Source organism: Pseudomonas matsuisoli (assembly GCF_014647635.1).
GTDB classification, from domain to species: Bacteria; Pseudomonadota; Gammaproteobacteria; order Pseudomonadales; family Pseudomonadaceae; genus Pseudomonas_P; species Pseudomonas_P matsuisoli.
Genome location: NZ_BMPO01000008.1, coordinates 171939 through 271481, shown reverse-complemented (window position 1 = coordinate 271481; position 99543 = coordinate 171939). Strand labels below are relative to the sequence as shown.

The following is a 99543-nucleotide window of genomic DNA, read 5'->3' as shown; positions in this document are numbered from 1 at the left end:
GTTTTCGTAGATGAACTCCGCCGGGTACACGTTATTCGCGTGAATCCCGCCAACTTTGGCCGCTGCAAGATAGACCTGATCGATGCGCTGCTCCTCGAAAAAGCGGCGCACGGCCGCTTGATCGAGTAGGTTCAGCGTATCGCGCCCAGCGGTAACGATATCGCGGTGACCGAGCGCTTCCAGCTTGCGCACGATCGCCGATCCGACCATCCCACGATGGCCGGCTACAAAGATACGTTGGTCGAGCGCACTCATGATCAGTTCTCCAGGCTTACCGGAATCTCGTGGCCCAGCTCTTTGAGCAAGGCATGGCGCTTGGCGGTTTTCAGGTCTTCCTGAACCATCTCCGCGCACATTTCCTGAACGGTGATTTCCGGCACCCAGCCCAGCTTTTCCTTGGCTTTGGCAGGATCACCCAGCAAGGTCTCCACTTCGGCCGGACGGAAGTAGCGTGGATCAACGCGAACGATGACGTCACCGACTTTGACGGCGGGGGCGTTGTCGCCCGTAACCGCTTCGACGACCGCTTTCTCGCTTTCGCCCGAGCCTTCGAAGCGCAAAGTGATGCCCAGTTCTTTCGCCGACCAGGTGATGAATTCGCGTACCGAGTACTGCACACCGGTGGCGATGACGAAGTCCTCAGGGGTTTCCTGCTGCATCATCATCCACTGCATGCGCACGTAGTCTTTGGCATGGCCCCAGTCACGCAGCGCGTCCATGTTGCCCATGTACAGGCAAGGTTCCAGGCCTTGGGCGATGTTGGCCAGGCCGCGGGTGATCTTGCGGGTCACGAAGGTTTCACCACGGCGTGGCGACTCGTGGTTGAACAGCACGCCGTTGCACGCGTACATGCCATAGGATTCACGGTAGTTCACCGTGATCCAGTAGGCGTACAGCTTAGCGACGGCATAGGGAGAGCGCGGGTAGAACGGCGTAGTTTCCTTTTGCGGAATCTCTTGCACCAGGCCGTACAGCTCGGAGGTCGAGGCCTGGTAGAAGCGCGTTTTCTTTTCCAGGCCGAGCAGGCGAATGGCCTCGAGGATGCGCAGGGTACCCATGGCATCGACATCGGCGGTGTACTCGGGCGCTTCGAAGCTTACGGCCACGTGCGATTGGGCACCGAGGTTATAGACCTCGTGTGGCTGCACTTCCTGGATGATGCGGGTCAGGTTAGACGAGTCGGAAAGGTCGCCGTAGTGCAGGGCGAAGTTCTGGTTCTCGACGTGCGGGTCCTGATAGATGTGGTCCACACGTTGAGTGTTGAACAGCGAGGCCCGGCGCTTGATGCCATGTACTTCATAGCCCTTCTCGAGCAGCAATTCGGCCAGGTAGGAGCCATCCTGTCCCGTGATCCCGGTGATGAGTGCGCGTTTCTTTTCCATGTCTTTACCTGCGTCCGAAAATATAAAGATGGGTAGCTGTTTTGCCTGGCAGTCGGCACGGTCCGTGCGCCCTCTGAGCCGGGCGGCAAAAGCGTCCGCAGCTCAGACAGCGAAAAGACCATTTGTTTCCTTGGGGTCTTATTTGTTGGAAACGGCCCGTGAATTCCCGCTTTCCAGAGCGGCTGAGTCAGGTCGCTTCGGGGTGTTATTCGAAGGCCCGGCCTTTTTTTGTTTCATGCCTTTGAGCTTGCTTTCCAAGAGGCCTTGAAGGCGTTCTCGGACCGCGAACAGGATGAGCTTGAGCGTCGGAAACTTATAGAAGAACCGATAGAGTTCGTATTCGGACTCAGCCGTCTGCGGCGCGTGGACGGGCTGTCGCACGAGTCCAATGCCTTCGCCCTCTATGTTGTGCGCAATGCTCAACTCCATCGGTTTCATCGAGAGCGCGAAATTCAGCTCGCCACGTGATTGCGTGCGTGTGAGCTGTAGCGCGTTCCCGCATTCCTTCGTGCCGTATAGGTTGACCTCGAAGTCGTAGTTTCTCAGCCGCGGATTCAGCCGCTTCAGGCTTTCGGGCGCCAACTCGAAGTACGCGTCGTAGATCGCTAGGCTGTCATCGAAATTGCCCATCTGGTAGTCGGTGGCCTGCTGGCGAATAGGTACCTGATAGCGCGAAGACGAGATGTTCATGTGTTGCCCCGGATCCCCGAAGTTGGTCGTCAGGGAGGAGTAGGGGTAAGCGAAATAGAGGTCGTGCGTGATCAGATAGGTGGTGTGCAACTTCAGCCAGGACGACTCGGGCCAGGCCCGGATATCCGGGGGGATTCCTTTGACGTTACTGATATCGGTGCCGTGCTCGCTCAACCACTGGCGGAAGCCGCGCCAGTTCTCGCGCGACCATACCTGACCCCAGGACGCCGCGAGCTGCAGGAAATAGGTCTCGGAGTTCCCATTGTCGATCGGCATGAACGGCAGGCTGGCCGTTTGGTTGAACTGCATGCTGTAGAGGCTGATGCCCGCGACCTTGGGGCTGTTTTCATAGGCAGCCAGGGCATGTTTTGCATATTCATAAAAGAAGGGCGACACGAACAAGTCGTCTTCGAGAACGATGACGTCACCGTATTCTTCGGTAAGGTCTCCGCAGCTGAGTACGTGTTGACGAAGCCCGAGCCGGGTTTCTCGGAGAATGACGCGCTTCTCCCCGTGAGGCCAATCGAATGCCTGAGCCACATGGCCCGGCTCAGGATTCCCACTGTTATCGAGGCTGATGACCAGCTGCACCCCGCCTTCTGCCGGGTAGTGCGCCTTGCTGAGCGACTCCAGCAAACGGGTCAGGCTTTTGGGACGGTTGTAGCCGATAACGATAAGGGTTGGGTTCGATCTCATAGGAGTGCCTGTTCTGAAATCCGTGTCTAGAGAGCTAAAGGCATGGTTGACCTAAGCCGTTGTGTGGTGAGTGGCGCGACGCGCTTCGAACAGCACGATAAGAATCATGGCTGTGTATATAAGGATGGTTGCACCGACGAACGACATAACGGTGGACAGCGCTTCGTCCAAAAGAAGGACGCCTACCGCCAGCGAGCCTATCCGCAGTGCGGTGCTGACGATTTCGAATATCAGGAAGCGTCCCTGAAGGTTCAGTACAGGCACCGCCACGGTGCAGGGTCGACTCACCAAGATCATGTACTCGCCGAGCGCAAGCCAGCGGGCAAACTCACCCGCAACATGCCACTCGCTACCAAAAACGAAGGCGAACAACCAAGGACCTGCTGCGAACACCAGGCCAAAGGGCACCAAGCCCACTAGCCCGAGCGCACAGGTGGCTTTCATCAGTAGCCCGGCAATCGGCTCCTTGTTGTGCGCCGCCTTGCTAAGGCGCGGGTAGTAAACATCGGCTACCGACTTGCCAATGAGGTTGGTCGGCATGCTCAACGTTTGCTTGCACAGCGCGAAAAATCCTGCTGCCGCGACCCCGAAATGGGCCGCGAGTACCAGCGTCGGCAAGTTCTGTGACAGTGTGTTGATGAGCAGCTGTGGAAATCGAAAAAGTGGAAAGTCGCTGTGGCGCAGAGCCATCTCGCGCATTGTCGCCGGGGGCTCGGTATCCGCGTGTTCCGCAGGTACCGAAGCGGGCGCTTGTTTGTGGGCCGTCCGTTTGAAACCGACTAACAGCATCAACGCCTGAAGCGCTTGGCTGAAGGCGGTCGTGCAAAGGAGGACGACAACCGTGGGATGAATCAAACCTGCGAGGCATCGGCCGCCATTGAATACGAGCGAATGCAGGATGCCGGTGCTTGCGGTAAGGCGGAAACGTTGTTTTCGGTAAAGCCACTGCTGAATGATCTCCAGCGCAGCGGCGCTGAACATGGTGAAGGGAAGCAACATTAAATACGGCTCGACGGGTTGCATGTCGAGCATGTTCGCCAGTTGCGTTCCCCACACCGCCAGCAATAATGCGGAAATGCCGGCGAAGAGAGCCCCTGTCAGTAGGGAAAGGCGGATCAAGCTGTGCGCATCGACATCCCTGCGTGGCAAGACGATCGCCATTGGATAGGTAAGCGCGGCCACGGGCACCGTCATCATGACGAGGCTGAGGAAAACCCCCAGAACCCCGTATGCTTCCGGCCCGTACAGGCGGGTGATCACTGGCATCAATGCCATGGTCACTGCCTGCGCGCCCGCGGTACCCGTTACCACGGTCAGAATGTTTCGCAGTAGCCGGTTGCGGGAGGCATCTGCCAGCATCCGGCTAAATCGTCCGCGACTTTCCGTAACGTCGGTTACTTCTTCAGCAATCCGCATCTTCTATCCCGGATCAGGCATTGATCGACTTACGGCCCATGCCGTAATAGTCGAAACCGTCACGCTTGATCTGCGTCGGGTCATATTGATTGCGGCCATCGAAGACCAGCGGTTGCTTCAATAGCTTTTTCAGTGCCTTGAAGTCAGGACGACGGAAAGGTTTCCACTCCGTCACCAGCAGCAATGCGTCTGCATCGATGGCCGCTTCATACTGACCTTCGGTGATTTCCAGAACGCCGTCTTTGAAATACGACTCTGGAAATTCACGTGGCGCGGTTTCCGTGGCAACGGGATCGAACGCACGTACCTTGGCGCCCGCTTTGATCAGGCTGTTGATCAACACAACGCTAGGCGCTTCGCGCATGTCGTCGGTACCGGGCTTGAATGCCAGGCCCCAGACACAGAAAGTACGGCCAGCAAGATCACCGTTGAAGTGCGTGGTGATCTTGTCGAACATCGACTGCTTTTGCAGCTCGTTCCGCGCTTCGACCGCTGCCAGCAACTTAGGCTCGAAGTCAGTCTTATGAGCGATATTGATGAGCGCTTTCACGTCTTTCGGGAAGCATGAGCCGCCGTAGCCGCAGCCGGCATAGATGAAGTGGTATCCGATGCGCTGGTCGGAGCCGATCCCCAGACGAACGTTTTCGACGTCGACATCCAGGCGATCGCAGAGGCTGGCGATTTCGTTCATGAACGAGATCTTGGTCGCCAACATGGCGTTTGCGGCGTATTTCGTCATCTCGGCATCGCGGATGCCCATCATCATCATGCGCGGGTGATTGCGAGTGAACGGTGCGTACAGCTCCGTCATCGTCTTGCGAGCCCACTCGCTTTCGGTACCAACAACGATGCGATCAGGGTGCATGAAGTCGTCGACCGCTGCGCCTTCCTTGAGGAATTCAGGGTTCGAAACGACATCGAACTCGATATCGGCACCGCGTTGTTGCAGTTGTTCGTTGATGGTCGCGCGAACCATATCGCCCGTGCCGATCGGTACGGTGGATTTGTTCACCACGATGGTTGGGCGCTCCATCAGGCTGCCGATCTGACGGGCAACTTCCACGACGTAGCGCAGATCGGCAGAGCCGTCCTCGCCCGGAGGCGTGCCTACGGCAATGAACAGTACGTCCGAGTGCTTCATGGCTTCGGCGAGCGACGTGGAGAAATGCAGGCGCTTGGCTTCGAAGTTATCGCTGACGACGGTTTCGAGACCCGGCTCATAGATCGGCAGAATGCCTTTCTTGAGGTTCTCGATCTTTTTGGGATCGACATCGACGCAATAGACGGTGTTGCCCATCTCCGCGATGCATGCGCCGGTGACAAGCCCGACATAGCCGGTTCCGATAACTGTGATGTCCATGAAGAGGTCCTCTCTTGAAGCGTAAGCATTGCGTCGGCTGTCATGAGCGGTCGCTCATGACAGCGGTTGGTAGTGAGCAGGCGTATCCGACCGGTGAGATCAGTAGATGTTTCGCGAAAACAGCGTAAAAGGCGTTTTTATGAGGATTTTTATGTCAAGCCACAGCGACCAGTTGTTGATGTAGGCCAGGTCCTGCTCGACGCGCTGTTCCATCTTTTCCAGCGTTTCGGTCTCGCCACGGTGGCCCGTTACCTGGGCAAGGCCGGTGATGCCAGGCTTGATGCGATGGCGTGCCATGTAGGCCAAAATCTTGTCGCTGTAATAGTCGTTGTGAGTGACGGCATGCGGCCGTGGGCCTACCAGCGACATCTCTCCGCGAAGCACATTGAAAAGCTGCGGCAATTCGTCGATCGACGTGCGACGTATGAAGCGGCCAACAGCCGTAACACGATTGTCATCCCGTGTAGCCTGCTTGACGACACTATCGTCGTGCACGCGCATAGAGCGGAATTTGAAAATCTGGATCACTTCGCCGTTCCAACCATGCCGGGGCTGGCGAAAGAAGACCGGCCCGGGAGAGGACAGCTTCACCGCAATGGCAGTGCCAATAAGCAGCGGGCTCAGCGCAACGATTGCAGCTAATGCAACCGAGCGATCGATCAGGCTTTTGCTGAAGGCGGCTGCCGGGTGCGAGCTCAACGGTGCTTCATTCAGATAGATAGCGGGCAACTGATCGATTTGAGCGATGGACTGGTTAAGCAAAGGCATGCTGCCGAAATCCGGAACCCACACGACATCAACGCTCATGTCGAGCAAACCGAGATACAACTGCTCGATACGCGCCATTTCTTCCAGCGACACAGCGATATAAACGCGGCGGACGCCGTACTGCTCGGTGATGTCCTTCAGGTTGGGCAAATTGCCCAGTACGGGGAAGCGACCATCGCGCGTGTGGTCATCGGGCGCGGAAGGCACCATGCCCATAAGGGGGATACGGTTCGAGCTATGGAGGCGTTCGGCCAGTTCGTAGGCCCGTGGGCTGCTGCCGACGATGATGGCGGTACGTTCCCGGTTGAGGCTGCGAGCGTGCAGCATCGCGAAATACCTGAGTGGGACGAACGCAATGGCTTGTGCAATGAACCCAAGCAGCGCCCATTTCACGATGATTTCGGCTGCGAACAGATTGACGCTTTCGCTGGCGTAAATGATGACGGTAAGACCTGCCAGCAGCGTGACCCAGCCTCCGGCCAGATGCAGCAGTCCCGATAAATAGCTGTAGCGCTTGTGGTAGACCCGCAGAAGCATGTAAGCGGGAACCGAACCTAGCACCGTCAAGGCAACCAGCAGCCGGTATTCGGTCGGCACTTCGCCGAAGCGATCGAAGGCGAGGTAGCAAAGTACGGCACTGACCAGTGTGATGCCGCACAACCATTGGCCCCAGAAAGTCAGGCCATGGCGATTGGCTGCAGGGTTGGTACGCGGAGCAATCATTGAAGCGCCTCCTGGCAAATGTGCTGTCGTGTCTTGATGGATGCGGCAAGGCTCAAGCAGAGCGGAACTGTCTGTCCCGTGCGCTGAGCGACCGCGTAGATGGAGCGTGCAGACACTTTGCTGCTGGCAATCGAACGACCCGCCGCCTTGAGCACCAGTGCACGCTCCGAAACCGTTAGTTGGGGCCAGGCGCGCAAGCCCATCTGCGCCAGTTCTCGATCGACTTCCTGGTAGCCACCGCCGGTTTGGTCGGCACGAAGCAGCGCATTGCTGAACTCATCGTCTACCTCTTCCAGCTGCAATTTCGCGTAGACCATACGTACCCATGTCCAGGGCCAACTAGGCCTTGCCTCCAGTGATTCGCTAAAAGACAGACGGGCAGCGGCCATATCGTCATGGCCGGGCGCCGCGCCCTTGTCCCAGGCATAAACTCGACCAAGGCGATCGAGATATTCCCCGTTGGCAACCGGGAATGATTCGGTTGCCTCGAGCGCGGCTTCTTTGGCTTTTGTTCGCGCGCTTGCTGAAGGAGCTTCCTTCAGCGTTTCCCAGTACTGCAAATACCGCTCTGCGCGGTAACTGGCGATCCCTGCCTCAAGCATCGTGAAAGAGAACCAGGCGGTGACGAGTGCCACCAGAAGACCTGTCGTTCCTGCTAGCCAATATCTGGCGGGTAGCGAGCTCGACACGTCTGAGGTCCGTGTTCCGCTGACACTGTTCTCCATGACTGGTTCCCGCTGTTCGTCCATGTCGTGTGTTTTTTGAGTGATGCTTCCGACTAATCGAGCGTCTAGAGCAGGCGATCCAAGAGTCTCCTGAACAAATGACCACTTTTCGAGGCCATCGCCGATACCGACGAACGGGTATGCTCGTCACGTCGTTCAAAAAGGCAGGTAAGCGAAAATCTTGAATTGCTAGGGCATTGAGTCTGCGTATCTGGGGCTAGTGCGCCTTGGAACCCGCTCTGCAGAATCAGGTTCGCCTGCCGTGCGGGCAGGCGAACCATAGCGAGGCTCTTAGGCCTTGGCCTCGCTGTAGCCGTGGTGGTCGTAGTAGCCGACGTACTTGCCGTATTTGGCGGCTTTCTTGATGTCCACCTGATTCAGAATCACGCCGGTGATCGAGGCGTTGTTCTGCAGCAACTGACCAATGCTCCGCTGTACCAGCGGGATAGACGTCGCTTCCGACTTCACGACGAAGACCACGGAGTCTGCGACGGTCGAGAGCAGCACGGAGTCGCTGACTGCCTGGCTTGGTGGGGAGTCGATGATGATGCGCTCGTAATGCCCCTTGGCCATTTCCAGGAACTTGGCGAAGCGTGGTGACGCCAGCAGCTCCAGTGGGTTTGGCGGAACGACCCCAGCCGGCAAGATATCGATGTTGCCAACGGTTCGGATGCAATCGTCGGCCTTCGCTGTCCCTGCCATCAGATTCGCCAGACCCGGCGTACCTGCTGGGAAATCGAAGTTCTTGGCAATGGTCGGGCGACGCATGTCCGCGTCGATCAGCAGCACCTTGTGCAGCTGGCCCATAGCGAACGCGAGGTTGGCTGCAACCGAGCTCTTGCCTTCACCAGGAACAGAAGAGGTTACGACGATGACCTGCTTCGGACTGTTCATGTCGGCAAGGGTAATGCTGGTACGAATGGTCCGGACCGCCTCGCAGAAGCGTTTGTCTTCGCCTTTCTCAAACAGATGCTGAACCTGCTTGGCCTGCTTCCGGCTGACCAGCGGCAGGATGCCCAACACTGGAAGATTAAGCTTGGACTCGATGTCGTCGGTGCTCTTGAACGTGTTGTTCAGAACGTCCAGTGCCAATGCGGCAATCACACCGATGATCAAGGACAGCGCGAACGCGACGGCAATGATCAGCTGCTTGTTCGGCGCGCTTGGCTTCGAAGGCGGAATGGCCTTGTCGACGATGCGTGCGTTGGTGGTGTTCATGTCTGCGGTCGCTGCGGTTTCACGCAGGCGGGTCATGAAGGTGTCGTAGAGCTGACGGTTGCTGTCCACGTCACGCTGCAGTTCGCGAAGCTTGAACTCTTTGCGCGAGATGTCTTGGATTTGGTCCTTGTTCTTGTTGAACGAGGCACGCAGCGACTGCTCGTTGGCTTGCGCCAGCTGATAGTTACGCTCGATACCGGCAACCACTTGCTCGACCTGCGCCTTGAGGCTGGCCGTTGCAGCATTCAACTCGGTACGCGCCGCGACCATCGCAGGGTGGCGATCACCGTAACGACGAGACGCTTCGTCTACCTGGGCACGGGCACGTGCTTGCTCGGCTTTGAACTGTTGAATCAGCGGGTGACCCAGGACCGCCGGAATGCTCGCAAGGCGCTCCCAGCCGCCGCCTTCCATGCGACGTACTTGGTCGTACTGGCTTTGGGCTTCAGCGCGCTGGCGGGCGGCGTCGATCATCCGATCACCGGTCAGCGACAGCTCGTTAGCGCTAATGGTCGAAACGCCACCGACGTCCACCAGGCCTTCTGCTTCGCGATAGGCTTGCAGGCGATCTTCGGAGGTTTGCAGTTCGCTTCTGAGTTCGGTGAGACGGCTGTTCATCCAGTTCGAGGAGGACATGGACATTTCCATCTGCGACTCGAGCTGGCTGTCGATGTAATTCTGGGCCAAGGCATTGGCTGCGGCGGCGGCGCTCAGGCTGTCGCCCATCTCGACGGTGATGTAGACCAGTTGACCCTTGCCCTCGACGTACGCGGAGGTGCGCAGCATCAGTGCATTGACGACCTGGTCGAATATCTCGGCTTCGGTGGCAGGCTTGTCACCGCTGAACTCGTCGTCCGAGCTGAACAGGTTCTGGGCCCATTTGAGCATGCCGGAGAAGTTGATCAGTGGAGCGGGTTGCTGGCGCGGGTCGAGATCAGGGTGCTCGGTCAGATTCAGTTCGCGTACGACGCGCTCTGCCACGCCGCGGCTTTGAATGAGCCCAAGCTGGGTTTGCAGGTATTCGCTGATCTGGCCGCTGCTGTCATAGGTCGGCTGGAAATTGATGACCTGGCTGTTCTTGTTCTCGATGATTATCGAGCTTGTGCCTTTGTACGTCGGAGCCATGCTCATGACGACGAGGCTGGCCAATAGCGTGATGATGGCCACGAGTGACAAGATGCTGAACTTGCGTGACCAGATTGCCCGCCAGATACGCTTTAAATCAATGTAGTCGCTATCGTCTTCGGACGATTGCACCTGCCAGGGCAGGTCAGTGCGCACGGGGCTGTTCATCAAAAGAATCCCTGCTCGATGGTGATCGTGTCGCCAGGATGAACTTGGCTGCTAAGCGTGGCCTTCTCGATCTTTCGATCGGAATCCGAGCCACGGATGATGCTGATTCGTTTGGTGGACGCTCGCTCTGTCAGGCCGCCTGCCAACGCAATGGCACGATCCAGGGTGAGGCCAGGCTGGTAGGGGTAACCGCCGGGCGTTTTGACTTCACCGCTGATATAGAACTCGCGATACGTGATGACGCTCACCGAAACGCGCGGGTCTACCAGGTAGCCCTTCTGCAATTCTTCGCTGATCAGGCGCTGGATCTGCCCTGGCGTCTTGCCGCTGGCGTCAATTTCGCCAATGAAGGGGTAGGTGAATGTGCCTGCATCGTTCAGGCGGATTTCCTCGAAGCTCAGGTCCGGTTCCCCGAACACATTGATCTTCAGGATATCGCCGGAGCTGAGCTTGTATTGCGCATTCGCATGGCTTAAGCCCGCGGCGCACAACATGAACAAGAGCGATATAGCTCGTATGACAGTCTTCATAGACATGGAAACATTCCCTCCTTGACGGGTATTTCTCACTGGAGCCGGCGATATTTACGGCGAGGATAGAAGGACCGTGGATACGGTCCTTCGTTCCCGCCGGGTGTCAGAGACTGAGCTCGAGGCCCAGCAGGTAGATGTTGCGTGTGTAGTCGCGTCTTGCGTCGTTGGAATCGTTATCCAGGCGGCGGTAGCCAAGCGAGACGTCGACCCAGCGAACCGGGGAATAAATAACGCCCGCGCCGTAGCCAGTTAGATCATCGTTACGCCCGCTGCTTTTGTATTCCCGGTCTGCAAGACGGTACTCGAGTTCGGTGCGGATGAACGGCGACCACTCGTGCTTCCAGCCCAGTGATGTGGTCTGGTTGCGAACAGTGCTAGCGCCATCGTCGCCTTCGTCAAATGCCCGACGGCTTGCAAGCGTGAACGTGGAGTAAGTGCGAGGGCTATAGGAAACGCTCGCTTCCCACATCGGAGTGGTGTAGTCGCTGCGAGTGCTGTCTTCGAAGTTCTTTCGTTGGGCGCCTAGGCGGATGTTGCCCTTGGTCTTTGCTGTCGCATCCCAAGTCGCACCACCCAGCAACGCATAGTTCGTACTACTGCGCCGAGAGGTATCGTTCACATAGTCGTAGTCAGTGACACGGCCCTCGAGCAGCGTCTTGGTACGAGCGCCAAGCGCGTGGTACCAGACGGTATTCAACTGAACACTGTCGAACTCGCGGTCGTCATTGAGCCCGCCGCCGTTGAAGTAGCGACGCGCTTCATAGTTCGCGCCGACTTCGATCTGATTGCGTGCCTCGCGCGCGCCAAACGTGTAGGTGGCACCCGCGATCGAACGGCTGAACTTGTCGTTCTCGTCATCGGAAACGACGTACTCGGTGCTGTTATCGCCGTCGACTGGGTTGTCGTTCTCCCAATAGAAAACATCAGCGACCTCTTCGACGCGATGGTATTGGAGGTTCCATGCCAGGCGGTGGCGAGAGGTGAACTCCATGATGCTGCGAAACACCAAATGGTGATCGGTATTCGTGGCTTCGGAATCCGAATGGTAGATATCACTGTTGAAGCTATATTCGAGCTGGTAGGCGCTGTTTCGGTCTTCTGCGCTGAGCAAGAACGTCGGGTTGATGCTCGTAATCCAAGAAGACGTCTTTTCTTCGTCCCGTAAGGCACGAATGTTGTCGTCATACGACTCGCTGACCGCCAACGTTGGGGTGAACTCGAATCCCCAGATGTTCATGCTACGGGGTTCGTCGATAGCCCAGGCATTTGCCGATACGGCGCCGGCGACCGAGAGGGCGAGAAATTTAGGTAACTTCATTATTGGAGTCCGTTCTGCTGAGTTGGAGGTGTGGCTGGCGAGCGGCCTAGCTTGCGCTGGCTGTCGCACGAATTGCCGAGCCGCCACCCGATCCGCCCGCTGGCAGGTTTAACCCCTGGCCACGCTCGAATTGGGACTGCGACGCACCCGCGGCGGTCGGAAGATCTTCGGTCAATGCCGCAACGACCAGCTCGACCTGATCCGGCGCTTGGCTGGCTATGACCTCGATAATTTCGTTTAGTTGATCTGGCGCCGCCGCAAATGCCGCTTTTGCGATGACAACTGCCTGATCTGGATACTGCGACACAGCAGCGCCAACGATGTCGGCGGCGGAATGACCGCAGGTAACAATCCAATTAGTCACGGCTTTGCCGAGTACTTCGTCGTTTGCATTGATTGGCACATAGGCCTGTGCAGTGGATTCGCACTGCGTCGACGACTTCGTTTGAGCGAATGATGGAGCGGATACCAATGCCATGGTTATTGCGATGGCTACTGCGGTCTTGCGCATGATCAACGTCCTATGGTTTGCACTGTCGAAGATGAATTCCATATTCGCCATCTTCCACGCGGCTCCAGTGGGAGCGCATGTACGACAGCAGGGTCGGGCAAAGGTGCCGCAGGCGCGTCACCGTTCGGCGCCAGTTCTTCACTTAAGGTCGGCGTTAAAGAGAGCTCTGAAGTTGGCTGGGCCGGGGATGAGGCGTTCGTTCGCTCGGCGAGGGCGCATTCATGACGATGCGCGGGACCGTTTGGCCAGGTGTATCGTGCCGGAGCTCCATTCTTTTCCAGCCATAAACAGGGCGGCCTGGCGCGGCTCGGGCCAGGGCGGCGCCGACGGCCATGTGGACACTATGGAACGAAGCGTATTTTCTGGGAGAAGACGTCGTGAGATGGGCGGCGTAAGGCGATTGGCGCGTAGCAGAGCGGGTAGGCCAAATCGATAAACGATGAGGGTCGCGATCCTTTGTCATTTGATACATGCGCACTCCTTGCGGTATCCCACCAATACAGCGGTCTAATGGCACTTCACTGGCTATGTTTGCCTATGCCGTAGTGGACTCGTCAGGCAAAACGAAAGTTCATTGATCTGCAACAAATCCAGCGAACGGAAAAGGCGCGTTTCGGGCCCTTAATGACGTCCTGATGGGAAATCTGTAACACGCTTTCAAGGGGGGCCGAGGCGGTGTTGCCGCCTTAACGCCAGGCGTGTGATCGATTTTGCATCTCCGAAACTATACCCCTGGTCCGATGCATTACCGCTTTCCTTGGGCGCTTATTTGCGACAAAAAGGGCGGCCCATTCCGAATCTGACGAGCGGACGGCACTTTCAACGAAACGGTTGGCGCGCACCTGAGGTCAGAGAGCTAGTGCATCGCAAAACTCGTGGTTTTTAAAATGCCGTGTCACCGTATTGTCACTCCGCCGGTCATGCCGTGGCGGGTGATCAAGTCGCATGATCGATTGATAGCCCCAATTTCTATAATGGTTTTTCAAGGAAGGTTACCATGCAGAAAATCTACGCTGTAGTCCTGACTTATAATCGAAAGGAACTCCTGGAGCGCTGCCTTAGAGCGGTTTACGCTCAAACACGCCCATGCGATGGCGTTATTGTCGTAGATAATGCGAGTACCGATGGTACCGAGCAAATGTTGCAAAGCGCGGCATTTCCTGGGTTGAAATTCTTCGTTCTATCTAAGAATGTTGGCGCCGCGGGTGGCTTCAATGCAGGCTTTCGTTTGGCCTATCAGCAGGGAGCCGACTACGTCTGGATGATGGACGACGATGTTATTCCTGATCCGGATGCGCTCGAGCAGCTGACCAATGCTGAAAGTCTGCTAAATCGCAAAGAGGTAGATCATTCTTTCGTATTGTCCACTGCATTTACGGAAGAGGGCGAAATCACCAACTCTCCAGACTGCGACCATCGTTTGAACAAGATGGGTTACGAGGGTTGGCCGGCACTTGTCGAGCACGGGATGGTGCCTGTTTCGCGGGCGACGTTCGTTTCTATTCTCGTGCCACGGCATGTTCTGCAAGAGCACGGTGTACCCATGGCCGCGATGTACATATGGGGTGAAGATTCCGAGTTCACGACCCGTATCAGTCGCAAGGCACCTGGGTTCCTCGTGGGTTCGAGCAAAGTCCAGCACCTTCGTCAGAAGGGAGGGACGCTGAGTATTCTTACTGAAGAAAACCCTGCTCGTATTCGCTATCACCGTCATTTCATCCGCAATCAGGCCTATATGCTGCGCAAGTATGGCCGTACGCGAAAACTAGTGACGTTCACCTGGCGACAATTGAGGCTCTCCAGCAAGTTGATGGTCGCAGGCGAATTCACTAAGGCATTCGTAGTCATGCAGGGGCTTTTTTCCAGTTTTGGCTTCAACCCTAATATTGAGGCTGCAGATGCACCGCTGGAAACGCTGGGTATAACGGTGAGTTCGCCTTTTATTCCGGCTGTTCCTGAAACGCGTGACTTTGCCCCGCGCGAGATCGAAGTGCCGCAAATGGTCGGCGTGCTTCAAAGTGCTTGAGTCTGTTGCAATGAAATAGATGATGCGTATCCAAAAAAGCCCGGACTATCCGGGCTTTTTTTTGAAAAAAATAAGGTCGTATAAACGTTCGTCAGAATCAATTTTTGAACGAGCCGCTTGAAAAAGGACTAGCCGTTAGAGATGGGCGAAAAGACGAGATAATGTGCAGGAAATGAGTGCTGTCTTTCTTCAAATGCATCTATAGATACAGCGCCCAGGAATGGATTCAAACCCTATTAAATAAATAAGGGACTCACGAAGAAGTCCCTTAGGTGCCGCTACCGTTTATTGATCAGAAAAGGGGTTCGGTTCTTTCCGCAATCAGAGGCCAAGCGGCATCTTTATCTGAAATGGTGGTCACTGGCAGCGGCCACTGGATACCGAGCTTTTCATCGCTGTAGCGCAAGCCGCGTTCTGCAGAAGGCGTGTAAGGCGAGGACACGAGGTAGCTGACTTCGACATCGTCCGTCAGGGTTTGGAACGAATGCGCAAAGCCCGGCGGTACGTATAGCTGGTGCATGTTGCTATCGGTCAGCTCGAATGCCTGATGCTGCAGGTAGGTTGAAGACTCCTCACGAATGTCGACGATGATGTCGATGATCGCGCCGCGTAGGCAGCGGATGAGCTTCGCTTCCGCATAAGGACGCATCTGGTAATGCAGCCCACGCAGAGTGCCCTTGTGTGCAGAGACCGACATGTTCTGCTGAACGAAGGATGTAACCATTCCGTGTTTGGCAAACTCTTCCTGGCACATCGTGCGTGCGAAGAAGCCACGGTCGTCGCCGCGTTTTTCCAGTTCGATCAGCCAGGCATCGTTCAGTTGGGTCTTGTGAAACTTCATTGGAATTCTCCGGAAGGCCCGCTTGGGTTAGCGAGCGAACATGCGTTCTTGTTCAGCGTAGAGTTCATCCACGAGACGACCTGGCGGTATGATCACGTCGTCGAACGTAAGCGGCTTGTCTTTCGGAACGCCGTGCTTGAGCGTGCAGCCAAGTGCCAAGCCAATGGGTAGCAGGTTTTCCTGGCGGACTTCGTCCATGTTTTCGGCCACGCCGTAGACTTCGTACCCACCAAAATCCTCGATGACTTCGCCTTGGGCCAAGTCCTTCTTCGCCACCGCGATCACGCCGACTTTCGGACCGCCATCCGGGGTCAATACCGGATCCTGGAACAGGACCGCGCGAGCAACCGAGTTCGGTACTTCGAAATGGCAGAGGTGATAGGGCGTATAGAAGCAGTAGTACGGACCCTTGCCGAGCTTGTAGAGCTCGAGATAGTGACGCTGGCGTGCGTTCTCGATGGTGCCAAGTACGAATACGCCGGGGCCTGGGCGCGCACCGACCACGTAATCGACGATGCCAGGACCGTTCGGGTCGATGTGTTTTTCGAATGCTTCGACGGTTTGCTCGATAGGCGTAAGCGGAGCGCCGGGATCGCCGCCGGAGAAGTCGGGGCCAATCATGCCGCGACGAGCGACCTGCATGCCCGTACCGTTGGCGACGATGGCCTGCTCGAACGAAATCTTCGTGCCGTCCGCAAAGGACGCCACCATCGCGGGCTTCTGCCCCCATCGCTTGGCAAACGCTTCTTGAGTGGTTGGATTGCGATACGGGTCATGGAGACCTTTAATGTTTCCGCACAGTACGGGACGCACCCCGAGGCCGGCCGCAAAACGGAAAAGGTTCATTTGCACGCCCGGCTGATCTCCGTCGGAGAACGTGTAGATCACGCCTGCGGCATCGGCTTTGGCTTTGAGGATCGGGCCAATGGTGCCATCGAGTTCGGCATTCATCTGCACGACGTGCTTGCCGGTTTCGATCGCCGCAAGAATGGCATGTGCGGCGAACTCGATGGAGCCGGTGACCTCGATGATCGCGTCCAGGCCTTCGGCCTTCGCTAGCGCGACGGCATCTTCCGTTACGGCAGGACGACCGGCGGCAATGGCCGCTTCCAATTCCGCCTGGGTTTCACAGCGTACGGGCTCAATGCCGGCCTGATCGAATACGCCGAAGGCCGGTGCGATGTTTCGGTTGGCAACCGCGCAGAGCGTCATGCCCTTGGTCGCCGTCAGTATTTGTAGCGCGATGCCGCTGGCCTGGAAGCCAGCGCCAATCATGCCTACGCGAATCGGCTTTCCCTCGGCCTCGCGGCGGGCCAGGGCAGTATCGACAATAATCATGAAGCCTCCAAAGGGCCGTGCTATAGACGACCCGACCAATCGCCGTGCGACTTCAAATCGACGGATCTTCGATAAGCGCTAGCGGCCGGGCCGTGCGCTGTCGGATCGTTGGTAATGTGCGCAAAGGCAATGAGCGGTATCAGTGAACGGTGGGACGGGCGCTCGATCGTTCGAACGCCCGCCATCTGCTCGCTGCCGTTATTTTTGCCAGGTCTTCCAAGGAGCAGTGCCTTTCTCCCACAGCCCTTCGAGGACCATTTTGTCGCGGAGAGAGTCCATGCTCTGCCAGTAGCCCTCATGCACATAGCTACCGAGCTTGCCTTGGGCGACCATGCGATCCATCGGTTCGTTTTCCCAAGTGGTCTGGTCGTCGTCGATGACCTCGAACACTTCTGGCTCGCAAACGAAGAATCCGCCATTGATGAGGCCGCCGTCGGTTGCCCCTTTTTCACGGAAGTTTTCGACGTGCCTGGTGTTTTCGCTCAAGCGCAGCGAGCCGTAACGGCCAGGTTGGACAACGGCGGTCAGCGTGCACCAGTTATTGGACGCGCGGTGGCTTTCGATCAGGTGGGGGATGTTCACATCGCTCACGCCGTCACCATAGGTGAGGCAGAACGGTTCGTTGCCGAGGACGTGACGAGCGCGCTTGAGGCGGCCGCCGGTCATGCTGTCTGGGCCCGTGTCCAAAACCGTGACGCGCCAATCTTCGTTCGTGGCTTGCAGCCAGTCGATATGGCCCGTCTTGAGATCGATGGTGTAGTCGGTTTGGGTGCCGCGGTAGTTCAGGAAGTAGTTACGGATGTAATCGACCTTGTAGCCGCCGAGTACGACGAAATCCTTCAACCCGTGGTGGGCGTACATTTTCATGATGTGCCAAAGAATCGGACGCCCGCCTACTTCGACCATCGGCTTCGGGCGAATCGAGGTTTCTTCACTTAGCCGGGTACCAAAGCCACCCGCAAAGATTGCGACTTTCATGATTAACCTTCCTTGTTTCGATTTATGGGGGAGCGAGCGGGGCCGTCAAACGGCGCCCGCCGTTGGATGAATGCGCAGCGTTTACTGCCAGGCCAGCCGTTCGGAAAGGCGACCGTCGGTGATGTGGCCCTGCAGGACATGCAGTCGCATCAGCGGTGAGGTGCGGAATTGCGCATCGGAGAACTTCATGCGCTTGAGCCCGTCGATCAAGCCCTGGATGGAGTCATCCAAGGTCATGATTGGCTGGTGATTTGGGGCGAGTTCTTTGAACAGGTTGAAGTCCACCTGATAGGAGCGGCTGTCCACCGGCGCATCGGTGTTGATGCTAACCGTCGTACCAGGAATCGCAGCGGCCACTGCGTTGGCGAGATCACGAACCTGATGGTTGCGCTCGTTGTTGCCGGTGTTGATACGCAGGTAGCGGCCACCGTTTTCAGCGGGGCGCTGCACCGCCCAGTCGATCGCGCGCGCCATGTCTTTCACGTCGATCAGCGGACGCCAAGGCGAGCCGTCACTGAGGACAGTGATTTTGCCTTCGCTAAGGGCGCAGGCGACGAAGTCGTTCAGTACCAGGTCCAGGCGCAAGCGGTCGGACATGCCGCATGCCGTGGCGAAGCGCAGGCAGGTGATGACCATGTCGCCATCAATATCCGCCAATTGATCTTCCGCACCAATCTTGGATTTGGCATAAGCGGTGATGGGGGCGACGTCATCTTGCTCGGTGCGGGGGCCGCCGAGCGCAACACCGTAGACGCTGCAGCTTGATGCGAAGACGAAGTTCTTCACGCCCGCTGCGGCTGCTGCTTTGGCGATCGAGACGACGGCGTTTTGGTTAATGTCCGCGGTTACGTCCGCGAAGCGGCTACCCATTGGGTCGTTGGAGACGGCCGCCAGTTCGACGACGGCGTCGTAGCCTTGCAGGCGCTCTGCGGTCAGCTCGCGGACGTCACCGTAGAACTGCTCGTCCAGCAGACGCTCGGGAAGCATGCCGGTGCCCGTCAGGCAGTGGCCGAAGTAGGCGTTGTCGAAACCGTGGAGAACGGCATCAGGGTGCTTTTCCGCCAGTTCCTTCACGACGGAAGGACCTACGTAACCCATATTGCCGACGATAAGAATTTTCTTCATTTAGGGCCTCCTTGCCTGCGCCGCTTGCGCAAAATTTGAGGTGGATAATTCCGCCTCAAATGGATAGGTATTGTTACAAGATAGTTCCCGGCGTTTCCGTGATCGGATGCAGGGCAACGCACATAGCCCGACCGCCTTTAGCGAGCCGTGCTGGCTTCGTGATGTGACAGGTAGTTCCCGAATTAGATCGGTACTAGTGCGAAATAATTTTCGGGGCGTGATCTGGTTTGTATGACGCGCAAACGCAGGTGCCTCGGCGTGTAGCGCTTACACCCAGGAAGTCAGCGAATGGAGGGGTACGGGGCGGCGACCGAAGGTAGGAAAAGCCGCAGGTTGCACCCGCTCTATGGAAGCCGAGCGGGGTCAATTCACAGGGCATTGCCGTCAGTGCTTATCCATCCCGAGTTTTTTCTCGAGGTAATGGATATTGATGCCGCCCGCGCAGAAGCCTTTGTCACGCACCAGATCGCGGTGCAGCGGGACATTGGTCTTGATGCCGTCGACGATGATCTCGTCCAGGGCATTGCGCATGCGCGCCAGGGCTTCATCGCGGTCACGTCCGTAGACGATCAGCTTGCCGATCAGCGAGTCGTAATTCGGCGGAACCGAATACCCGCTGTACAGGTGCGAGTCGACGCGAACGCCGTTGCCGCCCGGGGCGTGGAAGTGCTTCACCTTGCCAGGGCTGGGCATGAAGTTATCCGGGTCTTCCGCGTTGATCCGGCACTCCAGCGAGTGGCCCATGACCTTGATGTCTTCCTGCTTCAGCGAGAGCTTGTTGCCCGCGGCGATGCTCAGCATCTCCTTGACGATGTCGACGCCGGTGACCATCTCGGTGACCGGGTGCTCCACCTGAACACGGGTGTTCATCTCGATGAAGTAGAAGCGGCCATCTTCGTAGAGGAACTCGAAGGTGCCGGCGCCACGGTAGCCAATCTCGACGCAGGCATCGACGCAGCGCTTGAGCACTTCGGCGCGGGCCTTTTCATCGATGTGTGGTGCTGGGGCTTCTTCCAGAACCTTCTGGTGACGGCGCTGCAGCGAGCAGTCGCGGTCGTAGAGGTGTACGGCATTGCCCTGGCCGTCGGAGAGCACCTGGACTTCCACGTGACGTGGATTGCCGAGGAATTTCTCCAGATAGACCATCGAGTTGCCAAAGGCCGCGCCTGCTTCGGTGCGGGTCAGCTTGGCAGACTTGATCAGGTCCTCTTCCTTGTGCACCACGCGCATGCCGCGACCACCACCGCCACCGGCGGCCTTGATGATCACTGGGTAGCCGACTTCACGGGCAATGCGCAGGGCTTCAGCCTCGTCTTCAGGCAGCGGACCGTCGGAACCCGGCACAACCGGTACACCGGACTTGATCATCGCGTTCTTGGCCGAGACCTTGTCGCCCATCAGGCGAATGGTGTCGGCTTTCGGGCCGATGAAGGCGAAGCCGGACTTTTCAACCTGCTCGGCGAAATCGGCGTTTTCCGCGAGGAAGCCATAGCCCGGGTGGATCGCCGTGGCGCCGGTGACTTCGGCCGCGGCGATGATTGCCGGAATGTGCAGATAGGATTGGGCAGCGGGCGCAGGCCCGATGCAAACGGTCTCGTCAGCCAGGCCCAGGTGCATCAGCTCCCGGTCGGCTGTGGAATAGACCGCTACCGTCTTGATGCCCAGCTCCTTGCAGGCGCGCAGGATGCGCAGGGCGATCTCGCCACGGTTGGCGATCAGTACTTTTTCCAACATCGGAGAGTCCCCAAGGGGTTAAAGGGTGTTTTCAAGGTTGGTGAGCGCAGCTGTCAGGCAATCCGCGTTCTATGTAGGAGCCAGCCGGGCTGCGATCAGCTTGCTGGCGATGCTTTTGAATAGCTGATCGCCAGCAAGCTGGCTCCTACAGAAAAGCGCTTTATCCGGTCCGAACAATTCAGCGTATGGCGTTAACCAGCGCTTTAAGGACGGTTAAATGCCCTATGACATAGGTCATTGGCGACTGAACAACCATCAAACAATAGTGAACAACGGCTGATCGTATTCCACCGGCTGGCCGTTTTCGACGAGGATGGATTCGATGGTGCCGCTGGCTTCAGCCTCGATATGGTTCATCATCTTCATGGCTTCGACGATGCACAGGATGTCGCCTTTCTTCACGGTGGCGCCCACTTCGACGAAGTTGGGCGACTCTGGTGATTCCGCGCGGTAGAACGTACCGACCATGGGCGACCCGATGGTGCGGCCGTTGCTGCCTGGTATTTGTGCCGCAGCGGGTTCGGTGGCCGGTGCGCTTGCATTCATGGTGGGCAGCTGAGGCGTCGCTGCCGTTGTCATGATCGTCTGCGGACCACGCTTGGTCAGCCGAACGTGGAACTCACCTTCAGTGACTTCCAATTCATCCAGGCCGATACGTTCGACCAGTTCGGCCAGTTTCTCGATGGCAGTGATGTCCATCTGTATTCCTCTTTCGCTATGCAATCGGGGCATCTCAGCTCAGGGCGGTCGCCATTTCATCGACACGCTGGTCGAGCACGAGCATGTGCCCCGGGTAATGGGAAAACACGTAGGGCGCGCCGAGCTCCGGCAGGACGAGTTGCGGTGTCACACCGCAGGCCCAGAACACCGGGACACTGTCTTCGTCCATCGGCGGTACCACGCCGAAATCAGGTTTGGACAAATCGGTGATGCCCAGTTTTGCTGGGTCGCCGATATGCACCGGCGCACCATGACCCGTCGGGTAGCGCGATGTGACTTCCACCGCGAGCGCGACCTTGTCCGTCGGCACCGGGCGCATGCTGACTACCAGTGGGCCCGAAAGCCCGGCAGCATCGCGGCAGCGTCGTGACGTGCGGTACACCGCTGGCGCGGCGCCCGAAACGGGAATGCCTGCACGACGCAGTGGCGCGTCGAAGGTGTGGCTGCAACCCAGCAGAAAGCCGACTGCGTCATCGCGCCAGTGGCGTGTCAGGTCCGTCGGCTCGTCGACGAGGGCGCCATGCGCCCAGACGCGATAGCGCGGCAGCATGGTCCTGAGGTCGATCTGGCCTTCTTTCCCCTCGATGAAGGGGCTGCCGGGCTCGGTGACCGCGATCACCGGGCAGCTCTTCGGGTTCCGTGTGCAGAACAGCAGGAAATCGTACGCATGGGCACGTGGCACGACGGCCAGGTTGGCCTGCTGGTAATCGTCCAGCACACCAGACGTCGGCGTCGTCCATTCGCCTTTTGCGATCAGCTCGCGCAGCTCACGTGGGGTCGAGGGCAAGGGCATGCTCATCGGGCCAGGTTCTCGTGGGCGGTTTCACGCAGGGCCAACAGCGAGAGCAGGGCGCAGAACGCCGCGCCGGCCATGAAGAAGCCTGGCGTCAGGAGGTTGCCAGTCTTGGCAATGATCGACGTGACGATGTAGGGCGTGATGCCGCCGCCGAGGATCGCGCCAATGTTGATGCTGATCGCCATCGCGGTGTAGCGCACGCGAGTCGGGAACTGCTCGGCGTAGGTTGGATAACCCACGGACTGAATGATGGGCATCGGTAGCGTCGCGATGAACATGGCGATTGCGGCGACCCACAGCGAACCCGTGCCCATGACCATCATCATCGGCAGGACCAAGGCGATGTAACCGATGAAGCCGATGGTCAGCACCTTGCGGCGGCCCAGGCGGTCCGACAGGCCGCCCCAGAACGGCATCATCGCTGCCATGCACAGGCTGATACAGGCGATCACCCAGAACACCTTGGACTTGTCGAAGCCCAGATAAGTGGTGAGGTAGATGTTCATGAACACCAGGCCGATCCAGTAGCCCGCATTCTGGCCGAAGGTCAGCAGGATGACGCGGCCAACGGAACCCAGTTGCGTGCTCAGCACTTCCTTGATGGGCGCTTTGGGCGGCTGCTCTTTCTCGAGGAACGCCTTGAATTCCGGCGTTTCCTCGACGTTGTGACGCATCTTGCAGGAGATCAGCACCAGCGGAATGGACAGCAGGAATGGAATGCGCCAGCCCCATTCACGCAGTTGGTCATCCGTCAGCACGCCGGTGGTAATCGCACAGACGATCGCTGCCGTGGCGCCGCCCAGCGCGACGCCGACCGGCGTAAACGCACCGAAGAAGCCACGGCGTCCGGTCGGAGAGGACTCGGCAACGAACGCTGCTGCACCGATGACTTCCGCACCTGCGAAGAAGCCCTGGGTAAGGCGCATTAGAACGAGCAGCATTGGCGCGAGCATGCCGACTTGTGCTGTGGTCGGGAGCAACCCCATTCCGGCGGTCGCTATGCCCATGCCGATAACGGTTGTTAGAAGTACCTTGCGGCGCCCGATCTTGTCACCGAGCCGGCCGAGCAATACGCCGCCCAGCGGCCGGATGAGAAAGGAGCTGCCGAAGACCGCCAGCGCGGCGAGCAGCGAGGCGGTCGGGTTGTCGCCGGGAAAGAACAGCGGACCGATGATCACGGCCATATAGCCGTACACACCGAACTCGTAGTACTCCACCGCCGTGCCGGTGGCGGAGGCGGTGGCGGCGCGTTTGGCGACCGATGACGCTTTTTCCGGAGCAGCCGAAGCCGTTGCCGCATATTCAGGGCTAAGCACGCGAGACATATCTCACCTTTATGTCGATTTATGGAGGCAGTGTTGGCCAGTCGAGCTGGCTGTTTCTTGTCGTCCGTATTGCAGCGGCAATGCCGCGCGAGTCCGGCCCTCTTGTTTTTGGCTTGGTGAATCTCGGCAGTTTTAAAAGGTGTCGGCCCGTTTCCAGCGGGTGTTCGACGAGTTGCTCGGGGTACGACGCAGTGGTTTTTTATGAGGTGGTCTGCGTTATGCGTGGTTGAGTAATGGGGCTTTGACGGTGACGCCTTCTTTTTCCAGGGCCTGGCGAATCGCTTTCGCGAAGGCCGGTGCGCCGGGCTGATCGCCATGGATGCAGACCGTGTCTGGGCGTACGGGCACCCAGGTGCCCCGCTGGCTACGAACCTTGCCCTCGCTCAGCATCGTCAGGATCTGTTCGGTGGCGATTACTGGGTCATCAATCATCGCGCCGGGGGTGCCCCTGCGTGTCAATGTGCCGTCCGCTTGGTAGGAACGGTCCGCGAATACTTCATGGGCGACCTTCAAGCCCAGCGCTTCGCCGGCTCGGGTGAGTTCGCTGTTCGCGAGACCGAAGAGAACCAGCGAGGCGTCGACATCCTTCACCGCCTGGCAAATCGCGTCGGCAAGCGTCGCGTCGACTGCGGCCATGTTGTAGAGCGCGCCGTGGGGTTTGACGTGATTCAGCGAAATCCCCGCAGCGGAGGTGAAGCCCAACAGTGCGCCGATCTGATAGACGACGAACTCGTACGCTTCGTCTGGAGAAAGCTTCATCTCGCGCCGGCCGAAGCCTTGCAGGTCTGGCAGGCCCGGATGGGCGCCGACTTCAACGCCCAGCGCTTTGGCTCTGGCGACCGTCTTGCGCATAGTCGGCGCGTCGCCTGCGTGGAAGCCACAGGCGATGTTCGCCGAGGTAATGTGCGGCAAAATCTCGGCATCACTTCCGACCGAATAGAGGCCGAAGCTCTCACCCAGGTCGCTGTTGAAATCAATGTGGGCCATGAGCGTCCTCCAGCTGGGCGAAGCGCGCGCTATGGGCAAGGCTCAGCGCCTGGGCCTGGTCCAGATCGACCAATGCGAAGTGGATGTCCTCGCCCGGCAGCTTCTGGGCAAGGCGCGGCAGGTCGACGGAAATTACATGGGCGATCTTTGGGTAGCCGCCCGTGGTTTGCCGGTCGGCCATGAGAATGATGGGCTGACCGCTGGGCGGAACCTGAATGGTGCCGAAACCAACAGCCTCGGAGAGCATGTCGGCGGGGGCTTGCAGCATGATTTTCTCGCCGCTCAGCCGATAACCCATGCGCTCCGATTCGTTCTCGATGCGGTAGGGCGTGGATAGGAAATGCGCTTGCGAGGCCGTATCGAACAGCGCCCACTCGCGCCCCGCGACGACCCGGATAGGCGCGTCATCCGCGGCATGTGGAGCTGTATCGCGTGGCAACATCACACGGGGCGGGTTCGCGAAACCGGAGGCAATGCCGATCACGTCATCGCGGCGAATCGGGCGCCCGGCGAAACCACCGTAGGCTCCGCGTGAATAGGTGCTCGCACTGCCCAGCGTGTCATTCAATACGTAACCGCCGCGCACAGCCAGGTAGGCGCGCGCCCCGTTGATCCGTTTGCCGAAGGCGAGCACGGCGCCGGGACGTACGCGGGCGGCCCGCAATGGCCGTAGCGGTTCGCCATCGAGTGTCGCGCCCAGGTCGGCGCCGGCTATTGCGATCACGGCGCCGACCTGGAAAACCAGTTCCGGCCCTTGCAAGGTGATTTCGAGCGTCGCCCGATCCGGCGTGTTGCCGACCAGGGCGTTGGCCAGCCGGTGCGCGTCAGCGTCCATCGCACCGTTCACGGGGACGCCCAGGTGCTGATAGCCGCTTCGTCCCAGGTCTTGGAACGTGCAAGCGAGCCCTGGTTTGAGTACGCGAAGAGTCATGTTGGCTGCCCCGTCAATGCCTGGAATTCATCCGGGGTGATCTCCACGAAGCGCACGCGATCACCCGCCTGCAGCAAGCAAGGAGAAGTGTCGGCCAGATCGAACACGCTCAAGGGCGTGCGGCCAATGAGGTTCCAGCCGCCGGGAAGATCCGTGGGGTAGATCACGCTCTGACGATTCGCCAGGCCGATGCTGCCTTTGGCGACTCGCGTACGCGGTGTGCTGCGGCGCGGGATCGTCAGCGACGAGGCGAATTCGCCGATATAGGCATGACCCGGTGCGAAGCCGAGCATCAGGACATCCACGGGTGAGGCCGTATGCCCAGCGATGACTTCGTTCGGCGTCAGCCCGCAGGCCTGAGCGACCTCGTCGAGATCGGGGCCGAATTCGCCGCCGTAGCAAACCGGGATATCGATCTCCCGCGCGGCGCCGATGGCGGTATCGCTGCTGCTAGTGCGCAGTACCTCGTCCAGTTGGCGGGTCAGGCTGCGATACGGGAGTTCGCCGCTCGTGCTCGGAACAGCGTCTGGCCAGTAGTGGACGCCAACCGAGATCATGCCGGGGACGACATCGGTGATTCCGACAAGCACGCCTTGTGCGCGGCGTGCTTCGATCTGGCGCGCAATCGCGGCGGCGCGGCGATTGGCGTCGAGGCTGAAGGTCTCTGCCACCTGGATGATCAGGCAGGTATCGCCCGAGGGGACGATCCGCCACGCATCTGGGGAAGGGACGTTAACGAGGGATTCAATGGCTAATGGCTGGCCCATGGGCGTCTTCATTGTCTTCGGCAGATGAAATGAAGCGCTCGACGGTCAGGTCCGCCCGGGCGGACGCAGCCACAGATAAAGAAAATCGATCGAAATCAATTTTTCTTCAGAGAGGCTGAAATGCACGGGCCAGACACCGCAAAGCTTTTAACGCCGCCATTTTTCGAGCTGGCGGTCGTGATGAGGGTCTTACTTGGCGAACAGCTGACTCATGTCCTTGAACGCCTTGAACTCCAGTGCGTTGCCGCATGGATCGAACAGGAACATGGTGGCTTGCTCGCCAACCTGGCCCTTGAAGCGAACGTAGGGCTCGATCACGAACTGGGTTTCACGGGCTTTCAGGCGATCCGCCAGCGCTTCCCACTCATCCCAGTGCAGGATGATGCCGAAATGCGGCACCGGCACGTTATGGCCATCGACAGCATTGGTATGTGCGGACTCTTGCGAAGCGGTCTTCGGATGCTCGTGGATCACGAGCTGGTGCCCGTAGAAGTCGAAGTCGACCCAATGATCGGAAGAGCGGCCTTCGGCGAGACCGAACACGTCACCGTAGAAGGTGCGTGCGGCCGGCAAGTCATAAACGGGAATAGCGAGGTGGAAAGGAGAAAGGCTCACGGCGGTCATCCTGCTGGTTCGGTGTTTTTCTGTGGCGATTATTCACCCATGTACATTGTGTGGAAAAGCAAATATGTTTTGTTTCGAGCTCAAATAATTTCGATCAATGACTAGCCATGATCCGTGAACTGAAAACATTCCTCACCGTCGTTCGTTGTGGGACATTCGCCGCCGCTGGCAAGCAAGTTGGCTTGACGCAGTCCGCCGTCAGCGCGCAGATAAAAAACCTGGAAGAATCGCTTGGCATCGTGCTTTTCGATCGCACCGGTCGGACGGCGACACTGAACGCGGCGGGTGTCCGGGCGATTCCGCTGGCAGAGCAGATCATGGCGTTGTTCGCCGCGATGGGAACGCCCGAGCGGCTGGAGGAGTACCGTGGCGAGTTGCGTATCGGCGCGATCGGCTCGGTGCAGACCTGCCTGATGCCGTCGATTCTGCTGCGTTTGCGCCAGCAATCTCCGGGGATTGAACCCAAACTGGTGCCCGGCGTCTCGCTGAACCTGCTCAATCAAGTGGACAGTGGCGAGATCGATCTGGCGATCATCATTCGCCCACCTTTTTCGTTGCCGAAAGAACTCGATGCCGAGCTGGTACGTAGCGAACCCTTCGTGTTGATTGTGCCCAAGGACGCAGCGATCAAAGACCCGCTGAGCATGCTCGCGGAAAACCCCTTTGTCCGTTATGACCGCAGCTCATTCGGCGGGCGGCTGGTCACGCAATTTCTGCGCAAGCATCGGATACAGCCGAATCAGGTGCTCGAACTGGATGAATTAGATGCCATCGTGAAAATGGTCGAAAGCGGCTTGGGTGTGTCGCTCATTCCCCTGGCGGGGCTGTGGGTGGACAACGATCCGGCGGTCACCATTGTTGGGTTGGGCGAGCAGACGTTCCATCGGGAGTTGGTATTGGTGTCGCGTTATGGCTCACGCCAATCGCCACCGCACCGGCTCTTCAGGGATTGCCTGGCAGATGCAATTCCAGCGTGAGCCTTGAGGGTGTTGCGGCCCCTTGAATGTGCAAGGTTTGTTTTTTCCAGTTTGTGGGAGCGCGCCATGCCCGCGATGGGATGGCGGTGACCCTATCGCGGCCCGCTCCCACAGGAGATGGAACCCGATGCGAAGGCCCTGGCTGACCTTTGGGCCAGGGCCTGCTTGTTACCGCTCCCCTTGGGACGGCTCGATCGTGGTTTTTGCCTGGCCGTGGCCGTGGGCCAGGCTTTGGCGGACATCGTGCACTTGCGCTGCCGTTACTGCTGCCGCGTCGTTGGACCAGCCCTGGCGAAGGAACGTGGCCAGTTCGGCAACCTCTTCGTCATTCATGCGGTAGGCAAAGCCGGGCATCGGCAGGACAGCCGGAGCGCGCGCCGTCGAGGGCGTCTGGGCGCCGGCGAGAATCACATGGATCAGCGCCGTGGGATTAGCGGCATTGATCACCGATGCCCCATCCAGTTGTGGGAACACGCGCGGCGCGCCTTTGCCGGAAACGAAGTGGCAGGCGTTGCAGTTGTCCAAGTACAGACGTTCGCCCAGGCTCAGGTCGGTGGCGGCGGTCAATTTGCTCGCCGTCGCTTCGCTGCGCTCGGACCCGCCCTTGGAGGGCTGTTCAGCGGACAGCGACTTCAAGTAGGCCGCCATCGCATGCAGGTCCTCGTCGGACATGTGCGACGTGCTGTTGGCGATCACGTCCGTCATCTCGCCGGCCACCGACGCCTTGGCGTTACGCCCCGTGCCCAGGTAGTCGACGAGCTCGTCTTGCGACCAATGCGCCATGCCGCGAATGGAAGGCACTGCCCAGCCATTGAGCTCGCTACCGGAGAGGTACGCCGCACTGCTTTCGTCCAGCCCTTTCTCCTGCATGGTCAGCGCACGAGGTGTATGGCAGGAGCCACAGTGGCCCAGGCCCTGAACCAGATAAGCGCCGCGCGCGATCTGCTCATGGGACGCCTCGGCCGCGGCGGCCAGCGATTGAGCAGCCGACTCGGGCGATGGCGAGAAGAACGTGCGCCAATAGGCCAGTGGCCAGCGGATCGACAGCGGCCACGGAACGTCGTTGACCTGGTTCGCCTGCTCGATCGGCGCGACACCCTGCATGAAGTACGCGTACAGCGCTTCCATGTCTTCGTCCGTGACGCGGGCGTAGGACGGGAAGGGCATGGCCGGATACAACGCACTGCCATCGTGGTTGATGCCACGGCGGACGGCGCGCTCGAACTCACCATACGTCCAGCCACCGATGCCGGTCTTTTCGTCCGGCGTGATGTTGGTCGAATAGAGGGTGCCGATGGGCGACTCTATACCCAGGCCACCGGCGAAGGGCTTGCCGCCGCGACGGGTATGGCAGGCCACGCAGTCGCCGGCGCGCGCCAGGTATTCACCTTTGCTGACGAGTTCCGGGGTGATGGCTTGCGTCATCTTCGCCTCGGGATCGCCGGAGCGGTTGAGTACCAGGCTGATCGCCCAGGCCAGCAACGCCAAGACGATGCCGATGACAACGACGATGAGCAGAATGGAGCGGGATTTGTTTCTCATCTGCCTGCTCCTTACGCCTGCACCAGCGGGCCGGGGTTCTTGAGGTACTGCTCCTTGATGGCTTGCGCCGAGAACAGCGTGATAGCGCCAATCAGTGCGGTCGGGTTGGCCTGGAAGTTCTGCGGGAACGCGTTGCCACCGGGAACGAAGACGTTGTGCACGTCCCAGCTCTGCAGGTAGCGGTTCAAGGCGCTGGTTTCCGGCGATTCGCCCATGACGGCGCCGCCCACGTTGTGGGTGGACACGTACTTGGTGATGTCCCAGTGCGAGTCCATCGACAGGAAGCTTTCGCTGTAGCTGTCCGGGCTCAGCTCCTGGGCGATGTTGTTCACGATCGTGCGCAGGTATTGCTGCAGCTTCAGCTCGTTTTCCTTCCAATCGAACGTGATGCGCAGCAACGGCTGGCCCCACGGGTCCTTGTAGGTCGGGTCCAGATCCACATAGTGTCCGCGGTAGGACATGCAGCCGGTGGAAATGCTGATCTTCATGGAGTGGCCGTACCAGTCCTGCATGCCTTCCTTCCAGCCCTGGCCCCAGTCCGGTGTGCCCTTGGGCAGCGCGGTGCCGATGGGGGTACCGGTGGCCTGCGAACTGTGGATCTTGGCGCCGCCGATGAAGCCGAGCGAAGGGCCGTCATAGTTGCCGGGCGATACGTCGTTGAACATCTGGCCGGTGGCGCCCGCAGTGGCGAACGGATTGAAATGCTTGTCCTTGAAGAACAGCGTGGTGCCGCCATTGCTGAGGTAGGCGTAATTACGGCCGACGACGCCGGTCTCGGTGATCGGGTCGTACGGTTTGCCGATACCCGACAGCAGCATCAGGCGCACGTTGACGAACTGGAAGCCCGCCAGGACTACGATCTTCGCCGGTTGGAAGACGATGTTGCCGTCAGCATCCGCATAGGTGACGCCTCGGGCGGTCTTGCCATCGGGGTGCAGTTCGACCTTCAACACGTTGGCGTTGACCCGGTAGTCGAAGTTGTCCATGCGTTTCAAGGCGTCCATCACCGCGGTCTGCGGAGAGGCCTTGGAATAGTTCAGGCACGGGTATTTGCTGCAGTAGCCACAGTAATTGCAGGGGGCGATCTGGTTGCCGTAAGGGTTGGTCCAGGCTTGGGATACGTTCGCCGACGGGTTCGGGAACGGGTGATAACCCAACTTACGTGCCGCCTCGGCGAACATGGAGCAGTTGAGCGTGTCCTTCAGCGCCGGAAGCGGGTAGGGATTGGAGCGCGGGCCTTCGAACGGGTCGCCGCCTTCCTGGATTTCGCCGCGAAGGTTGCCCGTGTTGCCGGACAGTCCGCAGATCTTGTCGAACTTGTCCAGGTACGGCTCCATTTCTTCCCAGGTGAAGGGGAAGTCGCCGATCCGCATGTCCTCTTGCAGAATGCCGGGCTTATAGGCCTGGTCCGCGTAGGTCTTGAGCTTGATGTCGGTGGGTGTTGGGCGAATCAGCACGCCAGTCCAGTGCAAACCAGAGCCACCCACGCCGGTACCAGGCACGAACGCGCCCCATTTGCGGGTCGGCAGCGCGGTGCTGTGCATGTTGTGGCGAACGGTCAGCGCGCCATCTTTAGGGGTGACCATGATCTTGTTGCGGACGCCGTAAGCGTACTGATCGGCCGGCTTGGGATAGGCGAAGTCGGCGTTGTTGCGATCTTCCCCACGTTCCAGGGCGCGTACTTTCAAACCGGCTTGCGCCAGCTCGATGCTCATCAACGAGCCCGTCCAGCCCAGGCCGACGACGACGACGTCGACTTCGTCATTGGTAATGTTTGCCATAAGAAACCTTGCCTGCTTTGCGCGTGCGAATGGGGTTCAGCCGCGGTCGCCGTTGAGGCTGACCGGCCCGAGTGGATACTTGACGTTGTGCTGCGCGACCCACTCCAGGTAGCTGGCACGTGCGCCGGGGAAGCCGATGGCGATCCAGGCCTTCATGCCCTTGTTGCCGCCGTAGATGGGGTCGGCGAGGTATCCCTGCTTGGCCAGGGCCAGGGCTTCGTTGAAGAACGCCTTGGCCTTGAGTACCTCTTCACCGAACTCGGCGAAGTTCACTTCGCTCGCTTGCAGCTTCTTCAAGACGTCGTTCTGCGTGGCGGCATCGAGGGCGGCGAACGTGTCGCGGTGCGTCTGTTTGCACCAGGCGTCGACGGCCTTGATGCCGTTGCGATAGATCTCCTGCGGCGTGTAGGGGATCTGGTAGCCCAATTCAGCGGGCGCTTTCAGGTCGAATGGCCCTTCGAGGTAGATCTCGCTGCCCAAATCGCCGGCCAACTGTTGGTCCATGAACACGGGAACGTTGGTTTCCAACGCGCCAGGGCCACGGCCATTAGCTGGGATGAAACGGTCGCAGGCTGCGGTGATGAAGGCCCATTCCGCTGCGCTGAAGAACGTCGGGCTGTAGCCCTCGAGGCTCGGTGCAATCATTTCGGCCGCCGCCGCAGCGGTCAGCCCTTTTATCGTCACGCCCAGCGCAGGCAAGGCGATCAAGGAAGAAAGCAGAAACTTCCTTCGCGATGTTTGTTTGTTCAACAACATGTAGAGGCCACCTATGACTGCTCACAAGGAAACGCCGGATGAGGCAGGACTCACGAGCAGGGAGCCCGGTCTGCGATCCGAATCTCTTGGGAAACGATGGCGGCAGCCGAGCGAGTGCCCCTCATCGAGGGGGGTATGTCGGCGTTCACGTTCTGGCAGGCAGGTGATAGGACACTGGCCAATTGCACCGGCTGTTTTGCATGAAGCACAGGGCGGTTGCTAACTACAGGTCGATCGCTACCACTACGGGTCACATGGGTGGCCCAGAACGCGGCTGGCGGGCCTTCGGGCCGCTCTACTTGTGTTCGTTTGCATCGAGGCGGGCTGTCTAAACCAGGGTTTAGCAGCGCAGATTTCAGGCTGCGATACTTCGGTATCGTCTGTTCATCACGGGTTTTCGATCGTAACAGAATCGGTCTAGGATGTAACAAATGATTTCCTGGAAGCTGTCAACGCGTTACGCTGTCGCACGTTTTCAAGGCCCGCTCGGGTATCCGCAACGGCCTTTTCGAGCATTGATTTCTCATTGAGCATGTTCCGCCGCATCGATCCGGCCAGCGCCGCGACGGGCGAAACATTGCGTCTGATCAAGGGATGTATAATCCAGCGCCTTCCGAATGCGCCCACCTGTCCTGTCGTCCATCGTCCAGAGCCAATTCCGGTAACCATGTCGTGAGTAGTCCGTTTCTCGAAGCCGTAGCAGTGACCTGCGAGCGGGACGGCCGTGTGTTGTTCGAGGATCTGAATCTCTGCGTGGGTGCAGGAGAGATGCTTCAAGTGACCGGCCCGAATGGCAGCGGCAAGACGAGCCTGTTGCGCATTCTGGCGGGATTGATGCCGGCAGCATCGGGTGAGGTGCGCGTAAGGGGCGGTGCTGAAGGGCTACTTTGGATCGGTCACGCAGCGGGCATCAAAGCCTTGCTGACCCCTGAAGAAAACCTTGCCTGGCTATGTGCGTTGCATCGTCCTGCCGACCGCGACTCCGTTTGGCGCGCGCTGGCTGCGGTGGGGTTGCGCGGTTACGAGGACGTGCCCTGCCATACGTTGTCCGCGGGTCAGCAGCGCCGGGTCGCGCTGGCGCGGCTTTATCTGGACGCCCCGGCGCTTTGGATACTGGACGAGCCCTTCACGGCGTTGGACCGGCAAGCCGTGGACGGATTGGAAGCGCATTTGGCCGAGCATTGCCGGCAAAGCGGCGCGGTGGTGCTGACAACCCATCACGCGCTGACCGTTACCCCCGAGCGCTATCAGGATCTACCGCTGGGGACGCCGACGTGATGGGGCGCGTGTTTGTGTCGTTGATCGTTCGTGAGGCGCGACTGTTGTGTCGACGCCCGGCAGAACTGGCTAATCCGCTGGTGTTCTTCGCCATCGTCATTGCGTTGTTTCCCCTGGCGATCGGACCGCAGACGTCACTCCTGCAAAGCCTGTCGCCGGGATTGATCTGGATGGCCGCCTTGTTGGCAGTGCTGTTGTCCCTCGACGACCTGTTTCGCAGTGATTTTGAGGACGGTTCATTGGAGCAATGGGTGCTTTCGTGTCATCCGTTATCGGTGTTGGCGTTGGCCAAGGTCGCCGCACATTGGTTGTTCTCCGGGCTGGCACTGGTCGTGATCGCTCCGGTGCTGGCGTTGATGCTCGGGTTGCCCGGGCGTTGTCTGCCGGTGCTACTCGGATCGTTGCTGCTGGGCACGCCCGTGCTGAGCCTATTGGGCGCGGTTGGTGCTGCGCTCACGGTGGGGCTCAAACGCGGCGGGGTGTTGCTGGCGTTGTTGATCCTGCCGCTGTACATCCCGGTGTTGATTCTGGGCAGTGGCGCCCTGCAAGCGAACCTTCAAGGGTTGCCGGTGGCGGGACACCTCTTATGGCTGGCGAGCCTTGCGGTGCTGGCGGTGACGTTGACGCCCTTTGCCATTGCGGCGGGGCTGCGGATTAGCGTGGGTGAGTGATTGAGCCTCCTGGTGCGCTGAACGGGTTAGCCTTACGGGCGCTCTCGCGAGCGAGCTGATCGCAGCCCGGCTCGCTCCTGCAGCGAGCTCGGACGACTTCGCGTTTTTAGAAAACGGTTTGCAACTGAACGAGTACTGATGAACTGGACATGGTTTCACAAGCTGGGCTCGCCCAAGTGGTTCTACGAGATCAGCGGGCGCCTGTTGCCGGGCTTGAGCATCGCGGCGGCTGTGCTGCTGGTGGTCGGCACGCTGTGGGGGCTGGCATTCGCGCCGCCTGACTACCAGCAGGGCAATAGCTTTCGCATCATCTATATCCACGTGCCCGCCGCATTCCTTGCGCAATCCATCTACGTGATGCTTGCCGCGACCGGCATCGTCGGGCTCGTGTGGAAGATGAAGCTTGCCGACGTCGCACTGCAGCAGGCCGCGCCCATTGGCGCCTGGATGACGGCCATCGCACTGATCACCGGATCGATCTGGGGCCGACCGACCTGGGGCACCTATTGGGTCTGGGATGCGCGCCTGACGTCCATGTTGATCCTGCTGTTCCTCTATTTCGGCGTGATCGCGCTGGGTCAGGCCATCAGCAACCGGGACAGCGCGGCCAAGGCGTGCGCCGTGCTCGCCATCGTGGGCGTCGTGAATATTCCGATCATCAAATACTCGGTGGACTGGTGGAACACGCTGCACCAGCCCGCCACGTTCAGCATCGTCGAAAAGCCCGCCATGCCGGCCGAGATGTGGCTGCCGCTGCTGGTCATGGTGCTTGGCTTCTATTGCTTCTTTGCCGCGGTGTTGTTGGTGCGCATGCGACTGGACGTACTGCATCGCGAGGCACGCAGCAGCTGGGTGAAGGCGCTGGTCGCCGCGCGCGTGGGGGAGGGGCGATGAGCTTCGCGTCGTTCTCGGAATTTCTCGCGATGGGGCCGCACGGCGTTTACGTCTGGTCCGCCTATGGCATCTGTGTGGCAGTGCTGGCGCTGAATGTGGCATTGCCGCTGCGCGCACGGCGTCGGTATTGGCAAGAACAAGCGCGCCGTTTGCGCCGGGAGGAATCACGGTGAACGCCGTTCGTAAGCGGCGTCTGTTCGTCGTACTAGCCATCCTTGCGGGTGTCGGCGTCGCCGTTGCACTGGCGCTCAGCGCCTTGCAGCAGAACATCAACCTCTTCTACACGCCGAGCCAGATCGTCGCGGGCGAGGCGCCCTTGAACGCGCGCATTCGCGCGGGCGGGCTGGTAGAGAAAGGCTCGGTCAAGCGTTCGGCGGACTCGTTGCAGACGGATTTCGTGGTGACCGATGGCGCCGCGGAGGTCACGATTCGCTATCACGGCATCCTGCCGGACCTGTTCCGCGAAGGGCAGGGCATCGTTGCGCTAGGGGCGTTGGATAGCAGCGGCTTGTTGCTGGCGGATGAAGTGCTAGCCAAGCACGATGAAAACTACACGCCACCGGAGGTCAAACAGGCGCTGGAAAAAGGCGAGCGACTCAAGACGGCCGGCAGGGAGCTCGCGCAATGATCCCTGAACTGGGGCATCTGGCGCTGATCCTCGCGCTGTGCCTGGCGCTCGTGCAGGCCAGCATGCCGCTGCTGGGTGCCTGGCGCGGCCAGGTCGACTGGATGAACCTCGCACGTCCAGCAGCCTGGGGGCAATTCGTCTTTCTCTTGTTGGCGTTTGGCTGCCTGACCTACGCGTTCCTCTGCGACGACTTCTCCGTGACGTATGTGGCGGAGAACTCCAACAGTGCGTTGCCCTGGTACTACAAGTTCAGCGCAGTATGGGGCGCGCATGAAGGCTCGCTGTTGCTCTGGGCGCTGATCTTGGGCGGCTGGACGTTCGCCGTCGCGCTTTTCTCCCGGCAGTTGCCGCTGGAGATGCTGGCGCGCGTGCTTGGCGTCATGGGCGTCATCAGCGTGGGGTTTCTGCTCTTTCTGATCGCCACCTCCAACCCGTTCTCGCGCCTGCTACCCAACGCGCCGCTCGATGGCCGCGACCTCAATCCGTTGTTGCAGGATTTCGGCCTGATCGTGCATCCGCCAATGCTGTACATGGGCTACGTCGGGTTTTCGGTCGCGTTCTCCTTCGCCATTGCCGCGTTGCTGGGGGGCAAGTTGGATGCGGCCTGGGCGCGTTGGTCTAGGCCTTGGACGATCGTCGCTTGGGCCTTTCTCGGTGTTGGCATCGCCCTGGGTTCCTGGTGGGCGTACTACGAACTGGGGTGGGGCGGCTGGTGGTTCTGGGACCCGGTCGAGAACGCGTCCTTCATGCCTTGGTTGGTCGGTACCGCACTCATCCACTCACTGGCAGTGACCGAGAAGCGTGGCGTATTCAAGAGCTGGACGGTACTGCTCGCCATCGCAGCGTTTTCGCTGAGCCTGCTGGGCACCTTTCTCGTACGTTCCGGGGTCTTGACCTCAGTGCATGCGTTCGCGACGGACCCCACGCGTGGCGTCTTCATTCTGGCGTTCCTGTTGCTGGTCGTGGGTGGCTCGCTGACGCTGTTCGCCATACGTGCGCCGGTCGTGCGTAGCCAGGTCGGGTTCGGGCTGTGGTCGCGGGAGACGCTGCTCCTGGTCAACAACCTGATCCTGGTGGTCGCCGCGTCGATGATTCTCCTGGGGACGCTGTATCCGCTGGTGCTGGACGCCATGAGCGGCGCCAAGCTTTCGGTAGGGCCGCCGTACTTCAATGCGCTGTTCGTTCCGCTGATGGGTTTGTTGATGGCAATGCTGGCTATCGGCGTCTTGGTGCGCTGGAAGGACACGCCGACGCGCTGGCTCCTCGGGATGCTCACGCCGGTGCTGCTCGCGAGTGTCGCCGTGGCGCTTGTCGCGGGTTGGCTGCTGGGTGATTTCCATTGGGCCGCCTTGAGTGTCTGCCTGTTGGCGGCGTGGGTCGTGCTCGCCGGCGTACGCGATATCGCGGATAAGACGCGGCATAGGGGCTTTTTCACCGGCCTGAGGAGCCTGGGGCGTAGCTACTGGGGCATGCAACTGGCGCATCTGGGGCTGGCGGTTTGTGCGCTTGGCGTGGTCTTGACCAGCCTGGGTGGCATCGAGCGCGACCTGCGGATGGCGCCGGGCGCTGATGTGGAGCTGGGTGGCTATCGATTCGTCTTCGAGGGCGCCGCTCACCATGAAGGGCCGAACTTCGTGTCCGATCGCGGCACGGTAAGGATATTCGAGGCGCAGCGACAGATCGCTGTGCTGCACCCTGAAAAACGCCTGTACACCGTGCAAGGCTCGGTGATGACCGAAGCGGGCATCGACGCCGGGCTGACGCGTGATTTGTTCGTGGCACTTGGCGAGCCCTTGGAGCAAGGCGCCTGGGCCGTGCGCATCCAGATCAAACCCTTCGTGCGCTGGATCTGGCTGGGCGCTTTGATGATGGGGCTGGGCGGTTTCCTGGCGGCTGCGGACAAACGCTACCGCATGAAAATGAAAGCGCGGGTCGTGGGCGCGCTCGTTGGAGAGGAGGCGAGGACATGAGACGGCTGATATTCGCGGTGCCGTTGCTGGTGTTTCTCGGCATTGCCGCCTTTCTCTATCGCGGGCTGTTTCTCGATCCGGCGGAGCTGCCCTCGGCCCTGATTGATAAACCCTTCCCCGCTTTTTCGCTGTCGGGCGTGGCGGACGAACGCCCGATCACGCAGCTCGATCTGCGGGGCAAGCCGTCATTGGTGAACATCTGGGGCACCTGGTGTGTGGCGTGCCGTACCGAGCACCCGGTGCTGAACAAGATCGCGGCCAGCGGTGTAAACATTCACGGGGTGAACTACAAGGATGACATTGCCGCTGCACGCAAATGGCTGAGCGATTTCCACGATCCGTACACGCTCAACATCAGCGATCCACAGGGCACGCTGGGGCTTGATCTCGGCGTCTACGGCGCGCCGGAAACCTTCCTGGTCGATGCGCGCGGCATCATTCGCTACAAGCATGTCGGCATCGTCGACGAGCGCGTGTGGCGCGAGCAGCTTGCCCCGCGTTACCAGCAATTGGTCGACGAGGCGAGCGCACCATGAAGCATCTGTTCAAGGTGCTGGCGCTGCTCTTGTTGCTGTGCGGCGTAGCACACGCGGCCATCGATACCTACACCTTCGCCAGTGATGCGGAGCGCGCCCGCTATCGGCACCTCACCGAAGAGCTGCGCTGCCCCAAGTGCCAGAACCAGAACATTGCCGACTCCAATGCACCCATCGCCAAGGATTTGCGCGCGGAAATCTATCGCATGCTCAGCGCGGGTGAGAGCGACGCGCAAATTGTCGATTACCTCGTCCTGCGCTACGGCGACTTCGTCATGTACAAGCCGCCGCTGACCGGGCGCACGCTGCTGCTCTGGTGCGGACCGGCAGTGCTGCTCGCGGGTGGGTTCGTGGTGCTGGGGATCATCGTGCGGCGCCGGCGTCGGGTTCGGCGCGTCCCCAACGGTCTGACAGCTGACGAGCAGCAGCGATTAGCGCAGTTGCTGGCGCGCACCTCTGCGAAAAGAACACGCAATGATTGAATTTTGGATTTCCGCCGGGTTGTTGTGCCTGATCGCCATGGGCTTCCTGCTGTTGCCTTCGTTACGCCGCAATAGAGCGCGCGCAGAGGAGGACCGCACGGCGGTGAACGTCGCACTCTATGAAGAGCGCGTGCAGGCGCTTGAAGAGCAGCATCAGGCGGGCGTACTCGATGAGCCAGGTTTGCAGACCGCCCAGGACGAAGCCGCCCGTGAGTTGTTGGCGGATACCGACGGCGATGCGGGTCGTCAGCGCGTACGGGGCCGTGTCGTGCCGATGCTCGCGGCAGTGTGCGTGCCGGTCCTCGGGCTGCTGCTGTATGCGAAGTTTGGCGCGATCGGTGCTGTCGAGCAGGCGCGCACGGCGGCCGAAGCGCCGGGAACGATCGAACAGATAACGGCACGTCTGGAGCGCGCGGTTCGCGAGCGTCCGGAATCTTCGCAGGGGTGGTATTTCCTGGGCAGGACGTTGATCGCCGAAGGGCGTGCTGCGGATGCTGCCAAGGCATTCCAGCGCGCTGCCGAGACCGGAGGTCGTGCGCCGGCGGTGCTCGGTCTCTGGGCGCAGGCGCTGTATTTCGCGGGAGATAAACAGTGGTCGCCGCAGCTCGATGCATTGACCGACGAGGCGTTGGCGGCTGACCCCAGCGAAGCGTCCACCCTCGGCTTGCTTGGTATCCATGCCTTCGACGAGCGGCGTTATGCCGACGCGATAGGTTTTTGGGAAAAATTGCTCGCGATCATGCCTGCGGGTGAGCCCTCGCGGCAGGGCATCGAGCGAAGTATCGCCATGGCCAAGGCGCAAATGGATCAGCGGAGCAACGCCCAGGATGCTCCTACGCCAGCGAAGGGCATCCGGCTACGGGTCGCGCTTGCGGATGCGCTACAGCAGCAGGTGCGGCCCAATGATGCTGTCTTCGTGTTCGCTCGAGCAGTGGATGGCCCTCCCATGCCGCTTGCGGTGAAGCGCCTGCGCGTGGCTGATCTGCCGGCCGAGGTAAGCCTGTCCGACACCGACGCAATGATGCCGGAGCTCACCCTATCGGCGTTCGAAAAGGTCGAACTGGTCGCGCGGATTTCGCGCGCCGGCGACGCGCAGCATGGGGAGTGGATTGGGCGCGAACAAGGTGCGCCTAGGGCTGAGCAAGCGCTTCGCGAGGTGGTCATCGACGCTCTGGATAAAGGCGCTTCGGGTAACGAGCGATAGGGAATGTTGGTTTCAACCTCTGCGCCTGTTCGTTGCGGGGTGGAACCTTGATTTACCTCGCCAACTGTACATAAATCGCGGGCATGGCCCGCTCCCACAATGGCGTTTGGATCGTTAGCGCGGACGTAGGATGGAGTCCCGAAGGGCTTCCACCGCTTTCCGTGAGTGCCTCTGGCGCGGCCCTACAAAGGAAATGGACCGTGGTATCGCAAGGCCAATCCACGCTAACGCTTAGATTTCAGCCATTCGGCTTTTAACGTGATCCAGAACAGCTGCAAGCTCGTGAACTGGGTATCCACCGCATGGATATAGTCGTCGAGCTGGTCGATCTCTTCGTGCTGCGCCTGTTCGTCCGCCTCCAGATCGGCAAGTTTGATCTGCAGATCGTCAACCAAGATGCGGAGCTCACGAATACGTGCGCGAGTGTCTGCGCTATGCGGCGTTTTCATGGTTAACGGTCTCCCGATCACATTTGACTGATGGTAATCAGCCCAAGGGGCATCGCGAAGAACACCCCGCCGATGTAGCCAAGCACGTAGAGCTTGCTACGCTCGGCCAGCCGCGCGAGGCTGGTGGCGATCATTGGCGGTATCGGCCGCAGGAAGGGCAACCCGTAGATCAGCACGATGCCCAGCACGTTGAACATCAGATGCACGATGGCGATCTGCATCGCGAGCTCGGCGGTCGGCCCAGTGATGGCCGTCGCGGCAAGCAGCGCGGTGACGCAGGTGCCAATGTTTGTGCCCAGCGTGAAGGGGTAAACCTGCTTTAGCGTGAACGTGCCGCTCCCGGCCAATGGCACGATCAAAGCGGTGGTCGTCGACGATGACTGAACCAGTACCGTGATGAGCATTCCCGAGCCGATGCCCGAAATCGGACCGCGCCCGACGCTCGCATGCAGGATCTCCTTGGCGCGTCCCACCATCACCCGTCGCAACACGCGGCCAATCGCTGTTACCACGAACAAGATGAGTGCCACGCCGATCAGGATCAGCGCGACGCCCGACCACATTTCGCTCGGCAGCCAACTAACGCTGGCCTCCAAAACCGCGCTGGCGGGCGCGAGCAGGGCACTCGTGAAGTTCACGCCTTTCATGTCCAGGCTCGCGTCATGAACCAGCAGGCCGGCGATCGCTTCGGCGATGTGCTGCAGCGGATGGAAAAGCAGTTCAAGAGGCAGCAACAGGGCGACGGCGGTCAGGTTGAACGCATCGTGCACCGTAGCCGCGGAAAACGCCCGACGGAACTCCTCGCCATTACGCAGATGGCCGAGGCTGACGATGGTGCTGGTGAGCGAGGTGCCAATGTTGGCGCCCATCACCAACGGGATGGCGATCTCGATGGGTAGGCCCCCAGCCACCATGCCGACGATGATCGATGTGACGGTGCTCGAACTCTGGATCAGTGCGGTCGCCGTGAGGCCGATCATCAGTCCGATGAAGGGGTTGCTCGCGAACGCGAACAGTGCTTTCGCATTGTCCCCCGCCGCCGCCTTGAATCCATCACCAATGGCACCCACAGCTGCCAGCAACAGATAGATCAAGCCCACGACCATCAGCCAGGATAACCAGGATCGGGTAGCCGGCTCGTGCTGCCCCTTCAGGAGCGGGTGTGTCTCGACGCTCATCGTCATTGCCTTCGTTGCTGGGTTCTTTGCGCCCAGCTTTCAAGCTAAATATGACAGTTAAGTGACAATCCTGGCGTGTTTGGATAGGTGGCGATTCTCATCAAGGCGAGCCGAGCCGGTATGTCCGCCGTGAGAATGAGCTCAATGCCGCGGTGCCAGGCGAATTTCGGGGGTTCATCGACAGAGCTACCCCATATGATTGCTCGTGCAATCGCGCGATTTCCCTTACATCCAGTTTCACTATTTCGCCGTGTCGCGGCGAGCGTACGACGCTCAATCACCGGGTAGTGACCATCCCTTTGCCCAGCGATGGATTGTCGCTTCTGTACCGCCGTCCTGGTCATCGCGCGCACTTCGACACAGCGATCTGCCGATCGTAATTCGACATCTGATACGGCGTGCGCCGACGAGTTGGCCCAAGACGCTTGGAAAAGGCCCAAGAACCCCTGGTCCGCTTCATGCGGGCGTAGCACTGAAATCCGTTAGGGCAGGCCCCCTCGGCTGAAGCACGCAAATCGCTCAGCTTCAATCGACCGGGGCAGATCGGGACTATGTATCGCGACGCTGAACGGTTCAACCTGATAAATCGAAGTCCAAAAAAAAACCCACGTTTTTACGTGGGCTTTTCTTCGTATATGGCGCACTCGGCGGGATTCGAACCCACGACCCCTGCCTTCGGAGGGCAGTACTCTATCCAGCTGAGCTACGAGTGCGTTGCGCGGGGCGCATGATACTCATCTGGCTGGCGGGCGTCCATGCTGGCGGTGCGGGCTGAACAAAATGTTGTGTGCGTCCTCGAATTGGAACGGCGTTCGCGACGGCGGCGCCGATTAGCCGAGTGTGAAATCGAGTGTTTATTTTTTCGAACAACATATTGTGTTGAGAGGGCGCAAGCCCTAGCATTCGTTCGATATTCAGAACGCCTGGCCGTCCGCTATTTTTGTGGTCAGGCGTACCGTTCCGCTCGCTCAGCCGACTGTGAGGGTGGGCCTTCCACAGGCGGAAGGTCATGCCCGCACGCTCATCATGAATATGTCCTGCGCCGCTCGGCGCAGCCGCCAGGAGATCGCCATGCAATTGAAAGACGCTTCGCTTTTCCGCCAACAGGCTTACGTCGATGGAGCCTGGGTCGATGCGGACAACGGTCAGACGATCAAGGTCAACAATCCGGCTACTAATGAAGTGCTCGGCACAGTGCCCAAGATGGGCCGCGCGGAAACCCGTCGTGCTATCGAAGCCGCTGACAAGGCGCTACCCGCCTGGCGTGCGCTGACCGCCAAAGAGCGCGCGGCGAAGCTGCGTCGCTGGTACGAATTGATGTTGGAAAACCAGGAGGACCTGGGTCGCCTGATGACGCTGGAGCAGGGCAAGGCCTTCGCCGAGGCCAAGGGCGAGATCGCTTACGCGGCGTCCTTTTTGGAGTGGTTCGCTGAAGAAGCCAAGCGTGTTTATGGCGACACGATTCCGGGACACCAGGCGGACAAGCGCATCATCGTCATCAAACAGCCGATCGGTGTAACGGCGGCCATCACACCGTGGAACTTCCCTGCGGCGATGATCACCCGTAAAGCCGGTCCAGCACTGGCAGCCGGCTGCACCATGGTGCTCAAGCCCGCTTCGCAAACCCCTTATTCGGCGCTGGCACTGGCTGAGTTGGCCGAGCGTGCTGGCATTCCAAAAGGTGTGTTCAGTGTCATTACGGGTTCTGCCGGCGAAGTGGGCGGCGAACTGACCAGCAACCCGATCGTGCGCAAGCTGTCGTTCACCGGTTCGACGGAGATCGGCCGCCAGTTGATGGCTGAATGCGCGCAGGACATCAAGAAGGTGTCGCTGGAGCTGGGTGGCAATGCCCCGTTCATCGTGTTCGATGACGCGGACTTGGATGCAGCAGTCGATGGCGCCATCGTTTCCAAGTACCGCAACAACGGCCAGACCTGTGTCTGCGCCAACCGCATTTATGTGCAGGACGGTGTCTACGAAGCCTTTACCGAGAAGCTGAAGGCCGCTGTTGCCAAGCTGAAGATCGGTAACGGTCTGGACGACGGTGTGACGACTGGCCCGTTGATCGACGAGAAAGCCGTCGCCAAGGTCAAGGAACACATCGAGGACGCCGTGAGCAAGGGCGCCAAGGTAGCATTCGGTGGTAAGGAGCACGCCCTGGGCGGTACCTTCTTCGAGCCCACGATCCTGACTGACGTGCCGGCCAATGCCCTGGTTTCCAAAGACGAAACCTTCGGCCCGCTGGCGCCGCTGTTCCGCTTCAAGGACGATGCTGAAGTGATCGCGGCGGCCAACGACACCGAGTTCGGCTTGGCATCGTATTTCTACGCCAAGGACCTGAGCCGTGTGTTCCGTGTCGCTGAGGCGCTGGAGTACGGCATGGTCGGCATCAACACCGGTCTGATCTCGAACGAAGTGGCTCCGTTCGGTGGCGTCAAAGCCTCCGGCTTAGGTCGCGAAGGTTCGAAGTACGGCATCGAGGATTACCTGGAAATCAAGTACCTCTGCCTGAGCATTTGAGTCTGCGCCTCACGTTCAGCCGCTAACACTTGCTGAGCGTGAACGTGGACGGGACATATTCCACCGCGCCCGGATGCGCATTGACGGTCGATCATCGTATGCCGTCAGTGCGCTACGGGCGTATTTTCATCCTTGAACAGGGCCGGCGATGAACGGCCGAAGAGGAGCTATGAGCAAGACTAACGAATCCCTGATGCAGCGTCGTATGGCTGCTGTCCCACGCGGTGTCGGCCAGATCCATCCGATCTTTGCCGAGAAGGCCGAGAACGCCACCGTTACGGACGTCGAAGGACGCGAGTTCATCGATTTCGCCGGTGGTATCGCGGTGTTGAACACCGGCCACTTGCATCCGAAGGTGATCGCGGCCGTCCAGGAGCAGCTGACCAAGCTCAGCCACACCTGCTTCCAGGTGTTGGCCTACGAGCCTTATGTCGAGTTGGCCGAAGAAATTGCCAAGCGTGTACCGGGCGATTTTGCGAAGAAGACGCTGCTGGTCACCAGCGGTTCGGAAGCGGTCGAAAATGCCGTGAAGATTGCCCGTGCGGCGACGCGTCGTGCAGGCGTCATCGCGTTCACCGGTGCCTATCATGGCCGCACGATGATGACGCTTTCCTTGACAGGCAAGGTTGCGCCTTATTCGGCAGGCATGGGCCTGATGCCGGCAGGTGTTTACCGCGCCGAGGCGCCGTGCGAGTTGCACGGTGTGAGCGAAGACGATTCGATCGCCAGCATCGAGCGCATCTTCAAGAACGACGCACAGCCTCAGGATATCGCCGCGATCATCATCGAGCCTGTGCAGGGTGAAGGTGGTTTTTACGTCAACTCGCCTGCTTTCATGAAGCGCCTGCGCGCGCTGTGCGATGAGCACGGCATTCTGCTGATTGCCGATGAAGTACAAACCGGCGCGGGTCGTACCGGTACGTTCTTCGCGACCGAACAGCTGGGCATCGTTCCTGATCTGACCACATTCGCCAAGTCGGTCGGCGGTGGCTTCCCGATTTCGGGTGTCAGCGGCAAGGCGGAACTGATGGATGCGATTGCCCCCGGTGGCCTGGGCGGCACCTATGCCGGCAGCCCGATCGCGTGCGCGGCTGCGTTGGCGGTGCTCAAAGTCTTTGACGAAGAGAAGCTGCTGGAGCGCAGCAACGCGCTGGGCGAGCGTCTAAAGGGTTCGCTGCGTGAGATTCAGGCCAAGCACAAGGTCATCGGTGATGTCCGCGGCCTGGGCTCGATGATCGCCATCGAACTGTTCGAAGGCGGTGACGTGCACAAGCCAGCGGCGGAGCTTGTGGGCAAGATCGTTGCGCGTGCCCGCGAGAAAGGGTTGATCCTGTTGTCGTGCGGCACGTACTACAACGTGATCCGCTTCCTCATGCCGGTCACCATTCCCGACGCTCAGTTGGACAAGGGTATTGCCATTCTCGCCGAGTGCTTCGACGAACTGGCGTGACCTCCCTCGCGGCGCGTCCTCGCAGGCGCGCCGCTCTAGAGCGAGCCTTCCGGCGCGTTTCTTAGGGTATTGGAGCGATATTCCAGAAGCGGCGAACGGATTATCGACTCCCGCTTCGTTTAACGCTGTATCCCTTCTCACGCCCTCTCTCGCTTCTGCTCCGAGCGAATATTCCTCAGGCGGCGAGCCTCTTGATCAGTCGCGAAAGTGGCTTGTCGGAGGTCGAGCGGCTGTTTTGTGCCGGTCCACAGATCACGGCACGGCTGATCGCCGCGGCGATCAGCCCAAAGCCGCCCATGGCTGCGCTGCTGGAAGGCAAGGCGGCGCGGATGTTAGGCGTGACGCTGGAAATGCTTGAGGGTATCCCCGCGGCGGCCTGATGGCCTGCGCGGGGTGGTTTGGACGTGGCCTTAAAGGCTGAGCGTCCAGTCGTAGTCGACAATCAGCGGCGCGTGCTGCGAGAAACGTGGCTGACGTGGCAGCTTGGCATTACGCACCGAGCGGCGCATGCCGGGCGTGAGGATGTGGTAGTCGAAGCGATAGCCGAGATTCAGCAACTCGGCTTGTTCGCTGTCCGCCCACCAGCTGTACTGGTCACCTTCACGGCTGACCTCGCGTAGTGCGTCCACGTAACCCATGTTGCCGAATACTTCGTCCAGCCAACTGCGTTCTGGTCCGAGGAAGCCGGGCGTCTGCTGGCATTCGCGCCAGTTCTTGACGTCCAGTTTCTGGTGCGCGACGTAAAGCGAGCCGCAATAAATATACTCGCGGCGCTTACGGCGCTGCTTGTTCAGGTACGCACTGAAGTCGTCGATGAACTTGAATTTCTGATTCAGGTTCTCGTCCCCGCCCTGTCCAGATGGCAGCAGTAGGGTGGCGATACTAACTTTGTCGAAATCCGCCTGCAGGTAGCGCCCGTAGCGATCCGCCATCTCGAACCCGAGACCGTAGATCACCGCCTTGGGTTGCAGGCGCGAATACAACGCGACTCCTCCTTGGGTGGGTGACTCGGCATCAATGGAGTACTGGAAGTAGCCGTCCAGCTGGAGGGCTTGCTCTTCCATTTCGACGATGGAGGCGCGGGTGTCCTGCAGGCAGATCACGTCGGCATTCTGCGCCTGAAGCCAGCTGAGAAGACCTCGCTCGACTGCAGACTGAATGCCATTCACGTTTACACTGATGATCCGCATAAATGGCCCCGAAAAACACGTGCGTGTATGATAACTGAGCTCGTCCCAATTAGCTAAATCCGTGCCACCCGAGAGTTTTTTCATGCAGGACTACCAGCGCGACTTCCTTCGTTTTGCTATCGATCGCGGTGTGCTGCGGTTCGGTGAGTTCACCCTCAAGTCGGGACGCGTCAGCCCGTACTTTTTCAATGCCGGCCTTTTCAACAGCGGTCTTGCGCTGGCGAAACTCGGTCAGTTCTACGCATCTGCGATCGTCGACAGCGGCGTATCGTTCGACGTGTTGTTCGGCCCGGCTTACAAAGGCATTCCCCTGGCTTCTGCCACGGCGGTTGCGCTGGCAGAGCAGCATGGTCGCGACGTGCCCTGGGCCTTCAATCGCAAAGAAGCCAAAACCCACGGAGAAGGCGGTTCGCTCGTAGGCGCGCCGGTTCAGGGCAATGTGCTGATCGTGGACGATGTGATTACTGCAGGAACTGCTATACGTGAAGTCATGCAGATTCTCGAACAACAACAGGCGCGAGCGGCTGGCGTGCTTATTGCTTTGAACCGTCAGGAGAGGGGGAAGGGTGAGCTGTCCGCGATCCAGGAAGTCGAGCGTGATTTTGGTCTATCCGTGATCAGCATCGTTTCGCTGGATCAGGTGCTCGAGTTCTTAGCCAATGACGCGAGCTTGCGCGCCCACCTACCTGCAGTCGAGGCCTATCGCCAACAATACGGTGTCTGAAAAGGACCGCAGCATGATGCATTTGCGTCTGACGGGTTGTCTGCTTGCCATCGGAGTCCTGCTTCCAGGCCTGGCCTGTGCCGATCTCTATCGTTACGTGGATGATCGCGGCGTGACTGTCTTGACCCGTCAGGGCGTGCCACCGGAGTTTGTCGGTAAAGGGTTCGAGGTCATCAACGAGCAGGGCCGCGTGTTGAGAGTCGTACCGCCTGCGCCTACCGCAGAAGAGCGTAAGCAGCGCGAGGCTCGCGCGTTGCAGACGCAGGCCGACCGCCAGCTCATGCGCCTCTATGCGAACGTAAAGGATGTCGACCGTGCTCGTGACCGTAAGCTGGCCGAGCTGGATAGCCTGATCGGTGTCGCGAACAGCAACCTGCAATCGATCCGGATTCAGCAAGGCAATGTGCTGTCGCAAGCCGCTGAACTTGAACGAAGCGGGCAGGTGGTGCCGGATCAGATCCTTGCCCAAATCAGCGATTTAAAGGATGAGCAGGCGCGTCTGGGCAAGGATATAGATCGGTACCAGAAAGCTCGTGAGCAAGCGCAACGCAGCTTCGCCGCTGATCGAGTGCGTGTCCAAACCCTGGTGGGTGGTGACGACAAACCCTGACGCGCGAACGGGCGCCTAGCACGTCGTAACGCTCTTCAAATCCCAGCCATCTTGATGTGATCGCCCGAGGGGGCGGTTACCGCCGCCCCGTCATGCGGATCAAACGCGCTTGGTGCGGTTTGTGATCAGTGTACCCACACCCACGTCCGTGAAGATTTCCAGCAACACGGCATTAGGCACGCGCCCATCGATGATGTGTGCGCTGTTCACGCCGCCCTGGACCGCTTCAAGTGCGCAGCGGATCTTTGGCAGCATGCCGCCATAGATCGTACCGTCAGCAATCAGGCTGTTAACCTGCTCCGTGGAAAGGCCCGTCATTACCTGACCTTGTTTGTCCATCAGGCCGGCGATATTCGTCAGCAGCATCAGCTTCTCGGCCTGGAGTGCCTCGGCCACTTTGCCCGCAACGAGGTCGGCGTTGATGTTGTAGGACTCGCCATCCGGGCCCACGCCGATCGGCGCGATGACGGGGATAAAGTTGCCGCGTACCAGCATGTTCAGTAGCTCGACGTTCACGCTCGTCACTTCGCCTACATGACCGATGTCGATTATCTCGGGTTTGGTCATTTCGGGCGTCTGGCGGGATACGGTGAGCTTGCGCGCGCGGATCAGGTCGGCGTCTTTCCCGGTCAGGCCGATGGCGCTACCGCCGTGGCGGTTGATCAGGTTGACGATGTCCTTATTGACTTGGCCGCCAAGGACCATCTCGACGACGTCCATGGTCTGCGCATCGGTGACGCGCATGCCGTCGATGAAATGACTTTCGATGCTCAGGCGCTTCAACAGATCGCCGATTTGCGGACCGCCGCCATGCACGACGACGGGATTGATGCCAACAGCCTTCATCAGCACCATGTCACGGGCGAAGCCCGCCTTGAGCTCTTCGCTCTCCATGGCGTTGCCGCCGTACTTGACGACCAAGGTCTTGCCGACGAAGCGGCGAATGTAGGGCAGCGCCTCCGACAATACGAGGGCAACCTGGGAAGCGGCGTCACGGCTAAGGGTCATGCGGGGCTCCATCTGGAAAGACGGCGGGCCGGAAAGCTGAGATCAGCCGCCGGCCCGCGATCGAAATGTGACATGCCCGGCAGTGCCGGGCACGGCCGTCGCTGGATCAGAACGGAATGTTCAGGTCAGGTGCGACAGTATAAAGCTGCTTGCGGAAGACGTCCTTGATTCGCTCGAGTTCGGCTTCGGTTTCTGCTTCGAAGCGCAGTACCAGTACCGGCGTGGTGTTCGACGCACGAACCAGCCCCCAACCCTTCGGATAATCGACACGCACGCCATCGATCGTCACCAGGTTCGCATCGCCCCATTGCGCGTCGCGCTCGAGGGCTTCGATGATGCTGAACTTGCTCTCTTCCGTGACCTTGATGTTGATCTCCGGTGTAGCGACATCGTTTGGATAGGTGGAGAACACCTCTTCTGCGCTACCACTTTCCTGGCTGAGAATTTCCAGCAGGCGTGCGGCGCTATAGATGCCGTCATCGAAGCCGTACCAGCGCTCCTTGAAGAATACATGGCCACTCATTTCGCCAGCCAGAAGCGCACCGGTTTCCTTCATCTTCTTCTTGATCAGCGAATGTCCGGTCTTGTACATGACCGGACGGCCACCGTAGCCGCTGATGAGGGCGGTCAGACGGCGAGAGCATTTCACGTCATAGATGATGTCTGAGCCCGGGTTGCGGGATACCACGTCCTTGGCAAAAAGCATCAACAGACGGTCTGGATAGATGATGGTGCCTTTGTTGGTCACCACGCCCACGCGGTCGCCGTCGCCGTCGAAAGCCAAGCCCAGATCGGCGCCGGTTTCTTTGACTTTTGCGATCAGGTCTTCCAGGTTTTCAGGTTTGCCGGGATCTGGGTGGTGGTTCGGGAAGTTGCCGTCCACGTCACAGAACAGCGGGACGACTTCACAGCCCAGCGCCTCGATCAGTTGCGGGGCGATCACACCTGCAACGCCATTACCGCAATCGACGACCACCTTGAGCTTCTTCGCCAGGACGATATCGCCACGGATCTGCTCGAAGTAGCGCTGCAGCACATCGACTTGCTCGACGCTGCCGGCGCCGCTGGCAAGGTTGCCGGTTTCGATGCGCTCGCGCAGGACCTGGATCTGCTCGTTGGCGAGGGTGTCGCCCGCAATGACGATCTTGAAACCGTTGTAGTCCGGTGGATTGTGGCTGCCGGTCAACATTACACCGGACTTACCGGCGAGGATGTTGGCTGCGTAATAGAGCACGGGGGTTGGAACCATGCCGACGTCGCTGACCGTACAGCCAGTATCGGCGATGCCTTGGATGAGGCCCTGTACCAGTTCCGGACCAGAGAGTCGTCCGTCACGGCCTACCGATACGTTCGGTTCGTTCTTGGCAAGGCTTTCGGAGCCGATGGCGCGGCCGATCCAGTAGGCGGTCTCGGCGGTCAGGCTTTCGCCGACTACGCCGCGGATGTCGTACGCACGGAAGATACTGGCTGGCAAGGCGGGTGCTTGAACGGTGCTCATTGCGGGGTCTCGCTCCTGAGTATCGAGGCCAAGCATATCCTGGTCCTCTTCGAGAAAATCCATGTCGAGGAAATCGACGTCCAAGGGGTCGACGTCCCCAACACGCTGGCTTTGGCGCGGCACCGACATGTGGGTCGATTCCGGCTGCTGCTGCGGGTTCTGGGCGGGCGTTTCCGGATCCGCTTCAGGCGGTTTCTGAAGCGTGATACGCGATAGGCCTGCCAGGTTCTGTGCCACCGTATCCAGCGCCGGCAGGCTCAGACCCGGCCGTTTGATGGTCCTTCCGGCAGAGAGTTCCAGCACGGCCCGATCAAGAAGCTCGGCATCGACTTCGACCCTTCGTGCATAGGCGCGCAGGGACAGTTTTAGCCCTAATAGGGCGCCACCCAAGGCAAGCAAGCCGGCAATCGCGAGCCAAGTCGGATTGATGGCAGGCGCAAGGCCCGGCGCGGGACTGAATGTCAGTTGCCAGTTCGGATTGCCGGTAGCGAGTTCCATGGTTTCGCTTTCATCCAACGCTCCCGCGCTCAACAGCGTTTGGGTCGGCGCATTGGCGAAGCGTTGATCGAGACGGATACCGCCGACGCCTGCGGGCAGCGGGGGAAGACCCCGTAAAAGCGTACGTGCGTCGGTTACACGCAGCAGGGTGCCGAGAATCGGAGCCTCGGCGTTGGCGCGGACGGCGGCGGCGCTGTAGATGAGCCAGCGGTCCCCTACGCGATAGGCTTCGGCGGTGGGCTGAGCGCCATTTTCCGCGCGGCGGACCAGGTCTAACGCGGCATAGTTGATGGGCGCCGTTAGGTTGTCGTCGATTGTCGCGGCGCCTTTTGGAAACAGGCGTACGGCGACCATGCCAGGCTGGCGCGAAAGGTCCTGTTCCAGACGGGCGATTTCTTCCCCGACACCCTCGCGAGCGATCGCTACGGTGTCATCGGCCTGCGCCATGCTTTGCAGGTCGCCGCGCGCAATTGCCAGCGCCTGGCGTAGCGCGCCTGCCTGGCCCTCGGCCCAGGCAGTGGCGACGGCCTGACGCTGCGCTTCGCGCGCAGGCGCGATCTCGAATGACCAGAGAACAGCAGCGGCGGCGAGCACGCCGAGCAGGGCCGCAACGCTGCCTAGACCTAGGGGATTGCTAGGACTGGCAGCGTTCTGCCCATTGGCCGAAGCAGGCTTATCCTTTGCTTTGCGCTTAGATGGATACACGGCGTTCCCTCGATCCGGTGCAGGTGTGCGTTCAGCGGGTTCCCGAGTGGCCGAAACCGCCGGCACCGCGCTGACTTTCGTCGAACTGCTCGACGATCTCGAAATTAGCCTGCACGACGGGGACCAGCATCAACTGAGCGATGCGCTCGCCAACCGTAATCGTGAACGAGGTCACGCCGCGGTTCCAGCAAGACACCATGAGTTCGCCCTGGTAGTCGGAGTCGATCAAGCCGACGAGATTGCCAAGCACGATCCCATGTTTGTGCCCAAGGCCCGAACGCGGCAGCACCAGGGCCGCCAGGGAGGGATCCGCGATATGAATCGAGAGGCCCGTGGGAATCAGGAGGGTCTGTCCTGGCTCGAGGGTGGCGTCCTGTTCGAGCATGGCGCGCAAGTCGAGACCCGCGGATCCAGGTGTCGCGTAGGACGGCAGCGGGAAGTCGCGGCCAAGTCGAGGGTCGAGAATCTTCGCTTGAAGGCTGTGCATGTTCAGTCCTGGTGTCGTGTCAGGCGTTCGCGGATGAAGTCGATGAGCTGGCGGGCGATCTTCGCTTTGCTGGTCTGCGGGAAGCGCGTCTCATGCAATTCGCGGTCAATCACGCTGCAGGCATTGTCTTCACTATTGAAGCCGATGTTAGGGTTGGCGACATCGTTGGCCACGATCAAATCGAGGTTTTTGCTCTGCAATTTGCGCGCGGCATATTCGATGAGGTTTTCCGTTTCTGCGGCGAAGCCCACGCTGAAGGGGCGGTCTGGCCGTTGCGCCAGCGTCGCGAGAATGTCGGGGTTGCGCACCAGCTGCAGGAGCAAACCGTCGCCGCTGGTGGGGTCCTTCTTGAGCTTGTGCGGTGCGATCACTTCCGGGCGGTAGTCCGCAACGGCGGCCGATGCGATCAGCACGTCGCAGGGCATGGACGCTTCGCAGGCGGCGAGCATGTCGCGCGCGCTGACGACATCGATGCGGTTGACACGATCGGGCGTAGGCAGATGCACCGGCCCGGTCACCAGGGTGACTTGGGCGCCGGCTTCGGCTGCCGCCTCGGCAAGCGCGAAGCCCATCTTCCCGGAGCTGTGATTGGTGATGTAGCGGACGGGGTCGATGTTTTCCTGGGTTGGGCCCGCGGTAATGAGCATGCGTACGCCGTCGAGGGCGCGACTTTCGAAGCAGTCAGCAGCGCGTTGCGCTAGCTCCTCCGCTTCGAGCATTCGGCCCATGCCGACATCGCCGCAGGCCTGGCTGCCGGCCGCAGGCCCGAACAAGCGGATTCCGCGTTTTTGCAGGGCGATTGCATTGGCTTGCGTCGCGGCGTCGCCCCACATGGCTTGGTTCATCGCTGGCGCGACAGCGACGGGTGCATCGGTTGCAAGCACCAGGGTCGTCAGCAGGTCATCGGCGACCCCTTGCACCAGTCGCGCCATGAGGTCGGCGGTCGCGGGCGCGATCAATACGAGGTCGGCCCAGCGCGCCAGCTCAATGTGACCCATTGCCGCTTCAGCGGCCGGATCCAGCAAATCGAGGTGAACCGGGTTGCCGGAAAGGGCCTGCAGGGTCAGTGGCGTGATGAATTCACGCCCGCCCTTGGTCATCACTACGCGAACGTCCGCACCTTGGTCGCGAAGACGGCGGACGAGTTCGGCGCTTTTGTAGGCGGCAATGCCACCGCCAACACCCAGAATGACGCGTTTGCGATACAGCCGTTGCATAGGCCTGCCTTGTTGAATTGAGAGTCACGTCTCGCTACGGGCATGTTCGCCCAGGCGGGGCGCGCGAGTTGGCTAAGATAGCACAGCGCCTGTAGCGGATAGGCGCACGGCAGGTAGCCGGAGCGGACAAGGAGCGTCGCATGAGCATTCGAAATTGGCCGGCTGCGGAGCGGCCGAGGGAAAAGCTATTGGAGCAGGGTGCTGCGGTACTGACCGACGCAGAGCTCCTGGCAATTTTCCTGCGTACTGGCGTAGCAGGGTGCAGCGCCGTAGACCTGGCACGGCGGCTACTGAATGACTTTGGTAGCCTGCGCACGCTGCTCGAAGCTGACCTAGAGCATTTCAGCCGGCATCTCGGGTTAGGGCCGGCCAAGTTCGCGCAGCTACAAGCCGTTCTGGAAATGGGCAAGCGTCATCTGGCCGAGGGGCTGCGGCGCGATTCTGCGCTGGAGAGCCCGCAAGCGGTGCGCGATTACCTAAAGGCGCAGCTCCGGCACGAGCCGCACGAGGTGTTCGCCTGCCTGTTTCTCGATTCCAAACATCGGGTGCTGGCGTTCGAAGTGCTCTTTCGCGGCACGATCGACAGTGCATCGGTGTACCCGCGCCAGGTCGTCAAACGCGCGTTGAACCACAACGCCGCCGCGCTCATTCTCACCCACAATCATCCTTCGGGCGTTTCAGAGCCTAGCCAATCCGATCGCGTGTTGACTCATCGTTTGAAGGAGGCGTTGGGATTGATCGACGTGCGCGTGCTGGATCATTTCATCGTCGGCGACGGCGAGCCGTTGTCGATGGCGGAGTTGGGTTGGATGTGAGGTTGTGCGTTTGGCTGTCTAAGGCGCAGACGCGTCCTCTCTGTGCTGTCCGCTGGTATGGAAAGCCCGCGGAAGTGAGGGAGAGAGCAGTTCAGTAGGACGGGTGCAACCCGCGTGTGGCTACATCAAAAGCCGCGGGTGGTACCCGCCCTACGGCAGCAGTGCGTTTAAGATCCGACCTTCACTTTCGAGAAATCCACTCGACCGAATGGGCTGGTCGTGTAGCCCTTCACGTTGTCACGCAACAGCGTCGCGGCGGTGGGGTGGGCAAGCGGCAACCACAGCGCCTGCTGGTGAATGATGCGCTGCGCCTTCTCGTACAGCGCTGAGCGTTTCTCCTGGTTGCCCTGTTGCTTGCCTTCGGTAATGAGTTTGTCCAACGCTTCATCACAATAACGGGCGAAATTTAGGCCCGACTGCACCGACGCACACGCAAATTGTGGGGTCAGGAAGTTGTCAGGGTCGCCGTTATCGCCGGCCCAGCCCATGAACAACAGGTCGTGTTCGCCGACTTTGGCGCGGCGGATTAACTCGCCCCATTCGATCACGCGGATTTCGGCTTGCACGCCGATCTTCGCTAGATCTGCCTGCAGCATTTGTGCGCCGAGGTTGGGGTTCGGATTGAGTACGCTTCCCGTGGGGCGGGTCCAGATCGTGGTCTTGAAGCCGTCCGCTAGACCGGCTTTCTCGAGCAATTCCTTGGCCTTGCCCACATCGTGGGTGTAGCTCGGCAAGCTCTTCTCGTAGCTCCAGGTGTTCGGCGGGTAGATGCCTTCCGCCGGACTCGCGCTGCCCTCGAACACGGCCTTGAGGTAGTTCTTGCGGTCGAACGCGTAGTTGATGGCCTGACGGACTTCCGGCTTATCCAGGGGCGGATGACTGGTGTTTATCCCGACGAACGCGGTCATGAAGGCGGGCGTTTCCGAAACGGCCAACTTGCCATCATCGCGCGCCTCGGCAACGTCCTGCGGCTTGGGCGAAAGCGCTACCTGGCACTCGTCTCGACGCAACTTTTGCAAGCGCACGCTCGTATCAGGCGTGATCGCGAACAGCAGTGGATCGACGGTGGGCTTTCCTCCGAAATAATCGGCATTGGCGGTGTAACGGATAACCGCGTCCTTCTGGTAGCGGCGGAACACGAACGGTCCCGTGCCGATGGGTTGGGCGTTGAGCTTTTCAGGCGTTCCGGCTGCCATCAGTTGATCCGCGTATTCCTTCGAGTAGATGGACGCGAAACCCATGCTCAGTGTGGCGAGGAATGTGGCATCGGGATGCGTGAGCGTAATGCTCACGGTCGAGGGATCGACCGCTTCGACCTTTTTTACCAGCGCCGGCCACTGCATCGACTGGGCGTGGGGGTAGCCGCTCGAGGCGGTCTTGTACCAGGGGTGGTCCTTGTTCAGCATCCGCTCGAAGCTGAAGATCACGTCGTCAGCATCGAGCGCGCGAGTGGGTTTGAAATAATCGGTGCTATGAAAAGCAACGTTTTCGCGCAGGTGGAAGCGGTAGGTCAGCCCGTCATCAGAGACCTCCCAGCGATCAGCTAGGCTCGGCACCAGGGACTGCTTCGTCGCGTCGTAATCCACCAGGCGGTTCATCAGCACATCGGCCGATGCATTGGTCGTGGTCAGCGCGTTGTATTGCACGACGTCGAAGCCGTCGGGACTGGCCTCGGTGCAGACCGTCAGGGCAGCAGCTTGGCTATAAAGTGGGGCAAGCAAAAGAGCGAGAGCGGCAATGCGCATGACGAGACTCCGGCAAATGGAAACCGACCCATCCGATGATTGGGTGAGGCCATGCAAGGTGCGGTGAGAGCACCTCGAAGCGTCTACCCTAGACCATGCCGCGTAGCGCCACAACGTTGCGTGCCGACGAGCGGCTACTCCCGTTCAAGGGCGGATCCCTTGGCGCACGCGGCATCTACGCCCATTCCTCGATTTATCCATATATTGTCGCGCGTGGACCTTTCTGCTATAAAGGCGCGCTCTTTTCTGGGGCCAGCTATCCGGGCCGCTCAGGCTGCATCGCGTACGGGTCGTTGGAAGACGTGTCGAGCGATGGCCTAGCCAAGGTGTGAATCACGCCAAGAGCCGGACGCCATGGCCGTTTCGCGGTCTGATCCCCGGCAAGATAAACGTTCAAGAGTCATAGCAGCCAACCCATGCCGGGTTGGGCATGTGGTAACAGAGGGCTGAGGCATGTCGAGAGTCTGTCAAGTTACCGGTAAGGGTCCGGTAACCGGGAATAATATTTCCCACGCAAACAACAAAACCCGTCGTCGTTTCCTGCCGAACCTGCAGCATCACCGTTTCTGGGTTGAAGCTGAAAAGCGTTTCGTGCGTCTGCGTGTATCCGCCAAGGGCATGCGCATCATTGACAAGCGTGGCATCGAGGTCGTTTTGGCCGAAATGCGTGCCCGCGGCGAAAAGTTCTAAGGAGAGGCAAACATGCGTGATTTGATCCGTTTGGTGTCCAGCGCCGGTACCGGCCACTTCTACACCACCGACAAGAACAAGCGCACCACCCCTGACAAGATCGAAATCAAGAAATTTGATCCTGTGGTTCGTAAGCACGTGATCTACAAGGAAGCCAAGATCAAGTAATTGATCTGGCTTCTCGGAAAAGCCCGCCAATTGGCGGGCTTTTTCATGCTTGTTCGAAAACTACGTACACCTTCCGGCACGGCTCAAGCACTTCCCAAGTGCCCGTGAATCCCGCGGGTATCACGAACCGATCGCCCTTGCGTACGGTCTTTGATTCACCAGCCTCGTCACGCAGCCGCGAAGCGCCTTCTAGAATTTCGCAGTATTCGTGCTCGGTGTAATTCACCTTCCACTGGCCCACTGCGCCTTCCCATATTCCCGCGCTGAACTGTCCACACGGACTGGAATAGTGATTGTGGATGGTCTGATCCGGAGCCCCGGAAAGGATCTTTTCGGGCGCTGGGCGGAAGGATTCTGCGATGGATTGGATTTGATTGAAGTCGACGATATTCATCAGAGATGACCACACAGTAGGACGTGGCAGAAAGTCTATGTTTGAGAAAATGCACAATACAATTCTCCATAGGCCGCTTTCGTAAAAAATATTGAAAATGCGTAGACCGCTCTTTAGGGTGGCTCGCACGATTCATCTTTAACCTGTCGATCAGCATGCCCCTTGCGGCGTTGCTTTGGAGGACTTTTCCGATGACCGATCTCACCCTTGCCCAATGGCAGCAGCGTGCCGAGTCCCTGAAGATCGAAAGCCGAGCGTTCATCGACGGCAAGTACTGCGAAGCCGTCTGCTCGCAGCGTTTTGAGTGCATCAGTCCAGTTGATGGCCGTGTATTGGCACACGTCTCTAGCTGTGACAGCGCGGACGCAGACCTTGCCGTGGCTGCCGCCCGTCGGGTCTTCGAAGCGGGCGACTGGTCGCGCAAGGCACCGGCGCAACGTAAGAAAGTCCTGATCCGCTTTTCCGAATTGCTCCTGGAGCACCGTGAAGAGCTCGCCCTGCTCGAAACCCTCGACATGGGCAAGCCGATCAGTGATTCGCTCAATATCGATGTCGCCGGTTCCGCCAATGCTATCCGCTGGAGCGCCGAGGCGATCGACAAGGTGTACGACGAAGTCGCGCCGACGCCGCATGATCAGCTTGGGTTGGTCACGCGCGAAGCGGTCGGTGTGGTTGCTGCGATCGTTCCCTGGAATTTCCCGCTGATGATGGCGAGCTGGAAGTTGGGCCCGGCATTGGCAACCGGCAATTCCATCGTCCTCAAGCCTTCCGAGAAGTCCCCACTGACCGCGATTCGCGTGGCGCAGCTGGCGCTGGACGCTGGGCTACCTGCCGGCGTCCTCAATGTCGTGCCTGGCTATGGCCATACCATCGGTAAGGCGCTTGGTTTGCACATGGATGTCGATACGGTCGTATTCACCGGTTCGACACGTACCGCGAAGCAATTGATGATCTACGCGGGCGAGTCGAACATGAAGCGTGTTTGGCTGGAAGCGGGCGGCAAGAGCCCGAACATCGTCTTTGCCGATGCGCCGGATCTCAAGGCCGCCGCAGAGGCGGCCGCGAGTGCCATCGCCTTCAACCAGGGCGAAGTGTGTACCGCGGGTTCGCGCCTGCTCGTCGAGGGATCCATCAAGAACACATTCCTGCCAATGGTGGTCGATGCCCTGAAAGGCTGGACAGCAGGCAATCCGCTGGATCCTGCGACCAACGTCGGCGCGCTGGTCGACACGCAGCAGATGAGCACGGTGCTCTCGTATATCGAGTCGGGCCAGTCGGGCGGTGCCAAGCTGGTAACCGGAGGCAAGCGCGTTCTGGAAGAGTCCGGCGGTACCTACGTCGAGCCGACGATCTTCGACGGCGTAACCAACGCGATGAAGATCGCCCAGGAAGAAATTTTCGGGCCCGTGCTGTCGGTTATCACATTCGCCGATGCCGAGGAAGCGGTGCGCATCGCCAACGACACGCAATATGGCCTTGCGGCTGCGGTCTGGACGCGGGATATCTCGAAGGCGCATCTCACCGCCAAAGCGTTGCGCGCCGGCAGCGTGTGGGTGAATCAGTACGATGGCGGCGACATGACCGCGCCATTCGGAGGATTCAAGCAGTCGGGTAATGGTCGCGACAAGTCGATCCATGCGTTCGATAAGTACACGGAATTGAAGGCGACCTGGATCAAGCTTTGACCCTTGTTCTGCTCTAACGCCGGATGCCTACAAGGGCATCCGGCTTCCTCGCGTTACCCCATTCAAACCCTTCTCGAGGCTCGGGTCCGTCCCGAGGCGATGTTATGCGTTGGTCCAGCTATTTCTCGGTTTGCGCGGCAGTCATCTCCGTGGGGCTTGCGCTGGGCGTCAGCATGCCGCTGGTCTCGTTCCGACTGGAGAGTTGGGGCTATGGGCAATTCGCGATTGGCGTGATGGCCGCGATGCCTGCGGTGGGCATTCTGCTGGGGGCCAGCGCGGCGACGCGCATGGCCGCGTGGCTGGGAACCCGCAATGTCATGCAGCTGTGCCTGGTCGTCGGTGCGTTCTCCGTTGCGCTGCTGGCGATATTCCCCAGCTACCTGCTCTGGCTGTTGTTGCGGCTTTGGCTCGGGATGGTGCTCACGCTGATCTTCATCCTCGGTGAAAGCTGGATCAACCAGCTGGCCGTCGAACACCTGCGTGGTCGTCTGGTGGCGCTCTACGGCAGCGGTTACGCACTGAGCCAGCTGTCCGGCCCACTGCTGTTGAGTGTGATCGGTACGGCGGATGACAACGGGTTCTGGTTGGGCATGTGCCTCATGCTGGGTGGCTCGCTGGTGCTGATCGGACGCCAGGGCGCGCCTACGGTCGACCCGCAAACGGGCGGGCGCGGCCTGTTGCGTTTCTGCCAGGGGATGCCTGCGATCGCGTCCGCCGTCGTGCTGTTCGCGGTGTTCGAATCCATGGTGCTGACCTTGCTACCGGTCTACGGCGTGCGCCAGGGATATACGCAGGAAATAGCGCTGGCCATGGTCAGCGTCGTGGTCGTCGGCGACGCGCTACTGCAGTTGCCCGTCGGCTGGCTGGCGGATCGCTTGCCACGCCAGCGCTTGTTTCTTGCCTGCGGGGTCGTGCTGGCGATGTCCAGCGTGGCGATACCCGTGTTTGTGCACACCCTCGCCATCTGGCCACTTTGGGTGCTGTTCGGTGCCAGCGCAGGTGGGCTTTTCACGCTATCGCTGATCTTGATCGGCGAGCGTTTCCGCGATGACGCGTTGGTCAAAGCGAACGCTCATGTCGCTCAACTCTGGGGTATCGGCTGCCTCATCGGACCGGTCATAACCGGCGCGGCCAGTCAATGGATAAGCGGGCATGCGCTGCCGATGCTGATGGCACTCGGTGCAATTGGCGTAGTGGTGATGGCGTGCCGGCACCCGATGCCGGAAGCGGCGCTTGCGCGCTGAAACGCTAGGTCGGGCTGGTCCCGACTCTTGTGTGGAAATCTAGCAGCGTACTCCTCATGTGAGAGCGTGCCGTGACTAAGCATCGCGGGCATGGCCCGCTCCCACATTGAAAAACCGCCGGTTTACACAATCGATAAGTGAGGTGGGCCGAAGATTAGCCGAATGGCGTCCCTTAACAGCCTTTGTATTCGTGGGAGCGGGCCGGGCTGCGATCAGCCATGCCCGCGATGGCACTCTGCAAGATAAAGAAAGGCTGCAAGGTAAGGCTCGGATAAGGATTCGCTGCGGAAACTTCGAGGATTTACGTCACACGTCGGACCGCACGAGCCGACGATGCCGCTGACGATCCAATGACAGGATCTAACGCTTGGGCCTCGACACGCGAAGAACCGTGTGTCGAAAGAAGATCATCGAGGAGGCCGCATGCCCGAACCCTATGACCTCGAACGCTTCGTCGATGCGCAGCGCGACACGCTCGAGCGCGCGCTCGAAGAGCTCCGTGCCGGACACAAAAGCACCCACTGGATGTGGTTCATCTTTCCCCAGCTCGCTGGCCTTGGCCAAAGCGAAATGGCGTGGCGTTACGGCGTTTCCGACGTTAAGGAAGCGCAAGCTTATTGGCGGCACGCCCTACTGGGCGCGCACTTGCGAGAATGCATTGAGGCCGTCTTGCCCTACGCCGGTCGCGGCGCGCGGCAGGTGTTCGGGGCGCCGGACGACCTTAAATTCCGCTCGAGCATGACGTTGTTCCGCGAGGCCGAGCCGAACGAAACGATCTTCCAGCAGGCGCTGGATGCGTTTTTTGCCGGCGAGCCCGATCCTCGGACGATATCGATGCTTGGCGACCACGGGTAAGGGGCGTTGCTCGCTATTCGCCCGAGCTGGCGTTTTGCCCGCGGCTCGTAGGTGGCGCGGTATGGTTTTGATGATGCTTGGCCCCCGTCGGATCCTCGATCTGAATGACCTTGCCCTGCTGCCAGGCATCGGCACCGGGTGCTACGGCGGGCATGGGAATATCCGCGCGCTGTTTGCGTTTTTTACGGAAGTCGATGCCCATGCGCTTGTCCCGTTGATCGACCATTTGCGGATCGGCCTGCCCGTCGGCGGTGAAGCCCATCATGAGTTGCGGCACGCCAAGCGGCAGGGCCTTGTCCTGATCGGTATGCCAGGTGTGCCACGTCTTACCGTAAGTGGTAGCGAGCTTGTTCATCAGTGCATGTTCGGCCACCTCCGGAATGCCAGGCGCGACCAACTGGCCAGATTTCACCTCGTGGCCGTGGCTGTGCCAGAGCGCTTTTTCGCCCTCGGGCAGCCCTTTGAACAGCCGCTCGCTGATGATGTATTCCACACCCATGATCTTGGCGTCGGCGACATTGCCGTCGTAGATCACGCATTGGATGACTTCTTCGTTGAGCACCGAGCAGTAGTGATGCGCCTCCATTTGTGCCTGCATGTTGCCGTTGTAGAAGTGAAAACCGTCGAGGTACGCATTGAGTGCTTCGATGGGGGGCTTCTGTTGCAGCATGGCGGCACCGGATTCCAACACCTTCGTCGACGTGGATGTACCCGTACCCGGCTCGCTCACCGGGGATTGGGTGTTGCCACCGGCACAGGCGGTCAGGGCCGTACAGAGGCCAAGCCATGGGCTGAGTCGAAGCAGCTGCAGGGGACGGGATCGCATGGGTAGGCCTTCTTGAGCACAGATACCTGTGTTCGAAGGCGGGACCATGACCGCGTTCGACTTTCTCGACAACTGGAGCGGCGGCGAACCCTCGGCGCCCACGTGTGCCAAATGAGTGAGACGAGGAGATCGACCATGAACCGAGAAACCGAACCGCAAACCGCACCCGACTATGACGAGTACGGCGACGTACCCGATTCAGGCAATACGTCGTCCACGGATGAACGCGAGGATCAGGACGACAGCCCGCTGAGCGACATCCCGCCAGGCCGCGGGCGTTAACGCAAAGGCGCGGCGCCTTTCCGAGTGGGCGCCGCGCAAGCGATCAATCACCGCGGTATTCGCAGCCGCTGGTGCAGGTCTCGTGGATACGGATGCGGGAAAGCTCCGGCAGGATGGGCTTCATCTCGTTCCAGATCCACCTGGCCAAGACTTCGCTGGTGGGGTTTTCCAGGCCGGGGATGTCATTCAAGTAGTTGTGATCCAAGCGCTCGTAAAGCGGCTTGAACAGCGCCTTGATCTCGGAAAAATCACGAATCCATCCGGTATGGGGATCGGGTTCGCCTTCGATGTAGAGTGCGACCTTGAAGGAATGCCCATGCAGGCGGCCGCACTTGTGGCCCTCTGGCACATAGGGCAAACGGTGCGCGGATTCGAAGGTGAATTCCTTGAAGATTTCCATGGATGGCCTTGCGTAAGCGGTAGGACGAAGAGGCTGCTCGGCGAGCCGCGAAGGGGCGCCATTCTGACGGCTGCGTCCGGGCACCGCAACGACGCCTCGTCCGTCGCTCAGGGCGTTCCCGCCCGCTGAAGGTTGCTACAATCCGCGCCCGTTTTTTCATCGAGGCAGGTGCCGCGTCGCGCTACCCCATGCCTGGAGTCGAGTTGTCATGACCTACAGCGTCAAAGAGATGTTCTACACCCTGCAGGGCGAGGGCAATCAGGCCGGCCGGCCGGCGGTGTTTTGCCGGTTCGCCGGGTGCAATCTATGGTCAGGGCGCGAAGACGACCGGCAAAAAGCGATCTGCCAATTCTGCGATACCGATTTCGTTGGCACGGACGGCGAGGGTGGGGGCAAGTTCAAAACGGCGGATGCACTGGCGGAGGCGATCGAAAGGACGTGGCCTGAAGGTGATGCCGCGTATCGGTATGTCGTGCTCACCGGTGGCGAACCGTTGCTTCAGGTGGACGAAGCGTTAGTCGCTGCACTGCACGCGCGACGGTTCACGATTGCAGTGGAAACCAACGGTACGGTCGAGCCCCCGCCGGGGATCGACTGGATTTGTGTCAGTCCTAAATCCATCGCCGAGGTCGTATTGACCCGCGGCGACGAGCTCAAGCTCGTGTACCCGCAGCGCGATGCAATGCCAGAGCGTTTCGTCGGCCTTGATTTCGCGCATTTCTACCTTCAGCCAATGGATGGTCCAGAGGCGTCGCGCAATACCACGATGGCGATCGAGTATTGCAAGGCCAATCCCCAATGGCGGCTGGGCCTGCAGCAGCACAAGATTTTGATGATTCCTTAATCAGTGGCGGTATCCCGTGCCCTGAAGCTCCCGGGTTGCACCCGGTCTACTTGATTGGTGGCGTGGTGTTGGGGCGCTCGCGTGGATGGCTTCGGCCATCCACCCTACAGGGTTGATTGCCCAACATCTCACCTCAGTAACCGTAGGGTGGATAACGGCGGAGCCTTATCCACGCGTTGGGCGCTCACGGGTTCTGGCGATAGGGGTTCTCGAATATGTCCTCGACCTTCAAGCCAAACGTCACCGCGATACGAAAAGCGAGATCGAGGGACGGCAGGTGTTTACCGGTTTCCAACGCATTCACCGCCTGACGCGAGACGTCGAGTGCGCTGCCGAGGTCGGCTTGGGTCCAGCCTTTCTCCGTCCGCAATGTGCGCAGTCGGTTGTTCATGCGCGCGTTTGTCGAACGAAGGGCGACACGACCGCGAATGCAAGAAAAAGCAGCGGGCAGGCCAGGAATACCGGCAGATGCGGCGCATTGGCGTAGCTTTCGCCAAAGCCCCAAACGCTCAGAACGGTCATGGTTAGGCCTACCGCGAGCAGCAGCCGACGCCCCATTAATGCGCGCAGGTATTCATCACTGCTGTCCATGATGCGCAGCGTGACCCAAAGCCATCCCGCCACCGGCAGCGCCGCCGCGATCGCCAGGAACCAACCGGCAGCGTGTCCAATGATGGCGTCGAACACGCCGACGATCGCCAGTAGATGAATAGCGACGTAAAGCAGAGTGAAGAACATCGAATAGAGCAGATGGCGGGTTGCAAGTGTCATCGGGGGAAGCCTTCGTGTCAGGTTTACCTTACATCCTAGTCGTGTAAGGTTTACCTGACAAGAGGACGTATGAGGACGAAACAAATCCGACGCAAAAAGCGATCGCCCACAAGTGGGCTCCTACACAAGCAGTCTTCTCGTAGGAGCCCACTTGTGGGCGATCGCTTTAGAAGCGCTCTAAATCAAACCACCGGCTCCGGCACGTCGCCCTTCGCCTCGCAGGCGGCGGCAACGAAGATGATATCGGTGGACGAGTTCAGTGCGGTTTCCGCGGAGTCCTGCAGGATACCGATGATGAAACCGATACCGACCACCTGCATCGCCACTTCATTGGGGATGCCGAACATGGCGCAGGCGAGGGGGATCAGCAGCAACGAGCCACCGGCGACGCCCGACGCGCCGCAAGCGCATACCGCGGCGATGACGCTCAATAGAATCGCGCTGGCGATGTCGATCTGGATGCCCAGCGTGTGCACGGCAGCGAGTGTCAGCACCGTGACGGTCACGGCGGCACCGGCCATGTTGATGGTCGCCCCGAGCGGAATCGCGACTGAATAGGTTTCCTCATGCAAACCCAAACGCTTACAAAGCTGCAGGTTGACGGGAATGTTCGCGGCCGAACTGCGGGTGAAGAACGCGGTAACGCCGCTCTCGCGCAGGCAGGTCAGCACCAACGGATACGGGTTGCGGCGGATCTTCCACCAGACGAGCAATGGGTTCATCACGAGCGCCACGAACAGCATGCAACCGAGCAGCACGCAAAGCAGGTGCGCGTAGTCGGCCAATGCGTCGAATCCGGAGGTCGCGAGGGTGCCGGCCACGAGGCCGAAAATACCCAGCGAGGCGCAGCGAATGACGCGTTTGACAATGCTTGTCACCGCGTCCGAAAGATCCGCCAGCATCCGCTTGCTGCCCTCTGAGGCCTGTCGAAACGCAAGACCCAGGCCGCTGGCCCAGGCCAGGATGCCGATGAAGTTCGCATCCAGCACCGCGCTAACTGGATTGTCGACGGCACTCAGGACGACGCCGCTGAGCACCTCGGTAATACCCTCGGGCGGCGAAAGCTCAGTGACTTCAGCCGTTAGTACCAAACTCGATGGGAAAAGCGTACTGGCGATGACGGCGACTACGGCTGCACTGAATGTCCCCAGGATGTAGAGCAGCAGAATGGGGCGGATATGGGTTTGCTGTCCCTGCTGATGGTTGGCGATAGAAGCCATCACCAGGATCAGCACCAGTACCGGTGCGACAGCCTTGAGCGCGGAGATGAACAGGTCGCCAAGAAAGCTTACCGTCGAGGCGGCGCCCGGTGCGATAAGGGCAAGGGCGATGCCGGCCACGAGGCCGATAGCGATCTGCACGACCAGGCTGACGCGGTCGAGCATGCGAAAGAGTGAGGGGCGGGGGGTAGTCATATTCGCTTTCCGAATGGCCCGTAGGAATGGGGGTGCAAAAGGGCGCGATAGGCTACAGGGAAAGCGCCCGCCAATCATCTCCTGCGGATCGACGGGCCGAGAACGTGGAACCGGCCTTAGGGCAGCAGCGCCGCCCAGGCCGAAACGAGCAGTAAGATGGCCAGGCCTCGATTGAATCGCTGAATGTGCCGCGAAGACGTCAGAAGCCGTGCGGCGCTGCGCCCGAGCACCGCCCAGAGCGCCAGGCATGGCAGCGAAACGCAGAAGAAAATCGCGGCGAGGATCGCAACATGCTGGGTTTCATCAGCATCAGGCCGCGCGAATACGCTGACCACCGCCAGCGCCATCATCCAGACTTTTGGATTGACCAACTGCAAACCAGCCGCGGTCGAGAAGCCCAGTCGAGCCTCATCGCCGTTAGGCGCAAGCGTCGGCGCGCTGCGAAAGATTTGCCAGGCAAGATACGTCAGCCAAGCGATACCCATCCATTTCATGGCAATTTGCAGCGACGCATGGGCCATCAGTACGTCGCCGATACCGGCACCCACGGCCCAAACGATCGCGGCAGCACTCATGCAGGCTCCGATCACGAGGGGCATGGCACCGCGCAATCCATGTCGCAGGCTATGGCCCAGGATCAGGATGTTCGTCGGCCCAGGGGTGATGGATGCCACCGTGGCGAAGAGGGTGAACGGAATCAGATCCAACATGGCGACCCTCCTGCAGGCGTGGAGGGTATGCGGCGGGGGAAGTCGATCGTGAGCATGTCTGGGTTCTCCAGGAGACGGGCGCCCAGTGTGCGAAGGCAGGCATCGGTCGTCTGGAAGGTCTGAGCAGTACATCCTGAAGAGCCGGTTCGGCCATTCTTTCTAGCGGTTCACCCCTGCGCGGTAGCGGGCCGGAGTCAAGCCATAGGCCCGGCGAAACCAGCGGCCCATGTGGCTTTGGTCGGCGAAACCCAGGGCCGTGGCGACTTCCGCGGGAGCATGACCCCGTGCGAGAAGTTGCCTTGCCTTGGTAAGCCGTAGCTGAATCAGATAAGCGTGCGGAGCGATGCCGAAGGCGGCTTTGAACGCCCGGGACAGGCGAAAGCGACTGACGCCCGCGGAGGCTGCGAGCTCGTCCAGGCCGGTGTCCTGGTCCAGATGGGCATGCAGGTAATCACGTGTGCGAAGGGCGACGCCCGGCAGACGTGGATCGCGATCACGCGGCAAGCGCCAGCGCAAGTGGGTACTCAAGCGGGCCAACAGTTCGTCCAATGCCGTTTGCCGGACGATGCGCAGTTCCGAATGCGCCAGTGCATGGACGGCATTGGCGATCGCGACCAGCAAATCCGGGCGTTCGGTCAGCGTCGTCGCGAAACCTGGCTCGCTGCACGTCAGTGCCCCGTCGTCGAGCGCGCGAAGCGCACGCACGAGCCAGGTCGGGTCCAGGTACAGCATGGAATACGTGAATCCGCCTTCGGCAGGGGCATCTCCATCGTGAATCTCGCCCGGCTCCAAGAGGAATATCTGGCCAGGTGTGCTGCGGTACAGGGTGCGCCGGCAGTTGAATTGCTGCACGCCCTGCTCGGTGAAACCGATCAGGTAACTGTCGTGCCAATGCGGATCGTATGCGTGCCCTTCGAAATGCGCGCGCAGGGCTTCGATGCCTGTTTCAGCGTCCAGATGAAGGGAGATCCAGCGGCGATCGTCGTGGTTCATGAGATCTTTGGCATCGCAGGTGGTGCATCGGGCGGCGTAGCCGTATGGAAACGTAACCCGACTCTAGTCCGTTGCGGGGCGGATGTCTGGAACGTTTGTGCACGGTTAGCGCGTGCGCGTGAGATGCGCGGTCACCGCCCCCTTGAACGGCGGCAGATGCTGGGCGACGCGCAGGGCGGCATTACGGAGCAAGCGCAGGGGCAGGCGATCATCCGTGTAGAGCGAGACGATGGCATTGGTCGCCTCGTACAGGGGGCGGCTGACAAGGCGGTGATCGCGCTCGTAAGCAGCCAGCAACGTCGCCTCGCCGATGTCGCCACCGCCCTGCGCGGCACCCCGCAGTGCGCTGGACAGGCGCTCGACACTTTGCAGGCCCAAATTGAAACCGTGTGCGGTGACCGGGTGCATGCCAACTGCCGCGTCGCCGATCAGCGCGCTTCGTGGGCCCACGAAGCGGTTGGCGTATACGCTCACGAGGGGATAAGCATGCCGTTCGCCGTCAGCTTGCATGGCGCCGAAGCGATGCTCGAACAGCGCGCTGATGGACGCATCGAAGTCAGCCTTAGCCATCGCCATCAAGGCTTCGATCCGGTGTGGCGGCAGCGTCACCACAGCGCTCGATCGTTTTTCGTCGAGCGGCAACAGTGCCAACGTCTTGCCATACCCAAACCATTCCACCGCTGTGTGGGCGTGGTCCCGCTCGTGGCGCATCCGACAGACGAGCATGCTGCGGCCAAAGTCGCGCACCGACGCGCCTATCCCTAACAGGCGACGAATGGCGGAGAAGCGATTGTCCGCCGCGACGACCAGCTGCGTGGTAATGAGCCGACCGTCGCTTAAGGTGACCTGCATGTCATCGACCCGCGTTTCGATTGCATTCACAGAGACCCCATCGATAAGCCGCAATCGCTCTTGCCCGTCGGCTGCGGTCCAGGCAGCCCGGCGTATCTGCTGGTTGGGCACGAGCCAGCCCAGTTCGGTCGCTTGGCGCGGACGGGCGGCGAAGTCGAGGGAAAACGCCGATGGACCATTCAATACTTTGGCTTCGCGCAACGGATGGATATCGCGCCCCGGAATCAGCGGCCAGATACCCAGCGCTTCGAGCAGCGCTCGTGAAGCATGTGTCAGGGCGATTTCTCGACCGTCAAAGACTGGCGTTGCAAGGTGCTCACTAGGCTGGCGATCCACCAGCGCGATCGTAAGCCCGCTGGTCGCCAAGGCTCGCGCGAAGCAAAGCCCGATCGGGCCGGCGCCGACGATGACGACGTCCGCATGATTCATGTGTCGCTCCATCCAGAAAGGGCCCACGTTAGGCGCAGTGGACTGAAACTCCCTTGATCCAGATCATCCTCTGATACGCGTTTATAAAAATGATAATTTTTATCATTCGTGAGTTCCATGGACGGGTCGCCCTTACCGCCTGCAAAAATCGATAGCCTCGCGTCTGGCTACCCTGCGCGCAGCTGGCGAACAAAGTCTCCTGCTCTGCACTGCGGGCCCCGCTACACTGCGCGCTCCACTGCCGTATCGGACTGCCTCATGCTTTCGCCGCTCGATCCCATTGCCTTGCAACGTCTGTTGGACCAGGTCGCGGCGGATGCGCCGAGCCATTTCGGTGAGGGAAAAGTAGCGGACTATATTCCTGCCCTCGCTGAAGTCCCGCCCGATGGCTTCGGCATCGCCATCTGTGATGTTCAAGGCAATGTGTATAGCGCCGGTGACGGCGGAAAGGCGTTTTCGATCCAGTCCATTTCCAAGGTGATCAACTTGGTTATCGCCATGCAGCGGCTTGAGGAGGACGACATCTGGACGCGGGTGGGGCGCGAACCTTCAGGGCAAGCGTTCAATTCCATCGTCCAATTGGAAGTGGAAAAGGGCGTGCCGCGTAACCCGTTCATCAATGCCGGTGCGGTGTTGATTACCGACATTCTGGTGTCGCGGATCATGTCGATCCACTGGGTGCTACGTGAGCAGGCGCGGCGCCTCGCGGGTAATCCAGACATCAATTTCGACGCCCGCGTGGCGCGTTCGGAAATGGATCACAAGGCCCGCAACGCCTCATTGGCCTATCTGATGAAGGCCTACGGCAACCTGCAGGGCAACGTGGATGAGGTACTGGACCTGTACTTCCATGGCTGTGCCTTGGCGATGAGTTGCGTCGATGTTGCCCGGGCATTCGCGTTTCTTGCCAACCGTGGCGTCAGCCCGCTCGATGGCAGCGTCGTACTAGCGCCCCACAAGAACCGCCAGCTCAATGCGCTGCTGCTGACCTGCGGGCTGTACGACGCGGCGGGTGACTTCGCTTGGCGTGTAGGTCTGCCCGGCAAGAGCGGTGTGGGCGGCGGCATCGTCGCCATCGTGCCGGGGCAAATGAGCATCTGCGTCTGGTCGCCGCGGTTGGACACCTATGGCAACTCCGTGGCTGGGCTGCGCGCATTGGAAACGCTTGTGAACGGTTTGGGCGTTGCCCCGTTGGGATGATTCACCGATTCGCAATGCCTGGTGCAATTCGCTAGCGTTAGCGGTGAATTCACTGCGGAGGTGTCCCATGAGCAAGGTCTTCATCATCGGCGCAACGGGCGGCGTGGGCTCACGGCTGGGGCCGCTGTTGGTCGGTAACGGACATTCGGTGAGTGGACTGCATCGTTCACCGGAGCAGGCCGAAGCATTGTCACGGGCGGGTGTTCGTCCTTATCTGGGCGACTTGATGACGATGACCGCCGAGGATCTCGCCGCGGCCCTCAAGGGGCACGACGTCATCGTCTTTTCAGCAGGGGCCGCCGGCAGCGGTCTCGAGCGCACGACGGCGATCGACGGAGAGGGCGTCACTCACACCATTGCCGCTGCTAAAAGCGCAGGTATCAAGCGCGTCTATCTCGTATCGGCCTTCATGGACGCGGCGCGGGGCGGAGAGCGCAAGCCCGGCTTCGAGCATTACATGAGCGTGAAGCGCGCATCTGATAACGCGCTGGTTGCCTCTGGTCTCGACTGGGTCATCCTGCGACCGGGTACCTTGGTGTCCGAGGACGGTAATGGGCGAGTGAGTGCTAACCTCGCATTGCCCTATGGCTCGGTCGCTCGGGGTAACGTCGCTGCGGTACTGGCTGCGCTCATCGATACACCCGCGATACGCCGCGAGATCATCGAGCTCACTGACGGTGACAGGCCGGTGCGCGAGGCGGTGCAGGCGCTGGTGCGTCGCCATGAATGAGAAGCGGGCAGCGAATCAGATCAACCCCCGTAAGTTGCTGCACAGTAAGTGGACGGCGGTGGCGCCGGAGCGGAAGGAAAAGCACTTCTTGGTAATCGATGTGGAGTTCGATGAGGAAGGCATCGTCATTGAATGCGCTATCGAAGCCGTCATGACGAAACGGATCGCTGCCATCGATTGGCATGACTTGAAGGACGCCACGCGCTGGCGTCAGGGGTGGACGTGAAGATGAACACGATTGGCCTGATCGGCGGCATGAGTTGGGAGTCCACGGTGCCCTATTACCGCCACATCAACGAAGCGGTGAAAGCCGCGCTTGGCGGTCTGCACTCCGCGCGAATCGTGTTGTACAGCGTCGATTTTCACGATATCGAACGGCTGCAGCACGCCGGTGACTGGGAGGGCGCAGGACGCGAGTTGGCACAAGCAGCGGTTGCGTTGGAGGCAGCGGGTGCTGACTTCCTCGTGCTTTGTACGAACACGATGCACAAGGTCGCGCCGGCCATCGAAGCCGCCGTGACGTTACCGCTGCTGCACATCGCCGACCCAACGGCCCTGGCCATCAAGCAAGCGGGGCATTCCGTGGTCGGCCTGTTGGGGACGCGGTTCACGATGGAGCAGGCGTTCTATCGGGAGCGTCTGGAAACGCATCACGACCTGCGCGTGCTGACGCCGGAGGAGGCGGATCGAGCGCTCATTCACCGGGTCATCTACGAAGAGTTGTGCGTTGGTGAGATTCGGGACGCGTCACGCGCCGAGTACCTGCGGATCATCCGGGCGCTGCATGCAGGGGGCGCCGAGGCGATCATCCTGGGTTGCACTGAGATTTCGCTACTGGTGGGCCCACAGGATTCACCCGTGCCGGTGTTCGACACGACCTTCATCCACGCGCAGGCCGCAGCGGAACAGGCGTTGAAGGCTTAGTCCATCGACGCCATAGCGCGGGTAGAACCCGCGCCTTGTTTTCATGGAACATCAAACCTCGTTCGAAGACGCAGGCTCCGGCAGAAACCAGTTCATCACCAATGCGCAGATGCCGCCGGTCGCGACGCCGGACTCCAAGACGCTGCGCAATGCTGTTGGCATGTGTGCGAGAAACTCAGGCACCTGCGATACGCCGAGTCCGAGGGCCAACGAGACAGCAATGATGAGCAACGCGCGGCGGTCTAGATCGATGCCGGCCAGGATATTGATGCCTGACGCCGCCACGGCGCCGAACATGACCAATGCCGCGCCCCCGAGCACCGGTTCCGGCACCGCCTGGATGACACCCGCCACGGCGGGGAACAGCCCGAGGAGTACGAGAATGACCGCTATCCACAGCCCGACATGACGGCTGGCGATCCCGGTCAACTGAATCACGCCATTGTTCTGCGCGAAGATCGAGCTGGGGAACGTGTTGAAGATACCGGCCAGGAAGGAGTTGGCACCGTTCACCAGCACACCGCCCTTGATCCGCTGCATCCAGAGCGGGCCCTCGACCGGTTGGCGGGAGACTTTGCTCGTCGCGGTGATGTCGCCGATGGCTTCCAGCGAGGTGACGAGGTAGATCACCAACATCGGCACGAACAGCGACCAGGAAAAGCCGATGCCGAAGTGGAAAGGCGTCGGCACCTGGAACAGTTCGGCCTGATGCATGCCGCTAAAATCCAGCCGGCCCAGGTAGGCGGCCAACGCATAACCGAGCCCGAGGGCGATAACGATGGCGCCGCTACGCATCCATACGACGGGAATTCGGTTGAGGAACACGATTGTTGCGAGCACTACGCCCGACAGCAACAGGTTCTCACCGTTGGCGAAGGTGCCGTTGGCCATGGCGGAAAAGCCGCCGCCCATGCTGATGAGCCCGACCTTGATTAGCGTCAGGCCGATCATCAGCACCACGATACCCGTCACCAGCGGCGTGATGAGACGCTTCACGAACGGCAAGATGCGCGAGACGCCCATCTCCACGAACGAACCTGCCATGACCACACCGAAGATGGCGGCCATCACGCTTTCTACGGGCGTTCCGTTCTTCACCATCAATGCGCCCCCCGCAATCAGCGGGCCGACGAAGTTGAAGCTGGTGCCCTGAATGATCAGCAGGCCAGTACCCAGTGGGCCGAAACGACGACATTGCACGAAGGTGGCGATGCCGGAGATCACCAGCGACATGGAGACGATCAGGTTGGTGTCCCGCGCCGAAACGCCCAGCGCCTGACAAATCAGCAACCCCGGCGTGACGATGGGAACGATGATCGCCAGCAGATGCTGGATGGCCGCGAGCACGGCAATCATGGGGCGCGGTTTGGCTTCGAGGGCGTAGAGCAGCTCGGAGCGAGGCGGGGCAACAGGGTTTTCCTGGGACATGAGGGCGAGGTCTTGAAAAAAGCGCGGATTCTACCGGTAGCGCGATAGGGGCGGTGAAGGTTTTGTCGCCTGGGGGCCGATCAGAGTAGATGGACGTTAAAAGCCGCGGGTTGTACCCGCCCTACGATTTTTATGGGCTCGGGTTCGAGATTTGAGCGTGGGCATGGATCTGATCGCTAGCAAGCTAGCTCCTACAGGGAGGCTTCGATCCTGTAGGAGCCTACTTGTAGGCGATCGTGTCGCACACCGGCTATAAAAAAGCCCGGCACAGGGCCGGGCTTTTTCGTTACAGGGCGATCAGTCGTCCAGCATCGCCTTGTTGCGCACCGCGCCTTTATCGGCACTAGTGGCGAGCAGGGCATAGGCTTTGAGCGCCGTCGTTACCTTGCGCGTGCGCGGGGCGGCGGGCTTCCAGCCTTTCTTGTCTTGCTCAATGCGGCGGTGGGCCAGTTCTTCATCCGAGACCAGCAGGTTGATGCTGCGGTTGGGGATGTCGATAAGCACTTTGTCGCCGTCCTGTACCAGGCCGATGGCACCGCCCGAGGCGGCTTCCGGCGAGGCGTGGCCGATGGACAGACCGCTGGTACCGCCGGAGAAGCGGCCGTCGGTGAGCAGGGCGCAGGCTTTGCCAAGGCCTTTGGACTTCAGGTAGCTCGTTGGGTAGAGCATTTCCTGCATGCCCGGGCCGCCTTTCGGGCCTTCGTAGCGAATGATGACGATGTCGCCTTCCTTCACTTCATCGCCGAGGATGCCTTTCACCGCGCTGTCCTGGCTTTCGAAGACTTTGGCGTTGCCTTCGAATACGTGGATGGATTCGTCCACACCCGCGGTTTTCACCACGCATCCATCCAGGGCGATGTTGCCGTAGAGCACCGCGAGGCCACCCTGTTGGGAATAGGCATGCTCGACGCTGCGGATGCAGCCGTTCGCACGGTCGTCGTCCAGGGTGTCCCAACGGGTCGACTGGCTGAACGCGGTCTGACTAGGGATACCTGCCGGGCCTGCCTTGAAGAAGTGGTGAACGGCTTCGTCCTTGGTCTGGGTGATGTCCCACTGGGCGATGGCTTCGGCCATGTTCGGGCTGTGCACGGTGTGCACATCGGTGTGCAGCAGGCCACCACGGGCCAGCTCGCCGAGAATGGAGAAGATACCGCCGGCGCGGTGCACGTCTTCCATGTGGTACTTCTGGATGTTCGGCGCCACCTTGCACAGCTGCGGCACTTTGCGTGACAGGCGATCGATATCGCGCAGGTCGAACTCGATTTCCGCTTCCTGGGCGGCCGCCAGCAGGTGGAGGATCGTGTTGGTCGAGCCGCCCATGGCGATGTCGAGCATCATGGCGTTCTCGAACGCATTGAAGTTGGCGATGTTGCGCGGCAGAACCGACTCGTCGCCTTCGCCGTAGTAGCGCTGGCAAAGTTCGACGGCCAGGCGGCCGGCGCGCAGGAACAGCTGCTCGCGGTCGCTGTGGGTCGCTAGGGTCGAACCATTGCCTGGCAGGGACAGGCCCAAGGCTTCGGTCAGGCAGTTCATCGAGTTGGCGGTGAACATGCCGGAGCAAGAACCGCAGGTTGGGCAGGCGCTACGCTCGTATTCCGCGACTTTCTCGTCACTGGCCGAGCTGTCGGCGGCGATGACCATGGCATCGACCAGGTCCAGGCCGTGGCTAGCCAGTTTGGTCTTGCCGGCTTCCATTGGCCCACCGGAAACGAAGACGACCGGGATGTTCAGACGCAGCGCGGCCATCAGCATGCCGGGGGTGATCTTGTCGCAGTTGCTGATACAGACGATGGCGTCGGCGCAGTGGGCGTTGACCATGTACTCCACGGAGTCAGCAATGATCTCGCGGCTCGGCAGCGAATAGAGCATGCCGTCGTGGCCCATGGCGATGCCGTCGTCGACTGCGATGGTGTTGAATTCCTTGGCCACGCCGCCGGCTTTCTCGATCTCGCGGGCCACCAGTTGACCGAGATCCTTCAGGTGCACGTGGCCGGGCACGAACTGGGTGAAGGAGTTGGCGATGGCGATGATCGGCTTCTTGAAGTCTTCGTCTTTCATCCCAGTGGCACGCCACAGGGCACGGGCGCCGGCCATGTTGCGGCCAAAGGTGGAGGTTTTCGAGCGGTAGTCAGGCATGACGGTTTCCTGCGGCTGATCAGGTCGTGAGCGGGGTTCTACAAAGTGCGTGTGCCATACGGCGTTCTTGTAAACACCCTCTTATGGTTCGTTCAGCGAGCATCGCTTGGGTCGTGTGAAGATCGACTCGCGTTCGTTTTACGCGATGGGCGACAGGCCTGGAGAATGCGGGATCTCCGCTGACAAGGCCGGGCTCTGGTTCCGCCGAAGATGAATGGCAGAAAGAGCTAGGATTCTACGCTCGTGCGTCTGCCGGGGGAAAGGGCGGGGGACGGAGGGTTTCCAATGCACCCTTCCGGCGAGGAGCGGTCCAACGCGCACGTTCTCCCCAAAGGACCGTTTATGAAACGGCTGATGCTTTGTTCCTTGATTCCCCTGTTCCTGACAGGGCATGTCCAGGCGTCATCAGACGACGCCTGGCGAGCGTACGAGCGCGATATGCGGGAGCGCTGCCTAGGGGCAAGCCAGCTGAAAAACGCCCGAATTGCGGGTGAGCCCGTCATGTTCGACGATCGCCTGGCCGTCTCGGCCCTGGTGATCAATGGGCAGTATCCGCAGCCGCATATGAAGGAGCAGCGCGGCCGCGAGCTATGTATCTATGATCGACGCAGCAAAACGGCCTACATCAGCGAGGCGGACAAACTGATCAAGTCTCGATAGTCGCGCTTCGCGCTCTTGTAGCGCGGGTGAAACCCGCATGGACACGCCACAAAGCCGCGGGTTGCACCCGCCCTACGGTACCGAAGCGCGCTTGCATTACGCGTTCGGCAGTAACCGCACGGTCATACTCTTGATGTAGCGCGTCTCGGCAATCGCCGGGTGGACGGGATGATCCGGGCCCTGCGAGCCGCGCTCGAGAAGTTGGATGTTGCGATCCAGATGGCGCGCGCTGCCCAGCAGGATGTTTTGCAAGTCGTCTTCCGGCAAATGCATCGAGCAGGAGGCGCTAACGAGGATGCCGTCCTTGTTCAGCAAACGCATGGCCTGTTCGTTCAGGCGGCGATAGGCAGCTTCGCCGTTCTTCAGGTCCTTCTTACGCTTGATGAAGGCGGGCGGATCAGCGATGACGACGTCGAAACGCTCTTCGGCGTTCTTCAGCTCTTTTAGGGCTTCGAATACGTCGCCCTCTACGCAGGTCATTTTCTCGGCCAGGCCATTCAACGCGGCGTTACGCTCGACGCCATCCAGTGCGAATGCCGATGCGTCCACGCAGAATACTTCGCTTGCACCGAACGCGGCGGCTTGCACGCCCCAGCCACCGATGTAGCTGAACAGGTCCAGTACGCGCTTGCCGGCCACATAGGGTGCGAGGCGCGCGCGATTCATGCGGTGGTCGTAGAACCAGCCGGTCTTCTGGCCTTCTCGCACGGGGGCTTCGAACTGCACGCCGTTCTCGATCAACGGCACCCAATCCGGCACCTCGCCGTAGGCGTTGTCGACATAGCGCTCCAGGCCCTCGGCATCGCGCGCGCTGGAGTCGTTCTTCCAGAGAACTCCAGCAGGCTTGAGGACTTGTAGCAGCGCCGCGAGGATATCGTCGCGGTGGCGCTCCATGGTGGGCGAGGCGATCTGCGCGACGACGTAGTCACCAAAACGATCGACGACGAGGCCCGGCAACAGGTCCGAGTCGCCGTAGACCAGACGGTAGTGCGGGGTGTCGAACAGGCGATCGCGCAGGCTTAGTGCAACTTTCAGTCGGTGGACGAGCAGCGACTTGTCCAGCGGGTGCTTGAGGTCACGGGACAGCAGGCGCGCACAGATGAGATTGTTCGGCGAGACCGCGACGATACCCAACGGCTTGCCGCTGGTGGTCTCCAGTACCGCCTGGTCGCCAGGCTGGAAGGCGTTCAGCGGTGTGGCAGCGACGTCGATTTCGTTGCTGTAGACCCACAGATGGCCGGCGCGCAGGCGTCGGTCGGCATTGGCTTTCAGGCGCAGGGCGGGCAGGGACATAGTGGGCTCCAGGGCAAAGGGGCGTGATTGTAGGCAAAGGCTGCGGACGGCTCTAGTGTCAGCAGGCCTTTACAGCGAGCGAGATCGGTAAAAAAGATGGACGGAAGGGGCGAGGTGCAGGGCTTCGGGTATTGGGTGGCGAGCGGTGGATTACGCTTCGCGTGATCCACCCTACGGTTCGTTTGCGGGATGCGCTCGCGCGACGGACGAACGTAGGGTGGAATCTCGAAGGGCTTCCACCGGGGCGAACGCATCCGATTAGGTTACGCCTTGTGTGATTCATGCTCGGTTCGTTTGTCCCCACAACGGCAGAAGGCTGCCCTTTCTCGCCAGTCGTCTGGTCTGTTTATCACCGCGGGCGACCTTTAGGGTCTATCGTGAACGTTGTCCGCAATAAGAGGCCAGCCCGGTATAAGTGGTCTGCCGGATACGGCATGCTAGCGTCTAATACCGGCCTTTCAGGAGTTCCCATGGCAGTTCCTTCGTCCGCCGCAAAGGATCGTTGGCTCGATCTTAACGAGGTACTGCGCGAGCTCGTGGCGCAGGGACGCGTTGCGCAGGACACGGCCGAGCAGTGCCTGGCCATCCGCCGCAGCTCCTTCAATACGCAACAGCATCCGTTGGAGTTTCTAGCCGCGCAACAGGTGGATGACATCAGCCGCCCGGGACGCAAGCTTGATATCGAGGCGCTGACGCTATGGCTGGCGGAATATTCTGATCAGCCCTACCTGCGCATCGATCCATTGAAGATCGAGGCGGCGAAAGTGACGCCGCTCATGTCGCATGCCTTTGCCCAGCGGCACAAGATCCTCGCCGTCGCGGTGGATGCCGAGTCGGTCACCGTTGCCAGCGCCCAGCCGTTCGTCAGCAGCTGGGAGCCGGATTTGATGCACGTGTTGAAGCGACCGATCAGGCGCGTGGTGGTCAATCCAATCGATCTGGAACGCTTCACCAACGAGTTCTACCGGCTGGCACGCTCGGTGAGCGGCGCGTCAACGACCGATCAAAAAATCAGCGGCGTCGGTAACTTCGAACAGTTGCTTAGCCTGGGTGCCCAGGATTCGGAGCCGGACGCGAACGATGCGCACATCGTCAACATCGTCGACTGGTTGTTCCAATACGCGTACCAGCAGCGGGCCAGTGATATTCACATCGAGCCCCGTCGGGATGTCGGCACCGTGCGGTTTCGTATCGACGGCGTACTGCACAATGTCTATCAATTCCCCGCACAGGTGACGATGGCGGTCATCAGCCGCTTGAAAAGCCTCGGGCGGATGAACGTCGCCGAAAAGCGCAAGCCCCAGGATGGCCGGATCAAGACCCGGACTCCCGATGGCGGCGAGGTGGAGTTGCGCTTATCGACGCTGCCGACCGCGTTCGGCGAAAAGATGGTCATGCGGATCTTCGACCCGGACGTCTTGCTGAAGAGCTTCGACGCCCTCGGGTTTTCCACCGATGACCTGCGGCGTTGGCAAAGCATGACCAATCAGCCCAATGGCATCATTCTCGTCACCGGGCCTACGGGGTCAGGGAAAACCACTACGCTCTACACCACGCTGAAGCAACTGGCGACCAGCGAGGTGAACGTCTGCACCATCGAAGACCCAATCGAGATGATCGAGCCGGCGTTCAACCAGATGCAGGTGCAGCACAACATCGACCTGACGTTTGCCAGCGGTGTGCGCGCGCTGATGCGGCAAGACCCGGACATCATCATGATTGGCGAGATCCGCGATCTGGAAACGGCGGAGATGGCGATCCAGGCGGCGTTGACGGGGCACTTGGTACTTTCCACGCTGCACACCAACGATGCGCCCAGCGCGCTTACGCGTCTGATGGAGTTGGGCGTCCCTCATTACCTGCTGCGGGCGACGCTGCTTGGCGTCATGGCGCAACGCTTGGTGCGAACGCTTTGCCCGCATTGCAAGGCGCCGGTGGAGATCTCACAGGAAGACTGGCAGGCGCTGACTCGGCCGTGGAGTTCCGCGGTGCCTACCGGCGCACATCGGGCGGTGGGTTGCCAGGAATGCCGCGACACGGGATACCGAGGGCGTGCTGGGGTGTATGAAATCATGTTGCTGAATGACGGTTTGAAGCCGGCCATTACGGCGGATACTGACTTGATCAGCCTTCGCCGCGCGGCCTTCAAGGAAGGCATGCGCAGCCTGCGTTTGTCAGGCGCGCAGAAGGTCGCGGCAGGGCAGACCACGATCGAGGAAGTGTTACGGGTCACGCCACAGAGTGAGCAGCGTTAGGGTGAGCGTATACAAACACCCCTTGCAGGGGCGACTTCAGTCGCCTGGGCTATAGCAAGTAGGGTGGGTTAGCCACGACGTGGCGTAATCCACCGTTTACCTTGAACTCGTATGCAGAGACTCGGGCGTAGCTACATGGCGTCGCTGGAAGCCCATTTGGGGATTTCGCCCTGTGCCTATGCGGGGGAGGAGGATGATCTTCAATTTTGTAGGGGCGACCTCCGGTCGCCTTCGCGACTAAAGCGGATCGCCGCCCGGTCGCCCCTACAGAGATCGTGCGTGCCGGCGAAGTAGGGTGGATTAGCCCCGACGTGGGGTAATCCACCGCTTGCTTCGCACTGCTTACGCGATTCGCTTGCTTTGCTGCGCGGGCTCGATCTTGATGGCGATGAACTTCGAGGTCGGGGTGAAACTGCCGACCCCGTAGCTGTCCAGCGGGACCAACGGGTTGGTTTCTGGATAGTAGGCCGCGGCCTGACCTTTGGGCATGTCGTAAGCAAGAATCGTAAAGCCCTTTACCTTGCGCTCGACGCCGTCATCCCACAGCGAGCTGACGTCCACTTTCTGGCCGGATTCATAGCCAAGACGGCGAATATCGTCTTCGTTGGCGAAGATCACGTCACGTTGACCCCAAACGCCACGGTAGCGGTCATCCAGGCCGTAGATCGTGGTGTTGTACTGATCGTGAGAACGCATGGTCTGCAGGATCAGATCATGCGTCTGGCCGCTCTTGCGCATGCGCTCGGAGATCAGATCGGCAGGTAGCGGGTTGGCCTTGAAGTTGGCCTTGCCGCTCGCCGTCGGCCATTTGCGCGAATTGGCAGCGTTACCCAGGTAGAAGCCACCCGGATGGGCCACGCGCTGGTTGAAGTCCTTGAAGCCCGGAATGGTATCGGCGATCAGGTCGCGGATACGGTCGTAGTCGGCGATCAAACTGTCCCAATTTACTGGGAAGTCGCCCAGCGTCGCCTTGGCGATACCGGCGACGATTGCTGGCTCCGACTTCATCTGTGAGCCATGGATCGGTTCGAGCTGGCCGAACGACGCATGCACCATGCTGAACGAGTCTTCCACGGTAACCGCCTGTGGGCCATCGGCCTGGCGATCGATATCGGTGCGGCCCAGGCAAGGCAGGATCAACGCATCAGTGCCCACCGTAAGGTGGCTGCGGTTGAGCTTTGTGCTGATCTGCACCGTGAGGTCGCAGCTTTTCAGTGCCTGGTGGGTGCGCGGGCTGTCAGGCGTTGCCTGAGCAAAGTTGCCACCGAGGCCGATGAACACCTTGGCCTGGCCGGCAACCATCGCCTCGATGGCTTCGACTGTGTTGTGGCCATTGTGACGTGGAACCTTGAATCCAAAACGGCGCTCGATGGAGTCCAGCAACGCAGCCGGGGGCTTGTCGTTGATGCCCATGGTGCGGTCACCCTGGACGTTGCTGTGGCCGCGAACGGGGCATAGGCCAGCACCGGGGCGGCCGACATTGCCAAACAGCAGCTGTAGGTTGACGATTTCCTGGATGGTCGGCACCGAATGGCGGTGCTGGGTGACACCCATGGCCCAGCAGATGATCACGTTCTTCGCACGGCGGTACATGCGTGCGGACTGCTCGATCTCGGCCAAGGTCAGCCCAGACTGGGACTCGATCAACGTCCAGGAGGTGGCGTCCACTTCCGCGAGGTAAGCGTCCATACCATCGGTGTGTTCGGCGATGAAGGCGTGGTCGAACAACGGTGCTTCGCCATTCGCAACGGCCTCTCGCTCCCACTGGAGCAGGAATTTGGCCATGCCACGGAAAGCGGCCATGTCGCCACCCAGCGCTGGGCGGAAGAACGCCGTGTTCAGCGGCGCAGAGCCGTTGGTTAGCATTTCCAATGCATGTTGCGGATGCTGGAAACGCTCGAGACCGCGCTCCTTCAGAGGGTTGAAGCAGACGACCTGAGCGCCGCGCTTCACCGCCTCGCGCAGGGGTTCGAGCATGCGCGGGTGGTTGGTCCCAGGGTTCTGGCCGACGACGAAAATGGCATCGGCGTGTTCGAAGTCCGCGAAGGTAACGCTGCCCTTGCCAACGCCGACGCTTTGCCCAAGCGCGACACCACTGGCTTCGTGGCACATGTTCGAGCAGTCGGGGAAGTTGTTGGTGCCGTAGGCGCGGACGAACAATTGATACAGGAAGGCGGCTTCGTTACTTGCGCGGCCGGAGGTATAGAACTCTGCCTGATCCGGGTTGCTCAAGCCTTTGAGGTAGCCGCCAATGAGCGCGAACGCATCGTTCCACTCGATGGGCACGTAGTGATCGCTTTTGGCGTCATAACGCATCGGCTGGGTCAGACGACCTTGGTATTCGAGCCAATAGTCGCTCTGCTCGCGCAGCTGGCTAACGCTGTATTTGGCGAAGAACGCTGCGTCGACACGACGCTTGGTCGCTTCCCAGTTCACGGCTTTCGCGCCGTTCTCGCAGAACTTGATCCGGCCGTCTTCGGGTGAGTCGCCCCAGGCGCAGCCCGGGCAATCGAAGCCGCCATTCTGGTTGGTCTTCAACAGCGCGCGCAGGTTCTTGAACGGCTGCTTGCTGTCGAGCCAGAAATGGGTGACGGCCTTGAGGGCGCCCCAACCGGCGGCAGCGCCTTTATAGGGTTTATAGCGAGGGTTGATCTGTTGCAGGCTCATGTCGGCTGTACTTCTTCTTCGCTGGGCGCCGGGCTGTAGACCCGGGGCGCGCTGTGATGAGTGAGGTGGATCAGATTCAGGTGATGACGCTGCGCCCACTGCACGGCAAGGCCGGTGGGTGCGGAAAAGCTGACGAGTGTGCGGATGCCCGCACGCAACGCCTTGTGGATCAATTCCAGGCTGCAGCGGCTGGTCACCACTGCTACGCCTTCGGCTGGGGAGCGACCCTGGCGCAACAAGGCGCCGATGAGCTTGTCAAGCGCATTGTGGCGGCCGATGTCTTCGCGGCCGAACAACAAGGTACCGTTCGCATCCATGAACACCGCCGCGTGCACGGCGCCGCAGTGCTGCCCCAGCGGCTGGAATTCGGCGATGCGGTCGCGCAGGCCTTCAAGCCACTCTGCCGGCGGCAAGGGCGCTGGTGTCAGCACCGGCAATTCCGGCAGCGCTTGGTCCAGCGCCTCGACACCACACAAGCCGCAGCCACTGGTGCCGGCCAGTTGGCGCCGCTGTTGTTTCAATTCCCAGAACGCCCGGTTGGCGATCTGCACGTCGGCATTGCGCGATTCGCCTTCGCCGCTAAGCGTGAGATCGTAGATCTCGTCGATCGATTCCACGGTCCCATTGCCGAGACTGAAGCCGACCACGAAGTCCTCGAGGTCCGTCGGCGTGACCATCATCACCGCTTGGCTGATGCCGTTGTAGGCAATCGCTAGCGCGCACTCTTCCGCCAGCTCTACGGGCACGGGCGAGCCGACAGCCATAGGCTGATAGTGATATTGGCGGCTAGCGGTGGATACAGGAGCGTCCACGGCCTTGAGAGGAGCGTGAGTACGACGCGAGGCAGTCATGTCAGGCACCGATCTATAGATTGATCGTTATTTGAGCAGGTTAGGCATCGGACGTTCGGTCGTCCAATCGGTGCTGCCGATTCGGCGATAAGTTCCATCGATCATGATGCCGCGACATATCGCCGCGCCTGGCCTGCGGCGTGGCGGGTGGGACGGCGGCTACAGACAAAAAAGGCGAAAAGGCGGATGTGCGGTAGGTAAAAGGTCCCGATAGAAATGCTTGATCAAGCGCCGTCGAGGCCTAACAAGTCCCGCATTTCATGAAAGCAGACATCCGCCAAAGGCGAACGGGGGGCATGACGGCGCATGATCAGGCCCACTGGAGAAATGGTGTTGGCATTGCTGATCGGGTGCAGGCGCAGGTGTTCGGTCATAGCGTCGAGCCCACTTTCCAGTGGCATGATCGCGCAGCAGAAACCGCCATGTACCGCCTGAAGGAGTTGATGCACCGCGTCGGTTTCCAGAAGCGGTGCCAGCGTCAAACCGCGGGAGCGGAACCCATGGTCGATGGATTGGCGAAAATGCATACCAGCGGACAGCACCCCCAGGGGGAGCTCGGCCAGTTGCTCCCAGACCAGCGCCTCTTCCTCGAAGCTGAAGTGGCGGTGGTCATAGAGCAGGGCCATGCGGGTATCGGCGAGGGCCAACGATTCGAAATGCGCGGCGTCCAGTCGGTCGAGATAGGAAATACCCATGTCGAGCCGGTTGCTCGCAAGTCCTTCGAGAATATCGTCCGAACTCAGTGCGGACAGCTCGAAGCGCAAGTGAGGATGGCGCGCGTGCAGGCGTTTCAAAAGGGGGACTAGATCAAACGCCGATAACGGCACGACGCCCATCCTCAGGGTGCCGCTCAGGTTGCCTCGCGTGATTGCCGCTTCAGCCAATAACCCGTCATGCGCGGCCAGTACGCTACGTGCCCAGGCGAGGATGCGTTGGCCGGGTTCGGTGAAGCCTTCGAAGCGCTGCCCGCGAATCACGAGTTCGAGGCCTAGCTCGTCTTCCAGATTACGCAGTCGCATGGAAAGCGTTGGTTGCGTCACATGACAACGCGCCGCCGCTTGGCCAAAGTGGCGAGTCTCGTCGAGGGCAATAAGGAACTTTAGCTGTTTGATGTCCATGACGGGGAAAGCTACAGCGTACGTACCATTTGCTTCAAGCGGGAAGGACCCAAGGTCCATTTCGGCGTCTAGATGGTCGGTGACAATGTTGGTGGGTGCGCTTACCCGCAATAACGAATTGACCCGCGGCAACGCTCTTCTGGGTCGCAAGAAGGTGGTTGCGCTCGCCGTCAAGCCGCCGAACCCTGTAGGGGCGGCTTCAGCCGCGAAGGCGGCACGCGCCGCCCTTACGAATAGCGCTACGCCGAGCATTTCCGCCTTTGACCGGATTTCTTGCGCGCCACGTCATAGGCGACGTTCGCCGGACTTACGTGTGGTTATGTCGACGCTGCATTGGGCGACTTGCAGTCGCCTTCGCGGCTAAAGCGGATCGCCGCCCGGCCGTCCCTACAGAGGTTGTGGCGCCGGTGTAGGCAAAGGCATGACCGGTGAGCAGGAATGCCATTCGATAGAATTGCGCAGCTCATCGCCAACCCACCGAACCCTGTTGGGGGCGGCCGGGCGGCGTTCCGCTTTAGTCGCGAAGGCGGCAAACGCCGCCCACTCGAATGGAGCTTCGCCGAGCATTTCCACCTTTGACCCAATCTCTTGCGCGCTACGTCGTCTACCGGTGCTTGGCGCCGGTCACGGAAAGGCCGTGGATCAGCGCCCGATAATCCCTCACCGCGTCGAACTCTTCTGTGTCCTTGGGGACTCCGCGGCTGTCGGGCTCGCTGACGGCGAGCAGGTGGGCGATACCATAGCGCTGCGCGGCGCGCAGCACCGGCAGGCTATCGTCGATGAACAGCGCGCGTGCAGGATCGAACGCAAGGTCGGCGTGTAACGCATCCCAGAACGCGGGCGCCTCCTTGGGAAAGCCGTAATCGTGTGAGCTGATCATCCGGTCGAAATACGGCGAAAGCTCAACACGCTCCATTTTCAAACTGAGCGAATCGCGATGAGCGTTGGTAATCATCACCACGTCTTTGCCCGCGTCGCGTAACGCCTGCAGGAACCCATCGGCATCCGGGCGCAGGGCAATAAGGTCGGCGATCTCGCGTTTCATCGCGACGATGGGCAGCCGCAGCTCACGCGTCCAGAAGTCCAGGCAGTACCAGTTCAGCGTACCGGCGTGATCGCGAAACAGTGGAGCAAGCTCCAGGTCCGCCATCGCGCGGCTGATGCCATGGACGTCGGCATAACGCTGCGGCATGTATTCGAGCCAGAAGTGGTTGTCGAAATGCAGGTCGAGCAACGTGCCGTCCATGTCCAGCAGTACGGTGTCGATCCGGTTCCACGGCAGGGTCGTCATGGGGCGTGCGGTCCGCGAGGGCGATAAAGGCAGGTATGATACCGGCACTCGTCCGACGGAGCCGCCCATGCGCCAGAAACCGACTGTACTTGACCGCGCCATCGTAGCCACCAGCCGTTTGTTCACTGTCGAGCAGGTACAGCTGAAGTTTTCCAATGGTGAGGAGCGCACGTACGAACGATTGGTCGGTCGGGGGACGGGGCATGGCGCAGTGATGATCGTGGCGTTGGCCGATGCCGAACACGCGCTGCTGATCGAGGAATACTGCGGCGGGACGGACGACTACCAGCTGTCTTTGCCCAAAGGCTTGATTGAGCCAGGCGAGGATGTCCTGGTCGCGGCCGATCGGGAGCTGAAGGAGGAAGCCGGGTTCGGCGCGAAAAGGCTCGAATACCTCACCGAACTCAGCCTTTCCCCCGGTTACATGAGCCAGAAGATCCAAGTGGTGCTCGCACGCGACCTCTATCCCGAACGCTTGCCGGGCGATGAGCCCGAACCCATGCGCGTGGATCAGGTGAACCTGCGCGAACTCGCAAGCCTCGTCCAACATCCGCAATTCAGCGAAGGCCGTGCACTGGCCGCGCTGTATCTCGTACGCGACCTACTTGTGCAGCGCGGGGAGTTGAGCCTATGAACGAGCTGATGCAAGGCGTGATCGCGCTCGTTCGGCAAGCGGGCGAGGCCATCCTGCCTTTTTGGCGCAGCGGCACGGAAGTGATCGAAAAGGCCGATGCGTCACCCGTGACCGCCGCGGATTACGCGGCACATCGCGTGTTGGCCGACGGCTTGAAAGCGCTTGCCCCCGAGATCCCCGTGTTGTCTGAGGAGGATTGCGACATCCCCCTGGCCACGCGCGCGGGCTGGACCCGTTGGTGGCTGGTCGATCCCCTCGATGGCACCAAGGAGTTCATCGCAGGTACCGATGAATTCACGGTCAATGTCGCGCTGATCGAAAACGACCGTGTGGTGTTCGGGGTCGTGGGTGTTCCGGTGAGTGGACGGTGTTTCTTCGGCGGCGCCGCCCTGGGCGCCTGGAGTCAGGACGCCAAAGGTTTGCAGGATGTGCCTATCCAGGTTCGGACTGCCCCGAGAACGACCTTCGAAGTCGTGGCGAGTCGTCGCCATGGCAGCGCGGAGCAGGCACGGTTGCTCGACGCCCTGGCAGCAGAAGTCGGTCCGTTGGACCGCGTCAATGTCGGCAGCTCCTTGAAGTTCTGCCTGCTCGCCGAAGGGGAAGCCGACTGTTATCCGCGCCTGGCCCCAACCTCACAATGGGACACGGCCGCTGCGCAAGGTGTATTGGAGGGCGCGGGGGGCGAAGTGCTCGATGTGGAGGGGTCGCCGCTGGCGTACGCCATGCGTGAGAGTTACCTGAATCCTTATTTCCTGGCTCTGCCCAAGGGCGTCAGCTGGCGCACAGCGTTGATTCAGGCCGCAGGCGCGTCCGTCCGACGCCCGTAAAGATCGGTGCGTCGGCGCCGATAGCCATCCATAGATAGACGTTCCCGCGTTGGCCGTGGCGTTCGTGCACATTTGCACTGGCGCTTTCACACGCGGCTCGCGCACTATCACGTCTTTCATTCGTAGCCTTACCCGAAAGGGGAGTTGCAGCGCCGTTGAGCGCCGGCCTGCATGCGCTGCTATCCGGTGTCGTGAACGCTTCCTTAAACGGCTGTATCGAGGATTGCCATCCTGAACCGTCCTACCTGCAGTGCCGTCAATGGGCGGCTTGGCGCCCTTGCCGGTTTCAGGCCGGGGGCGAACGGATGAGTCTTTTGCAGCGACCGTTCAAACGGTTTTGTTGGCTATGGTTGCTGGTTCTTTTACTGGGCGGTGGGCTGCGCGCGGATATCTTGCTCGGCGAGCTATTGCAGCGTGCCGAGCAGCTCTATGGTCCGCTGGGGGACGGCCGCCAGCGCATTACCGCCTGGCGGGAGATGCTGCAGACCAGCCGTTCGCTGGATGAGGCGGAAAAGCTCATCGCCGTGAATGCCTTTTTCAACCGTGTCGTGGCTTGGCGCGACGATGAGATCGTCTGGCATACCGCCGACTATTGGGCGACGCCGGTCGAAGCGCTGATCAAAGGCGCCGGTGACTGCGAGGACTATGCGATTGCCAAGTACGTGAGCCTGCGCGAACTGGGCATCCCGGACGATAAGCTGCGGATCACCTACGTCAAGGCGTTGCGCCTGAATCAGGCCCATATGGTGCTGACGTACTACGCCACGCCAACGGCGGCACCGCTGGTGCTCGACAACATCATCGGGGATATTCGCCCCGCAGCCGAGCGGCGCGATTTGCTGCCGGTGTATTCCTTTAACGGTGGTGGGCTATGGTTGCCCGGCCGTCCGGGTAACGAAAAGGTCGGCGACAGCAAGCGACTGTCGCGCTGGCAGGATCTGCTCGGAAAAATGCGCGCGGAAGGCCTGCTGGCCGGCGCACCCTAAAACGCCATCTGGCCGCGAACCAAACGTCAACGGACCCTTAGTAAGGAGACGGAATGTCCCTCTTCAAGCAGCTCTTCCTCGGCATCTGCCTGTTTCTGGTGATTGCGTTTACTGGAAGCTTTCTGGCGAGCCTGGAAAGTTCTCGCGACCAATCCATCGAACAGTTGCAGTCGCACGCGCAGGATGCGGCGACCGCCCTGGCGATGACGTTGACGCCGAACATCGACGATCCGGCGATGGTGGACCTGCTGGTCAGTTCGATCTTCGACAGCGGCTACTACGACCGAATCCGTGTGCTGGACGTCCAGAACGGCGACCGCGTCATCACCGAGCGGACCAGCGCTAACGAAACGTCGGACGTGCCCGCTTGGTTCGAAAGGCTCGTGCGTATCGACGCACAACCGGCGGAAGCGGTCGTGATGCGCGGCTGGGACCAGGCCGCGCGGGTACAGGTGTCGAGTCACCCTCGGTTCGCGATCACCCGGCTGTGGGATTCGGCAATGGGTAGCCTGGCATGGCTGCTGGGTTGTGGGGTCGTGGCAGCCGTTCTTGGCGGTCTCCTGTTGCGTGCGCAGCTGCGGCCGTTGGATTACCTCGTGCGCCAGTCCGAAGCCATTGCGATTCGACAGTTCCTGAGCGTGCCGGAGCTGCCGCGCACACCTGAGTTGCGTCGGGTCGTCGGGGCAATGAACCTGATGGTGGAAAAGCTCAAGGCGGTCTTCCAGGAGCAGGCCGAGCGCAGCGAGCAGCTGCGTGACGAAGCTTATCTCGACAGCCTTACCGGTCTGGCCAATCGCCGGCGCCTCGATCTACAGATGGAGCAAAGCCTGAGCAGCGACGAGCAGGCGTCTCACGGCGCCTTCCTCATGGTCAGGCTGGACGACCTCGCCGGGGTCAATGGGCGTTTAGGCGGTCATGCGACGGATGATCTGTTGCGCCGGATCGCCGATGCTCTGCGTCGGCATAGCCGGCCTGCGTTGGGCAGTGAAGGGCTGGTTGCCCGCAGCCGCGGAGGGCAGTTCGCCATTCTTGCGCCGGGGTTGCTTGGCGAGGAAGCCGAGCGACTGGCTGCGGCGCTCGTCGCGGACCTGCAGAAGATGGCGCAGGGTGATGAGTGTCTGAGCACCATTCGTATCCATGTCGGAGTGACGCTCTACCGCATCGGCGACAGTCCCAAGGCGCTGCTCGTTCGTGTCGATGACGCCTTGGCCGCTGCCGCGTGGCAGGGTGATTTCGTCTGGTCGAGCACCGGTGACGGTAGCGCGGGGCGCGTCACCAATGAACAGGACACGTGGCGTACACGGCTGGACACTGCCCTGCGGGAGCGCCGCTTCATCCTCTATTTCCAGCCCGTGAAAAGCCTGACGGCGCCGGGTGGGACGCTGCAGTACAAGGCGCTGGCCCGGCTGCTGAATGAAAACGGCGACGTCGTGAACGCGGGCCGCTTCCTGCCCTGGATCGAACGTTTCGGCTGGAGCGAGCGGTTGGATACGGTCATGCTCGACCTGTTGCTGGAGCAGATGAAGGGACACGACGCGCGGATGTCGCTGAGTCTGTCGCGGGCAGCGGTGGCCGATGAGCGCGCGCGCGAAACGCTGATCCAGCAGCTGAGCGAGCACCCGGAGGTGTCGCGGCGGCTGACCCTCGAGTTGGACGAGCAGCATTTGCCCGACCAGGCCGGTCTTGAAGCGTTAGCGATGACGCTGCGTTCGTTGACGGGAACGGGCCTGGCCATCCAGCACTTCGGGGGCCGCTTCAGCTTGATCGGCAACCTGGCACGCCTGGGGTTGGACTATCTCAAGCTCGATGGCAGCTATATCCGGCACATTGATGTGGAGGCGGACAAGCGTCTGTTCGTCGAGGCCGTCCAGCAAGCCGCCAGCAGCATCAATTTGCCGGTGATCGCCGAGCGCGTGGAAACCCAGGGTGAGCTCGATGTCCTTCGTGAAATGAACATTGCCGGTGCAACGGGCGAGCGCCTGGGCGTACCGGAGCCTTGGAACAGCTGATCGACATTACTCTTTGCTGCTTATATGTCGATGTAGGCGTCGCCGCCGTCAGCACCTTGCTCGTGGTCATCACGCTTTTAAGGGTGATGTATGCCGGACGCGCTCTTTGTAGGAGCCCACTTGTGGGCGATCACGATCTGGCTGACAACGCGGTATCGCCTGACCGTACTAATGATCGCCTATGAGCTGATCGCAGTCCGATGGGCTTCTACGGAAGTGGACCGCATTGCTACTGCGGGAGCGGAACATCGCACGCGGCCACGGAACCGCGCTCGAGCCGCCGCTGCCTATATCGCATCCATCCAGCGGAGCGGTGACCATGGCAGACAAGGATAAAGACAAGGACGAGGAGCAGAAGGCCAGCGCCACGCATCTGCCACATGACGAGGGCGGACCCGACAAGGACGATGTGGACCCGGAAAGTGACCTGACCGAAGAGGAAAAGGACGAGGTCGTCGAAAGCCAGCCGCCACGCGCCCAGGTCCTGCACGAAGTCATCCGGCTGCAAGGTGACCACGAACTTGAACGTGGGGTGGCGGCGCTCTGGTGGTCCGCGCTGGCAGCTGGGCTTTCCATTGGGCTCTCGATGATGGCGATGGGGCTGCTGCGCAGCATTGCCGGGGACCATCCGATGTCCACTGCCATCTATGCCTTCGGCTATCCGGTGGGATTCCTGGCGATCATCCTCGCGCGGCAGCAGCTGTTCACCGAAAACACGATCACTGCCGTCTTGCCGGTCATGAGCGAACCGACTGCTGCCATGTTCGGCAAGCTGATGAAACTGTGGATCGTGGTGCTGGCAGGAAACATGGTGGGTGCATCGCTGTTTGCGTTCGCCGCGCTGGAGCTGCCGATTTTCGAGCCAAAGGCGGACGAAGCCTTCCTGGAAATCGGCCGGGAAGTCATGAAGCAGGAGGCGTTCCCGATGTTCGCCAAGGCGATCGTTTCGGGGTGGATGATTGCGACCATGGTGTGGCTGATCCCCGCCGCGGAAGGTGCCAAGATCTGGGTGATCGGCATCATCACCTACTGCATGGCCTTGGGCAGTTTCACCCACATCGTCGTGGGCACGGCGGAAGTGAGCTATCTGGTGTTCGCCGGCGAACTGACCTGGAGCGAGTTCTGGTGGCCGTTCGCGTTACCGACCTTGATCGGTAACATTGTTGGCGGCAGCCTCATCTTCGCCCTCATCAGCCACGCGCAGATTCGAAGCGAAATACAGTGACGTCAAGTCGAGGGCGCGCGAGCCTCGCGGCCCTTGTCGACCATCCAGCGCACGACCTCGGCAAGTGATACGCGATGTTCGTGAGCGGCTTTCCAGCCGACACGGTCCTCGTGGTATCGCTCCGCATAGCGACGGAGCACAGGGTCGCGCCCATCCTCGCTCAGATGAAGTTCGAGTTCCCGCAGGTGCAGTGAGTCGGGGGTGGGCGCCCGCGTCCGGCGGTGCAACGTTAGCGTGACGCTATCGCTCATGGTTGTTCGCCTCCTGGCCGCATTCGGGTGTCATCGGTTGCCCAGCCTTGCCTTCGACGACGAAGCGCGCGCGGCGCTCGGCAACGTCGTCACGCAGTGCCTCGTAGTAGTCGGGCCCTGTACGCAGTTCCTCGGTTACAGGAAGCGCCTTGGCCCGGCCATCGACGGTGCCACCAACGGTACTGACGGTGCTCAGCGTTTCCAGGGTGTCGCTATTGCTGCCGAACGGCGATACGGCAAAACTCAACACCTTGCCCGTGGCGTCGCGCAGGTTCGAGGTGCCTAGCAGCGGCAGCTCGACGATCGGGCCATTCGCGATGTTCCAGACACCGAACGTTTGACCGAAGTCCGCCCGGTGCCGCTCGATGCCCAGTCTTCCCGAGACATCGATTAATCCGAGCAGGCCGACGGTCGAGTTGAGGGCAAAGCGACCTAGGGTGTTCACCGAGCGTCGTGCGTTGCCTTGGAGCAGGTCATTGATGAAAACCTTGGGTTCTCCGAAGTTGGCGACAAAGTTATGGACACCGCTCTGGACGGTGTCTGGCAGCCGCCGGTAGCCACGGGCGATCGGCGCCAGGGCGTAATCGTCGACCGTTCGGTTGAAGGCAAAGATGCCACGGTTGACGGGCTCCGCAGGGTCATAGGGCGCCAGTGCGGGCGTGCTGCACACCGAGGCGTGCATATTGGACGTGCCGGCACAGCCGCTGCCCAGCAGCACGAGAAATCCAAGGGACGCACACTGCACGGCATAGGAAGCGGTTTTGAGCGTTGGCATACGGAGCGGTCTCGTCGGGAAATGCCGGCGATGCTGCGCGTGCTTTCTTGCCTGGGAATGTCCATCGGGTTTCGAAAAGGTCGCTTCGTTACCCGATTGAAATATATGACGTGCCCGGCTCAATGGTTTTAGATATCCGCTCCTGTATCCAGCCGGACGGCACACGTCGTGACCCATTTATTGCTGGTGGACGATGACATCGAAGTCCTCGCCCTTTTGAAGAAATTCCTCGAACAACACGGCTACAGCGTGGCGATCGCGACCGACGGACCCGCGCTGTGGGAGGCCGTTGCCCGACAGATGCCGGACCTCGTCATTCTCGATGTCATGCTGCCGGGGGACAGCGGGCTGGTGCTGTGCCAGAAGCTGCGCACTGAGCATGCGATTGGAATCGTGATGCTCACGGCCATGAGCGAGCTTAGTGATCGCGTGGTGGGCCTGGAGCTCGGTGCTGACGATTACCTCACCAAACCGTTCGATGCGCGTGAGCTGCTCGCTCGGGTTCGAGCGGTGCTTCGACGGACGGGTGAAACGCGCAACGTATTGAACGAGAAGCCGCGTCCCACCCTGGAATTCGCCGGCTGGCAGCTGGATGTCACGCGCCGGGAGCTGCGTTCGCCAGACGCGGTATTGATTCCCCTCTCGGCAGGCGAGTTCGAGCTGCTGCTGGTGTTTGCCGAGCATCCCCAGCGGGTGCTGACGCGCCAGCAGCTGCTTGATAAAGCGCGAGGTGATGGCCATGAGGCCTTCGATCGTAGCGTGGACGTTCAGGTCAGTCGCTTGCGGCGCAAGCTGGAGAGCGATCCGAGTGGCACGCCCATGATCCGGACCATCCGCAACGGGGGCTATTTGTTTACACCAAGCGTGGTCATGCGGCGGTGAGGCTGTTGCAGCAGACGTGGGTGGGGCTGCGCCGTCCGCGCGATACGGTTGCACGCTGGATCGCGCTGACCATCATGGCCGCGATGCTCACCGCTTTGCTGCTAAATGGCTTGTTCAACACGCTTGCGGGCGTCTGGGCACGCCCGCCACTGGTGGAAACCGGTTTGATGGAGCGGCTTGCGACCATCACGCGGATGCTTGATGCCGCGCCGGTGTCGCAGCGGCAGTCACTCGCCATAGCGGCCAGCGATGAAACATTCTCCGCGCGGTGGCTGGCGCACCATGAAGAGGCTGATCTGCCCGTGTTGGACGACCCGGACTTCCGCGACGGTGCGCCGATCCTTCATCGCTTGCTGCAACGCCCGACGGCGCGTATCGAAGCCTACGAACCCGCCGATTGGCCTGCCCACCGAAATGATCGGCGCTATGCCCTGCTGATCAGCCTAAGCGATGGCTCCTGGGCCATGTTCTCTGTGCCAACCCGTAGCTGGGGGCTGGAGGAGTGGCTGCGTAACCTGATCGTGCTGGGGCTGGTAGTGCTGTCGACGGCCGTTGTCGCGCTGGTCGCAACGCGGCATCTGGCGCGTCCGCTGGAGCGTTTCGCGCAGGGCGCGCGGCGTTTCGGCACGGATTTCAAGGCACCGCCCATTCCAGTGGAAGGGCCGCAAGAGCTCCGTCAGGCGATACTCGCGTTCAATGGCATGCAGGCGCAATTGCGAAACTTCCTGCTCGATCGCACGCAAATGCTCGCGGCGATTTCCCACGACCTACGTGCCCCGCTGACCCGCATGCGGTTGCGCGGCGAGTTCATCGACGACGTCGAGCAGCAGTCGAGATTGTTCCGGGACGTGGATGAGATGCAGACCATGGTGACGTCCGCCTTGGACTTCTTCCGTGACGATGCCCGGTTCGAGCCGGCCACTGCCTTCGATCTCGCCCAATTGCTGCACACGGTGGTGGATGACTTCAAGGATGCTGGAGCGACGGTCGCGTTCAGCGGGCCGGGACGCCTGGTTTATGTTGGGCGCCCGGTGGGTATCAAGCGGATGCTAGTGAATCTGGTGGAGAACGCGATCAAGTACGGACGGGAGCCGGGCGTACGCCTGCGGCGTACTTCGGAGCAGGTGGAGATTCGCGTGCAGGATCGTGGGCCGGGCATTCCCGAGGAGCACCACGACGCTGTCTTCGCGCCGTTCTTTCGCCTCGAAGGCTCGCGCAACAAGAGCACCGGCGGGGTTGGGCTGGGGCTTTCGGTCGCACGCGCCACGGTGCTCGAGCACGGCGGGACACTCACCCTTCGGAACCGCCGCGGAGGAGGGCTGGAGGTGCGAGTCGTCCTACCGTTGGGGCTGCCGTCCCGGCCTTGACGAGGCTGGCCGCTGCCGTTATTCGTGCAGGCGCAGAACGGTTTGTCGTGACCCTTGTCACAACTCTCCGCCAGTGTTATCAAATCCTGGCAGAAACAGCCAAGGACGAGCCTTTCCGCGCCTCCTGTGGATGTTCCTCACATGCCGTCTACACTTTGACGGGCAGTTCCCCTGCTGCCCCGGAGCCGGAGTAAAACATGAACAATAACAACAGCATCGCACGCCATCTGCCCTGGGCAGCGCTGGCCGTGCTCGGCGCCTGTGCGCTCGGTGTCGTCGCCCTCAGAAGGGGCGAAGCGATCAACGCCTTGTGGATCGTGGTCGCCGCCGTCGCGCTCTATCTGGTCGCTTACCGTTACTACAGCCTGTTCATCGCCACCAAAGTGATGCAGCTGGATTCTTCACGCGCAACCCCTGCTGTACTCAACAATGACGGTCTGGACTACGTCCCGACCAACAAACACATCCTCTTCGGACACCACTTTGCCGCTATCGCCGGCGCAGGGCCGCTTGTGGGCCCGGTGCTTGCCGCGCAGATGGGATACTTGCCCGGCACGCTGTGGCTGATAGCCGGCGTGGTGCTCGCCGGTGCGGTGCAGGACTTCATGGTCCTGTTCATGTCCACTCGCCGCAACGGTCGCTCTCTGGGTGACATGGTGCGCGAGGAGATGGGCCGAATCCCAGGGACTATCGCCCTGTTCGGCTGCTTCCTGATCATGATCATCATCCTTGCGGTGCTGGCGCTGATCGTCGTGAAGGCCCTGGCCGAGAGCCCATGGGGCATGTTCACGGTGATGGCCACCATCCCGATCGCGATGTTCATGGGCATCTACATGCGCTACATCCGTCCGGGCCGCATCGGTGAAATTTCGCTGATTGGGGTGGTGCTGCTGCTCGTGTCCATCTGGGCGGGTGGCGCTGTCGCCGCAGACCCGGTCTGGGGGCCGGCCTTCACCTTCACCGGTGTGCAGATCACCTGGATGCTGATCGGCTATGGCTTCGTTGCTGCCGTACTGCCGGTCTGGCTAGTGCTGGCGCCACGGGATTACCTGTCCACCTTCCTTAAGATCGGCACCATCATCGCCCTGGCGATCGGCATTCTGATCACCATGCCGGAACTGAAAATGCCGGCGCTGACGCAGTTCACCGACGGTACCGGTCCGGTCTGGAAGGGTACGCTGTTCCCGTTCCTGTTCATCACGATTGCCTGTGGTGCGGTCTCTGGCTTCCATGCGCTGATTTCTTCGGGGACCACGCCGAAGCTGCTGGCCAACGAGAGCCACGCCCGCTACATCGGCTACGGAGGCATGCTGATGGAATCCTTCGTCGCCATCATGGCGATGGTTGCAGCATCCGTCATCGAGCCGGGTGTGTACTTCGCCATGAACAGCCCGGCTGCCGTGGTGGGCGGGGACGTGGCGTCCGTCGCTGCGGCTGTCAGCAATTGGGGCTTCACCGTCACGCCGGAGCAGTTGGAAGCCACGGCGCGTGATATTGGTGAGAACACGATCCTGGCCCGTGCCGGCGGGGCGCCGACCCTTGCAGTGGGTATCGCCCAGATCTTGCACAACGTGCTGCCGGGCGAGAACACCATGGCGTTCTGGTACCACTTCGCGATCCTGTTCGAGGCACTGTTCATCCTCACCGCGGTAGACGCCGGGACCCGAGCCGGTCGCTTCATGCTGCAGGACCTGCTCGGTAACTTCGTCCCGGCGCTGAAGCGCACCGAATCCTGGGGCGCCAACATGCTGGCCACGGCCGGTTGCGTCGCGCTGTGGGGCTGGTTGCTGTATCAGGGCGTCGTCGATCCGCTGGGCGGCATCAACACCTTGTGGCCGCTGTTCGGTATCTCCAACCAGATGCTGGCAGGTATCGCGCTGATGCTGGGCTGCGTGGTGCTGATCAAGATGAAGCGGCAGCGCTACGTCTGGGTCACGTTGGTGCCCGCAACGTGGTTGCTGATCTGCACCACCACGGCGGGTCTGATCAAGCTGCTCGATCCGAACCCGGCTGTCGGCTTCGTCGCCTTGGCTAACAAGTACAGCGCTGCAATGGCACAGGGACAAGTGATCGCCCCGGCCAAGAGCATGGAGCAGATGCAGCACATCGTGTTCAACGCCTGGACCAATACCACGCTGACGGTGCTGTTCCTGTTCGTGGTGATGAGCATCCTGTTCTTCGCCATCAAGGTCGGTCGGGCCGCATTGGGTAAAACCGAGCGTACGGATAAAGAAGCGCCGTTCCAGCCGATACCGGACGCCTAAGAGGATTCGCTGATGTTCAATGATCTGGGTCGAATGGGTAAGTATCTCGGGCAGGCCGCCAAGATGTTGGTGGGCATGCCGGACTACGACACCTACGTCGAACACATGAAGAACAAGCATCCGGACAAACCGGTGATGACCTACGATGAGTTCTTCCGTGAGCGTCAGGAGGCGCGTTACGGTGGAGGCAAGTCGGGGGCGATTCGGTGTTGTTAGACGTTGAACACTAACGGTTAACGTGTAGGAGCCCACTTGTGGGCGATCCAGATCCAACCGACGGCTAGGAGCTGTCTGGCCTGACGCTGATCGCCCACAAGCTGATCGCAGCCCGGTGGGCTCCTACAAAAAGCCGCTCATTGCGTCACGAAAAAACCCCATGCGCCACGCCTGTCGTGGCGCATTTCATTTCAGAGGTACCCATGTCTCACACGCCAATCCCGGTCACGGTACTGACCGGATTTCTCGGCACTGGCAAGACCACGCTGCTCAAATATCTTCTGCAAGCAGAGCACGGCCTGAAGCTCGCCATCATCGAGAACGAATTCGCTGAAACGCAGATCGACACGACACTGCTCGGTGACGCCCCAGCCGAAGTCCTCACATTGGCCAACGGCTGTGTCTGCTGCTCCATCAACAGCGATCTGGCGAAAGGGCTGATGTTCCTGTTGGAGCGCAGGGATAGCGGTGCCATCGCCTTCGACCGCCTGGTGATCGAATGCACCGGCCTGGCCGACCCTGCACCCGTGGCACAAACCTTCTTTGCGGACGAGGAATTGTGCGAGCGCTACGTACTCGACGGGATCGTCACGCTCGTGGACGCGGCGAATGCCGAGCGCCACCTGCAGGAATCGATCGCTCAGGCGCAGGTGGGATTTGCCGATCGGATTCTGCTGAGTAAAACCGATCTCGTCGCAACCGAATCCGTCGACCACCTGCGTCAGCGCTTGCAGCGTATCAACCGCCGGGCGCCGATACATGTCGTCGAGCACGGGCGCACGGATCTGTCCCATCTGCTGGACATCCGTGGCTTTAACCTCAATGCCGATTTTGGCCCGGCACTGACGTTTCGTCCCGTACAAGCCGCGTCCTCCGTAGACCGTATCCGCACGCTCGTACTGCGGACGGCTGCGCCACTGGACCTCGACCGTCTCAGCGCATTTATGGAGAACCTGCTCGAAGAACATGGTAATTCGCTGCTTCGCTACAAGGGCGTGCTCAACATCGCTAACGAGCCGAGGCGCATGGTCTTCCAAGGCGTCCTGCGGCTGTATGGCTTCGATTGGGATAGCGAATGGCGCGAGCATGAGACGCGGGAAAGCGTAATCGTGTTTATCGGGGACAATTTGCCGGAAGCAGACATTCACGCGGCGTTCGACGCACAGGCCTCGTGAGTGCCGTTTAGCAGGACAAATGAGCATTAGGCGAGACGGCCGGTCCATTTATGTAACGGTGACGAATATGTGACCGTCAGGGGCGGCCGGTTCCCCGCCCGCAGGCTCGATCGATCACTGGAATGAAGACGCGCCTGATCTACCTGTATCTGCACCAACAAGAATGGGAGTGTCAGTGATGAGCTATCCAAAAATGCTGGAAGACAGGGGATTCGAAGTGGTTGATGGACGTCGGCGCTTTTCTGCACTGCTGACGCTCCACGCCACCGTCAAGGCAATCGACCAGGATGGTCGGGCGTATCGCATCTCACGGGGTTCGGAAGGGCTCGACATCCAGCCCTCTCCAGACGAGACCGGCGACGTCGCGACATCTATCGTTATTCGTCCTACCCATTGAGGTAGCACAGGCGCGCATTCGCGCGCCTTTCATGACCTTCGTCGACATCCCTTCATGTTTCTCAGCGCTCGGCCGATGACCTGATACCTGCCCCTCGCCGAGTATCTGCACATGCGTGCGCTCAGAACGATTCAAGGACGATATGCGACCGTATTCATCGCATTCATCGTCATCGCTGTATTGCTCACCGTTGCTGCCATCCGCCTCTTGGTCACGCCGCAACTCAAAGCGGTTGAAGCGGGGCGAATCAGTGCCGAGCTGACCGACATCGCCGACTTCATTCAGAAGGACCTGGCGAAGATCCAGAGCCAGTCGCGCAGCATCACCGAAACCGTTGCCGTGCTCGACAGCGCGGATATCGACCGGCTGCAACCTGCGTTGGTGAACCAGTACGGCGACGCCAAGGTATTTGGCGGTGGGATTTGGCCGTTCCCCAATGCCCGTGAGCTGGGGCGCGACAAATTCAGCACGTTCTTCCACCGTGATGCCTCGGGGAAGATGACGGAAAACACCTATTGGAACAGTGCCGAAGCGCCTAATTATTGGGAGCAACCCTGGCACAAGGCGGGTGCACAGGCACCGCGCGGTGAGTGCGTCTGGGCTGCCGCCTACAAGGACGGCGCCAGTGCCGAGCCACGTACCAACTGCGCAATGGGCATCTACCGTGGCAGCCAGGCATTTGGGGTATCCACCATCGACCTCACGCTGGGCTTCTTCAACGGTCTCGTGGCCGAGAAGCAGAAGGAGCTGGAAGGGCAGGTCATGATCGTCGAGGCCGACGGCAAGATTCTCAGCAACCTGCCGCAGCTCGGTGGCGAAATCGTCTTGAAGAATGTGTCGGAGCTCGCGAGCCGTTCCCCGTTCGTTCGTGAGATTCAAAGCGCCCTCGCGTCGGCGAACCACGAACGGATGCAGTCGGAGTTCGTCGATTCTGAGGATCAGAGCTTCTTCCTGCAGCGTATCGAGGGCACGCCCTGGTACCTTGCCGCAGCAGTGCCGACGCGCCTGCTGACCCAAACGAGCAACGATGTGCTTGGCACCCTGGCCGCCATCCAGTTGCCGCTGGTGTTGCTATTGTTGGGTGTGATGATTCTGTCGGTTCGGGCCTTGAGCCGCCGGCTTGGCCTACTGGCTTCCAACATCCGTTCGCTTTCCGCGGGCGATGCTGATCTGACACGTCGGGTGCCGGTCAAGGGCGAAGACGAGGTGGACGCGATCGGGGAGTCGGTCAACCGATTCATTGCGTATTTGCAGGCGATGATTGCCGAGCTGACTACCGCATCACGCCGTATCGGCGATGAGATCGAGAGCCTCAAGCAGCAGTCGACCCAGAACAATTTGATCCTTGCGCGTCATGCGAGCGAGACCGATCAGGCGGTTACAGCAATCACCGAAATGAGCTCTACCGCGGATTCGGTTGCCCAAAGCGCGAGCGAAACGGCGTCCTTCACCGAGCGCGCCAACGAAAATGCCATGCGCTCGCGGCAGGTGGTCAGCGAGGCGTCGAGCGGCGTGTTGTCGCTGGTGGACGACGTGGATGCCGCCACGACGAAAGTTGTTGAAATGCAACAGGACGCCCGTCGTATCAATGACATTCTTGGCGTGATTGGTGGCATTGCTGATCAAACCAACCTGCTGGCACTCAATGCGGCCATCGAGGCCGCCCGTGCGGGCGAGCAAGGCCGTGGGTTCGCAGTTGTGGCCGATGAGGTGCGTGCATTGGCGGGTCGCACTCAACAGAGCACGTCGGAAATCAACGATATGCTCAAGCGCCTCGAAGATGGTG

Annotated in this window: 95 protein-coding genes, 1 tRNA gene and 1 pseudogene (1 of these 97 cut by a window edge); 44 read left to right on the top strand and 53 right to left on the bottom strand. The window is 60.5% G+C overall.

Annotation, left to right across the window (positions count from 1 at the left end; translation table 11 throughout):
• From IEY47_RS17225 to IEY47_RS17175, 11 genes are all read right to left on the bottom strand, one after another.
• The coding region (locus tag IEY47_RS17225) for an NAD-dependent epimerase/dehydratase family protein (RefSeq protein WP_188984922.1) at positions 1–255 on the bottom strand (255 nt) is incomplete at its 3' end.
• A 2-nt stretch (positions 256–257) separates the two neighbouring features.
• The gene (gene gmd / locus IEY47_RS17220) at positions 258–1382 is read right to left on the bottom strand and encodes a GDP-mannose 4,6-dehydratase (RefSeq protein WP_188984920.1); all 1125 of its coding nucleotides are present in this window, start codon (positions 1380–1382) and stop codon (positions 258–260) included.
• Between the two features lie 138 nt (positions 1383–1520).
• Complete coding sequence (locus tag IEY47_RS17215) at positions 1521–2768, bottom strand: glycosyltransferase family protein (protein ID WP_188984918.1); 1248 nt, start codon at positions 2766–2768, stop codon at positions 1521–1523.
• 51 nt (positions 2769–2819) lie between these two features.
• Positions 2820–4184 carry a lipopolysaccharide biosynthesis protein gene (locus IEY47_RS17210; protein ID WP_188984916.1) on the bottom strand — a complete coding sequence of 455 codons (1365 nt, stop codon included), beginning with the start codon at positions 4182–4184 and terminating at the stop codon, positions 2820–2822.
• A 13-nt stretch (positions 4185–4197) separates the two neighbouring features.
• The gene (locus tag IEY47_RS17205) at positions 4198–5544 is read right to left on the bottom strand and encodes a UDP-glucose dehydrogenase family protein (protein WP_188984914.1); all 1347 of its coding nucleotides are present in this window, start codon (positions 5542–5544) and stop codon (positions 4198–4200) included.
• Between the two features lie 99 nt (positions 5545–5643).
• Positions 5644–7035 carry an undecaprenyl-phosphate glucose phosphotransferase gene (locus tag IEY47_RS17200; RefSeq protein WP_188984913.1) on the bottom strand — a complete coding sequence of 464 codons (1392 nt, stop codon included), beginning with the start codon at positions 7033–7035 and terminating at the stop codon, positions 5644–5646.
• Positions 7032–7670 carry a hypothetical protein gene (locus IEY47_RS17195; protein WP_188984911.1) on the bottom strand — a complete coding sequence of 213 codons (639 nt, stop codon included), beginning with the start codon at positions 7668–7670 and terminating at the stop codon, positions 7032–7034. Before IEY47_RS17195 ends, IEY47_RS17200 begins: the two co-directional genes overlap by 4 nt.
• 381 nt (positions 7671–8051) lie before the next feature.
• Positions 8052–10271: a GumC family protein gene (locus IEY47_RS17190; protein ID WP_188984909.1), complete on the bottom strand. Its 2220-nt coding sequence runs from the start codon at positions 10269–10271 to the stop codon at positions 8052–8054.
• Complete coding sequence (locus IEY47_RS17185) at positions 10271–10807, bottom strand: polysaccharide biosynthesis/export family protein (RefSeq protein WP_188984907.1); 537 nt, start codon at positions 10805–10807, stop codon at positions 10271–10273. The genes IEY47_RS17190 and IEY47_RS17185 overlap by 1 nt, the downstream gene beginning before the upstream one ends.
• A 100-nt stretch (positions 10808–10907) precedes the next feature.
• Complete coding sequence (locus IEY47_RS17180) at positions 10908–12122, bottom strand: outer membrane beta-barrel protein (protein ID WP_188984905.1); 1215 nt, start codon at positions 12120–12122, stop codon at positions 10908–10910.
• A 46-nt stretch (positions 12123–12168) separates the two neighbouring features.
• Positions 12169–12675, bottom strand: a complete 507-nt coding sequence (locus IEY47_RS17175; RefSeq protein ID WP_188984903.1) for a hypothetical protein — start codon at positions 12673–12675, stop codon at positions 12169–12171.
• A 955-nt stretch (positions 12676–13630) separates the two neighbouring features.
• Here IEY47_RS17175 and IEY47_RS17170 point away from each other — a divergent pair.
• Positions 13631–14659, top strand: a complete 1029-nt coding sequence (locus IEY47_RS17170) for a glycosyltransferase family 2 protein (RefSeq protein WP_188984901.1) — start codon at positions 13631–13633, stop codon at positions 14657–14659.
• A 292-nt stretch (positions 14660–14951) separates the two neighbouring features.
• Here IEY47_RS17170 and rfbC read toward each other — a convergent pair whose 3' ends face one another.
• From rfbC to IEY47_RS17110, 12 genes are all read right to left on the bottom strand, one after another.
• On the bottom strand, positions 14952–15500 hold the full coding sequence (rfbC, locus tag IEY47_RS17165; RefSeq protein WP_188984899.1) for a dTDP-4-dehydrorhamnose 3,5-epimerase: 549 nt from the start codon (positions 15498–15500) through the stop codon (positions 14952–14954).
• Positions 15501–15527: 27 nt separating this feature from the next.
• Positions 15528–16838, bottom strand: a complete 1311-nt coding sequence (locus IEY47_RS17160; protein WP_188984897.1) for an NAD(P)H-dependent oxidoreductase — start codon at positions 16836–16838, stop codon at positions 15528–15530.
• 198 nt (positions 16839–17036) lie between these two features.
• The gene (rfbF, locus tag IEY47_RS17155) at positions 17037–17816 is read right to left on the bottom strand and encodes a glucose-1-phosphate cytidylyltransferase (RefSeq protein WP_188984895.1); all 780 of its coding nucleotides are present in this window, start codon (positions 17814–17816) and stop codon (positions 17037–17039) included.
• An 81-nt stretch (positions 17817–17897) separates the two neighbouring features.
• On the bottom strand, positions 17898–18941 hold the full coding sequence (locus IEY47_RS17150; RefSeq protein WP_188984893.1) for an NAD-dependent epimerase/dehydratase family protein: 1044 nt from the start codon (positions 18939–18941) through the stop codon (positions 17898–17900).
• A 384-nt stretch (positions 18942–19325) separates the two neighbouring features.
• Entirely contained in the window at positions 19326–20675 is a 1350-nt protein-coding gene (gene accC / locus IEY47_RS17145) for an acetyl-CoA carboxylase biotin carboxylase subunit (RefSeq protein ID WP_188984891.1), read from the bottom strand.
• A gap of 255 nt (positions 20676–20930) precedes the next feature.
• Positions 20931–21374, bottom strand: coding sequence for an acetyl-CoA carboxylase biotin carboxyl carrier protein (gene accB / locus IEY47_RS17140; RefSeq protein ID WP_188984889.1), 444 nt, complete (start codon positions 21372–21374; stop codon positions 20931–20933).
• Between the two features lie 34 nt (positions 21375–21408).
• Positions 21409–22194, bottom strand: a complete 786-nt coding sequence (locus IEY47_RS17135; RefSeq protein WP_229779499.1) for a putative hydro-lyase — start codon at positions 22192–22194, stop codon at positions 21409–21411.
• Positions 22191–23516 carry an MFS transporter gene (locus tag IEY47_RS17130; protein ID WP_188984887.1) on the bottom strand — a complete coding sequence of 442 codons (1326 nt, stop codon included), beginning with the start codon at positions 23514–23516 and terminating at the stop codon, positions 22191–22193. The genes IEY47_RS17135 and IEY47_RS17130 overlap by 4 nt, the downstream gene beginning before the upstream one ends.
• Before the next feature lie 216 nt (positions 23517–23732).
• Complete coding sequence (locus IEY47_RS17125; protein WP_188984885.1) at positions 23733–24503, bottom strand: LamB/YcsF family protein; 771 nt, start codon at positions 24501–24503, stop codon at positions 23733–23735.
• A complete protein-coding gene (locus IEY47_RS17120; RefSeq protein ID WP_188984883.1) occupies positions 24490–25434 on the bottom strand; it encodes a 5-oxoprolinase subunit C family protein in 945 nt (314 codons plus the stop codon). The genes IEY47_RS17125 and IEY47_RS17120 overlap by 14 nt, the downstream gene beginning before the upstream one ends.
• Entirely contained in the window at positions 25431–26201 is a 771-nt protein-coding gene (gene pxpB, locus IEY47_RS17115) for a 5-oxoprolinase subunit PxpB (protein ID WP_188984882.1), read from the bottom strand. Before pxpB ends, IEY47_RS17120 begins: the two co-directional genes overlap by 4 nt.
• A 189-nt stretch (positions 26202–26390) precedes the next feature.
• A complete protein-coding gene (locus tag IEY47_RS17110) occupies positions 26391–26816 on the bottom strand; it encodes a VOC family protein (protein ID WP_188984880.1) in 426 nt (141 codons plus the stop codon).
• A gap of 116 nt (positions 26817–26932) precedes the next feature.
• Here IEY47_RS17110 and IEY47_RS17105 point away from each other — a divergent pair, with 116 nt between their 5' ends.
• Positions 26933–27802 carry a LysR family transcriptional regulator gene (locus tag IEY47_RS17105; protein WP_188984878.1) on the top strand — a complete coding sequence of 290 codons (870 nt, stop codon included), beginning with the start codon at positions 26933–26935 and terminating at the stop codon, positions 27800–27802.
• 168 nt (positions 27803–27970) lie between these two features.
• Here the strand turns inward: IEY47_RS17105 and IEY47_RS17100 are convergent, their stop codons facing one another.
• Genes IEY47_RS17100 through IEY47_RS17090 form a run of 3 tightly spaced genes read right to left on the bottom strand, consistent with a single transcriptional unit; the run spans position 27971 to position 31881 of the window.
• A complete protein-coding gene (locus IEY47_RS17100; protein WP_188984876.1) occupies positions 27971–29344 on the bottom strand; it encodes a c-type cytochrome in 1374 nt (457 codons plus the stop codon).
• 11 nt (positions 29345–29355) lie between these two features.
• A complete protein-coding gene (locus IEY47_RS17095; RefSeq protein ID WP_188984874.1) occupies positions 29356–31125 on the bottom strand; it encodes a GMC family oxidoreductase in 1770 nt (589 codons plus the stop codon).
• Positions 31126–31161: 36 nt separating this feature from the next.
• Positions 31162–31881 (bottom strand): gluconate 2-dehydrogenase subunit 3 family protein, encoded by a 720-nt coding sequence (locus IEY47_RS17090; protein ID WP_188984871.1) that lies wholly within the window; start codon positions 31879–31881, stop codon positions 31162–31164.
• A 672-nt stretch (positions 31882–32553) separates the two neighbouring features.
• Between IEY47_RS17090 and ccmA the strand changes: the two genes are divergently transcribed.
• From ccmA to ccmI, 9 genes are all read left to right on the top strand, one after another.
• The gene (gene ccmA, locus IEY47_RS17085) at positions 32554–33159 is read left to right on the top strand and encodes a cytochrome c biogenesis heme-transporting ATPase CcmA (RefSeq protein WP_188984869.1); all 606 of its coding nucleotides are present in this window, start codon (positions 32554–32556) and stop codon (positions 33157–33159) included.
• Positions 33159–33830 carry a heme exporter protein CcmB gene (gene ccmB / locus IEY47_RS17080; protein WP_188984867.1) on the top strand — a complete coding sequence of 224 codons (672 nt, stop codon included), beginning with the start codon at positions 33159–33161 and terminating at the stop codon, positions 33828–33830. The genes ccmA and ccmB overlap by 1 nt, the downstream gene beginning before the upstream one ends.
• Positions 33831–33965: 135 nt before the next feature.
• Positions 33966–34724 carry a heme ABC transporter permease gene (locus IEY47_RS17075; protein WP_188984948.1) on the top strand — a complete coding sequence of 253 codons (759 nt, stop codon included), beginning with the start codon at positions 33966–33968 and terminating at the stop codon, positions 34722–34724.
• Complete coding sequence (ccmD, locus tag IEY47_RS17070; protein ID WP_188984866.1) at positions 34721–34897, top strand: heme exporter protein CcmD; 177 nt, start codon at positions 34721–34723, stop codon at positions 34895–34897. The genes IEY47_RS17075 and ccmD overlap by 4 nt, the downstream gene beginning before the upstream one ends.
• Positions 34894–35352, top strand: a complete 459-nt coding sequence (gene ccmE / locus IEY47_RS17065) for a cytochrome c maturation protein CcmE (protein WP_188984864.1) — start codon at positions 34894–34896, stop codon at positions 35350–35352. Before ccmD ends, ccmE begins: the two co-directional genes overlap by 4 nt.
• Complete coding sequence (locus IEY47_RS17060) at positions 35349–37322, top strand: heme lyase CcmF/NrfE family subunit (protein WP_188984862.1); 1974 nt, start codon at positions 35349–35351, stop codon at positions 37320–37322. Before ccmE ends, IEY47_RS17060 begins: the two co-directional genes overlap by 4 nt.
• Positions 37319–37858: a DsbE family thiol:disulfide interchange protein gene (locus tag IEY47_RS17055; RefSeq protein ID WP_188984860.1), complete on the top strand. Its 540-nt coding sequence runs from the start codon at positions 37319–37321 to the stop codon at positions 37856–37858. Before IEY47_RS17060 ends, IEY47_RS17055 begins: the two co-directional genes overlap by 4 nt.
• Positions 37855–38340, top strand: a complete 486-nt coding sequence (locus tag IEY47_RS17050) for a cytochrome c-type biogenesis protein (protein ID WP_188984858.1) — start codon at positions 37855–37857, stop codon at positions 38338–38340. The genes IEY47_RS17055 and IEY47_RS17050 overlap by 4 nt, the downstream gene beginning before the upstream one ends.
• The gene (ccmI, locus tag IEY47_RS17045; RefSeq protein ID WP_188984856.1) at positions 38333–39544 is read left to right on the top strand and encodes a c-type cytochrome biogenesis protein CcmI; all 1212 of its coding nucleotides are present in this window, start codon (positions 38333–38335) and stop codon (positions 39542–39544) included. Before IEY47_RS17050 ends, ccmI begins: the two co-directional genes overlap by 8 nt.
• Positions 39545–39768: 224 nt before the next feature.
• Here the strand turns inward: ccmI and IEY47_RS17040 are convergent, their stop codons facing one another.
• The 3 genes from IEY47_RS17040 to IEY47_RS17030 form a co-directional block, all read right to left on the bottom strand.
• Positions 39769–39993 carry a hypothetical protein gene (locus IEY47_RS17040; protein WP_188984854.1) on the bottom strand — a complete coding sequence of 75 codons (225 nt, stop codon included), beginning with the start codon at positions 39991–39993 and terminating at the stop codon, positions 39769–39771.
• A gap of 17 nt (positions 39994–40010) precedes the next feature.
• On the bottom strand, positions 40011–41099 hold the full coding sequence (locus IEY47_RS17035) for a Na/Pi symporter (protein WP_188984946.1): 1089 nt from the start codon (positions 41097–41099) through the stop codon (positions 40011–40013).
• Between the two features lie 708 nt (positions 41100–41807).
• Positions 41808–41884, bottom strand: a tRNA-Arg gene (locus IEY47_RS17030).
• A gap of 358 nt (positions 41885–42242) precedes the next feature.
• Here IEY47_RS17030 and gabD point away from each other — a divergent pair.
• The 3 genes from gabD to IEY47_RS17015 all read left to right on the top strand — a co-directional run bounded on the left by gabD (position 42243) and on the right by IEY47_RS17015 (position 45521).
• Complete coding sequence (gabD, locus tag IEY47_RS17025) at positions 42243–43691, top strand: NADP-dependent succinate-semialdehyde dehydrogenase (protein ID WP_188984852.1); 1449 nt, start codon at positions 42243–42245, stop codon at positions 43689–43691.
• Positions 43692–43860: 169 nt separating this feature from the next.
• Complete coding sequence (gene gabT, locus IEY47_RS17020) at positions 43861–45141, top strand: 4-aminobutyrate--2-oxoglutarate transaminase (protein WP_188984850.1); 1281 nt, start codon at positions 43861–43863, stop codon at positions 45139–45141.
• A gap of 191 nt (positions 45142–45332) precedes the next feature.
• Positions 45333–45521, top strand: coding sequence for a hypothetical protein (locus tag IEY47_RS17015; protein ID WP_188984848.1), 189 nt, complete (start codon positions 45333–45335; stop codon positions 45519–45521).
• Between the two features lie 30 nt (positions 45522–45551).
• On the opposite strand, the gene crc is transcribed toward IEY47_RS17015, so the two are convergent.
• A complete protein-coding gene (gene crc / locus IEY47_RS17010) occupies positions 45552–46331 on the bottom strand; it encodes a catabolite repression control protein Crc (RefSeq protein WP_188984846.1) in 780 nt (259 codons plus the stop codon).
• Positions 46332–46413: 82 nt separating this feature from the next.
• Here crc and pyrE point away from each other — a divergent pair, with 82 nt between their 5' ends.
• Together pyrE and IEY47_RS17000 are read left to right on the top strand one after the other, a co-directional pair.
• Entirely contained in the window at positions 46414–47055 is a 642-nt protein-coding gene (pyrE, locus tag IEY47_RS17005; RefSeq protein WP_188984844.1) for an orotate phosphoribosyltransferase, read from the top strand.
• Between the two features lie 13 nt (positions 47056–47068).
• Complete coding sequence (locus IEY47_RS17000; RefSeq protein WP_188984842.1) at positions 47069–47665, top strand: DUF4124 domain-containing protein; 597 nt, start codon at positions 47069–47071, stop codon at positions 47663–47665.
• Positions 47666–47764: 99 nt separating this feature from the next.
• On the opposite strand, the gene argB is transcribed toward IEY47_RS17000, so the two are convergent.
• The 4 genes from argB to coaBC form a co-directional block, all read right to left on the bottom strand.
• Positions 47765–48673 (bottom strand): acetylglutamate kinase, encoded by a 909-nt coding sequence (argB, locus tag IEY47_RS16995; RefSeq protein WP_188984840.1) that lies wholly within the window; start codon positions 48671–48673, stop codon positions 47765–47767.
• A gap of 106 nt (positions 48674–48779) precedes the next feature.
• Positions 48780–50171 (bottom strand): phosphomannomutase/phosphoglucomutase, encoded by a 1392-nt coding sequence (algC, locus tag IEY47_RS20445; protein WP_195826196.1) that lies wholly within the window; start codon positions 50169–50171, stop codon positions 48780–48782.
• Positions 50172–51405: 1234 nt separating this feature from the next.
• Entirely contained in the window at positions 51406–51861 is a 456-nt protein-coding gene (gene dut / locus IEY47_RS16985) for a dUTP diphosphatase (protein WP_188984836.1), read from the bottom strand.
• A gap of 2 nt (positions 51862–51863) precedes the next feature.
• Positions 51864–53078, bottom strand: coding sequence for a bifunctional phosphopantothenoylcysteine decarboxylase/phosphopantothenate--cysteine ligase CoaBC (gene coaBC / locus IEY47_RS16980; protein WP_188984834.1), 1215 nt, complete (start codon positions 53076–53078; stop codon positions 51864–51866).
• 140 nt (positions 53079–53218) lie between these two features.
• Between coaBC and radC the strand changes: the two genes are divergently transcribed.
• A complete protein-coding gene (radC, locus tag IEY47_RS16975; protein WP_188984832.1) occupies positions 53219–53893 on the top strand; it encodes a RadC family protein in 675 nt (224 codons plus the stop codon).
• Positions 53894–54060: 167 nt separating this feature from the next.
• Here radC and IEY47_RS16970 read toward each other — a convergent pair whose 3' ends face one another.
• Complete coding sequence (locus IEY47_RS16970) at positions 54061–55638, bottom strand: ABC transporter substrate-binding protein (protein WP_188984830.1); 1578 nt, start codon at positions 55636–55638, stop codon at positions 54061–54063.
• A 453-nt stretch (positions 55639–56091) separates the two neighbouring features.
• On the opposite strand from IEY47_RS16970, the gene rpmB reads away from it, so the two are divergent.
• Together rpmB and rpmG are read left to right on the top strand one after the other, a co-directional pair.
• Positions 56092–56328: a 50S ribosomal protein L28 gene (gene rpmB / locus IEY47_RS16965; protein WP_188984828.1), complete on the top strand. Its 237-nt coding sequence runs from the start codon at positions 56092–56094 to the stop codon at positions 56326–56328.
• Between the two features lie 12 nt (positions 56329–56340).
• Entirely contained in the window at positions 56341–56496 is a 156-nt protein-coding gene (gene rpmG, locus IEY47_RS16960) for a 50S ribosomal protein L33 (protein ID WP_003284185.1), read from the top strand.
• Between the two features lie 43 nt (positions 56497–56539).
• Here rpmG and IEY47_RS16955 read toward each other — a convergent pair whose 3' ends face one another.
• Positions 56540–56890: a cupin domain-containing protein gene (locus IEY47_RS16955; protein ID WP_188984826.1), complete on the bottom strand. Its 351-nt coding sequence runs from the start codon at positions 56888–56890 to the stop codon at positions 56540–56542.
• Between the two features lie 191 nt (positions 56891–57081).
• Between IEY47_RS16955 and IEY47_RS16950 the strand changes: the two genes are divergently transcribed.
• The 3 genes from IEY47_RS16950 (at position 57082) to IEY47_RS16940 (ending at position 60674) form a co-directional block, all read left to right on the top strand.
• Positions 57082–58575, top strand: a complete 1494-nt coding sequence (locus IEY47_RS16950) for an aldehyde dehydrogenase (protein ID WP_188984824.1) — start codon at positions 57082–57084, stop codon at positions 58573–58575.
• A 104-nt stretch (positions 58576–58679) separates the two neighbouring features.
• Positions 58680–59819: an MFS transporter gene (locus tag IEY47_RS16945; protein ID WP_188984822.1), complete on the top strand. Its 1140-nt coding sequence runs from the start codon at positions 58680–58682 to the stop codon at positions 59817–59819.
• 423 nt (positions 59820–60242) lie between these two features.
• On the top strand, positions 60243–60674 hold the full coding sequence (locus IEY47_RS16940) for a DUF1810 domain-containing protein (RefSeq protein ID WP_188984820.1): 432 nt from the start codon (positions 60243–60245) through the stop codon (positions 60672–60674).
• Positions 60675–60687: 13 nt separating this feature from the next.
• Here the strand turns inward: IEY47_RS16940 and IEY47_RS16935 are convergent, their stop codons facing one another.
• Positions 60688–61500 carry an OBAP family protein gene (locus IEY47_RS16935; protein WP_188984818.1) on the bottom strand — a complete coding sequence of 271 codons (813 nt, stop codon included), beginning with the start codon at positions 61498–61500 and terminating at the stop codon, positions 60688–60690.
• Positions 61501–61635: 135 nt separating this feature from the next.
• On the opposite strand from IEY47_RS16935, the gene IEY47_RS16930 reads away from it, so the two are divergent.
• Positions 61636–61782 carry a hypothetical protein gene (locus tag IEY47_RS16930; protein WP_188984816.1) on the top strand — a complete coding sequence of 49 codons (147 nt, stop codon included), beginning with the start codon at positions 61636–61638 and terminating at the stop codon, positions 61780–61782.
• A gap of 43 nt (positions 61783–61825) precedes the next feature.
• Here the strand turns inward: IEY47_RS16930 and queD are convergent, their stop codons facing one another.
• The gene (gene queD / locus IEY47_RS16925) at positions 61826–62182 is read right to left on the bottom strand and encodes a 6-carboxytetrahydropterin synthase QueD (protein ID WP_188984814.1); all 357 of its coding nucleotides are present in this window, start codon (positions 62180–62182) and stop codon (positions 61826–61828) included.
• A gap of 208 nt (positions 62183–62390) precedes the next feature.
• On the opposite strand from queD, the gene queE reads away from it, so the two are divergent.
• Complete coding sequence (queE, locus tag IEY47_RS16920; protein WP_188984811.1) at positions 62391–63026, top strand: 7-carboxy-7-deazaguanine synthase; 636 nt, start codon at positions 62391–62393, stop codon at positions 63024–63026.
• A 184-nt stretch (positions 63027–63210) separates the two neighbouring features.
• On the opposite strand, the gene IEY47_RS16915 is transcribed toward queE, so the two are convergent.
• The 6 genes from IEY47_RS16915 to ubiM all read right to left on the bottom strand — a co-directional run bounded on the left by IEY47_RS16915 (position 63211) and on the right by ubiM (position 68196).
• A complete protein-coding gene (locus IEY47_RS16915; protein ID WP_188984809.1) occupies positions 63211–63417 on the bottom strand; it encodes a helix-turn-helix transcriptional regulator in 207 nt (68 codons plus the stop codon).
• Complete coding sequence (locus IEY47_RS16910) at positions 63414–63797, bottom strand: hypothetical protein (protein ID WP_188984807.1); 384 nt, start codon at positions 63795–63797, stop codon at positions 63414–63416. The genes IEY47_RS16915 and IEY47_RS16910 overlap by 4 nt, the downstream gene beginning before the upstream one ends.
• A 182-nt stretch (positions 63798–63979) precedes the next feature.
• Entirely contained in the window at positions 63980–65212 is a 1233-nt protein-coding gene (gene sstT, locus IEY47_RS16905) for a serine/threonine transporter SstT (RefSeq protein ID WP_188984806.1), read from the bottom strand.
• Between the two features lie 116 nt (positions 65213–65328).
• Positions 65329–65922 (bottom strand): LysE family translocator, encoded by a 594-nt coding sequence (locus IEY47_RS16900; RefSeq protein ID WP_188984803.1) that lies wholly within the window; start codon positions 65920–65922, stop codon positions 65329–65331.
• A 159-nt stretch (positions 65923–66081) separates the two neighbouring features.
• Complete coding sequence (locus tag IEY47_RS16895; RefSeq protein WP_188984801.1) at positions 66082–66915, bottom strand: AraC family transcriptional regulator; 834 nt, start codon at positions 66913–66915, stop codon at positions 66082–66084.
• Positions 66916–67020: 105 nt separating this feature from the next.
• Complete coding sequence (gene ubiM, locus IEY47_RS16890) at positions 67021–68196, bottom strand: 5-demethoxyubiquinol-8 5-hydroxylase UbiM (RefSeq protein WP_188984799.1); 1176 nt, start codon at positions 68194–68196, stop codon at positions 67021–67023.
• Positions 68197–68454: 258 nt separating this feature from the next.
• Between ubiM and glsB the strand changes: the two genes are divergently transcribed.
• The 4 genes from glsB to IEY47_RS16870 all read left to right on the top strand — a co-directional run bounded on the left by glsB (position 68455) and on the right by IEY47_RS16870 (position 71050).
• On the top strand, positions 68455–69396 hold the full coding sequence (gene glsB / locus IEY47_RS16885) for a glutaminase B (protein ID WP_188984797.1): 942 nt from the start codon (positions 68455–68457) through the stop codon (positions 69394–69396).
• Positions 69397–69463: 67 nt separating this feature from the next.
• Positions 69464–70126 carry an SDR family oxidoreductase gene (locus IEY47_RS16880; protein WP_188984795.1) on the top strand — a complete coding sequence of 221 codons (663 nt, stop codon included), beginning with the start codon at positions 69464–69466 and terminating at the stop codon, positions 70124–70126.
• Positions 70119–70352, top strand: a complete 234-nt coding sequence (locus IEY47_RS16875; protein WP_188984793.1) for a TIGR02450 family Trp-rich protein — start codon at positions 70119–70121, stop codon at positions 70350–70352. The genes IEY47_RS16880 and IEY47_RS16875 overlap by 8 nt, the downstream gene beginning before the upstream one ends.
• A 2-nt stretch (positions 70353–70354) precedes the next feature.
• A complete protein-coding gene (locus IEY47_RS16870) occupies positions 70355–71050 on the top strand; it encodes an aspartate/glutamate racemase family protein (protein WP_188984944.1) in 696 nt (231 codons plus the stop codon).
• Positions 71051–71101: 51 nt separating this feature from the next.
• On the opposite strand, the gene IEY47_RS16865 is transcribed toward IEY47_RS16870, so the two are convergent.
• Both IEY47_RS16865 and ilvD read right to left on the bottom strand, forming a co-directional pair.
• A complete protein-coding gene (locus tag IEY47_RS16865; protein ID WP_188984791.1) occupies positions 71102–72478 on the bottom strand; it encodes a nucleobase:cation symporter-2 family protein in 1377 nt (458 codons plus the stop codon).
• 297 nt (positions 72479–72775) lie between these two features.
• Positions 72776–74614: a dihydroxy-acid dehydratase gene (ilvD, locus tag IEY47_RS16860; RefSeq protein WP_188984789.1), complete on the bottom strand. Its 1839-nt coding sequence runs from the start codon at positions 74612–74614 to the stop codon at positions 72776–72778.
• 342 nt (positions 74615–74956) lie between these two features.
• Here ilvD and IEY47_RS16855 point away from each other — a divergent pair, with 342 nt between their 5' ends.
• A complete protein-coding gene (locus IEY47_RS16855) occupies positions 74957–75274 on the top strand; it encodes a hypothetical protein (protein ID WP_188984786.1) in 318 nt (105 codons plus the stop codon).
• Positions 75275–75370: 96 nt separating this feature from the next.
• Here the strand turns inward: IEY47_RS16855 and IEY47_RS16850 are convergent, their stop codons facing one another.
• Positions 75371–76567, bottom strand: coding sequence for a class I SAM-dependent rRNA methyltransferase (locus tag IEY47_RS16850; RefSeq protein ID WP_188984785.1), 1197 nt, complete (start codon positions 76565–76567; stop codon positions 75371–75373).
• A gap of 470 nt (positions 76568–77037) precedes the next feature.
• On the opposite strand from IEY47_RS16850, the gene tfpB reads away from it, so the two are divergent.
• Positions 77038–78822: a type IV pilus assembly ATPase TfpB gene (tfpB, locus tag IEY47_RS16845; protein ID WP_188984783.1), complete on the top strand. Its 1785-nt coding sequence runs from the start codon at positions 77038–77040 to the stop codon at positions 78820–78822.
• A gap of 342 nt (positions 78823–79164) precedes the next feature.
• Here the strand turns inward: tfpB and IEY47_RS16840 are convergent, their stop codons facing one another.
• The 3 genes from IEY47_RS16840 to IEY47_RS16830 form a co-directional block, all read right to left on the bottom strand.
• Positions 79165–81489, bottom strand: a complete 2325-nt coding sequence (locus IEY47_RS16840; protein ID WP_188984781.1) for an FdhF/YdeP family oxidoreductase — start codon at positions 81487–81489, stop codon at positions 79165–79167.
• Positions 81486–82340, bottom strand: a complete 855-nt coding sequence (gene fdhD / locus IEY47_RS16835; RefSeq protein WP_188984779.1) for a formate dehydrogenase accessory sulfurtransferase FdhD — start codon at positions 82338–82340, stop codon at positions 81486–81488. Before fdhD ends, IEY47_RS16840 begins: the two co-directional genes overlap by 4 nt.
• A gap of 224 nt (positions 82341–82564) precedes the next feature.
• The gene (locus IEY47_RS16830) at positions 82565–83458 is read right to left on the bottom strand and encodes a LysR family transcriptional regulator (RefSeq protein ID WP_188984777.1); all 894 of its coding nucleotides are present in this window, start codon (positions 83456–83458) and stop codon (positions 82565–82567) included.
• 438 nt (positions 83459–83896) lie between these two features.
• On the opposite strand from IEY47_RS16830, the gene IEY47_RS16825 reads away from it, so the two are divergent.
• Complete coding sequence (locus IEY47_RS16825; RefSeq protein ID WP_188984775.1) at positions 83897–84037, top strand: hypothetical protein; 141 nt, start codon at positions 83897–83899, stop codon at positions 84035–84037.
• Positions 84038–84062: 25 nt separating this feature from the next.
• Here IEY47_RS16825 and yrfG read toward each other — a convergent pair whose 3' ends face one another.
• Positions 84063–84749 (bottom strand): GMP/IMP nucleotidase, encoded by a 687-nt coding sequence (gene yrfG, locus IEY47_RS16820; protein WP_188984942.1) that lies wholly within the window; start codon positions 84747–84749, stop codon positions 84063–84065.
• Between the two features lie 67 nt (positions 84750–84816).
• On the opposite strand from yrfG, the gene nudE reads away from it, so the two are divergent.
• The 5 genes from nudE to IEY47_RS16795 all read left to right on the top strand — a co-directional run bounded on the left by nudE (position 84817) and on the right by IEY47_RS16795 (position 90430).
• Positions 84817–85383 carry an ADP compounds hydrolase NudE gene (gene nudE, locus IEY47_RS16815; RefSeq protein ID WP_188984773.1) on the top strand — a complete coding sequence of 189 codons (567 nt, stop codon included), beginning with the start codon at positions 84817–84819 and terminating at the stop codon, positions 85381–85383.
• Entirely contained in the window at positions 85380–86210 is an 831-nt protein-coding gene (gene cysQ / locus IEY47_RS16810; protein WP_188984771.1) for a 3'(2'),5'-bisphosphate nucleotidase CysQ, read from the top strand. Before nudE ends, cysQ begins: the two co-directional genes overlap by 4 nt.
• A gap of 305 nt (positions 86211–86515) precedes the next feature.
• Positions 86516–87196 (top strand): cysteine protease LapG, encoded by a 681-nt coding sequence (gene lapG / locus IEY47_RS16805; RefSeq protein ID WP_188984769.1) that lies wholly within the window; start codon positions 86516–86518, stop codon positions 87194–87196.
• Between the two features lie 53 nt (positions 87197–87249).
• Entirely contained in the window at positions 87250–89205 is a 1956-nt protein-coding gene (locus IEY47_RS16800) for a bifunctional diguanylate cyclase/phosphodiesterase (protein ID WP_188984767.1), read from the top strand.
• A gap of 319 nt (positions 89206–89524) precedes the next feature.
• A complete protein-coding gene (locus IEY47_RS16795) occupies positions 89525–90430 on the top strand; it encodes a formate/nitrite transporter family protein (RefSeq protein ID WP_188984765.1) in 906 nt (301 codons plus the stop codon).
• Positions 90431–90432: 2 nt separating this feature from the next.
• On the opposite strand, the gene IEY47_RS16790 is transcribed toward IEY47_RS16795, so the two are convergent.
• Both IEY47_RS16790 and IEY47_RS16785 read right to left on the bottom strand, forming a co-directional pair.
• Complete coding sequence (locus IEY47_RS16790) at positions 90433–90681, bottom strand: hypothetical protein (protein WP_188984763.1); 249 nt, start codon at positions 90679–90681, stop codon at positions 90433–90435.
• Positions 90671–91363 carry an MlaA family lipoprotein gene (locus tag IEY47_RS16785; protein ID WP_229779504.1) on the bottom strand — a complete coding sequence of 231 codons (693 nt, stop codon included), beginning with the start codon at positions 91361–91363 and terminating at the stop codon, positions 90671–90673. Before IEY47_RS16785 ends, IEY47_RS16790 begins: the two co-directional genes overlap by 11 nt.
• Positions 91364–91624: 261 nt before the next feature.
• On the opposite strand from IEY47_RS16785, the gene IEY47_RS16780 reads away from it, so the two are divergent.
• The 8 genes and pseudogenes from IEY47_RS16780 to IEY47_RS20830 all read left to right on the top strand — a co-directional run.
• Positions 91625–92338: a response regulator gene (locus IEY47_RS16780; protein WP_188984759.1), complete on the top strand. Its 714-nt coding sequence runs from the start codon at positions 91625–91627 to the stop codon at positions 92336–92338.
• Entirely contained in the window at positions 92335–93705 is a 1371-nt protein-coding gene (locus IEY47_RS16775; RefSeq protein WP_444544328.1) for a sensor histidine kinase, read from the top strand. The genes IEY47_RS16780 and IEY47_RS16775 overlap by 4 nt, the downstream gene beginning before the upstream one ends.
• Before the next feature lie 197 nt (positions 93706–93902).
• The gene (locus IEY47_RS16770) at positions 93903–95969 is read left to right on the top strand and encodes a carbon starvation CstA family protein (RefSeq protein WP_188984757.1); all 2067 of its coding nucleotides are present in this window, start codon (positions 93903–93905) and stop codon (positions 95967–95969) included.
• A gap of 12 nt (positions 95970–95981) precedes the next feature.
• Positions 95982–96185, top strand: a complete 204-nt coding sequence (locus IEY47_RS16765) for a YbdD/YjiX family protein (RefSeq protein ID WP_188984754.1) — start codon at positions 95982–95984, stop codon at positions 96183–96185.
• Positions 96186–96373: 188 nt separating this feature from the next.
• Complete coding sequence (gene yjiA, locus IEY47_RS16760; RefSeq protein ID WP_188984938.1) at positions 96374–97360, top strand: GTPase; 987 nt, start codon at positions 96374–96376, stop codon at positions 97358–97360.
• A 178-nt stretch (positions 97361–97538) separates the two neighbouring features.
• Positions 97539–97757, top strand: a complete 219-nt coding sequence (locus tag IEY47_RS16755) for a hypothetical protein (protein WP_188984753.1) — start codon at positions 97539–97541, stop codon at positions 97755–97757.
• A 111-nt stretch (positions 97758–97868) separates the two neighbouring features.
• Positions 97869–98999, top strand: a pseudogene (locus tag IEY47_RS20835) (HAMP domain-containing protein); the annotation flags it as partial.
• 15 nt (positions 99000–99014) lie between these two features.
• On the top strand, positions 99015–99543 hold the 5' portion of the coding sequence (locus IEY47_RS20830) for a methyl-accepting chemotaxis protein (protein ID WP_373293624.1). It continues 314 nt past the right edge of the window; 529 of the gene's 843 nt are visible here — the first part of the coding sequence; it begins with the start codon at positions 99015–99017; the stop codon falls past the right edge of the window.

Excerpts from the sequence above, each read along its gene's own strand:
- queD (WP_188984814.1), bottom strand. The coding sequence starts at position 62,182 with ATGGAAATCTTCAAGGAATTCACCTTCGAATCCGCGCACCGTTTGCCC.
- IEY47_RS16790 (WP_188984763.1), bottom strand. The coding sequence starts at position 90,681 with ATGAGCGATAGCGTCACGCTAACGTTGCACCGCCGGACGCGGGCGCCC.
- IEY47_RS17100 (WP_188984876.1), bottom strand. The coding sequence starts at position 29,344 with ATGAGAAACAAATCCCGCTCCATTCTGCTCATCGTCGTTGTCATCGGC.
- IEY47_RS16870 (WP_188984944.1), top strand. The coding sequence starts at position 70,355 with ATGAACACGATTGGCCTGATCGGCGGCATGAGTTGGGAGTCCACGGTG.
- IEY47_RS16945 (WP_188984822.1), top strand. The coding sequence starts at position 58,680 with ATGCGTTGGTCCAGCTATTTCTCGGTTTGCGCGGCAGTCATCTCCGTG.
- pyrE (WP_188984844.1), top strand. The coding sequence starts at position 46,414 with ATGCAGGACTACCAGCGCGACTTCCTTCGTTTTGCTATCGATCGCGGT.
- lapG (WP_188984769.1), top strand. The coding sequence starts at position 86,516 with ATGAGTCTTTTGCAGCGACCGTTCAAACGGTTTTGTTGGCTATGGTTG.
- gabD (WP_188984852.1), top strand. The coding sequence starts at position 42,243 with ATGCAATTGAAAGACGCTTCGCTTTTCCGCCAACAGGCTTACGTCGAT.
- IEY47_RS17170 (WP_188984901.1), top strand. The coding sequence starts at position 13,631 with ATGCAGAAAATCTACGCTGTAGTCCTGACTTATAATCGAAAGGAACTC.
- nudE (WP_188984773.1), top strand. The coding sequence starts at position 84,817 with ATGCGCCAGAAACCGACTGTACTTGACCGCGCCATCGTAGCCACCAGC.
- IEY47_RS17090 (WP_188984871.1), bottom strand. The coding sequence starts at position 31,881 with ATGTTGTTGAACAAACAAACATCGCGAAGGAAGTTTCTGCTTTCTTCC.
- IEY47_RS17120 (WP_188984883.1), bottom strand. The coding sequence starts at position 25,434 with ATGACTCTTCGCGTACTCAAACCAGGGCTCGCTTGCACGTTCCAAGAC.
- IEY47_RS17205 (WP_188984914.1), bottom strand. The coding sequence starts at position 5,544 with ATGGACATCACAGTTATCGGAACCGGCTATGTCGGGCTTGTCACCGGC.
- accB (WP_188984889.1), bottom strand. The coding sequence starts at position 21,374 with ATGGACATCACTGCCATCGAGAAACTGGCCGAACTGGTCGAACGTATC.
- algC (WP_195826196.1), bottom strand. The coding sequence starts at position 50,171 with ATGAGCACCGTTCAAGCACCCGCCTTGCCAGCCAGTATCTTCCGTGCG.
- IEY47_RS16910 (WP_188984807.1), bottom strand. The coding sequence starts at position 63,797 with ATGACACTTGCAACCCGCCATCTGCTCTATTCGATGTTCTTCACTCTG.
- ccmB (WP_188984867.1), top strand. The coding sequence starts at position 33,159 with ATGGGGCGCGTGTTTGTGTCGTTGATCGTTCGTGAGGCGCGACTGTTG.
- IEY47_RS16955 (WP_188984826.1), bottom strand. The coding sequence starts at position 56,890 with ATGAATATCGTCGACTTCAATCAAATCCAATCCATCGCAGAATCCTTC.
- crc (WP_188984846.1), bottom strand. The coding sequence starts at position 46,331 with ATGCGGATCATCAGTGTAAACGTGAATGGCATTCAGTCTGCAGTCGAG.
- yrfG (WP_188984942.1), bottom strand. The coding sequence starts at position 84,749 with ATGACGACCCTGCCGTGGAACCGGATCGACACCGTACTGCTGGACATG.
- IEY47_RS16915 (WP_188984809.1), bottom strand. The coding sequence starts at position 63,417 with ATGAACAACCGACTGCGCACATTGCGGACGGAGAAAGGCTGGACCCAA.
- IEY47_RS17180 (WP_188984905.1), bottom strand. The coding sequence starts at position 12,122 with ATGAAGTTACCTAAATTTCTCGCCCTCTCGGTCGCCGGCGCCGTATCG.
- ccmI (WP_188984856.1), top strand. The coding sequence starts at position 38,333 with ATGATTGAATTTTGGATTTCCGCCGGGTTGTTGTGCCTGATCGCCATG.
- IEY47_RS17210 (WP_188984916.1), bottom strand. The coding sequence starts at position 4,184 with ATGCGGATTGCTGAAGAAGTAACCGACGTTACGGAAAGTCGCGGACGA.
- rpmG (WP_003284185.1), top strand. The coding sequence starts at position 56,341 with ATGCGTGATTTGATCCGTTTGGTGTCCAGCGCCGGTACCGGCCACTTC.
- IEY47_RS17105 (WP_188984878.1), top strand. The coding sequence starts at position 26,933 with ATGATCCGTGAACTGAAAACATTCCTCACCGTCGTTCGTTGTGGGACA.
- IEY47_RS16785 (WP_229779504.1), bottom strand. The coding sequence starts at position 91,363 with ATGCACGCCTCGGTGTGCAGCACGCCCGCACTGGCGCCCTATGACCCT.
- IEY47_RS17190 (WP_188984909.1), bottom strand. The coding sequence starts at position 10,271 with ATGAACAGCCCCGTGCGCACTGACCTGCCCTGGCAGGTGCAATCGTCC.
- queE (WP_188984811.1), top strand. The coding sequence starts at position 62,391 with ATGACCTACAGCGTCAAAGAGATGTTCTACACCCTGCAGGGCGAGGGC.
- tfpB (WP_188984783.1), top strand. The coding sequence starts at position 77,038 with ATGGCAGTTCCTTCGTCCGCCGCAAAGGATCGTTGGCTCGATCTTAAC.
- IEY47_RS16900 (WP_188984803.1), bottom strand. The coding sequence starts at position 65,922 with ATGTTGGATCTGATTCCGTTCACCCTCTTCGCCACGGTGGCATCCATC.
- sstT (WP_188984806.1), bottom strand. The coding sequence starts at position 65,212 with ATGACTACCCCCCGCCCCTCACTCTTTCGCATGCTCGACCGCGTCAGC.
- IEY47_RS16970 (WP_188984830.1), bottom strand. The coding sequence starts at position 55,638 with ATGCGCATTGCCGCTCTCGCTCTTTTGCTTGCCCCACTTTATAGCCAA.
- rfbC (WP_188984899.1), bottom strand. The coding sequence starts at position 15,500 with ATGAAGTTTCACAAGACCCAACTGAACGATGCCTGGCTGATCGAACTG.
- rfbF (WP_188984895.1), bottom strand. The coding sequence starts at position 17,816 with ATGAAAGTCGCAATCTTTGCGGGTGGCTTTGGTACCCGGCTAAGTGAA.
- IEY47_RS16770 (WP_188984757.1), top strand. The coding sequence starts at position 93,903 with ATGAACAATAACAACAGCATCGCACGCCATCTGCCCTGGGCAGCGCTG.
- IEY47_RS17215 (WP_188984918.1), bottom strand. The coding sequence starts at position 2,768 with ATGAGATCGAACCCAACCCTTATCGTTATCGGCTACAACCGTCCCAAA.
- IEY47_RS17135 (WP_229779499.1), bottom strand. The coding sequence starts at position 22,194 with ATGAGCATGCCCTTGCCCTCGACCCCACGTGAGCTGCGCGAGCTGATC.
- IEY47_RS17185 (WP_188984907.1), bottom strand. The coding sequence starts at position 10,807 with ATGTCTATGAAGACTGTCATACGAGCTATATCGCTCTTGTTCATGTTG.
- IEY47_RS17000 (WP_188984842.1), top strand. The coding sequence starts at position 47,069 with ATGATGCATTTGCGTCTGACGGGTTGTCTGCTTGCCATCGGAGTCCTG.
- IEY47_RS16895 (WP_188984801.1), bottom strand. The coding sequence starts at position 66,915 with ATGAACCACGACGATCGCCGCTGGATCTCCCTTCATCTGGACGCTGAA.
- IEY47_RS16855 (WP_188984786.1), top strand. The coding sequence starts at position 74,957 with ATGAAACGGCTGATGCTTTGTTCCTTGATTCCCCTGTTCCTGACAGGG.
- IEY47_RS17095 (WP_188984874.1), bottom strand. The coding sequence starts at position 31,125 with ATGGCAAACATTACCAATGACGAAGTCGACGTCGTCGTCGTCGGCCTG.
- ilvD (WP_188984789.1), bottom strand. The coding sequence starts at position 74,614 with ATGCCTGACTACCGCTCGAAAACCTCCACCTTTGGCCGCAACATGGCC.
- IEY47_RS16850 (WP_188984785.1), bottom strand. The coding sequence starts at position 76,567 with ATGTCCCTGCCCGCCCTGCGCCTGAAAGCCAATGCCGACCGACGCCTG.
- accC (WP_188984891.1), bottom strand. The coding sequence starts at position 20,675 with ATGTTGGAAAAAGTACTGATCGCCAACCGTGGCGAGATCGCCCTGCGC.
- cysQ (WP_188984771.1), top strand. The coding sequence starts at position 85,380 with ATGAACGAGCTGATGCAAGGCGTGATCGCGCTCGTTCGGCAAGCGGGC.
- gabT (WP_188984850.1), top strand. The coding sequence starts at position 43,861 with ATGAGCAAGACTAACGAATCCCTGATGCAGCGTCGTATGGCTGCTGTC.
- rpmB (WP_188984828.1), top strand. The coding sequence starts at position 56,092 with ATGTCGAGAGTCTGTCAAGTTACCGGTAAGGGTCCGGTAACCGGGAAT.
- IEY47_RS16935 (WP_188984818.1), bottom strand. The coding sequence starts at position 61,500 with ATGCGATCCCGTCCCCTGCAGCTGCTTCGACTCAGCCCATGGCTTGGC.
- IEY47_RS17050 (WP_188984858.1), top strand. The coding sequence starts at position 37,855 with ATGAAGCATCTGTTCAAGGTGCTGGCGCTGCTCTTGTTGCTGTGCGGC.
- IEY47_RS16875 (WP_188984793.1), top strand. The coding sequence starts at position 70,119 with ATGAATGAGAAGCGGGCAGCGAATCAGATCAACCCCCGTAAGTTGCTG.
- coaBC (WP_188984834.1), bottom strand. The coding sequence starts at position 53,078 with ATGCAACGGCTGTATCGCAAACGCGTCATTCTGGGTGTTGGCGGTGGC.
- dut (WP_188984836.1), bottom strand. The coding sequence starts at position 51,861 with ATGCACAGCCTTCAAGCGAAGATTCTCGACCCTCGACTTGGCCGCGAC.
- radC (WP_188984832.1), top strand. The coding sequence starts at position 53,219 with ATGAGCATTCGAAATTGGCCGGCTGCGGAGCGGCCGAGGGAAAAGCTA.
- IEY47_RS16880 (WP_188984795.1), top strand. The coding sequence starts at position 69,464 with ATGAGCAAGGTCTTCATCATCGGCGCAACGGGCGGCGTGGGCTCACGG.
- IEY47_RS16830 (WP_188984777.1), bottom strand. The coding sequence starts at position 83,458 with ATGGACATCAAACAGCTAAAGTTCCTTATTGCCCTCGACGAGACTCGC.
- IEY47_RS17160 (WP_188984897.1), bottom strand. The coding sequence starts at position 16,838 with ATGATTATTGTCGATACTGCCCTGGCCCGCCGCGAGGCCGAGGGAAAG.
- IEY47_RS17150 (WP_188984893.1), bottom strand. The coding sequence starts at position 18,941 with ATGAAGAAAATTCTTATCGTCGGCAATATGGGTTACGTAGGTCCTTCC.
- IEY47_RS16765 (WP_188984754.1), top strand. The coding sequence starts at position 95,982 with ATGTTCAATGATCTGGGTCGAATGGGTAAGTATCTCGGGCAGGCCGCC.
- IEY47_RS17055 (WP_188984860.1), top strand. The coding sequence starts at position 37,319 with ATGAGACGGCTGATATTCGCGGTGCCGTTGCTGGTGTTTCTCGGCATT.
- IEY47_RS16755 (WP_188984753.1), top strand. The coding sequence starts at position 97,539 with ATGAGCTATCCAAAAATGCTGGAAGACAGGGGATTCGAAGTGGTTGAT.
- IEY47_RS17060 (WP_188984862.1), top strand. The coding sequence starts at position 35,349 with ATGATCCCTGAACTGGGGCATCTGGCGCTGATCCTCGCGCTGTGCCTG.
- pxpB (WP_188984882.1), bottom strand. The coding sequence starts at position 26,201 with ATGGGCCAGCCATTAGCCATTGAATCCCTCGTTAACGTCCCTTCCCCA.
- IEY47_RS16950 (WP_188984824.1), top strand. The coding sequence starts at position 57,082 with ATGACCGATCTCACCCTTGCCCAATGGCAGCAGCGTGCCGAGTCCCTG.
- IEY47_RS17130 (WP_188984887.1), bottom strand. The coding sequence starts at position 23,516 with ATGTCTCGCGTGCTTAGCCCTGAATATGCGGCAACGGCTTCGGCTGCT.
- IEY47_RS16930 (WP_188984816.1), top strand. The coding sequence starts at position 61,636 with ATGAACCGAGAAACCGAACCGCAAACCGCACCCGACTATGACGAGTAC.
- ubiM (WP_188984799.1), bottom strand. The coding sequence starts at position 68,196 with ATGAATCATGCGGACGTCGTCATCGTCGGCGCCGGCCCGATCGGGCTT.
- IEY47_RS16840 (WP_188984781.1), bottom strand. The coding sequence starts at position 81,489 with ATGAGCCTGCAACAGATCAACCCTCGCTATAAACCCTATAAAGGCGCT.
- IEY47_RS17125 (WP_188984885.1), bottom strand. The coding sequence starts at position 24,503 with ATGGCCCACATTGATTTCAACAGCGACCTGGGTGAGAGCTTCGGCCTC.
- fdhD (WP_188984779.1), bottom strand. The coding sequence starts at position 82,340 with ATGACTGCCTCGCGTCGTACTCACGCTCCTCTCAAGGCCGTGGACGCT.
- IEY47_RS16825 (WP_188984775.1), top strand. The coding sequence starts at position 83,897 with ATGCCATTCGATAGAATTGCGCAGCTCATCGCCAACCCACCGAACCCT.
- IEY47_RS17175 (WP_188984903.1), bottom strand. The coding sequence starts at position 12,675 with ATGGAATTCATCTTCGACAGTGCAAACCATAGGACGTTGATCATGCGC.
- gmd (WP_188984920.1), bottom strand. The coding sequence starts at position 1,382 with ATGGAAAAGAAACGCGCACTCATCACCGGGATCACGGGACAGGATGGC.
- IEY47_RS16795 (WP_188984765.1), top strand. The coding sequence starts at position 89,525 with ATGGCAGACAAGGATAAAGACAAGGACGAGGAGCAGAAGGCCAGCGCC.
- IEY47_RS17035 (WP_188984946.1), bottom strand. The coding sequence starts at position 41,099 with ATGGTCGTGGGCTTGATCTATCTGTTGCTGGCAGCTGTGGGTGCCATT.
- IEY47_RS16940 (WP_188984820.1), top strand. The coding sequence starts at position 60,243 with ATGCCCGAACCCTATGACCTCGAACGCTTCGTCGATGCGCAGCGCGAC.
- glsB (WP_188984797.1), top strand. The coding sequence starts at position 68,455 with ATGCTTTCGCCGCTCGATCCCATTGCCTTGCAACGTCTGTTGGACCAG.
- IEY47_RS17200 (WP_188984913.1), bottom strand. The coding sequence starts at position 7,035 with ATGATTGCTCCGCGTACCAACCCTGCAGCCAATCGCCATGGCCTGACT.
- ccmD (WP_188984866.1), top strand. The coding sequence starts at position 34,721 with ATGAGCTTCGCGTCGTTCTCGGAATTTCTCGCGATGGGGCCGCACGGC.
- IEY47_RS16800 (WP_188984767.1), top strand. The coding sequence starts at position 87,250 with ATGTCCCTCTTCAAGCAGCTCTTCCTCGGCATCTGCCTGTTTCTGGTG.
- IEY47_RS16865 (WP_188984791.1), bottom strand. The coding sequence starts at position 72,478 with ATGTCCCAGGAAAACCCTGTTGCCCCGCCTCGCTCCGAGCTGCTCTAC.
- argB (WP_188984840.1), bottom strand. The coding sequence starts at position 48,673 with ATGACCCTTAGCCGTGACGCCGCTTCCCAGGTTGCCCTCGTATTGTCG.
- IEY47_RS17040 (WP_188984854.1), bottom strand. The coding sequence starts at position 39,993 with ATGAAAACGCCGCATAGCGCAGACACTCGCGCACGTATTCGTGAGCTC.